This window comes from Pseudomonas sp. SWI36, assembly GCF_002948105.1.
GTDB classification, from domain to species: Bacteria; Pseudomonadota; Gammaproteobacteria; order Pseudomonadales; family Pseudomonadaceae; genus Aquipseudomonas; species Aquipseudomonas alloputida.
The window spans coordinates 5,706,566-5,821,908 of the sequence record NZ_CP026675.1; the positions used below are offsets into that span (position 1 = coordinate 5,706,566).

93 protein-coding genes, 3 pseudogenes and 1 riboswitch (2 of these 97 running past the window's edge) are annotated in these 115,343 nt (G+C 62.5%); of the genes and pseudogenes, 52 read left to right on the forward strand and 44 right to left on the reverse strand.

The features are described from left to right. Together C4Q27_RS27200 and C4Q27_RS27205 are read left to right on the forward strand one after the other, a co-directional pair. A protein-coding gene (locus tag C4Q27_RS27200) for an arylsulfatase (RefSeq protein WP_064493472.1) crosses the window boundary here: on the forward strand, nucleotides 1–1,303 show its 3' portion. The gene continues 362 nt to the left of window position 1, outside the view; 1,303 of the gene's 1,665 nt are visible here — the last part of the coding sequence; the start codon falls outside the window, past its left edge; its stop codon occupies nucleotides 1,301–1,303. After that, nucleotides 1,300–2,325: a formylglycine-generating enzyme family protein gene (locus C4Q27_RS27205; protein ID WP_064493471.1), complete on the forward strand. Its 1,026-nt coding sequence runs from the start codon at nucleotides 1,300–1,302 to the stop codon at nucleotides 2,323–2,325. The genes C4Q27_RS27200 and C4Q27_RS27205 overlap by 4 nt, the downstream gene beginning before the upstream one ends. Here the strand turns inward: C4Q27_RS27205 and C4Q27_RS27210 are convergent. The 5 genes and pseudogenes from C4Q27_RS27210 to C4Q27_RS27230 all read right to left on the reverse strand — a co-directional run bounded on the left by C4Q27_RS27210 (nucleotide 2,306) and on the right by C4Q27_RS27230 (nucleotide 9,632). After that, nucleotides 2,306–4,050: pseudogene (locus C4Q27_RS27210) on the reverse strand (acyl-CoA dehydrogenase family protein). The gene C4Q27_RS27205 and the pseudogene C4Q27_RS27210 overlap by 20 nt on opposite strands. A 14-nt stretch (nucleotides 4,051–4,064) precedes the next feature. Beyond that, nucleotides 4,065–5,306, reverse strand: coding sequence for a thiolase family protein (locus C4Q27_RS27215; protein WP_104887678.1), 1,242 nt, complete (start codon nucleotides 5,304–5,306; stop codon nucleotides 4,065–4,067). Continuing rightward, on the reverse strand, nucleotides 5,303–7,186 hold the full coding sequence (locus C4Q27_RS27220) for a feruloyl-CoA synthase (RefSeq protein ID WP_064493468.1): 1,884 nt from the start codon (nucleotides 7,184–7,186) through the stop codon (nucleotides 5,303–5,305). Before C4Q27_RS27220 ends, C4Q27_RS27215 begins: the two co-directional genes overlap by 4 nt. A gap of 91 nt (nucleotides 7,187–7,277) precedes the next feature. Beyond that, complete coding sequence (locus C4Q27_RS27225) at nucleotides 7,278–8,726, reverse strand: aldehyde dehydrogenase (protein WP_104887679.1); 1,449 nt, start codon at nucleotides 8,724–8,726, stop codon at nucleotides 7,278–7,280. Between the two features lie 75 nt (nucleotides 8,727–8,801). Continuing rightward, complete coding sequence (locus tag C4Q27_RS27230; protein ID WP_010954234.1) at nucleotides 8,802–9,632, reverse strand: p-hydroxycinnamoyl CoA hydratase/lyase; 831 nt, start codon at nucleotides 9,630–9,632, stop codon at nucleotides 8,802–8,804. Nucleotides 9,633–9,829: 197 nt separating this feature from the next. On the opposite strand from C4Q27_RS27230, the gene C4Q27_RS27235 reads away from it, so the two are divergent. Together C4Q27_RS27235 and C4Q27_RS27240 are read left to right on the forward strand one after the other, a co-directional pair. Then, nucleotides 9,830–10,300: a MarR family winged helix-turn-helix transcriptional regulator gene (locus C4Q27_RS27235; protein WP_012052230.1), complete on the forward strand. Its 471-nt coding sequence runs from the start codon at nucleotides 9,830–9,832 to the stop codon at nucleotides 10,298–10,300. 98 nt (nucleotides 10,301–10,398) lie between these two features. Then, the gene (locus C4Q27_RS27240) at nucleotides 10,399–11,523 is read left to right on the forward strand and encodes a mechanosensitive ion channel family protein (protein ID WP_104887680.1); all 1,125 of its coding nucleotides are present in this window, start codon (nucleotides 10,399–10,401) and stop codon (nucleotides 11,521–11,523) included. 78 nt (nucleotides 11,524–11,601) lie between these two features. Here the strand turns inward: C4Q27_RS27240 and C4Q27_RS27245 are convergent, their stop codons facing one another. Then, nucleotides 11,602–14,649 (reverse strand): aminotransferase class III-fold pyridoxal phosphate-dependent enzyme, encoded by a 3,048-nt coding sequence (locus tag C4Q27_RS27245; RefSeq protein ID WP_104887681.1) that lies wholly within the window; start codon nucleotides 14,647–14,649, stop codon nucleotides 11,602–11,604. Between the two features lie 143 nt (nucleotides 14,650–14,792). On the opposite strand from C4Q27_RS27245, the gene C4Q27_RS27250 reads away from it, so the two are divergent. Continuing rightward, nucleotides 14,793–15,233: an Lrp/AsnC family transcriptional regulator gene (locus C4Q27_RS27250; RefSeq protein ID WP_004374903.1), complete on the forward strand. Its 441-nt coding sequence runs from the start codon at nucleotides 14,793–14,795 to the stop codon at nucleotides 15,231–15,233. Between the two features lie 40 nt (nucleotides 15,234–15,273). On the opposite strand, the gene C4Q27_RS27255 is transcribed toward C4Q27_RS27250, so the two are convergent. Continuing rightward, a complete protein-coding gene (locus C4Q27_RS27255) occupies nucleotides 15,274–15,891 on the reverse strand; it encodes a dTMP kinase (RefSeq protein WP_064493464.1) in 618 nt (205 codons plus the stop codon). A 226-nt stretch (nucleotides 15,892–16,117) separates the two neighbouring features. On the opposite strand from C4Q27_RS27255, the gene C4Q27_RS27260 reads away from it, so the two are divergent. Beyond that, the gene (locus C4Q27_RS27260) at nucleotides 16,118–18,661 is read left to right on the forward strand and encodes an HWE histidine kinase domain-containing protein (protein WP_104887682.1); all 2,544 of its coding nucleotides are present in this window, start codon (nucleotides 16,118–16,120) and stop codon (nucleotides 18,659–18,661) included. A 126-nt stretch (nucleotides 18,662–18,787) separates the two neighbouring features. Here C4Q27_RS27260 and C4Q27_RS27265 read toward each other — a convergent pair whose 3' ends face one another. Then, complete coding sequence (locus C4Q27_RS27265; RefSeq protein WP_004576806.1) at nucleotides 18,788–20,431, reverse strand: acetolactate synthase large subunit; 1,644 nt, start codon at nucleotides 20,429–20,431, stop codon at nucleotides 18,788–18,790. Nucleotides 20,432–20,616: 185 nt separating this feature from the next. Between C4Q27_RS27265 and C4Q27_RS27270 the strand changes: the two genes are divergently transcribed. Beyond that, nucleotides 20,617–21,498: a LysR family transcriptional regulator gene (locus C4Q27_RS27270; RefSeq protein WP_004374921.1), complete on the forward strand. Its 882-nt coding sequence runs from the start codon at nucleotides 20,617–20,619 to the stop codon at nucleotides 21,496–21,498. Here the strand turns inward: C4Q27_RS27270 and C4Q27_RS27275 are convergent. Further along, complete coding sequence (locus tag C4Q27_RS27275; protein WP_104887683.1) at nucleotides 21,483–22,142, reverse strand: alpha/beta hydrolase; 660 nt, start codon at nucleotides 22,140–22,142, stop codon at nucleotides 21,483–21,485. The genes C4Q27_RS27270 and C4Q27_RS27275 overlap by 16 nt on opposite strands. A gap of 267 nt (nucleotides 22,143–22,409) precedes the next feature. Here C4Q27_RS27275 and C4Q27_RS27280 point away from each other — a divergent pair, with 267 nt between their 5' ends. From C4Q27_RS27280 to C4Q27_RS27290, 3 genes are all read left to right on the forward strand, one after another. Beyond that, the gene (locus C4Q27_RS27280) at nucleotides 22,410–23,594 is read left to right on the forward strand and encodes an MFS transporter (RefSeq protein ID WP_104887684.1); all 1,185 of its coding nucleotides are present in this window, start codon (nucleotides 22,410–22,412) and stop codon (nucleotides 23,592–23,594) included. 62 nt (nucleotides 23,595–23,656) lie between these two features. Further along, on the forward strand, nucleotides 23,657–24,508 hold the full coding sequence (locus tag C4Q27_RS27285) for a LysR family transcriptional regulator (protein ID WP_064491418.1): 852 nt from the start codon (nucleotides 23,657–23,659) through the stop codon (nucleotides 24,506–24,508). Nucleotides 24,509–24,604: 96 nt separating this feature from the next. Further along, a complete protein-coding gene (locus tag C4Q27_RS27290) occupies nucleotides 24,605–25,600 on the forward strand; it encodes an aldo/keto reductase (protein ID WP_010954243.1) in 996 nt (331 codons plus the stop codon). On the opposite strand, the gene C4Q27_RS27295 is transcribed toward C4Q27_RS27290, so the two are convergent. Beyond that, nucleotides 25,593–26,855, reverse strand: a complete 1,263-nt coding sequence (locus C4Q27_RS27295) for an ATP-binding protein (RefSeq protein ID WP_104887685.1) — start codon at nucleotides 26,853–26,855, stop codon at nucleotides 25,593–25,595. The genes C4Q27_RS27290 and C4Q27_RS27295 overlap by 8 nt on opposite strands. Further along, on the reverse strand, nucleotides 26,852–27,553 hold the full coding sequence (locus C4Q27_RS27300; RefSeq protein ID WP_064491421.1) for a response regulator transcription factor: 702 nt from the start codon (nucleotides 27,551–27,553) through the stop codon (nucleotides 26,852–26,854). The genes C4Q27_RS27295 and C4Q27_RS27300 overlap by 4 nt, the downstream gene beginning before the upstream one ends. Nucleotides 27,554–27,750: 197 nt before the next feature. On the opposite strand from C4Q27_RS27300, the gene bamA reads away from it, so the two are divergent. The 3 genes from bamA (at nucleotide 27,751) to C4Q27_RS27315 (ending at nucleotide 31,608) form a co-directional block, all read left to right on the forward strand. Continuing rightward, nucleotides 27,751–30,114: an outer membrane protein assembly factor BamA gene (gene bamA, locus C4Q27_RS27305; protein ID WP_088513133.1), complete on the forward strand. Its 2,364-nt coding sequence runs from the start codon at nucleotides 27,751–27,753 to the stop codon at nucleotides 30,112–30,114. A gap of 130 nt (nucleotides 30,115–30,244) precedes the next feature. After that, the gene (locus C4Q27_RS27310; RefSeq protein ID WP_064492124.1) at nucleotides 30,245–30,628 is read left to right on the forward strand and encodes a hypothetical protein; all 384 of its coding nucleotides are present in this window, start codon (nucleotides 30,245–30,247) and stop codon (nucleotides 30,626–30,628) included. 14 nt (nucleotides 30,629–30,642) lie between these two features. Continuing rightward, nucleotides 30,643–31,608 (forward strand): endonuclease, encoded by a 966-nt coding sequence (locus tag C4Q27_RS27315; protein ID WP_064492125.1) that lies wholly within the window; start codon nucleotides 30,643–30,645, stop codon nucleotides 31,606–31,608. Between the two features lie 42 nt (nucleotides 31,609–31,650). Here the strand turns inward: C4Q27_RS27315 and C4Q27_RS27320 are convergent, their stop codons facing one another. The 8 genes from C4Q27_RS27320 to C4Q27_RS27360 form a co-directional block, all read right to left on the reverse strand. Further along, nucleotides 31,651–32,613, reverse strand: coding sequence for a D-glycerate dehydrogenase (locus C4Q27_RS27320; protein WP_104887686.1), 963 nt, complete (start codon nucleotides 32,611–32,613; stop codon nucleotides 31,651–31,653). Between the two features lie 10 nt (nucleotides 32,614–32,623). Then, entirely contained in the window at nucleotides 32,624–33,916 is a 1,293-nt protein-coding gene (locus C4Q27_RS27325; RefSeq protein ID WP_010954250.1) for an MFS transporter, read from the reverse strand. Between the two features lie 55 nt (nucleotides 33,917–33,971). Beyond that, nucleotides 33,972–34,922, reverse strand: a complete 951-nt coding sequence (locus C4Q27_RS27330; protein WP_104887687.1) for a sugar kinase — start codon at nucleotides 34,920–34,922, stop codon at nucleotides 33,972–33,974. Further along, entirely contained in the window at nucleotides 34,915–35,694 is a 780-nt protein-coding gene (locus tag C4Q27_RS27335) for a sugar phosphate isomerase/epimerase (RefSeq protein WP_020192934.1), read from the reverse strand. Before C4Q27_RS27335 ends, C4Q27_RS27330 begins: the two co-directional genes overlap by 8 nt. A 64-nt stretch (nucleotides 35,695–35,758) precedes the next feature. Continuing rightward, on the reverse strand, nucleotides 35,759–36,778 hold the full coding sequence (ptxS, locus tag C4Q27_RS27340; protein ID WP_010954253.1) for a transcriptional regulator PtxS: 1,020 nt from the start codon (nucleotides 36,776–36,778) through the stop codon (nucleotides 35,759–35,761). A gap of 259 nt (nucleotides 36,779–37,037) precedes the next feature. Continuing rightward, on the reverse strand, nucleotides 37,038–38,285 hold the full coding sequence (locus tag C4Q27_RS27350; protein WP_064492129.1) for a cytochrome c: 1,248 nt from the start codon (nucleotides 38,283–38,285) through the stop codon (nucleotides 37,038–37,040). Between the two features lie 12 nt (nucleotides 38,286–38,297). Next, a complete protein-coding gene (locus tag C4Q27_RS27355) occupies nucleotides 38,298–40,082 on the reverse strand; it encodes a GMC family oxidoreductase (RefSeq protein WP_104887688.1) in 1,785 nt (594 codons plus the stop codon). 3 nt (nucleotides 40,083–40,085) lie between these two features. Beyond that, entirely contained in the window at nucleotides 40,086–40,826 is a 741-nt protein-coding gene (locus tag C4Q27_RS27360) for a gluconate 2-dehydrogenase subunit 3 family protein (RefSeq protein WP_104887689.1), read from the reverse strand. Between the two features lie 349 nt (nucleotides 40,827–41,175). On the opposite strand from C4Q27_RS27360, the gene icmH reads away from it, so the two are divergent. The 5 genes from icmH to C4Q27_RS27385 are packed head-to-tail and all read left to right on the forward strand — an operon-like array spanning nucleotide 41,176 to nucleotide 48,899. Continuing rightward, nucleotides 41,176–42,024 (forward strand): type IVB secretion system protein IcmH/DotU, encoded by an 849-nt coding sequence (gene icmH, locus C4Q27_RS27365; RefSeq protein WP_104887690.1) that lies wholly within the window; start codon nucleotides 41,176–41,178, stop codon nucleotides 42,022–42,024. Between the two features lie 13 nt (nucleotides 42,025–42,037). Continuing rightward, nucleotides 42,038–44,215, forward strand: a complete 2,178-nt coding sequence (locus tag C4Q27_RS27370; RefSeq protein WP_104887691.1) for a type VI secretion system Vgr family protein — start codon at nucleotides 42,038–42,040, stop codon at nucleotides 44,213–44,215. Continuing rightward, nucleotides 44,215–45,093, forward strand: a complete 879-nt coding sequence (locus C4Q27_RS27375) for a DUF4123 domain-containing protein (protein WP_064492134.1) — start codon at nucleotides 44,215–44,217, stop codon at nucleotides 45,091–45,093. The genes C4Q27_RS27370 and C4Q27_RS27375 overlap by 1 nt, the downstream gene beginning before the upstream one ends. Nucleotides 45,094–45,107: 14 nt before the next feature. Beyond that, on the forward strand, nucleotides 45,108–47,762 hold the full coding sequence (locus C4Q27_RS27380) for a T6SS effector BTH_I2691 family protein (protein WP_104887692.1): 2,655 nt from the start codon (nucleotides 45,108–45,110) through the stop codon (nucleotides 47,760–47,762). Then, nucleotides 47,763–48,899, forward strand: a complete 1,137-nt coding sequence (locus tag C4Q27_RS27385) for a DUF6708 domain-containing protein (RefSeq protein ID WP_104887693.1) — start codon at nucleotides 47,763–47,765, stop codon at nucleotides 48,897–48,899. 2 nt (nucleotides 48,900–48,901) lie between these two features. On the opposite strand, the gene C4Q27_RS27390 is transcribed toward C4Q27_RS27385, so the two are convergent. The 6 genes from C4Q27_RS27390 to C4Q27_RS27415 all read right to left on the reverse strand — a co-directional run bounded on the left by C4Q27_RS27390 (nucleotide 48,902) and on the right by C4Q27_RS27415 (nucleotide 55,308). After that, entirely contained in the window at nucleotides 48,902–50,182 is a 1,281-nt protein-coding gene (locus tag C4Q27_RS27390; RefSeq protein WP_104887694.1) for an OprD family porin, read from the reverse strand. Between the two features lie 49 nt (nucleotides 50,183–50,231). Beyond that, on the reverse strand, nucleotides 50,232–51,548 hold the full coding sequence (locus tag C4Q27_RS27395; RefSeq protein WP_076403116.1) for an MFS transporter: 1,317 nt from the start codon (nucleotides 51,546–51,548) through the stop codon (nucleotides 50,232–50,234). 68 nt (nucleotides 51,549–51,616) lie between these two features. Further along, on the reverse strand, nucleotides 51,617–52,141 hold the full coding sequence (locus tag C4Q27_RS27400; protein ID WP_014861744.1) for a gamma carbonic anhydrase family protein: 525 nt from the start codon (nucleotides 52,139–52,141) through the stop codon (nucleotides 51,617–51,619). A 12-nt stretch (nucleotides 52,142–52,153) separates the two neighbouring features. Then, a complete protein-coding gene (locus C4Q27_RS27405) occupies nucleotides 52,154–53,344 on the reverse strand; it encodes a CaiB/BaiF CoA-transferase family protein (protein WP_064493219.1) in 1,191 nt (396 codons plus the stop codon). Nucleotides 53,345–53,368: 24 nt separating this feature from the next. After that, nucleotides 53,369–54,298 carry a hydroxymethylglutaryl-CoA lyase gene (locus C4Q27_RS27410; RefSeq protein ID WP_047605215.1) on the reverse strand — a complete coding sequence of 310 codons (930 nt, stop codon included), beginning with the start codon at nucleotides 54,296–54,298 and terminating at the stop codon, nucleotides 53,369–53,371. A 98-nt stretch (nucleotides 54,299–54,396) separates the two neighbouring features. Further along, nucleotides 54,397–55,308, reverse strand: a complete 912-nt coding sequence (locus C4Q27_RS27415) for a LysR family transcriptional regulator (RefSeq protein WP_064493220.1) — start codon at nucleotides 55,306–55,308, stop codon at nucleotides 54,397–54,399. 268 nt (nucleotides 55,309–55,576) lie between these two features. Here C4Q27_RS27415 and C4Q27_RS27420 point away from each other — a divergent pair, with 268 nt between their 5' ends. The 7 genes from C4Q27_RS27420 to C4Q27_RS27450 all read left to right on the forward strand — a co-directional run bounded on the left by C4Q27_RS27420 (nucleotide 55,577) and on the right by C4Q27_RS27450 (nucleotide 63,084). After that, nucleotides 55,577–56,905, forward strand: coding sequence for a hypothetical protein (locus C4Q27_RS27420; protein WP_064493221.1), 1,329 nt, complete (start codon nucleotides 55,577–55,579; stop codon nucleotides 56,903–56,905). Nucleotides 56,906–56,937: 32 nt separating this feature from the next. Further along, nucleotides 56,938–59,169: an Ig-like domain-containing protein gene (locus C4Q27_RS27425; RefSeq protein WP_104887695.1), complete on the forward strand. Its 2,232-nt coding sequence runs from the start codon at nucleotides 56,938–56,940 to the stop codon at nucleotides 59,167–59,169. Between the two features lie 15 nt (nucleotides 59,170–59,184). Further along, nucleotides 59,185–59,658, forward strand: coding sequence for a curlin (locus C4Q27_RS27430; RefSeq protein WP_104887696.1), 474 nt, complete (start codon nucleotides 59,185–59,187; stop codon nucleotides 59,656–59,658). Nucleotides 59,659–59,674: 16 nt separating this feature from the next. Then, complete coding sequence (locus C4Q27_RS27435; RefSeq protein WP_064492975.1) at nucleotides 59,675–61,120, forward strand: curlin; 1,446 nt, start codon at nucleotides 59,675–59,677, stop codon at nucleotides 61,118–61,120. A gap of 158 nt (nucleotides 61,121–61,278) precedes the next feature. Then, on the forward strand, nucleotides 61,279–61,926 hold the full coding sequence (gene alkB, locus C4Q27_RS27440; protein ID WP_104887697.1) for a DNA oxidative demethylase AlkB: 648 nt from the start codon (nucleotides 61,279–61,281) through the stop codon (nucleotides 61,924–61,926). Between the two features lie 169 nt (nucleotides 61,927–62,095). After that, on the forward strand, nucleotides 62,096–62,383 hold the full coding sequence (locus C4Q27_RS27445; protein WP_003253801.1) for a hypothetical protein: 288 nt from the start codon (nucleotides 62,096–62,098) through the stop codon (nucleotides 62,381–62,383). An 86-nt stretch (nucleotides 62,384–62,469) separates the two neighbouring features. After that, the gene (locus C4Q27_RS27450; protein WP_104887698.1) at nucleotides 62,470–63,084 is read left to right on the forward strand and encodes a Yip1 family protein; all 615 of its coding nucleotides are present in this window, start codon (nucleotides 62,470–62,472) and stop codon (nucleotides 63,082–63,084) included. Between the two features lie 20 nt (nucleotides 63,085–63,104). Here C4Q27_RS27450 and C4Q27_RS27455 read toward each other — a convergent pair whose 3' ends face one another. The 4 genes from C4Q27_RS27455 to C4Q27_RS27470 all read right to left on the reverse strand — a co-directional run bounded on the left by C4Q27_RS27455 (nucleotide 63,105) and on the right by C4Q27_RS27470 (nucleotide 66,132). Further along, nucleotides 63,105–63,365 carry a DUF1652 domain-containing protein gene (locus tag C4Q27_RS27455; protein WP_104887699.1) on the reverse strand — a complete coding sequence of 87 codons (261 nt, stop codon included), beginning with the start codon at nucleotides 63,363–63,365 and terminating at the stop codon, nucleotides 63,105–63,107. Between the two features lie 259 nt (nucleotides 63,366–63,624). Then, nucleotides 63,625–64,512 carry a pirin family protein gene (locus tag C4Q27_RS27460; RefSeq protein WP_104887700.1) on the reverse strand — a complete coding sequence of 296 codons (888 nt, stop codon included), beginning with the start codon at nucleotides 64,510–64,512 and terminating at the stop codon, nucleotides 63,625–63,627. A 96-nt stretch (nucleotides 64,513–64,608) separates the two neighbouring features. Next, complete coding sequence (locus C4Q27_RS27465) at nucleotides 64,609–65,481, reverse strand: alpha/beta fold hydrolase (protein WP_104887701.1); 873 nt, start codon at nucleotides 65,479–65,481, stop codon at nucleotides 64,609–64,611. Between the two features lie 21 nt (nucleotides 65,482–65,502). Next, the gene (locus C4Q27_RS27470) at nucleotides 65,503–66,132 is read right to left on the reverse strand and encodes a LysE family translocator (protein WP_012052198.1); all 630 of its coding nucleotides are present in this window, start codon (nucleotides 66,130–66,132) and stop codon (nucleotides 65,503–65,505) included. 123 nt (nucleotides 66,133–66,255) lie between these two features. Here C4Q27_RS27470 and C4Q27_RS27475 point away from each other — a divergent pair, with 123 nt between their 5' ends. The 8 genes from C4Q27_RS27475 to C4Q27_RS27510 all read left to right on the forward strand — a co-directional run bounded on the left by C4Q27_RS27475 (nucleotide 66,256) and on the right by C4Q27_RS27510 (nucleotide 73,668). Further along, a complete protein-coding gene (locus tag C4Q27_RS27475; RefSeq protein ID WP_003253811.1) occupies nucleotides 66,256–66,735 on the forward strand; it encodes a GNAT family N-acetyltransferase in 480 nt (159 codons plus the stop codon). 119 nt (nucleotides 66,736–66,854) lie between these two features. After that, nucleotides 66,855–67,078: riboswitch (cobalamin riboswitch) on the forward strand. Between the two features lie 92 nt (nucleotides 67,079–67,170). After that, nucleotides 67,171–67,359, forward strand: coding sequence for a CbtB domain-containing protein (locus tag C4Q27_RS27480; RefSeq protein WP_014590842.1), 189 nt, complete (start codon nucleotides 67,171–67,173; stop codon nucleotides 67,357–67,359). Between the two features lie 9 nt (nucleotides 67,360–67,368). Then, a complete protein-coding gene (locus C4Q27_RS27485) occupies nucleotides 67,369–68,055 on the forward strand; it encodes a CbtA family protein (protein ID WP_104887702.1) in 687 nt (228 codons plus the stop codon). After that, nucleotides 68,055–68,441 (forward strand): cobalamin biosynthesis protein, encoded by a 387-nt coding sequence (locus C4Q27_RS27490; protein WP_104887703.1) that lies wholly within the window; start codon nucleotides 68,055–68,057, stop codon nucleotides 68,439–68,441. The genes C4Q27_RS27485 and C4Q27_RS27490 overlap by 1 nt, the downstream gene beginning before the upstream one ends. A gap of 34 nt (nucleotides 68,442–68,475) precedes the next feature. Next, nucleotides 68,476–69,228: a precorrin-4 C(11)-methyltransferase gene (gene cobM, locus C4Q27_RS27495; protein WP_104887704.1), complete on the forward strand. Its 753-nt coding sequence runs from the start codon at nucleotides 68,476–68,478 to the stop codon at nucleotides 69,226–69,228. Between the two features lie 66 nt (nucleotides 69,229–69,294). After that, nucleotides 69,295–69,537, forward strand: a complete 243-nt coding sequence (locus tag C4Q27_RS27500; protein ID WP_064491192.1) for a DUF1272 domain-containing protein — start codon at nucleotides 69,295–69,297, stop codon at nucleotides 69,535–69,537. Nucleotides 69,538–69,758: 221 nt separating this feature from the next. Next, nucleotides 69,759–70,373 (forward strand): response regulator transcription factor, encoded by a 615-nt coding sequence (locus C4Q27_RS27505; RefSeq protein ID WP_003253824.1) that lies wholly within the window; start codon nucleotides 69,759–69,761, stop codon nucleotides 70,371–70,373. 13 nt (nucleotides 70,374–70,386) lie between these two features. Beyond that, nucleotides 70,387–73,668 (forward strand): transporter substrate-binding domain-containing protein, encoded by a 3,282-nt coding sequence (locus tag C4Q27_RS27510; protein WP_104887705.1) that lies wholly within the window; start codon nucleotides 70,387–70,389, stop codon nucleotides 73,666–73,668. On the opposite strand, the gene C4Q27_RS30110 is transcribed toward C4Q27_RS27510, so the two are convergent. The 3 genes and pseudogenes from C4Q27_RS30110 to C4Q27_RS27525 all read right to left on the reverse strand — a co-directional run bounded on the left by C4Q27_RS30110 (nucleotide 73,634) and on the right by C4Q27_RS27525 (nucleotide 76,376). Beyond that, nucleotides 73,634–74,206, reverse strand: a complete 573-nt coding sequence (locus tag C4Q27_RS30110; protein WP_371919379.1) for a methyl-accepting chemotaxis protein — start codon at nucleotides 74,204–74,206, stop codon at nucleotides 73,634–73,636. The genes C4Q27_RS27510 and C4Q27_RS30110 overlap by 35 nt on opposite strands. A gap of 12 nt (nucleotides 74,207–74,218) precedes the next feature. Then, nucleotides 74,219–75,100, reverse strand: a pseudogene (locus tag C4Q27_RS30115) (PAS domain-containing protein); the annotation flags it as partial. A 256-nt stretch (nucleotides 75,101–75,356) separates the two neighbouring features. Next, nucleotides 75,357–76,376, reverse strand: a complete 1,020-nt coding sequence (locus C4Q27_RS27525; protein ID WP_003253830.1) for a LacI family DNA-binding transcriptional regulator — start codon at nucleotides 76,374–76,376, stop codon at nucleotides 75,357–75,359. A 206-nt stretch (nucleotides 76,377–76,582) separates the two neighbouring features. On the opposite strand from C4Q27_RS27525, the gene C4Q27_RS27530 reads away from it, so the two are divergent. From C4Q27_RS27530 to C4Q27_RS27540, 3 genes are all read left to right on the forward strand, one after another. Next, complete coding sequence (locus C4Q27_RS27530; RefSeq protein WP_010954284.1) at nucleotides 76,583–77,122, forward strand: gluconokinase; 540 nt, start codon at nucleotides 76,583–76,585, stop codon at nucleotides 77,120–77,122. 111 nt (nucleotides 77,123–77,233) lie between these two features. Beyond that, nucleotides 77,234–78,586, forward strand: a complete 1,353-nt coding sequence (locus C4Q27_RS27535; protein WP_060489439.1) for a GntP family permease — start codon at nucleotides 77,234–77,236, stop codon at nucleotides 78,584–78,586. Between the two features lie 86 nt (nucleotides 78,587–78,672). Continuing rightward, a complete protein-coding gene (locus C4Q27_RS27540; protein WP_064491195.1) occupies nucleotides 78,673–78,975 on the forward strand; it encodes a hypothetical protein in 303 nt (100 codons plus the stop codon). 14 nt (nucleotides 78,976–78,989) lie between these two features. On the opposite strand, the gene C4Q27_RS27545 is transcribed toward C4Q27_RS27540, so the two are convergent. The 4 genes from C4Q27_RS27545 to C4Q27_RS27565 form a co-directional block, all read right to left on the reverse strand. Beyond that, nucleotides 78,990–80,417: a sigma-54 dependent transcriptional regulator gene (locus C4Q27_RS27545; RefSeq protein ID WP_064491196.1), complete on the reverse strand. Its 1,428-nt coding sequence runs from the start codon at nucleotides 80,415–80,417 to the stop codon at nucleotides 78,990–78,992. Beyond that, entirely contained in the window at nucleotides 80,386–81,879 is a 1,494-nt protein-coding gene (locus tag C4Q27_RS27550; protein ID WP_104887706.1) for a HAMP domain-containing sensor histidine kinase, read from the reverse strand. Before C4Q27_RS27550 ends, C4Q27_RS27545 begins: the two co-directional genes overlap by 32 nt. Before the next feature lie 305 nt (nucleotides 81,880–82,184). Then, on the reverse strand, nucleotides 82,185–83,636 hold the full coding sequence (locus C4Q27_RS27560; protein WP_104887707.1) for a HAMP domain-containing sensor histidine kinase: 1,452 nt from the start codon (nucleotides 83,634–83,636) through the stop codon (nucleotides 82,185–82,187). A 173-nt stretch (nucleotides 83,637–83,809) separates the two neighbouring features. Continuing rightward, nucleotides 83,810–84,403 (reverse strand): lytic transglycosylase domain-containing protein, encoded by a 594-nt coding sequence (locus C4Q27_RS27565; protein WP_004576566.1) that lies wholly within the window; start codon nucleotides 84,401–84,403, stop codon nucleotides 83,810–83,812. A gap of 185 nt (nucleotides 84,404–84,588) precedes the next feature. Between C4Q27_RS27565 and gspG the strand changes: the two genes are divergently transcribed. From gspG to C4Q27_RS27600, 7 genes are all read left to right on the forward strand, one after another. Beyond that, entirely contained in the window at nucleotides 84,589–85,014 is a 426-nt protein-coding gene (gspG, locus tag C4Q27_RS27570; RefSeq protein ID WP_014861762.1) for a type II secretion system major pseudopilin GspG, read from the forward strand. An 11-nt stretch (nucleotides 85,015–85,025) separates the two neighbouring features. Beyond that, a complete protein-coding gene (locus C4Q27_RS27575; RefSeq protein WP_104887708.1) occupies nucleotides 85,026–86,216 on the forward strand; it encodes a type II secretion system F family protein in 1,191 nt (396 codons plus the stop codon). Between the two features lie 191 nt (nucleotides 86,217–86,407). Then, nucleotides 86,408–87,649 carry a multidrug efflux RND transporter periplasmic adaptor subunit MexE gene (gene mexE, locus C4Q27_RS27580; protein ID WP_104887709.1) on the forward strand — a complete coding sequence of 414 codons (1,242 nt, stop codon included), beginning with the start codon at nucleotides 86,408–86,410 and terminating at the stop codon, nucleotides 87,647–87,649. Nucleotides 87,650–87,661: 12 nt separating this feature from the next. After that, entirely contained in the window at nucleotides 87,662–90,841 is a 3,180-nt protein-coding gene (locus tag C4Q27_RS27585) for an efflux RND transporter permease subunit (protein WP_104887710.1), read from the forward strand. Then, the gene (locus tag C4Q27_RS27590) at nucleotides 90,838–92,253 is read left to right on the forward strand and encodes an efflux transporter outer membrane subunit (RefSeq protein ID WP_104887711.1); all 1,416 of its coding nucleotides are present in this window, start codon (nucleotides 90,838–90,840) and stop codon (nucleotides 92,251–92,253) included. The genes C4Q27_RS27585 and C4Q27_RS27590 overlap by 4 nt, the downstream gene beginning before the upstream one ends. Nucleotides 92,254–92,477: 224 nt before the next feature. After that, complete coding sequence (locus C4Q27_RS27595; RefSeq protein WP_064493283.1) at nucleotides 92,478–93,533, forward strand: HEAT repeat domain-containing protein; 1,056 nt, start codon at nucleotides 92,478–92,480, stop codon at nucleotides 93,531–93,533. Between the two features lie 78 nt (nucleotides 93,534–93,611). Then, nucleotides 93,612–95,228, forward strand: coding sequence for a response regulator (locus C4Q27_RS27600; RefSeq protein ID WP_064493282.1), 1,617 nt, complete (start codon nucleotides 93,612–93,614; stop codon nucleotides 95,226–95,228). Nucleotides 95,229–95,234: 6 nt separating this feature from the next. Here the strand turns inward: C4Q27_RS27600 and C4Q27_RS27605 are convergent, their stop codons facing one another. After that, nucleotides 95,235–97,298: a PAS domain-containing sensor histidine kinase gene (locus C4Q27_RS27605; RefSeq protein WP_081273301.1), complete on the reverse strand. Its 2,064-nt coding sequence runs from the start codon at nucleotides 97,296–97,298 to the stop codon at nucleotides 95,235–95,237. 193 nt (nucleotides 97,299–97,491) lie between these two features. Between C4Q27_RS27605 and C4Q27_RS27610 the strand changes: the two genes are divergently transcribed. Together C4Q27_RS27610 and C4Q27_RS27615 are read left to right on the forward strand one after the other, a co-directional pair. Next, entirely contained in the window at nucleotides 97,492–98,178 is a 687-nt protein-coding gene (locus C4Q27_RS27610; protein WP_064493280.1) for a type 1 glutamine amidotransferase domain-containing protein, read from the forward strand. Between the two features lie 129 nt (nucleotides 98,179–98,307). After that, complete coding sequence (locus C4Q27_RS27615; RefSeq protein ID WP_064493279.1) at nucleotides 98,308–99,114, forward strand: CSS-motif domain-containing protein; 807 nt, start codon at nucleotides 98,308–98,310, stop codon at nucleotides 99,112–99,114. 23 nt (nucleotides 99,115–99,137) lie between these two features. Here the strand turns inward: C4Q27_RS27615 and hppD are convergent. Next, nucleotides 99,138–100,213, reverse strand: a pseudogene (gene hppD, locus C4Q27_RS27620) (4-hydroxyphenylpyruvate dioxygenase). Nucleotides 100,214–100,512: 299 nt separating this feature from the next. On the opposite strand from hppD, the gene C4Q27_RS27625 reads away from it, so the two are divergent. Both C4Q27_RS27625 and rarD read left to right on the forward strand, forming a co-directional pair. After that, nucleotides 100,513–102,099 (forward strand): cyclic diguanylate phosphodiesterase, encoded by a 1,587-nt coding sequence (locus C4Q27_RS27625; protein WP_064493277.1) that lies wholly within the window; start codon nucleotides 100,513–100,515, stop codon nucleotides 102,097–102,099. Nucleotides 102,100–102,132: 33 nt separating this feature from the next. After that, nucleotides 102,133–103,020 carry an EamA family transporter RarD gene (gene rarD, locus C4Q27_RS27630; RefSeq protein ID WP_064493276.1) on the forward strand — a complete coding sequence of 296 codons (888 nt, stop codon included), beginning with the start codon at nucleotides 102,133–102,135 and terminating at the stop codon, nucleotides 103,018–103,020. Here rarD and C4Q27_RS27635 read toward each other — a convergent pair. Beyond that, on the reverse strand, nucleotides 102,983–104,554 hold the full coding sequence (locus C4Q27_RS27635) for a TerC family protein (protein ID WP_064493275.1): 1,572 nt from the start codon (nucleotides 104,552–104,554) through the stop codon (nucleotides 102,983–102,985). The genes rarD and C4Q27_RS27635 overlap by 38 nt on opposite strands. Before the next feature lie 291 nt (nucleotides 104,555–104,845). Here C4Q27_RS27635 and C4Q27_RS27640 point away from each other — a divergent pair, with 291 nt between their 5' ends. Next, on the forward strand, nucleotides 104,846–105,427 hold the full coding sequence (locus tag C4Q27_RS27640; protein ID WP_064493274.1) for a LysE family translocator: 582 nt from the start codon (nucleotides 104,846–104,848) through the stop codon (nucleotides 105,425–105,427). Here C4Q27_RS27640 and C4Q27_RS27645 read toward each other — a convergent pair. From C4Q27_RS27645 to C4Q27_RS27655, 3 genes are all read right to left on the reverse strand, one after another. After that, a complete protein-coding gene (locus tag C4Q27_RS27645; protein ID WP_064493273.1) occupies nucleotides 105,392–106,240 on the reverse strand; it encodes an AraC family transcriptional regulator in 849 nt (282 codons plus the stop codon). The genes C4Q27_RS27640 and C4Q27_RS27645 overlap by 36 nt on opposite strands. A 47-nt stretch (nucleotides 106,241–106,287) precedes the next feature. After that, a complete protein-coding gene (locus C4Q27_RS27650) occupies nucleotides 106,288–107,406 on the reverse strand; it encodes a glycosyltransferase 61 family protein (RefSeq protein WP_104887712.1) in 1,119 nt (372 codons plus the stop codon). 73 nt (nucleotides 107,407–107,479) lie between these two features. After that, a complete protein-coding gene (locus C4Q27_RS27655; RefSeq protein WP_104887713.1) occupies nucleotides 107,480–108,634 on the reverse strand; it encodes a hypothetical protein in 1,155 nt (384 codons plus the stop codon). A 456-nt stretch (nucleotides 108,635–109,090) separates the two neighbouring features. Between C4Q27_RS27655 and C4Q27_RS27660 the strand changes: the two genes are divergently transcribed. The 3 genes from C4Q27_RS27660 to C4Q27_RS27670 all read left to right on the forward strand — a co-directional run bounded on the left by C4Q27_RS27660 (nucleotide 109,091) and on the right by C4Q27_RS27670 (nucleotide 112,533). Then, on the forward strand, nucleotides 109,091–110,710 hold the full coding sequence (locus tag C4Q27_RS27660; protein ID WP_020190270.1) for an NADP-dependent glyceraldehyde-3-phosphate dehydrogenase: 1,620 nt from the start codon (nucleotides 109,091–109,093) through the stop codon (nucleotides 110,708–110,710). A 110-nt stretch (nucleotides 110,711–110,820) separates the two neighbouring features. Further along, nucleotides 110,821–111,300: a VOC family protein gene (locus C4Q27_RS27665; RefSeq protein WP_004577478.1), complete on the forward strand. Its 480-nt coding sequence runs from the start codon at nucleotides 110,821–110,823 to the stop codon at nucleotides 111,298–111,300. 51 nt (nucleotides 111,301–111,351) lie between these two features. Further along, nucleotides 111,352–112,533, forward strand: coding sequence for a hypothetical protein (locus C4Q27_RS27670; RefSeq protein ID WP_064493270.1), 1,182 nt, complete (start codon nucleotides 111,352–111,354; stop codon nucleotides 112,531–112,533). Between the two features lie 122 nt (nucleotides 112,534–112,655). Here C4Q27_RS27670 and ilvA read toward each other — a convergent pair whose 3' ends face one another. Further along, nucleotides 112,656–114,215, reverse strand: coding sequence for a threonine ammonia-lyase, biosynthetic (gene ilvA, locus C4Q27_RS27675; protein ID WP_104887714.1), 1,560 nt, complete (start codon nucleotides 114,213–114,215; stop codon nucleotides 112,656–112,658). A gap of 181 nt (nucleotides 114,216–114,396) precedes the next feature. Beyond that, nucleotides 114,397–114,828 carry a PACE efflux transporter gene (locus C4Q27_RS27680; protein ID WP_010954313.1) on the reverse strand — a complete coding sequence of 144 codons (432 nt, stop codon included), beginning with the start codon at nucleotides 114,826–114,828 and terminating at the stop codon, nucleotides 114,397–114,399. A gap of 192 nt (nucleotides 114,829–115,020) precedes the next feature. Between C4Q27_RS27680 and nrfB the strand changes: the two genes are divergently transcribed. Beyond that, a protein-coding gene (nrfB, locus tag C4Q27_RS27685; RefSeq protein WP_104887715.1) for a cyclic di-3',5'-guanylate-activated glycosyltransferase NrfB crosses the window boundary here: on the forward strand, nucleotides 115,021–115,343 show its start. Its footprint extends 1,852 nt past the window's final position; the window shows 323 of its 2,175 coding nt (coding positions 1–323); it begins with the start codon at nucleotides 115,021–115,023; its stop codon lies beyond the right edge, outside the window.

Consider the following 115,343-nt stretch of genomic DNA (forward strand, 5'->3'; position numbering starts at 1 on the left):
CGCGACCCTCGCCGAACTGCTGCACGACGCCGGCTACCGCACCTACATCGCCGGCAAATGGCACCTGGGCATGCAACCGACCCAACAGCCACACAACCGCGGCTTCGACCAGGCCTACGTGCTGCTCGAAGGCGGCGCGGCGCACTTCAAGCAGGCCAACATGGACCTGCAGTCGAACTACAGCGCCACCTATCGCCACAATGGCGAGCCGATCGCGCTGCCCGACGACTTCTATTCCACCACCTGGTACACCGACCGCCTGATCGACGCGATCGACCAAGGCAAGGCCAGCAACAAACCGTTCTTCGCCTTTGCCGCCTACACCGCGCCGCACTGGCCGCTGCAGGCGCCGGATGCGTACCTGGCGCAGTACCGAGGCCGTTACGACCAAGGCTACGAAGTCATCGCCCACGAGCGCCTGAAGCGCCAGCGCGAAGCCGGCCTGGTGCCCACCGACTTCCCCCTGCAAGCACAACTGGAAGGCGTGCCGAGCTGGGCATCGCTGAGCGATGAACAAAAACGCCAGTCCGCGCGCACCATGGAGGTATACGCCGCCATGGTCACGGCGCTGGACGCCGAGGTGGGGCGCCTGGTGGAACACCTGCGCAAGACCGGCGAGCTGGAAAACACGATGATCCTGTTCATGTCCGACAACGGTCCGGAGAACGCCACCCGTGTCGACCCCGAGTGGATCAAGGCAAACTTCGATAACCGCCTGGACAACTACGGCCGCCGCGATTCGTTCCTGATGATCGGCTCGGCCTGGGCCCAAGTCAGCGCCCTGCCCAGCCGTCGCTACAAGATGACCACCTACCAGGGCGGCATCCGCGTACCGGCCTTCGTCTACTACCCAGCCACCATCAAGGCCGGCCGCAGCGAAGAGCTGGCCAGCGTCCGCGACATCATGCCGACCCTGCTGCAACTGGCCGGTGCGCCGATGCCCGGCGTCAAGTACCGCGACCGCGATATCGTGCCGCCGCAAGGCACATCGGCGCTGAACTACCTGCAAGGCAAGGACAGCCAGATCCACGCCCATGACGAAGCCCTGGGATGGGAAATCAACGGCAGCGCCTCGTTGCGCAAGGGCCCGCTGAAGCTGGTGTGGGATGCCACCGACAGCAAGCCGAGCTGGCACTTGTATGACCTGAGCAAGGACCCTGGCGAGCACCACGACATCGGCGCAGGGCACCCCGAGCAGGTGGCGCTGATGCTGCGCGACTGGAAGGCTTATGCCCAACGCGGCAACATCGCGATCGATGCCGACGGCCGTCCGGCCAGCCCGATCCTGGTCAAGCCGCAATGATCGCCCGGGCAGCCGGCTGCGCAGCACTCGCCGCCGGCCTGCTCGCCGCCGCCTATGCCGTGTGGCCGCAAGACCCGGCGCCGGCGCTGCTGTGCACGGGCTACAGCGGCCTGCCCGCGCAGCGCCAAGGCCCTTGGCGGGACGGCATGGTGCACGTGCCGGGCGGCGAGTTCAGCTTTGGTTCAAGCCGCTTTTACGACGAAGAAGGCCCGCCTCACCCCGCCAAGGTGTCCGGCTTCTGGATTGACGTGCATCCGGTCACCAACGCCCAGTTCGCGCGCTTCGTCAAGGCCACCGGGTATGTCACCCATGCCGAGCGCGGTATCCGTGTCGAGGACGACCCTGCCCTGCCCGACGCGCTGCGGGTACCGGGTGCGATGGTGTTTCACCAGGGTGCGGACGTGCTCAGCCCCGGCTGGCAGTTCGTGCCCGGCGCCAACTGGCGACACCCGCAAGGGCCGGGCAGCAGCCTGGCCGGGCTGGACAATCATCCGGTGGTGCAGATCGCCCTGGAAGATGCCAAGGCCTATGCCCGCTGGGCAGGCCGCGAACTGCCCAGCGAGGCGCAGCTGGAATACGCCATGCGCGGCGGCCTGACCGATGCCGACTTCAGCTGGGGTACCACCGAGCAGCCCAAGGGCAAGCTCATGGCCAATACCTGGCAGGGTCAGTTCCCTTATCGCAATGCGGCGAAGGATGGTTTTACCGGTACATCACCCGTGGGCTGCTTCCCGGCCAACGGCTTTGGCCTGTTCGATGCTGGCGGTAATGTCTGGGAGCTGACTCGCACGGGCTATCGGCCAGGCCATGACGCACAGCGCGACGCCAAGCTCGACCCCTCAGGCCCAGCCCTGAGTGACAGCTTCGACCCGGCAGACCCCGGCGTGCCGGTGGCGGTAATCAAAGGCGGCTCGCACCTGTGTTCGGCGGACCGCTGCATGCGCTACCGCCCCTCGGCACGCCAGCCGCAGCCGGTGTTCATGACGACCTCGCACGTGGGTTTCAGAACGATTCGGCAATGAATGGCAACGGCGTGGCGGCCGCGTCGATGGCCGCCACCTGCCGGTCGAGGTCGGGCAACAGGTAGCTGAGGAAGAACCCAACGCTTTCCTGCTTTTCCCTGCGCTGCGCCGCTCCCAATGGCAACGCCTGGATGCAGCGCGCGCTGCGGGCCCAGGCGAAGGCCTGCAGCACCGTTGCGCACAACTGCAGGAAGTCGCCTGCGGCGCGGTACGGAAATTCGGGATCGCCCGCGGTCATCGACAGCACCTTGGCCAGCACTGCCTCCAGCGTGTCGCACGCGCTGCCCAACGCGGTGGCGGCTGCACCAGCGTCCGCAGCAGCCTCGGTACGCAACTCACCCAACAGCAGGGCGAACCCTTCCCCCCATCGCCCAATACCTTGCGCAGCATCAGGTCGTTGGCCTGTATTTCGTTGGTGCCTTCGTAGATCATCGCGATGCGGCTGTCGCGCAAGGTCTGCTCGATGGCAAACTCCTGGGTGTAGCCATAGCCACCCAACACCTGCAAGGCCTTGCTTGCCAGGCTGAACCCCTGCTCGGTGAAGGCCGCCTTGACGATGGGGGTCAACAGCGCCGCCAATGTCGCAGCCTTCGCCCGTTGTGCAGGCTCGACGGCGGCGTCGGCGATATCCAGCCACTGGGCCGTCCAGTAGGCCAGCGCGCGCATCCCCTCGGTACGCACCCGCAACTCCAGCAAGACCCGACGCATGGCCGGGTGCAGGTGGATCGGGTCGGCGCCCTGGGCGCCCCCCTTGGCCCGCCCCGGGACACTCATCTGGCGCCGCTCCAGTGCATAGTCGCGGGCCTGTTGCCAGGCAGCCTCGGCATGCCCCAGCCCTTGCAGACCAACATGCAGCCGCGCGGAATTCATCATCACGAACATCGCCGCCAGGCCGCCATGGGGCTGGCCTATCAACCAGCCCCGGGCCCCCTCCAGGCGCAGTGCGCAGGTGGCGCTGCCACGGATGCCCAGCTTGTGTTCCAGGCCGTCGCAGTACAGTGTATTGCGCTGGCCATCCTCCAGCCATTTCGGCACCAGCAACAGCGAGAGCCCGCGGTTGCCGGGCGGCGCATCCGGCAACCGGGCCAACACCAGGTGGAGTATGTCGCGGGTCAGGTCGTGTTCGCCGCCAGAGATGAACAGCTTGTTGCCACTGACCGCGTAGCCACCGTCGCCCAGGGGCACGGCGCGGCAGCGCAACAGGCTTAGATCGCTGCCGGCCTGGGGTTCGGTCAGGCACATGGTAGGCAGGGTGGCACCACTGACGATGCCCGGCAGATAGCGCGCCTGCAGCTCGGCGGATGCATGGGCTTTCAGGCACAGGTAGGCACCGTGGGCAATGCCGGTGTACATGGCCCAGCCGTGGTTGCTGCCGAACAGCATCTCTTGCAAGGCCGCCTCCAGCACTAACGGCAGCCCTTGGCCGCCAAGCGCCGGGGCGCATGCCAGCGACGGCCAGCCACCGTCGACATAGGCGCGATAAGCCGCCGGGAATCCGTCCGGGGTGCGTACCTCCCCGCCCTCCATCTGGCAGCCCTGGCGATCGCCCGAACTGTTCAAAGGGGCCAGCACCTGCTCGCAGAAACGGGCCGCCTCTTCCAGTACCTGGGCCGCCAGGTCGAGGTCGACGTCGGCATATGCCGGTAATTGCGCCCAGGCCTGATCGGCCCGCAGCCAGTGTTGCAAGACGAACTGCATGTCGCGCAGGGGCGCCTTCCAGGTCATCGGATACCTCCGGGTCAGGCAACGAAATGAGGGTTTTCGATCAGCAGCGCCATGCCTTGGCCACCGCCGATGCATGCCGCTGCGATGCCATAGCGCAAGTTGCCGTCGCGCAATTGACGGGCCAAGGTGTGGACCAGGCGCAGGCCTGTAGCGGCCAGTGGGTGACCGAGGGCGATAGCGCCGCCATGGACATTGAGCTTGTCCACATCGAGTTCGAGTGCCTGGGCCACCGCCAGCACTTGGGCGGCCTGGGCCTCGTTGATTTCCAGGCGGTCGATCTGCTCCAGGCGCAGGCCGCTGCGCTCGAGCAGCAAGGTGATGGCCGGCGCCGGCCCGATGCCCATGAGGCCGGGCGGCACGCCAACGGCCGTGGCCATCAGCAAGCGCGCCAAAGGCGGATGAGTGCAATCGGAGTAGCGCGTGACCAAGGCTGCCGCCGCGCCATCGACCACCGCGCAACTGTTGCCAGCCGTCTGCACGCCACCGGCGTGCACCGGGCGCAGTCGGGCCAGTGCGGCGGCATCGGTAGGCCTCGGGTGGCTGTCCTGGCTGACCTCACTCACGCCACGCGGCAATGCAATGCCGCGTGGCTGGCAGCCTTCTGCCTCCAGTGCCTGCGCGGTGACGCTGACGATTTCCTCGTCGAACCAGCCCTGCGCCTGGGCTTGCAGGGCCCGCTGATGGCTGCGCAGGGCCCACGCGTCCACCGTTTCACGAGCGAGGCCATAGGCACGGGCCAGGTTTTCCGCAGTACCGATCATGTCCACGCCGGCAGCCGGGTCGTACAGGGCTTCCCAGAGAAAGTCCTTGAACCCGACCGGCGCCCCCAGGCGAAAACCGCCCCGGTGTTCATAGGCCGCGATCGGATTGCGCGACATCGACTCCGCGCCCACGCAAAGCACCTGGCGGGCGCCACTGCGCAGCTGTTCACCGGCCTGACGCAACAGTTCAAGGCCCGTGCCACAGATGCGCTGCACCGCCAGTGCCGGTACCGACTGCGGCACGCCACAGTAGAGGCCGACATGGCGTGGCAGCATGTAGGCGTCGAAGCTGGCCTGGGCCATGCTGCCGGCGAGCACGCTGTCTACCGCCTGAGGGCCGGCAGCTGCACGTGCCAGCACCGCGCGCCCGGCCTGAATGCCCAGGTCGATGGGCGAGATCGCGGCCAATGCGCCACCCAGGTCGACCCAGGGTGTGCGCATCATCTGGACGATGGCCGTGTCCTCGAAGACGGTGCACAGCCCGGCCGCACTCAAGGCCGCACCTTGGCGTGCAATGCGTCGGGGTCTTCGCCACGGTACAGCGCCTCGACCTGAGCGGCGCGCCGCTGCAGCACGGCGCGCTGATTGATCGAGCCCTTGTCGGTGATTTCACCGGCGTCGATCGACGGCGGCTCGGCCAGCAGCGACAGCCATTCGATACGGCTGGCGTTGCCCTGGGCATCGCGGTTCAAGCGTTCCAGCCAGTCAGCGAACCAACTGCGCACGGTGTCGTTGGCCAGCACCTGCACATCGCTGGCATCCTCTGCCAGCCCGGCCAGGCGACGACACTCGGGCAGACGCGGGAAAACCAGCAGGCCCAGGCATTGACGGTCCGGCGCGGTGACCACGATGTCCTGTACGTAAGGCGAGCCCTCCAGCACTGCGCGGTTGCGCAGCGGCCCGACACTGACGAATACCCCGGACGAAAGTTTGAAGTCCTCAGCGATACGGCCATCGAACATCAGGCCAAGCTCGGGCTGCCTGGCATCGGCCAGCTTCAACGCGTCGCCCGAACAGTAGAAACCCTCCTCGTCGAACGCCTCGGCGGTCTGCTGCGGCGAGCGCCAGTAGCCCGGCATGATATGCGGGCCACGGAAGCGCGCCTCGAGCTTGTCGCCCACCGGCACCAGCTTCACTTCGCAGCCAGGTGCCGGCAGCCCGACATAGCCGGCCATCGACAAAGGCCCGGTGGTGAAGGTGCACGATGGCGAGGCTTCGGTCATGCCAAGGCCGGCCATCATGCGGATGCGTTCGCCGCAGTGTTGCTCGGCTATGCGGTCCAGCCGGTCCCAGACGCTTTGCGACAGGCCTGCGGCGGCAAAGAAGAACAGCTTGATGCGGGCAAAGAACACCTCGCGCAGCGCGGGGTCCTGCTCCAGTGCCTTGACCAGTTCCTCCCAGCCCTTGGGTACGGTGAGGTAGGCCGTGGGGGAAATCTCGCGCAGATTGCGCAAGGTCTCGGCGAAGCCTTGCGGGGTCGGCTTGCCGGCGTCGAGGTAGAAACTGCCCCCGTTGTAAAGCACGATGCCGAGGTTGTGGCTACCGCCGAACGTGTGGTTCCACGGCAGCCAGTCCACCAGCACCGGCGGCTCCTCGGCGAACGTCGGAAAAGTCTGCAGAAGCATCTGCTGATTGGCGCACAGCATGCGCTGGGTGGTGATCACCGCCTTGGGCAGCTTGGTCGAGCCCGAGGTGAAGAGGAATTTGGCGATGGTGTCCGGCCCGGTGGCGGCGAAAGCCGCATCGGCCGCCGCCAGGTCACCCGGTTGCAACAGGCTGTCGAAGCTTATATGGGGGCGACCTGCGACCTGGCCACGCACGCTGATCACGCCGACCGAATCGTTCAGCACCGCCTCGAAGGCGCGCTGGAACGGCTGGCTGTCGCTGACAAAGATCACTCCGGGGGTGAGCACCTCGCAGACATGGCGCAACTTGGCGAAGTCTTGCGACAACAGCGCGTAGGCCGGCGACACCGGGCAATAGGCAATACCGGCATACATGGCGCCGAGGGCGATTTGCAGGTGTTCGATGTCGTTGCCGGAAAGCAGCGCCAGCGGGCGCTCGGCACTGAGGCCCAGTCCTAGCAAGTTGGCGGCGATGGTGCGCACATCGGCGAGCATCTGCACGTAGCTGATCGAACGCCAGGCACCGTCTGCCTGGCGTGCCGCGATGAAAGTGGTGTCCGGGCGCACCTGGGCCCAATGCACCAGGCGCTCGAGCAGGCGCGCCGGCAGCGGTGCCAGTGGCTCGACAGGTTGCATGCGCAGCACGTCGTCGACGTGGCTGACCTGCACCTGGGGATGCCCGATGGCCACCTGGCGGTAGCGCGGACGTTGGCCAGGGTCGGTCGACCCTGAGCGGGCTTCGTTATTCACGCAGGTTGCTCCTTGTTCTTGTTGTACATCCTGCCGCCGCCCGATATGACGGGGCGGCGGTCATCTTGCCAGTGGCCTGGGCCTGCCGCGGCTAGATGGGATAGTGACGCGGGCCGTGCTGGAGGGTGACCCAGCGCAACTGGGTGAACTGATCGATGGCCGTGCGGCTGCCGAAGCTGCCATAGCCGCTGGACTTGACCCCGCCAAACGGCATCTGCGCTTCATCGTGAACGGTCGGCCCGTTGATATGGCAGATACCCGACTCCACCCGTTGAGCCAAGGCCAGGGCGCGGCTGGTGTCGCGGCTGAAAATGGCCGATGACAGACCGAACTCCGAGTCGTTGGCCAGCTGCAGCAAGGCTTCGTCGCCTTCGGCGCGCAGTACCACCGCCACCGGGCCGAAGGACTCCTCGCGGTACAGGCGCATGCTGGCATCGACGTTGTCGAGCAAGGTCGGTTGCAGGATGCTGCCTTCGAGCTGGCCGCCGCTGACCAGGCGCGCGCCCTTGGCCACGGCATCGTCGATCAGTGCCTTGATGCGCTCGCCGGCCGCTGCGCTGACCAGCGAGCCGAGCACCGAGGTGCTGGCTTGCGGATCACCTGCACGCAGCCCGGCGATCTTCGCCGCCAGCTTGTCGACGAAGGCGTCGGCAATACGGCTGTCCACCACAAGGCGCTCGGTGGACATGCAGATCTGCCCCTGATTGAAGTAGGCACCGAAGGCCGCCGCTTCGACCGTGGCGTCCAGGTCGGCATCGTCGAGCACCAGCAAAGGCGCCTTGCCGCCCAGTTCGAGCAGGGCCGGCTTGAGGTGGCGGGCCGCCAGCTCGCCGACGATGCGCCCGACGTGCGTCGAACCGGTGAAGTTGACCCGGCGTACCGCAGGGTTGGCGATCAGCCGCTCGACGATGGCCGGGGCATCCTGCGGCGCATTGCTGATGACATTGACCACGCCGTCGCCGATGCCTGCATCGTGCAGCACCTGGCCGATCAGCCGATGTACCGCCGGGCTCAGCTCCGAGGCCTTGAGCACCACGGTGTTGCCGCAGGCCAGCGGCATGGCAATGGCACGCGTGGCCAGTATCACCGGGGCGTTCCACGGCGCGATGCCCAACACCACGCCGCAGGGCGCGCGCAGGGCCATCGCGAAGCTGCCGGGAACGTCCGAGGGGATCACTTCACCGGTGATCTGCGTGGTCATGGCTGCAGCCTCGCGCAGCATGTTGGCGGCCAACTTCACGTTGAAGCCATACCAGTTGGCCATGGCCCCGGTTTCACCGGCGGCGGCGATGAACTCGGCGGCCCTCGCCTGCAACAGATCAGCGCCTGCCAGCAAGCGGCTGCGCCGCTCGCCCGGTGCCAGGGCGGCCCAGGCCGGAAACGCCGCGCTGGCAGCAGCCACGGCGGCATCGGCATCGGCCAGTGTGGCGGCGGCAGCCTGCGACACCACCTCGCCAGTCACCGGGTTACAGCGCTCGAAGGTTCGTCCATCGCTGGCGGGGCGCGACTGCCCGCCAATCAGCAAAGGCACCTGCAACATGCTCATTCCTCTTGTTGTCGTTATAGAGAAATACCCACGGGCTTTGGCGCGGCACACCGCCGCCCGCGGTGCGACTCAGCGCTTGTAGGCCTGCAGGCCTGGCTTGATGCTCTTGTCGTCGAGGAACTGCTTCATGCCCTGCTCGCGGCCGCCAGTAGTGTCCAGCAGGCGCGACTGGTCGAGCTTGGCGTAGAGGTAGTCCTCGTTCTGTTCCCAGGTCAGCTCGCGGCAACGCTTGAAGCCATTCTTCGCGGCGCGCAGCACCACCGGGTTCTTTTCCAGCAGGTTCAGCGCCAACTCACGGGTGGTTTCACGCAGCTCGGCCAGCGGCACACTGTCGTTCACCAGGCCCATCTCGGCAGCCTTGCGACCATCGAAGGTCTTGCCGGTCATGATGTAGTACAGCGACTGACGATGGCCAACGGTATCGGCCATGGCCTTGCTGACCAGGTTGCCAGGCGGGATGCCCCAGTTGATTTCCGACAGGCCGAAGGTCGCTTCGTTGGCGCAGATCGCCAGGTCGCATGCCACCAGTGGGCTGAAGCCGCCGCCGAAGCACCAGCCGTTGACCATGGCGATGGTCGGTTTGGCATACAGACGCAGCAACTTCCATTGCCATTGCGAGGCTTCGCGACGAATCTTTTCCTGGAGGATTTCCGGGCCGGCGTCCACCTCGCGGAAGTACTCCTTCAGGTCCATGCCGGCGGTCCAGGACTCGCCGGCACCGGTCAATACCAGCACGCCAGCGTCAGCGTCCTGTTCGAGGGTTTCCAGCACGTCGACCATTTCCCGGTTCAGGGTGGGGCTCATGGCATTGCGTTTTTCCGGGCGATTGAGGGTCACCCAGGCGATGCCCGCTTCCAGTTCGACCTTCACAGTGGTCCAGCGGCCTTCATATTTGCTCATGGTTCTGCACTCTTGTTGTTCGAGGTGATGGGGCCACGCTAACGGGTCAAAATAGTTATGTCAATTAACCATTAACAAATTTATCTTTAACCCATGCGTAGGCGCGCTGCCTTTTTCCAAAGCCTCTCTAGCCGAATCGCATAAGGACAGGCAAAATAGGTAACTTTATTACCCATGATCGAGGAGCATGAACCCTGATGGCTAGGTCTGCCCGTAGTACCGACGACGCTTGCGTGGCTGCTCCTGTGGGAGAAGGGGTGCTTGAAGACTTGATCGGCTACGCCTTGCGACGCGCGCAATTGAAGCTGTTCCAGAACCTTATTGCCCGGCTCTCGGCCCATGACCTGCGCCCGGCCCAATTTTCCGCCCTGGCGATCATCGACCAGAACCCCGGGCTGATGCAGGCCGACCTGGCGCGTGCGTTGGCAATCGAACCGCCGCAAGTCGTGCCAATGCTGAACAAACTGGAAGAGCGCGCGCTGGCCGTGCGCGTGCGGTGCAAACCGGACAAGCGCTCGTATGGGATTTTCCTGAGCAAATCGGGCGAAGCCCTGTTGAAGGAGTTGAAGCACATCGCCGCCGACAGCGATCATCAGGCGACATCCAACCTCTCGGATGACGAAAGGACTGAACTGTTGCGGTTATTGAAGAAAATCTACCGAGACTGACTCCGTCAGCTCAGCGTGGTGAAATCCGATCGACCTGTTGCGCCTCTTTGACGTCCCAAGAAAGCACCTTGGCAAATCAACCCAGAGGCGAGGTACTCATGAACGACCGCATCATCGCGTTTTTCACCGAAACCACCGTATTCGGCATCTCCATTCTCAATCTGCTGGTGGCGCTGACAGTCGCCACCTTGGTCTTCCTGGTCGCCCGTGCCGCCATCAGTTTCCTGATGCGCCGGGTACGGCGCTGGTCCGAACACGAAGGCCCACTGAGCCAGATAATGGCCAAGGTGCTTTCCGGCACCAGCAACTTTCTGTTGTTGCTGGCCTCTTTGCTGGTGGGCCTGAGCATGCTCGACCTGCCCGAGCGCTGGCTGAGCAGGGTCAGCAGCCTGTGGTTCGTGGTCGCTGCCTTGCAGATTGGCCTGTGGGCCAACCGCGCCATCGGCCTGGGCCTGAGCCGCTACTTCGCCCGCCACCGTACCGACGGCCTGAACCAGGGCAGCGCACTGGCAACCCTTTCGGCCTGGGGCGCGCGGGTCCTGTTGTGGTCAGTCGTAGTGCTGGCAATGCTGTCGAACCTGGGGGTGAACATCACCGCCTTCGTCGCCAGCCTGGGCGTGGGCGGCATCGCAGTGGCGCTGGCTGTGCAGAATATCCTTGGCGACCTGTTCGCTTCGTTGTCGATCGCCGTGGACAAGCCGTTCGAGATCGGTGACTTCATCGTCATCGGGCCCCTGGCGGGCACCGTTGAGCACGTCGGCCTCAAAACCACACGCATCCGCAGCCTCGGCGGCGAACAGATCGTCATGGCCAACGCCAGCATGATCAGCAGCACCATCCAGAATTACAAGCGCCTGCAAGAGCGTCGCATCGTGTTCGAGTTCGGACTTTCCTACGACACGCCCACCGAGGCCGTGAAGAAAGCGCCAGGCATCGTCGAAGACGCCATCAAGGCCCAGGAGCAGGCGCGTTTCGACCGCGCTCACCTGCGTGGCTTCGGCAAAGAGGCGCTGGAGTTCGAGTGTGTCTACATCGTCCAGGACCCAGGCTACAACCTTTACATGGACATTCAGCAGGCGATCAACTTCAGGCTGCTGGAGCGGTTCTCGCAAATCGGCGCCAAGTTCGCCGTACCGGTGCGCGCGATCAAGGTCACGGCATTGCCAGAGGCCGCCGGCCTGCATGGCCAGGCTCGCGAAGGCCTGAGCATCAGAGGCGCTTGATGCTGGCAACCTGCCCGGCTCGCCAGATAGGTGCGCCGCAGGGCGTGCACATGCGCACGCCCTGCCCGCGCTGAAACGCTATTTCAGCGCCGCGGTGAAGCTGTCTTTCAGCACCTCGAGAAGGAAGTCTGCATTGGCCCGGCTGAAAATCATCGAAGGCCGCATTTTCAGCACGTTGTCATGCGGGCCTTCGGTGCCGATCAACACGCCGCGCTCCCGGGCACCATCAGCCACTTTTCTGGCCAGGGCCGTGGCTGGCGCCTTTGACTTGCGGTCAGTCACCAGCACGATGCCAAGGAACAGGCCCAACCCGCGCACATCGCCAATCACGTCGAATTGCTGCTGAAGCTTGCGCAAACCCTCGAGCAGGTAATGGCCGACACTCAAGGCGTTTTCTTTCAACTGGTCACGCTCGATTGCATCGAGTACCGCCAGGCCTACCGCGCATGACACCGGGTTACCGGCGAAGGTATTGAAATACTCCATGCCGTTGTTGAAAGCATCGGCAACCTCGCGCGTGGTCACTACCGCCGACATCGGGTGGCCGTTACCAATGGGTTTGCCCATGCTGACGGCATCCGGGACCACACCCTGGGTCTCGAATGCCCACCAGTGGCTGCCGACCCGGCCAAACCCGACCTGAACCTCATCGGCCAGGCACAGCCCACCTTCGGCTCGCACCATGGCGTACACCTCCTTGAGGTAGTGTTCGGGCAAAAACACCTGCCCCGCCACGCTGGGGATCGATTCGGCAATGAAAAAACCGGGGCCCTTGCCTGCCTTGCGCATGGCGTCCAGCTGCTCTGCTACCGACTCGGCAAAGCGCTTGCCGTGCGCTTCCACGGGCCAGTGCTCGGGGGCGTAGTAGCTGTCCGGGACCACGGCCTCGTAGACATGCGCCGCCCTGCCCTTGCCCGCCTTGCGCTTGTACTTGTAAGGGCTCAGATCGATCAGTTCCTGAGTGGTGCCGTGGTAGGCCCAGTCCAGCACGATCGCCTGATCACTGCCTGTGTAGTTGCGCGCCATACGCAGCATCAGGCTGTTGGCCTCACTCCCCGAGCAGCCAAAGGATGCTACGCAAAGGCCCTTGGGCAAAGTGCCGGTCAGGCGTTCGGCGTATTCGACGATGTTGTCGTGCAGGTAGCGGGTATTGGTGTTGAGCAGCGCAGCCTGGCGGGTCAAGGCTTCGACCACGTCGGGATGACTATGGCCCAGGTGGCACACGTTGTTGAAGCAGTCCAGGTAGGCCCGCCCGAAGTTGTCGATCAGCCATACGCCATCCCCGCGCACGAACTTGATCGGGTCGGTGTACGAAATGGACAGGTTGGGTAGCAGCAGTTCCTTGCGCCTGGCAATGATCTGGGCCTTGGTCATGCCCTGCTGGCTGTAGGTCTCTGGCGGGATACCGGCCAGGGCCGAGGCATCGGGGAACAGGTCGGCCCACGCTTCGCGGTACGCTGGCTCACCCACGCCCATGACCTCGCACGCGCTCAGCCGGGTATCGGTGACCACCTGCAGATGCAGGTGGGGGATCCAGCCGCCGTTCTCGTGATCGCTGCCCATGTAACCGACCAGGTCGCCGGCTTCGAGCTTGTCACCGGCCTTCAAACGGCTGAGCGCCTCGTGGGCCATGTGCCCCCACAGTGTCAGAAATGGCGGGCAACCGGGCGGGGTGTGCTCGAGCATCACCAGGCCGCCATAACCCAGCGGGTCTGGCTCGACCTCGACGCTTCTGACGGTGCCGGCAATCGGTGCGTACAACGGCGTACCCGCTGGCATCAGCAAATCTACCCCCACATGCAGGGTCCGGTGCTGCCCCTTGATGAAGCGAGACTCAAAGGCGCTGTCGGTATAGACGGCACGTACCTCGCCCCATGGCCCGATGCCCAGCGGGGCCTTGTGCGCGGCAGAGCATTCATTCCACCACCGCGTCGCATCTGCAGGGCGCTGCTGGGCCGAGGCAATGGTCATCTCATGGCTGGCATCGCCAAACGGCGCGATGACCTTGTCCAGAATGGCAGCTGACGGGCGCACCAGGTCGGCAAACGACTTGTGGTTGTCGGCAATCCAGCGGCGGACTTCCCCCGCACCTTCGATGGCATCGAAACCACAGGCCTTGCGCAAAATGCCGGTGGCCAACCGTGGGTTTATCGAATCGAGTTGTTCCAGTAGACGCCAGGCAGGCGCTTCACTGATCGCCAGGTAAGGGTTGTCGTCGGTCTGGTCCTGCCGGGAAGCGGAGAACGTGACGCTGATGACCAAGCGCATGGCAATCAGGTTGAACAACACATCAAGCTCTTGCGCTTGCAACGGGTACTTCTCATGGAAGCCGGCCACCAGCGCAGCAGCAGCGCCGATCGGGTCGTCCATGTCGAGAATGGCGTAGGCGCTGGCGATTGCGACCTCGGCAATCAGAACGGTGTGCACGGCATCGCCAAAATCGATGAAGCCAGTCACGCTACGGGGCGTTTCGGCATCGACCAGGATGTTCCAGTCGTTGGCATCGTTGTGGATCACCTGGGCCCGAAGGGAAGCCAGCTTTGGCTGTACAGTCTGTTCGAACCGGGCGATGAAGCGCTCGGCAACGGCCCGGCGATCAGGGTCCTTGATGCAGTGCAGCCGCGAACGGGAGCGCGCAGCATGGCGTAAGTCCCAGTCCAGGTCGCGGACTGCGCCCGGGTGCATGAAGCCCTGCAGGGCACGGTCAAGTTCACCGAGTGCCTGGCCGAAGTTTCTCATCAACGCCAGGGAGCGTCTGGCCTTGGCAAGTGGCGTGCCGGCCAGCCAGCTGACCAGGCGCACAGCGTGCTTTTCACCGGTGCTGCTGGCCACAGACGGCAGGTAGTCGCCAGTCACGCTGGCCCGCAGGTGTGGCACGCCCAAATGCGCGCCATGCACGGCCAGGTGATCGAGTAGCGCGGTTTGAAACTCGCTTTCTACCCTGGGCTCGCTGGCATTGACGATTTTCAGTATCCAGCCTGCATCTACGCCAGTCTCCAGCCGGTAATTGCGATCACGCTCCCCATCCAGGGGCGTTGCAGTGCCGGTGACATCGAAGAAATCTTTTGCAAGGCCCTCTGCATCGCTTGCCGAAAACCGAGGTGCTGGGTGGGAAAGGTCTGTCATATCATCAGGTTCCGGGCGCGCTGATTGTTTTTCAATAGCTTGTCATGCGCCGCCGAAACGGACACCCTGCATACGGTCGGGCGCAACAGGCATTATGCCGGTTCCGACCGGCATAATGACGGCAAGCTTATCAAGGGGCTGCAATGCGTGACCTGGACGCTAAAGATCGTGAGATTCTTGAGGTACTTTCGAAGGACGCGCGTATTGCGCTCAAGGCGTTAGCCGGCCGCATAGGCCTTTCCCGAAGTGCCACCACCGAGCGTGTCGCCAACCTTGAACGCAGCGGGGTCATTCGCGGTTATCGCGCTGACATCGGCGAAATAGACGCCAACGTGATACGCGCGATCTTGCTGGTGACGTTGCAGCGCACGCCTGCCATGGGGCTGCTCGACCAGTTGGCAACGGACGCGCGCGTACGGCGGGTTTCGTCGGTGAGCGGTCAGCTCGACCTGGTGGTTGAAGTGGAGACCCGAACGATCGACGACCTCAACCAGGTACGTGACAACGTGGCACGTCACGAATCAGTGGATGACATTACCACGTCGGTAGTCCTGCGCCGTGATATCGACCGCCAGGGCGCCTGATACCTGCAGAGGCAGTAGACAGGCCGTACTCACCCAAGCCTCACAGGTGTCGAAGCACGCCCTGAATCTCGCCTACGACCTGCCGCGTTGCCTCGTCGACGGTCCCTTCATTACGGCACAGCACCCAGCCTTGCTCTGCAACCGCACGCTCGAACGCCTCGGTACAGGCAACCTGTTCTTCCAGGTTATGGATCACCGTACTGCCCAGCCCACGCGTGCGCGCCGCGGCCCTCGCCCATGAGGTTTCAGGCGTTGTGACAACGCCGACATGCAAATCGGGCACTTGCACGTTTCGTTCGAGGTTCAGGCGCAGGATCTTGTCAAACGGCACTGTGCGGCGAAACGCAGCGTCAGAGGGGTACCAGCGATCAATCAGGATGATGCTGTCAGCGGGCTGCCTGGGCAGTACATGTCGGGAAATCCAGGCGCGGCTTTCAGCGAAGCGCTCGCAAACCTTGAACTCAAGGTCCTGGCAAGGGCTTCTGGAAAGCTGGTTGACCAGGGCCATGGTCTCGCCCCGGTGAGGATCATTCTTTCTTTCGCAAAGGCGGATCACCTTGTTCCCGTCCAGCCGTAACGCTTGAGTGACGGCCTCCAGCAGCGTGGTCTTGCCGGTCCCCTTGGGCCCATCGAAGGAAATAAACAGCGGGCGGTTCATCGTGCAATACCAGTTGGCTCAAGCGCGGGATAAGACCATTGATCAGAGCTGCCTTCAAGCGATTCTCGACGGGAGTACATCCGTACTCCACGCTGTGATCAAAGCATTGTCTTGGGAATGGACCGGTATTGCCCGACCCGCCATCCCCAAGGCGTTCAATGCCTGCTAGGCTGACGGACGATGGCGGACCTGCTGCCCGCCTCCCCTTACCCACAGGCACGGGCCAATGACCCACAACCCCCACGTTAACCTGACCAACTGCGACCGGGAACCCATCCAGATTCCCGGGAGCATCCAGCCCCATGGCTGCCTGCTGGCCTGTGATGCCTCGGCGACCGTGGTGCTGCGCCATTCGGTCAACGCCCCACAGATGCTGGGTGTAGCAAGCGATATCAATGGTCAGAAACTGCACGCGGTGCTGGGTGACGAGGTCACGCATACGCTTCGCAACGCACTTGCCCGTACCCGGGATGCCTCGCGCCCCGCGCTCAGTTTCGGCGTGACGCTGCCCAACGGCGCGGCCGTCGACATCGCCGCCCACTTGTACAAAGGCACGGCAATCCTCGAATTCGAGCCCGCCGGGGCGAGCATCGCCGAACCGATCGAACTGGCGCGCACGCTGATTGCCCAACTGCGCGAAATCGACCAGACCAGCAAGCTGTTCCGCGACGCCGCCCGCTTTGTCCGGGCGGTGCTCGGTTACGACCGGGTGATGATCTACCAGCTGGGAGCCGACGGTGCCGGCAAGGTGGTTGCCGAGTCCAGGCGTAGCGACCTCGAAAGCTTCATGGGCCAATACTTCCCCGCCTCCGATATCCCCCAGCAGGCCCGCGCGCTCTACCTGCGCAACCCGATCCGGGTAATCTCCGACGCCCAGTTCAATACGGTCGCCATCAACCCGGTGCTCGACCCCTCGGGCGAACCGCTCGACCTGTCCTACGCGCACCTGCGCAGCGTCTCGCCGATCCATTGCGAATACCTGTGCAACATGGGCGTGGGCGCCTCGATGTCGATTTCCGTCATCGTCAATGGCGAGCTGTGGGGAATGATTGCCTGCCATCACTACGCACCGCGCACGCTGGCCATGGGGCAACGTGTGGCCGCCGAGATGTTCGGTGAGTTCTTCTCCCTGCATATCGAGACCCTGCGTAGCCGGCAAAAACTCGAAGCCGCCGTGCGCATCCACAAAGCCCTGGACAGCCTGCTGCGCGACGCCAACCAGGCGGCGGACATTGATGGGTTCTTCCACGCACGGCTACCCCGGTTGATGTCGCTGATTCCCTGCGACGGCATCGGCATGTCGCTGCTAGGCCGCTGGTCGTGCGCAGGGCTGGCGCCGCCCCAAACGGCCGTGCCTGATCTGCTGCGTCTGGCAGACATGGTCAGCGAAGGCCGAATCTGGGCGTCCAATCGCCTGTCGACAGTGCTCCCGTCGGCCCAGGCGTATTTTAATGATGTGTCGGGTGTGCTGATCGTCCCGATGTCGCAACACCCAAGGGATTACTTGATCTTCTTCCGCAAGGAGGTGGTCGAGACACTCGACTGGGCCGGGGACCCGAACAAGACCTATGACAGCGGCGCGTTGGGCGACCGCCTGACGCCACGCAAAAGCTTCGCCATCTGGAAAGAAACCGTTCACCAGCAGTCGCTACCCTGGACCGAGCAGGACCGCCAGTTTGGCGATGCCATCCGTACCGCTATCGTCGAGGTGGTGCTGCACAACAGCGAGCTGCTCGCCAGTGAACGCGCCAAAGCTGAGGTGCGCCAGCGCATGCTCAACGAAGAGCTCAACCACAGGGTCAAGAACATCCTGTCGCTGATTGGTGCACTGGTTGCCCATCCGACCCCGGAAAGCCAGACCCTGCAGGACTATGTGGCAACGCTCAAAGGGCGTATTCAGGCCTTGTCGTTGGCCCATGACCAGGTGGTGCGCGGTGACGGTGGCGGGCGCCTGGCGAAGCTGCTGGAGGCCGAGCTTTCTCCCTATCGCACGGCTGCCGGCGTGATCGAGTTGCAGGGCCCGAACGTTATCCTCGATGCGCGCGCTTACTCGGTCATGGCCCTGGTGCTGCACGAACTGGCCACGAACGCGGCCAAGTACGGTGCGTTATCGCGGGCCGGCGGCAGGCTTTCGGTAAGCTGGGCAATCGACGCCACCAACGGCTGTGCAATCAGTTGGCGGGAAAGTGGTGGGCCAACGGTACGCCCGCCCAGCCGCAGCGGCTTCGGCACGGTACTGATCGACCGCAGCATCCCGTTCGACCTGGGTGGCACCAGCGCAGTGGAATATCACCCCGAAGGCCTGCAAGGCTTTTTCAAAATCCCGGCCAAGCACCTTTCCGTAGCCGAAGCGGCAGAAACCGCTCTCCCGGCCACGCCTCTGGCCCGTGCAAACGGTGCGTTTGCAGCGCGCTCGGGCTTGTGTGTGCTGATACTCGAGGATCAACTGGTGATTGCAGTAGGCCTGGAGCAAATTCTCAACGATGCGCAAATCAAGGACGTGATCACCGCCAGCTCCGAGGACGAAGCCATGCAACTGCTTGGCAGCCACAAGCCGGACGCGGCAATACTGGATGTCAACCTGGGCACCGGAACCTCCATTTCCGTAGCGGATGAGCTGGTTCGCCGGCAGGTTCCGTTCCTCTTTGCCACCGGCTATGGCGACGGCATCAGCATTCCCGAGCACTTGCAGCATGTGCCCGTCACGCGCAAGCCTTATGACGCCAATGCCATTCTGGCCAGCCTGCAAGACCTGCTTGATCTGGGGTGAGTGGGATTCAGAGGCAGTCTTGTGTCATGAAAAGGCCCGTAACGCCGACATATCACTGTCAGCTATACGGGCCTTTTCGCAGCGCAATGCCGCCCCTGAAAAAGGACGGCGCCGGCCTGTCAGGGCTTACACCGCCAGGGCGCGCTCACGCAGCTCGCTGTTGAGGATGCGGTCGTTCTCGCTGTAATCGACCGGGCAGTCGATCACGTGCACACCCGGGGTCTTGATGCAGTGCTCCAGCAGCGGCAGCAGGCCTTCGGCACTTTCCACACGGTGGCCGTTGGCGCCGTAGGCTTCGGCATATTTGACGAAGTCCGGGTTGCCGTAGTCCAGGCCGAAATCGGTGAAGCCCATGTTGGCCTGCTTCCAGCGGATCATGCCGTAGCCGTCGTCACGCAGGATCACCACGGTGATGTGCATGCCCAGGCGTACTGCAGTTTCCAGTTCCTGGCTGTTCATCATGAAGCCGCCGTCGCCACACACCGAGATTACCGGGCGGTCCGGGTGCACCAGGTGCGCAGCCATTGCCGATGGCAGGCCGGCGCCCATGGTCGCCAGGGCGTTGTCCAGCAGCACGGTGTTTGGCTTGTGCGCTTTGTAGTTGCGGGCGAACCAGATCTTGTAGATGCCGTTGTCCAGGGCGACGATGCCTTCGGACGGCAGTACACGACGGATGTCAGCCACCATGCGCTGTGGGTAGACCGGGAAGCGGTCGTCGTCGGCGCCTTCGGCGATCTGTGCTTCGTTGGCTTCACGGATGGCCATCAGGCGGGTGAAGTCCCAGTGCGACGTGTCGTTCAGTGCTTCACTGATCTGCCACACGGCGTTGGCGATGTCGCCGATCACTTCTACTTGCGGGAAGTACACGGCATCGACTTCGGCAGAGCGGAAGTTGATGTGGATGACTTCGGTGCCGCCACGAACCATGAAGAACGGTGGCTTCTCGATCACATCGTGGCCGATGTTGATGATCAGGTCGGCGGCTTCGACAGCGCGGTGAACGAAGTCGCCCGACGACAGCGCAGCGTTGCCGAGGAAGCGCGGGTGGCGCTCGTCGACCACGCCTTTACCCATCTGGGTGGTGATGAACGGGATGCCGGTCTTGTCGATCAGCTGCTTGAGGACCTTGGCGGTCATCTTGCGGTTGGCACCGGCACCGATCACCAGGATCGGGTTACGCGCATTCTGCAGTTTCTCGACGGCAGCTTCGATGGCCACATGCTCGGCCAGCGGGCGGCGGTGCAGGCTGCGCGGGATCGGCAGCGCGTCGGTCTGCTCGGCGGCGATGTCTTCGGGCAGCTCCAGGTGCACCGCACCCGGCTTTTCTTCTTCGGCCAGGCGGAAGGCTTCGCGCATGCGGGCCGGGATGTTGTCGGCCGAGGCGAACTGGTGGGTGTACTTGGTGATGGGGTCCATCATGCCGCACACGTCAATGATCTGGAAGCGACCCTGCTTGGACTTCTTGATCGGCTTCTGCCCGGTGATCATCATCATCGGCATGCCGCCCAGATAGGCGTAGGCGCTGGCGGTCACCAGGTTGGTGGCACCAGGGCCGAGGGTCGACAGGCTGACGCCGGTCTTGCCGGTCAGACGACCGTAGGTGGCAGCCATGAAACCTGCAGACTGCTCGTGACGGGTCAGTACCAGCTTGATCTTCGACTTGCGCAGGGATTCGAGCAGGTCGAGGTTTTCCTCACCGGGAATGCCGAATACATACTCGACACCTTCGTTTTCCAGGCATTGCACAACGACATCGGCGGCCTTGGCCATTTGGGGTACTACCTCAAAATCTTTGTGGGATTGCAGATTTATTAAACTGCGTGACTGAGATGTTGCAGGATGTCTCAGTGGCGCGCATCGTAGGCCCTCTGGTTAATAATAATAAATATATTGTTATGATGCTTAGCATCACAGTTCGTTATGAATGCATCCCGCATGAAAGGTAGCACCCCTCAATGAACCTCAAGGCATTGCGCTGCTGTGTCGAAATCGTCCGGCAAGGCAGCTTCACCAAAGCCGCGCAGCACCTGCACATCGCCCAGCCCGCGCTGAGCATGGCCGTTACCCGGCTGGAAGAAGAACTGGGGGTAACCCTGTTCAACCGCACCACGCGCAAAGTGATCCTCACGGCAGAAGGCGAGCAGTTCTTGCCGCGCATTGCCTCTGCCCTGCGCGAAATGGACGTTGCCCGGCAAGAGCTGCGCGACATGGCCGACCTCAAGCGCGGTGAAGTACGCCTGGGTATCCCGCCGATGTTCGGCCTGCACTACGTCCCCGGGTTGATGAACGCCTTCCGCAAGTCCTATCCGGGCATTGCCATGACCGTGTTCGAAGGCAGTGCCGAAGACATTGGCCATCGCCTGGAGCAACGGGAAATCGACCTGGCGCTGCTGGAGTCCCGGCGTGTACCGCCCGACAAGGAGTCGATCCTGCTGGGCAGCGACGAGATGCTGGCGTGCATGCACCCGGATCACCCCTATGCCGGCAAGGCCTACCTCACCGCCGAAGACCTGCGCAATACCGACATGGTGGTGTTCGATCGCACCTTCGTTCAACGCCATCTTCTGGATGCGTTCTTCGCCGAACATGGCATCACATACCAGGTGGCGCTACAGAGCAACTTCGTCTCGCTGGTGGTGCAGGCCGCGCTGGACAACATGGGGGTGGCGACCCTGCTGCGCTCGGTGCAGCAACGCACGCCAGGCATTGTCGGCGTGCCGTTCCGGCCAGCACAGCAGATGAGTTTCCGCTTGTGCTGGCGCTCGGGGGAATACCTGTCGCTGGCCAGCAAGCGGTTCATCGACTTTGCTGCACAGACGCATTACCTGGAGCGGTGAGGGCCAGTCTTCTGGGCGAGATGAGCAATCACCTGCTCCGCGGCACGGCCCAGGCAGCCTTTGAAAAAGTGATTGGCACCGGCGTATACCGACACTGCCCGTTGTTCAGGGCCAGCCCATTGCAGCAGGTTGGCCAGCGGTGCCATTTCATCCTGTTCACCATGCAGTAACAGGCAATCCTCAGGCAGCGGCAATGGCTCGTAATAGCGCCCTCCCGGTACATCCCCCACCGGCAGCCCCATCAATGCGACTGCCTGCAACTGCCCTTCCAGCGCACAGGCAACCCGGGCGAACACGTAGGCCCCAAAGGAAAACCCGACCAGCGCTACCGGCAGCTCGGGCTGTTGCTGGTTGAGGTGCCGGATGACCGCGATGCAATCCTCGGCTTCACCGATGCCCTGGTCGTGCGCGCCTTGCGTCTGCCCCACCCCACGAAAGCTCGGCCGTACCACTTGCCAGCCGGCTGCACGTAGCTGCCGTGCCAGGGTCAGTGGCACGATATGCCGTGGGCTACCGCCCAGCAGCGGTTGCGGATGGCTGACCAGCACCAGCCCTGTGGGTGGCCCGTCGGGGTAGTCGATCAACAGCTCGATCTGGCCAACGGCCCCATCGATAAGCAGCGGGTTGCGCGGGGTATCTGACATTGCAGTTGTCCTTGTGAACCGAATGTGTGGCGCGTGTACTCACCGTTTGCCGAGCGTTGGCGCGTCACCGCCCGCAGTCTAAAAGAGCAGGCGTACCCGCTGCCACAGGATCCCGTCATTTCAGCCAGGGGCGTAGCAAGCGCGCCCGTACGGAGCAGGACACGGGCTGCAACGTCGCGGAAGCCGGGGCAGCATCCTCGACGTTGCAGCCATCGATTGACTATTATCCCGCCTTGAACGTTTCAGCATGTTTCAATAGGGATACAGATGTCAGTCCAGGAACACCCCCCGCTCCCCAGTAAAAACACCGTCGCCAAGATGGAAGCCGCCATGGCACTGGGCAGCTTTGCCATCGGCACCGGCGAATTCGCCATCATGGGCCTGATGCCCGACATTGCCAGCAACTTGCAGTTGAGCGAACCGCAGGTGGGCCATGCCATCAGCGCGTATGCGCTGGGGGTAATGGTTGGCGCCCCGACACTGGCGATTCTCGGTGCCAAACTGCTGCGCAAGCACATGCTGCTGCTGTTGATGCTGCTGTATGCCGTGGGCAACCTGGCCACTGCCTTTGCCCCCTCGTTCGGTGGCCTGGTCACATTTCGTTTCATCAGCGGCTTGCCCCACGGCGCCTACTTCGGCATTGCCGCAGTGGTGGCCTCGAGCATGGTGGCCAAGGATCAGCGCGCGGGGGCCGTGGCACGGGTGATGATGGGCCTGACCTTGGCCATGTTGCTCGGCAACCCGGTTGCCACCTTCCTGGGCCAGTACTTTGGCTGGCGTTCGGCATTCGTGCTGGTCGGCGCGATCGCCCTGTGCACCATCGCCCTGGTCTGGCGTTTCGTGCCCCAGCGCCACGACGAAACACGCAGCGACCCGCGCAAGGAGCTCCAGGCCTTTGCCCACCCACAGGTATGGATGGCGCTGGCCATCGCTTCGATCGGTTTTGCCGGCATGTTCTGCGTGTTCAGCTACCTGGCACCGACCATGCTGCACGTGACCCAGGTGTCGCCACAGTGGATTCCGTTCGGTCTGGCGGCGTTCGGCGTGGGCGGTATCGTCGGCAACATCGCTGGCGGCAAGCTGTTCGACCGTCTGCAGTTTCGCGCCGTGGGCTTGGTACTGATGTGGTCGGTCGCCGTGCTGCTGTTCTTTACCTTCGCCGCCCAGGCGCTGTGGAGCCTGCTGCTGGGCATCGGCCTGGTGGGCACCATGATCGCCCTGGCGGCACCGCTACAGATCCGCCTCATGGACATTGCCCATGAGGCACCTAGCCTGGCAGCGGCGTCGAACCATGCGGCGTTCAACCTGGCCAATGCGCTGGGGCCATGGCTGGGAGGCATGGCGATCACTGCAGGCATGGGCTGGACCAGCACCGGGTACATCGGCGCCGCGACTGCACTGGTTGGCCTGGGCATTTACCTGGTGGCGCGGCGGATGAAAGGCGGGCATTGAAGCCGGCAGGGTCATAAAGGGTTACCCTACCCCTTTATGCACCCGCCACTGCCGAGTCATTCATGTTCGATTGGGAAGACCTGCGCCATTTCTCCGCCTTCAGCTCGGCCGGCTCGCTGTCGGCCGCTGCCAAGACCCTAGGTGTCGACCACGCCACCGTGGCCCGGCGCATCGCCTCGCTCGAAGCTTCGCTCAAGCTCAAGCTGGTCGACCGACGTCCCCGCGCTTATGCCCTCACCCACGAAGGCCAACGTGTTGCGGAACTCGCCGAGCAGATGGCCATGTCCTCTTTTGCCCTGGAGCATTTCGCCAGCGCCGGCCAACAGACAGTGGAAGGCGAAGTGGTGCTCTCGGCACCACCGGCGCTGCTGGGCAGCATCGTCGCCCGGCGCTTGGGCGAGCTGTACCAGCGCTACCCACAGCTGCGCCTGAAGCTGGTAGGCAGCAAATCCAAGGCATCCTTGGTCCGCCGCGAAGCTGACATCAGCATCGCCCTGGCCAGGCCGACAGAGCCAACTCTGGTGGTCAGCCTGCTGGGGCACCTGGATTACCGGCTGTATGCCTCGCCCGGTTACCTGGCCAGCGCAACGGTCAGGCGCTACATCGGCTACGACGAGTCTCAGGCCCGTTCCCCACAACAGCAATGGCTCAACCTCCAGGCCGGCCAGCAGCCGTTCGCATTGCACAGCAATGATCTGCGCATCCAGGCCCAAGCCTGTGCCGGCGGCATCGGCATCGCCTGCCTGCCCGCGTTCATGGCACAGGAACACGGTCTGAAAGAGGCAGGCAGCGCCCAACAGACAATGAGCATCGAAATCTGGCTGGCCGTGCATGAAGACGTGCGCGCCACGCCGCGGATCAAGGCGGTTACCGACTTCCTTCAGCAACAGGTGCGGCCGCTGCTACGCTTGTGAATTCTTGCAGATGGCGCATGCATCAATACGGAATTTTCGCCCAACCCTGCCAGCGTTAGGCTAACTCCATCACTCACGCCCTTGAAGGAGACGACGATGCAGTACGTAAAGCTGGGTAGCACTGGGCTGGACATTTCAAGGCTGTGCCTGGGCTGCATGACCTTCGGTGAACCCGACGCCGGCACTCATCCCTGGACCTTGGGCGAAGACGCCAGCCGGCCGATCATTCGCCATGCCGTCGAGCAAGGCATCAACTTCTTCGACACTGCCAACAGCTATTCCGCCGGCACCTCGGAAATCATCCTCGGCAAACTCCTGAGGGAGTTTACCCGCCGCGAAGAAACCGTGATCGCCACCAAGGTGTTCTTCCCTGCCAACATGTGGGAAGGCGCCAGCCGGCCCAATGAGCAAGGCTTGTCACGCAAGGCGATCATGGCCAACATCGACGCCAGCCTCAGCCGCCTGGGCACAGACTACGTCGACCTTTACCAGATCCACCGCTGGGACTACCACACCCCCATCGAGGAAACCATGGAAGCTCTGCATGATGTGGTCAAGGCCGGCAAGGCGCGCTACATCGGTGCATCGTCGATGTATGCCTGGCAGTTCGCCAAGGCGCAGCAGGTAGCCGCCAACCATGGCTGGAGCCGCTTCGTGTCGATGCAGAACTACCTCAACCTGATCTACCGCGAAGAAGAGCGAGAGATGATCCCGCTGTGCCTGGATCAAGGCGTCGGCCTGATGCCCTGGAGCCCCATGGCGCGCGGCCGCCTGACACGACCGCATGGGCAGCAAACCCAACGCACGCGCACCGATGTGTCCGGGCAGTCGTTCTATGAAAAGACCGAGGTGGAGGACGGCCGGGTAATCGATGTGGTCGAGCAGATCGCCAGCGAACGGGGGGTGCCGATGGCCCAGGTTGCGCTGGCCTGGGTGCTGGGTAGGGCCGGCGTTAGCGCCCCTATCGTCGGCGCTTCGAAGCCCGCCCACCTGGACGATGCCCTGGGCGCTCTGTCACTGCAGCTGAGCGAGGACGAGGTAGCGCGCTTGCAGGCCCCTTACGTTCCCCACGCGGTCACCGGCTTCAAGTAGCAATGGCTTGCGGCAGTTCGATGCGCACCCGCAAGCCCCCTGTGGCGGCGGCCAGCGCGGTGATGCTGCCACCGTGCAAGGCGATGGCACGCTGGGCGATCGCCAGCCCCAGGCCGAAGCCATCGCTGCTGTCGGTGCCACGCTCGAACGGTTCGAAGATGCGCTGCAGGCGCGCCGGGTCGACGCCCGGGCCATGGTCGCTGACGCACACCTGCAACCATTGCCCACCTGGTGCCGGTGCGGCCTCCACCAATACCGCCGTGCCAGGCTTCGTGTAGCGCACGGCATTGCGGATGACGTTCTCGAAGGCCCGGTACAGGAGTTCTTCATGGCCATGCATGAGAAACGCGCCCTGAGCCAGCAAGGACACCTGGCACTGCTTCATGCCTGCCTCGAAACGGGCATCCTCGACGATCTGCGCCAGCAGCTCGACCACATCCACGCTGGCGAAGTCATTGTTGCCTTGACGGGACTGGGCACGGGCCAGGGTCAGCAGTTGCTCGATCAGGTCGTCCATGCGCCGCGACTCGCGCTCGACCCGCTCCAGCATGTCGGGCCGGTCGGGTTGCTGGCGCATCAGGCCGATGGCGGCATGCATGCGGGTAAGCGGTGAGCGCAGCTCATGGGAAATATCATGCAGCAGGTTCTGCTGGGCCTGTACCAGGGCCTTGAGCTGGCCGGCCATGCGGTCACAGTCCTCGGCCAGGTCGACGATTTCGTCACGGCGCTTGCCCAGCCGCGGCCTGACCCGCACATCGAAACGGCCTTGGGCAACCTGGCCCATGGCTTCGCGCAGCCAGGCCAGCGGGCGGGTCAGGTAAAAGCTGCACAACAGCGCGAACAGCGCGCTCATCACCGCCCCTGTTACGAACGGGCCAAGGTTGCGTGGGCGCGGTGCCATACCGACACGGGTGGCCACCGAAGCGCGCAGCACCAGTGGGCGGCCGTCACGGTCGAGCAGTGCCTGCTCGAAACGCGCCACGTGCACCGTTTGGCCAGCCAGCAAGCGGTCTTGATCGTCGTAAAGGCCTACTTGCACATCCTGCGGCTGTGGCGACACGTCCAGCAGCTGGCGGCCGGCCCGCTCGCCATGCCGTTCGAGCAATTGCAGCTCGGTGGCCAGCAGCGAACGCAGCCCGGGTGTATCGCCGCGCAGCTCATTGAGCATGAAGGCCCCCGCCCCCACCAGGAAGGTCAGGGTGTTGGCAAGCCAGAAGGCCAGGAACAGCTTCCAGAACAGACGCCGGCGCATCATTCGACGATCAGCATGTAGCCCATGCCGCGCACGCTCTGGATCCAGCTGCTGCCATCGGCACGCGGGCCAAGTTTTTGCCGGATGCTGCTGACGTGCACGTCGATGCGTCGGTCATAACGGGTCAGCGGCCGGCCCAGGGCATTGAGCGACAGGTCCTGCTTGCTGACCAGCTGACCGGCCTGGCGCGCCAGGGCTTCGAGCAGGCTGAACTCGGAGCCGGTCAATTCCAGCGTGGCTGCGCCCCAGCGCGCCTCGCGCCGCCCCGGCCACATTTTCAATGCGCCGCTGCGTACCTGTTCAGGTACCTCGGGCGGGCTGGCTTCACCCATCAGGTGTGGCTGCACGCGACGCAGTATTGCCCGCAGGCGTGCCACCAGCTCACCGGGAGAGCTGGGCTTGGGCACATAGTCATCGGCCCCCAGCTCCAGGCCGGCAATGCGGTCGATGTTGTCACCGCGGGCCGTCAGCAGCAGCACCGGCACCTGGCTACGTGCACGCACGCGGCGCAGCACTTCGATACCAGAGATGCCTGGCAGCATCACGTCCAGCACCACCACCTGGAAATGGCCGGACAACGCCAGGGTCTCGCCTTCCTCACCCGTGTCCGCGGCCGTTGCCTGGAAGCCTTCGCGCGCCAGGTACAAAGAGAGCATTTCAGTCAGTTCGCGGTCGTCGTCGACCAGCAGCACAGGGATCATCAGGGCCAGATATCGCAATTGCAGGGGCTGCAATGATCGCCCTGCAAGCCGGCACTGTCACTGCCGCCCGGTCGGACTTTACACATCTTTACCCTCGGCTAACCGCGCCGTACACAGCCCGCCCGTATCCTCATCGCCCGCTGCTTGCGGGTCGCCCGCGCTTGCTGCCCTCCGAATCCGCTTGTCTGGAAACCCCGATGAACTACCCGCGCCTGTTGCTCTCCATCCTGCTGCTGAAAGCCACGTTGGCCCAGGCCTCACCGTTCAGGATCGCCGACATTCGCGTCAACGGCCTGCAGCGGGTTTCCGCCGGCAGTGTGTTCGGTGCCTTGCCGCTGAACGTTGGCGACCAGGCTGACGACCGCCGCCTGGTGGACTCGACTCGTTCCCTGTTCAAGACCGGGTTCTTCCAGGACATCCAGTTGAGCCGCGATGGCAATGTGCTGATCATCAACGTGGTCGAGCGCCCGTCGGTGTCGAGCATCGAGATTGAAGGCAACAAGGCGATCAGCACCGAAGACCTGATGAAGGGCCTGAAGCAATCGGGCCTGGCCGAAGGCGAGATCTTCCAGCGTGCCACCCTCGAAGGTGTGCGTAACGAGCTGCAGCGCCAGTACGTGGCCCAGGGGCGCTACTCGGCCGAGGTCGACGCCGAAGTGGTGCCGCAGCCGCGCAACCGTGTGGCCCTGAAGATCAAGATCAACGAAGGCACCGTCGCCGCCATCCAGCACATCAACATCGTTGGCAACAACGTATTCGATGACGAGACCCTGGGGCAGCTGTTCGAGCTGAAGACCACCAACTGGCTGTCGTTCTTCAAGAACGACGACAAGTACGCCCGTGAAAAACTCTCCGGTGACCTGGAGCGCCTGCGTTCCTACTATCTGGACCGCGGCTACATCAACATGGACATCGCCTCCACCCAGGTGTCCATCACGCCGGACAAGAAGCACGTCTACATCACCGTCAACATCAACGAAGGCGAGAAATACACCGTTCGCGACGTGAAGCTGTCCGGTGACCTCAAGGTGCCGGAAGACCAGGTCAAGTCGCTGCTGCTGGTGCAGCCGGGGCAGGTATTCTCGCGCAAGGTGATGACCACCACGTCCGAGCTGATCACCCGTCGCCTGGGTAACGAAGGCTACACCTTCGCCAACGTCAACGGCGTGCCGCAACCCAACGACCAGGACCACACGGTCGACATCATGTTCGTGGTCGACCCGGGCAAGCGTGCCTACGTCAACCGCATCAACTACCGCGGCAACACCAAGACCGAAGACGAAGTGCTGCGTCGCGAAATGCGCCAGATGGAAGGCGGCTGGGCGTCGACCTACCTGATCGACCAGTCCAAGACCCGTCTTGAGCGCCTGGGCTTCTTCAAGGAAGTCAACGTCGAGACCCCGCAGGTGCCTGGCACCGACGACCAGGTCGACGTCAACTACAGCGTCGAAGAGCAGGCCTCCGGCTCGATCACCGCCAGCGTCGGTTTCGCCCAGAGCGCCGGCCTGATCCTGGGTGGTTCGATCAGCCAGAGCAACTTCCTCGGTACCGGTAACAAGGTATCCATCGGCCTGACCCGTTCGGAATACCAGACCAAGTACAACTTCGGCTTCGTCGACCCCTACTTCACCGCCGACGGCGTCAGCCTGGGCTACAACCTGTTCTACAACAGCACCGACTACAGCGATTACTACGACGATGGGGTTTCGTACTATGCAATCAACAGCTACGGCGCCGGGGTCAGCTTTGGCTACCCGATCAACGAAACCTCGCGCCTGACCTACGGCCTGACCCTGCAGCACGACGACATTTCGCCCGGCACCTACAGCGCTGACGAGATCTACGATTTCATCTCCCGCGAAGGCAAAAGCTTCAACAACCTCAAGGCGTCGATCGGTTGGTCGGAGTCCACCCTCAACAAAGGCGTACTGGCCACCCGGGGCCACTCGCAGAGCCTGACGCTGATGGCTACCACCCCTGGCAGCGACCTGTCGTTCTACAAGCTCGACTACAACGGCCAGGCTTTCCTGCCGGTCACCAGCAACACCACGCTGCGCCTGCACACCAACCTGGGCTACGGCAACGGCTATGGCTCCACCGACGGCTTGCCGTTCTATGAAAGCTACAACGCCGGTGGGCAGGGCTCGGTACGCGGGTTCAAGGACGGTACCCTCGGCCCGCGCAGTACGCCGGCTACCGGGGCCTATTCCAGCGCTGGGCAGGCTTACTATTCCGACCGCGACACCGATGTGCTGGGGGGCAATATCCTGATTACCGGCGGTGCCGAGTACCTGTTCCCGCTGCCCTTCGTGAAGGACCAGAGCCAGCTGCGCAGCTCGGTGTTCGTCGATGCCGGCAACGTGTATGCCGACACCTGCTACCTGTCCACCACCCAAGGCTGCGGCAGCGTCGACCTGGCGCAGATGGCTGTGTCGCTGGGGGTTGGCGTGACCTGGTACAGCCCGATGGGGCCGCTGAGTTTCAGCCTGGCGGCGCCATTGAAAAAGCCGGATAACGCCGAAACCCAGGTGTTCCAGTTCTCGTTGGGGCAGACCTTCTGATGCTGCTCATGAAATGAACCGCGCAGCACGGGGGTTGAGCATTACCCGCTTTTACCCCCGCTTTACCCAAGTTGACAGTCACCTTGCCTAAGCTGGCCAGCACTCGAACCCCGCCCAGCAGGACACCCTCATGCCTCCGTTCACACCCTGTTTCCCTACATCACTGCGCGAAAATGAAATACCCATCGCCCTGCTCGATCTGGTGCAGGAACGCCTGGCCACCCTGCTTGGCCCACGCTTCACGGTGGTACTGGGCGGTAGCGGCAACGGCGATGGTGTCAGTCATTACCACCTCGCAATCCAGCACAACCAGAGCGGGGTTTCCCTGGAGGACTACGGTGACGTCGGTGCCGGTTTCGTCGAGCACCTGCTGCGCATGGGCACCCAAGTGCGGGACATGCTCGACTCAGCCACATTCAACCGAATGGGCAGCGACGACCCTGGCCGACCATTGGTATGGCTCCGCGAGCTGGTCAGCCCCGGGGAAACCATTACAATGCCCGGCCCAACCTGAAATATGTTTTCCCCATGAAATCACTGCTTTACGCCGTAACCTTATTATTTTCCTTTACCCTCCCCGCTCTGGCCAACCCGCCGGCCACCTTCACCGAAGCCAAGGTGGTGGCCAAGCAGAAGGTCTACCTGGACCAGGCCAGCAGTGCCATGGGCGACTTGTACTGCGGTTGCAAATGGACCTGGGTGGGCAAGTCTGGCGGGCGCATCGACGCTGCCTCGTGTGGCTACAAGACGCGCAAGCAGCAGAACCGCGCCGAACGCACCGAGTGGGAACACATCGTGCCCGCCCACACCTTCGGCAACCAGCGCCAGTGCTGGAAGAACGGCGGCCGTGAGCACTGCGTGGACAACGACCCGGTGTTCCGCGCCATGGAAGCCGACCTGTTCAACCTTTACCCGGCCGTGGGTGAGGTCAACGGTGACCGCAGCAACTTCAACTACGGCATGGTCACTGGCAATGCCGGCGAATACGGCCAATGCACCACCAAGGTCGATTTCGTCCAGCGCACCGCCGAACCGCGTGACGAAGTCAAAGGCCTGGTGGCCCGCACCACGTTCTACATGTTCGACCGCTACAAGCTGAACATGTCGCGCCAACAGCAACAGCTGCTGATGGCCTGGGACAAGCAACACCCGGTGTCGGCCTGGGAGAAAGAACGCGACCGGCGCATTGCCGCGATCATGGGCCATGCCAACCCGTTCGTAAGCGGCGAACGCAAGTGGACCGCCGGCTACAAGCCGGTTGGCAGCGGCTTGGTACAGGCGGTGCCGGTAAACGCGGCCAAGCCAGAGGCCAAACCAAGCCTGGCCAGCGCCGGTTCGGTCGGTGCCGTGCTTGGCAACCGCAACAGCCACGTCTATCACCTGTCAGTCGGCTGCCCGGGCTACAACCAGGTTACAGCGAAGAACCAGGTTACCTTCGCAAACGAAGGTGAAGCGCAGGCAGCGGGGTATCGCAAGGCAGGCAACTGCCGCTGACCGTTTCAAAGGCTGCGCGGCCCCTGTGGGAACCGGGGCGCGTCAGCCGTTGACCAGGTTTACCGGCCGCTCACCGGCCAGCGCGCTGAGCAGGTTGTCCACCGCGCAACGCGCCATGGCCTGGCGGGTGTCCTCGGTCGCCGAGCCGATGTGTGGGGTCGCTACCACGTTATCCAGCTGCAACAGCGGCGAGTCGGTCGGCAGCGGCTCGTGCACGAACACGTCCAGCCCCGCACCGCGGATACGCCTGGCCCGCAGCGCTTCGATCAGCGCCTGCTCATCCACCACACGCCCGCGTGAGATGTTCACCAGAATTGCCTCATGCTTCATCAACGCAAGTTCCCGTGCGCCTATCAGGCCTTCGGTGCTGGCACTCAACGGCACCGTCAGGCAAACGAAATCTGCCTGCTGCAACAGCTCATCCAGGCTGCACTGGCATGCGGCATAGCGTGCTTCCACCTCGGGCTTGGCACGCTGGCTGTGATACAGCACGCGCATGCCAAAGCCGGCAGCCGCGCGACGGGCCAGGGCCTCGCCAATGCGGCCCATGCCGACGATGCCTAGCGTCTTGCCGTGCACATCACTGCCAAAATGCGCCGGCCCCAGGTTGGCCTGCCAGCGGCCGTCACGCACCCAGTTCGCCAGCTCCACCACCCGCCTGGCGGTAGCCAGGATCAAGGCAAAGCCTGTGTCGGCCGTGGTTTCGGTCAACACGTCGGGCGTGTTGGTGAGCATCACACCACGCCTGCTGAGTTCAGCAATGTCGTAGTTGTCCACGCCTACCGAAACGCTCGACACCACTTCCAGTTGCGGGGCAAGGTCGAGCAGGCTGGCATCCAGGCGCAGGCTGGCCCCCAGCAACCCGTGCGCCCCCGGTAACGCATCGCGCAGGCGGGCCAGGCCGTCGGGCTGAGTGGTATCCACCCAGGTCACCTCGACGCGATCTTGCAGGCGTGCCATCAGGTCGTCGGACAGGCGTTTATACAGGACGATTCGCTTCTTCATTGCAGGTTTCCTAATGGTTCATGGCCAGACGCGAGCTATCGCGCTTTGCCCGGCCAGAGGTCTGGGAAGTATTGAGCGCAGCGGTAAGCGCCACTGCCGTCAGCAGCGCACCGCACATGAACAGGTAAGAGGCGCCGGGCCCGCCCGTAGCCCCATTGAGGTAGCCCACCAGCCACGAACCGCCAAACGAGCCCAGCGCCCCCATGCTGTTGATCAGCGCCATGGCGCCGCCTGCGACGTTGGCCGGCAGGATCTCGGGCACGATCGCGAAGAACGGGCCATAAGGGGCGTACATGCAGGCACCAGCGACCACCAGCAATGCATACGACAGCCAGAAATGCTCGCTGCCCAAGGCGTAGGAACCATAGAACGCCAACGCGGCAATCAGCAGCGGCGGCCAGACGAAGCGCTTGCGCTTTTGCAGGCGGTCGGACGCCCAGGACACGCCCACCATTGCCAGCACTGCCGCCAGGTAAGGCACCGAGGCCAGCCAGCCGGCCTGCACGATATCGACGTTCGCCGCCTGCTTGAGAATCGACGGCAGCCACAGCACGAAGCCATACACGCCGATGCTCCAGCAGAAGTACTGCAGCGCCAGGATGATCACTTGCGGCGAGCGGAACGCTTCGCGGTAGTTCTTTACAGGCTTGATACCCTGCTGCTCGGCAGCCAGCGCCTGCGCCAGGGCGGCCTTTTCCTGCTCGCTCAGCCAAGCCACCTGGGCCGGGCGGTCATCCACCAGGCGCCACCAGAAGAACGCCCAGATCACGGCAGGCAGGCCTTCGATGATGAACATCCAGCGCCAGTCGTAATGCTTGATCAGGTAACCGGACACCACCGACATCCACAGAATGGTCACCGGGTTGCCCAGCATCAGGAAGGTGTTGGCGCGCGAACGCTCGGCCCGGGTGAACCAATGGCACAGGTACACCAGCATGGCCGGCATGACCGCAGCCTCCACTACCCCGAGCAGGAAGCGGATGCCGATCAGCATGTAGACGTTGCTGACCATGCCGGTAAGCGTGGCAAGGCCGCCCCACAGGATCAGGCAGACGAAGATGAGCTTCTTCACGCTGCGCTTTTCAGCGTAGATGGCGCCGGGCACCTGGAAGAAGAAGTAACCGAGAAAGAACAGCGCACCCAACAACGAAGACAGCACCGGGGTGATGTGCAGGTCTTCGGCCATGCCGGAGGCGGCGGCGAAGCCGTAGTTGGCGCGGTCCAGGTACGCCAGGCTGTAGGTGACGAACACAATCGGGATAATGTACCACCAGCGGCGAGGTGCCAGGCTTTGGCTTTGCATGGTTTGTTTCTCCTGAGCTTGTTGTTTTTGTTGCAACAGGTGATTCGGGGTCGGCTCATGCGCTTCTGCGCAGGTCGTAGGCCTCCAGTTCATGGCGCAGCGGCAGCCCTTCCATGTCGCCCCGCGACTGCACGGCACGGCTGCCGCACCAGTTGCCGCGCGCTACCGCCTCGGCTACCGGACGGCCCTCCAGTAACGCGCTGAGCACACCGACGGCAAAGGCATCACCTGCACCGACGGTGTCCACCACGCGGCTGACTGGCACGGGGGCTACCTGCCCTTCGCCCTTGGCGCTGCGGAAGTAGGCGCCAGCGTCGCCCAGCTTGATCACCACCAGTTCCACCCCTTGGTCCAGGTAGAACGCGGCGATATCGGCCGGGGTGTGCTGACCAGTCAGCAACCGCCCCTCTTCCAACCCCGGTAAAACCCAGTCGGCCTTGGCCGCCAGGGCATTGATTTCTCGCACCATGCTGCTTTGATCGGGCCACAGCGAGGGGCGCAGGTTGGGGTCGAACGATATGCTGCGACCGGCTGCGCGCATCCCGTCCAACAGCGCGTGGGACAGCGCCCGACAGCTGTCCGACAGCGCCAGCGGAATACCGGTAGCGTGCACGTGGCGAGCCTGCAGCCAAACGGGGCTCACTATCGCAGGTGACAGCCTGCTGGCCGCCGAACCGCGGCGAAAGTACTCCACTGCCGGGTCGCTGCCATCCTCGCTGCGGGCCTTGAGCTGAAAGCCCGTCGGGTAGTTGGCATCCACCTCGACACCGGAACAGTCCAGGCCTTCGCAGCGCAAGCTGTCGAGCACGAAACGGCCCAGCGAATCGTCACCAACCCGGCTCAGCCAGCGCACCTTGAAACCCAGCCGCGCCAGGCCGATCGCCACGTTGCTGTCGGCGCCGGCGATGCGTTTGCCAAACTGCCCGACACCGGCCAGGTCACCGGCTTGCTCGGCGACGAACATGGCCATGGTTTCGCCGAAACACAGCACGTCATGTTCATGCATGGTCCAGCTCCTGCGCCGCGCCCAGTGCAGAAAGGTGACGCACATGGGCCCGGGTAAGCGCCAGCAGGTCTTCGCCCACCAGGGGGTACTCGACGGCGCGCACCACGCCCGGCGCGAACTCGGCCATCAGCGCTGCCCACTCCTGCAGGTCCGCAGCCTGCGGCGGTATGGCAACCAGACGGCCATCGGCCCGGCGCTGCACAGCCTTGCAATGCACATAGCGCACCCAACGGCCTAGCTGCCTTGCAGCTTGCCGCGCAGGCTCGGCTTGCCACTGCCAGTTACCGATATCGAACGTCATGCCCAGGCGCAGCCCAAGCGGGTCGACACGCTGGAAAAACTGCAGCATCGGTTCGATCCTGCCACCTTGTGCGGTCTGATCGTTTTCCACCAGCAACAGAGGCCCCTGCGCAGGCAGCAGCGACGCCAGGGCCGTCACATCGCAGTGCTCATCGAAGTGCCCCAAGGAAACCTTCAGCGCCACCGCGCCAAGCGCCCGGGCAATTTCCAGCTTCTGCACCAGCAGCGGGTCGGGCACGCCTTGCGCGGTCCACAGTTCAAGGGGGGTGGAGTACAGGCATTCCAGGCGCAGCGCGGCAATGACCCTGCCCAGCGCAGCTGCGTCCGGTGCGCTGGCGAACAATTCTTCGCGCAATTCGACGCGACTGACGCCAGCGGCTGCCAGCAGGTCCAGAAACTGCTCCTGGCCACGTTGGCGCACAAAGTCGGCGCCGTAGCTGGAGAGACTGATGGAAACGGGGTTCGCTTGCATTGTTCTTGTCCTTATGAAACCGGTTTCATTTTTGATCAACAGCAGGCAAAAGCCTGCCGTTTTCTTACTGGGGTTGGGTTGAACCGCGGATGATCAGGTTGGCCTTGAAGTCGATGCGCCGGGCTGCGCCGCTGTCGCCGCGCAAGCGACCGAGCAGGCTTTCGAAGGCCGCCACGCCGATACGCTCGGTGGGCTGGGCCAGTGCGGTGATGCCTTTGCCGACCAAGGGGTACCAGTCGAGGTCGTCGAGGGCGATCAGCCCGACATCGGCAACCAGGTTGCGCCCGGCCTCGAGCAGCGCCCGGGTGACCGCCAAGGTGGCAACGCCGTTGAAGGTGAAGATGGCTTGCGGACCATGACCACTGTGGGCAAGAAACGAAGCCAGTTGGCCCTGCAGCCCGGCGCCGATTTCCAGTACCTGCTGACGCATGCCTGGCCGTCGGCTGATCGACGCGCCGAATGCCTGCACCCGCTCCAGGCGTGAACTGGTGCCATCGAGGGGTTCGCTGACCGCCAGGATGTCGCGGTAGCCCTGGGCTTGCAGGTGGTCAAGGGCCTGCTCGACTGCGTCAGCATTGTCCAGGCCGACAAGGTCTACATTCAGCTCGGGCAATTGGCGGTCGACCAGCACCATGGGGATGTCACGCTGCAGGTTAAGCAGTTCGCCGGGGTGGTGACCAAGCGTGTTCACGATCAGCCCTTCGACGTTGTAGCTCTGCAGGGCCACCAGGTGGTGACGCTCCTGCTCGTCGTCGCGGTTGGTGTTGCACACCACCAGGCTGTAACCATGCTGACGGCAGGCAGTTTCCACACCGTGCATCACGGCCACTGAATAGGGGTTTAGGATATCGGCCACCAGCATGCCGATCAGTCGCGTCTGGCCGCGCTTGAGGCCGCGAGCCATCTGGTTGGGGCGATAGCCGAGGCGTTCGATGACCTCTTCCAGCCGCTTGGCCGTGGCTTCGGCCAGCAATTGGCGGTCGCCACCGATGTAACGGGAGACGGTGGCTTTGGAAACGCCAGCAACACGCGCCACTTCGCTGATGGTGACCCGTTCGCGGGTATGGGCAGGCGCGTCGGTCATGGGTTTTCCTTATGATTGTTTTAATAGTGATGAAACCGGTTTCAATACAGCAAAAATGCGCGGGTTCGTCAACATGCCGTTGGTCGGGCACGAAGATAGTAAATGTTAAATCGCATTAAGAATATTTCATAGGTTATTGATAGTTATGAATTTATATCTGTGGGGCAGGGCCTACCCTGGAATCTGATTACGATGGCACGGGCTTCGCCCGTGTTCGCGGGTAAACCCGCTCCTACGGGCGAGGGTGCAGAAATACACGTCAGCGGAGCGACTTCACATCACCGGCCGTAACGGCACTGCCCTGGTTACCCCAGCTGCTGCGGATGAAATTCACCACCTCGGCAACCTCCTGGTCGCTCAGGCGCCAGCCGAAAGCCGGCATGGTGAAGTTCGACGGCGCAGCGTGCGTTGCCGGTACCGTGCCACCGGCGAGCACCACATGGATCAGCGACGTGGCATCCGCCGTCTGCACCACCGGGTTGCCGGCCAAGGCCGGGAACACGCGGGTGTAGCCCTGCCCGTCGGTGCGGTGGCAGGCCGCGCAGTTGTCGATGTACACCGCCGCCCCAGGCTTGCTGTCGTCACCCTTCCATAGCGCATCGGCTACCTGCTTGTCGTACACATGCGGCTGGTCATCCGGATTACTCGGCGGCAGGGTTTTCAGGTAGCGGGCGATAGCGGTCAAGTCAGCATCACTCATGTGCTGCATGCTGTGCTCGACCACATCGCTCATGCCACCGAACACGGCGCTGCGATCACTGCGCCCAGTCTTGAGAAACTGCACCAACTGCGCTTCGCTCCAGCTGCCCAGGCCGTCTTTGTGATCGCCACGCAGGTTCTTGGCAATCCAGCCTTCCAGCGGTGCGCTGCCGGCCAGAAACTGCTCGCCATCGGCCGCGCTCAGGGCCTTCTCCTGCATGGTCAGCGCCCGCGGCGTATGACAAGCGCCACAATGCCCTAGGCCCTCGACCAGGTACGCACCGCGGTTCACCACAGGGTCAGCTGTCGCCGATGCCTGCCAGGGCTTGGCCTCTGGTGCGAACACGCCGCGCCAGATTGCCAGTGGCCAGCGCATGCTCAGCGGCCAGGGAATGTCAGAGGCCTTGTTCGCCTGCTCGACAGGCGCCACGCCCTTCATGAAATAGGCGTACAGCGCCTGCATGTCCTGCTCGCTGACCCGTGCATAAGACGGGTATGGCATGGCCGGATAGAGCGTACTGCCGTCCTTGCCGATCCCCCTGCGCACGGCCTGGTCGAAGTCTTCGAAGCTGTACTGGCCAATGCCACTGGCCGCCGGGGTGATGTTGGTGGAGTACACCGTGCCAATCGGCGTTTCCATCGGCAACCCGCCGGCAAAGGGTTTGCCGCCTTTGGCGGTATGGCAGGCCACGCAGTCACCGGCGCGGGCCAGGTACTCGCCCAGGCGTACCTGCGCATCGTCATTCGCTACGGCCTGTGCAGCCACACCGGTACCCAGCACCAGGGTGGCGATCAACAGTGTCTTCATGCTCATCGCTCCTCAAGCCTGGACCAACGGACCGGGGTTTTTCAGGTACTGCTCACGGATGGCGCGGGCCGACCAGTACGTGAGCGCAGCCACCAGCCCGGTCGGGTTGTAACCCAGCCCCTGCGGGAACGCCGAAGCCCCCGGAACGAACACGTTGTGTACGTCCCAGCTTTGCAGGTAGCGGTTCAGTGCACTGGTCTTGGGGTCGGTGCCCATGATCGCCCCGCCGTTCAGGTGGGTGGTCTGGTAACTGGTGGTGTTGAAGTGGTCCTTGACCTGCTTGCCCAACACGGCAATGGCCTTAGGGTTCATCGCCTGGGCGATCTTGCTCAGCTTGTCGACCATGAACTGGTTCATCTTGATGTCGTTTTCCTGCCAGTCGAACGTCATGCGCAGCAGCGGCTGACCGTAGGCATCGCGGTAGGTGGGGTCCAGGTCCAGGTAATTGCCACGGTAGGACTGGTGTGCGCCGTGGGCGTCCATCGACACCTGGTGGTTGTAGTAGTCGGCCGTGGCTTTCTTCCAGGCACTGCCCCAGGCCGGTGTGCCCGGCGGGTTGGAGGTGCCGGCAATCGGCCGGCTGCCGGCCTGGTTCACCCACATTGGCGAACCGCCGACGAAGCCGTGCGGGCCATGGTCGAAGTTGTCGGCGTTGAAATCGTCGATGGCAATGCCATTGCCACCCGCGCCGATGAAGTTGTTGGTGTAGGTGTCCTTGTCGAAGAACGCCTTGACTGTCCCCATGTTCTGATAGGCGAAGTTACGCCCGACCACACCTTCGTTCTTCACCGGATCGTAAGGTTTGCCAATGCCGGAAAGCAGCATCAGACGCACGTTGTTGAACTGGAAAGCGGCCAGAATCACCAGCTCTGCCGGCTGCTCCACCTCGCGTCCCTGGGCATCGATGTAGGTCACGCCGGTGGCCTTGCGCTTGCTGTCGTCCAGGTTCACCCGCAGCACATGGGCATTGGGCCGCAACTCGAAGTTGGGCACCTGGCGCAGCGCCGGCAGGATATTCACGTTGGGCGAGGCCTTGGAGTACATGTAACACACGTAGCCGCTGCAGAAACCGCAGAAGTTGCAAGGCCCCATCTGCGCCCCGTAGGGGTTGGTGTATGGCCCCGACGTGTTGGCCGACGGCAGGTTGTAGGGTTTGTAGCCCAGGCTGGTGGCAGCCTTTTCGAACAGCCTTGCCGATACAACGTTCTTCTGCGCGGGCAGCGGGAACGGGTTGGAACGGTCCGGCGCATAGGGGTTGCCGCCCTTCCCTTCACCGACCACCTGGCCTTTGACGGCCCAGGCCTGGCCTGAAGTGCCAAAGACCTTTTCGGCAAAGTCGAAATAGGGCTCCAGCTCTTCGTAACTGACGCCGAAGTCCTGGATGGTCATGCCTTCGGGAATGAACCTGCGCCCGTAGCGCTCTTCATAGTGGCTGCGCAGGCGCAACTCGACGGGGTCGACCCGGAAGTGCACTCCCGACCAGTGCAGGCCCGCGCCCCCCACGCCCTTGCCCGGCAGGAATGCGCCCAGCTGGCGATTGGGCAATGCCACATCATTCACGCTATGGCGGACAGTGACGGTTTCTTTCGATACATCGACGAACAGCTTCTTGCGCACGCTGTAGGTCAGCTCATCGATCACCTGCGGGTAGCTGCCTTCGGGGTAGGTATCCTGCATCGGCCCCCGCTCCAGGGCTACCACGTGCAGCCCGGCCTCGGTCAGCTCTTTGGCCATGATCGCACCGGCCCAGCCGAAGCCGACGATCACCGCATCCACTTTGTTCAACACCGTCGCCATGCCTCAGGCCCTCTCACCACGGATCGATACAGCCGGGAACGGGTAAGGCTCATTGCGCTCGACCCAGTCCATGAAGTCGGCGCGGGCGCCGGGGAAGCCGATCTGAGTCCAGCCGACCATGCCTTTGTTGCCGCCATGAATCGGGTCGCAGAAGAACCCTTCACGCGTGTTTTGCACCAGCAGGCTGAAGAACACCTTGGCCGGAACGGTTTCGAAAACCAGCTCTCCTGCCTCCAACTTGCTGAGAATGCGGTCCCGGGTAGCGCTATCTTGCGCAGCAAAAACCTGTCCTCCATTGGCCTTGCACCAGCCGTCCACGGCAGCGATGCCCAGGCGATAGATTTGTTGCGGGCTGAGCTGCAGCTGGTAGCCCAGCTCGGGCGCGGCGTCGGCGTTGAACGGCCCTTGCATGTACCACTGTGCACCAGTCGCGTAGGGGGTATTCATCTGCCGGTCGATGAACTCGGCGGCACCCGCTTCGAGTGCCCCTGGGCCAAGCTCATCGGCCGGGATGATGCGCGACACGGCAGCCTGAACAAAAGCCCACTCTTCGGCGCTGAAGAATGTCGGTCGATAGTCGCCCGCAGGTGGCGTGGCGGGCACGTTCGGTGGCTGTTGCGGGGCCGCAAGCAGCTGGCTGGCGCCTGCGCCAAGCCCCGTGCTGGCCACGGTAACGACAGGGATCAGGGTCAAGGTCTTGCGCAGAAAATCCCTGCGCGGGTTGTCTGGGGCATGCTCAGGCATTGCGAATCCTCATCGGCTGTGGGGCGGCCTTGATAAGCGCCATCTGATTTTCAATTGAGAGGTGATCTTGATAGGCCATCAAGAGACAGCCGAATAATCTAGCGCGTTCAGAAAGGTTTTGAAACCGGTTTCATGCTTTGCCTCCCAACCTGTACAAAACATCATTTTTTTGACAAGAAACACTTAAAAACAACTTTTAGCGAAACTTCTTACAACGCATTAGGAAGTTTCAATCTGTCTCAAAAATTGATTCCTCGTTAGTCTTCAAACTTTCGCAAATGCTTGCGCCCCGCCGCATGGAAGTAGGTGCACTGCGAGTGTTTGACCTGCCAAGAGACGAGGATCAAGGATGCCCAAAGAGTCCGAGCGCACTGGCAAACCAGTGCCCGCCCACCAAAAGCCAATCCTGCTTGAAGACACAAATGAAACCCCACGGCCTGCTGGTGGCGCGGGTCCTGAATACGCAACAGACCTGACCAGCTACCCGGCCGACCCGGACTTTCAGCTACGCGGCGGCTACGACAACCTCATGCTCGACGCGGCAAGCCAGCTGTTCGGCCTGGTCATTCGCCTGCGCACACTGGATGACCTGCCCAACATCCAGTTCGTGCACAAGACCGTGCAAACGCAGATCGGTACTATCCGCGAGGAAATGCGACAGCACGGCTATTGCGCGGTCCATCAGGAAGTCTATTCCTACGCCTTGTGCCTGCACCTGGACGAGGCCGTGATGACCCGCCCCTGGGGCCAGAACTCGTGCTGGAGCCACGAACCGCTGCTGAGCATCTTCCACGACGAAACCCAGGGCGGCGAAAAGATCTTCGTGCTGCTCGAGCGCATCATGCAATCGCCAAAGGAATTCCAGGATGTGCTGGAGTTCCTGTACTTCTGCTTTTGCCTGGGCCTGCAAGGCAAATACGCCCTTGACCCCAAGGGCGAAGAAATCCTTCGCGCGCTGATCAGCCGGATGCACAAGGTCATTCGCCAACTGCGTGGCCCCACGCCGGAAACAGTGAGCGACCCCTATAGCAACGTCGTCCATTGCCCCCACCGTATGCGCCGCTGGCAGTGGCCCTGGTGGACCCCGCTGGTCATCTCGGTCATCGCCATGGTCTGCGCCTACAGCTACTACAGCTACCGCCTCGACCTGCTAACCGCCGAAGTCCTCGAATCGCTCAACGCCATTCTGCAACAGTAACGGGGGACGCCACATGCCCAGCCAATCCGATCTGCGCTTCACTTTCCAGCCGCTGGTTGGCCGTAGCGAGTTTGAGGTGGTGTCGTTCGAACTGGACGAAGCCATCAGCTCACCGTTCCGGCTGCAGCTGGAGCTGATCAGCTTCGAAGACGATGTCGACTTCGGCCAGCTCCTCGACAAACCGGTGCTGTTCACCCTCTGGCAGGGTGAGCGCCCGTTGCGCTACGTGCACGGCCTGGTCAGCACCTTCAGCCAGGGAGAAACAGGCTTCCATCGCACCCGTTACCGGGCACTGGTCGAGCCCATGCTGGCCCGCGCCGGGCTACGCTCGAACTGGCGCATCTTCCAGCAGAAAACCGTGCCGCAGATTCTCGAGATCATGCTCAAACGCCAGGGCGTGAATGCCTACGAGCTCAAGTGTCTCGACCCGCATCAGGTGCGCGAATTTTGCGTGCAGGCCGGTGAAACAGACCTCGACTTCATGGCCCGCCTGGCCGCCGAGGAAGGCATTGTCTACCGCTTCGAACACACGCCGAAACAGCACTTGCTGGTCATCACTGACCGGCTACTGGCGCTGGGGCAGATCAGCCGGGGGGCCATCAAGACCGATGACGAGGATGAAGGGTTTCACAATGACGACGTTGGCCCCGATCAGGTGCTGTACCGATCCGTTGGAGGCGGCGATCAGGCCAGGCCTTGCCTGCGGCGCTTGCGTTACAGCGAACAGGTTCGAACAGCGCGGCAGGTGCAACGGGACTACACCTTCACTCACCCACAATACCGTCAGGAACACCAGGCTTACGACAATAGCAACACCCATCAATCGCTGAACTATGAGCGCTTCGACTACCCCGGCCGATACAAGCGTGATGCGGTCGGGGTTCCGTTCACTGCCACCCGCCTCACGGCCCTGCGCCATGATGCACGCATTGCCGAAGTGGAAGGCGACGATGTGCGCCTGCAACCGGGGCTGAGCTTCACCCTCATCGAGCACCCGCGTGAAGACCTCAACGTGCACTGGCGCACGGTCAGCGTGCATCACGAAGGCACCCAGTTCACCAGCCTGCAGGAAGAGGCCGCCGGCTCGCAGCAAGGCACCCGCTACAAACAGGAAGCATTGCTGGTTCCCGGCAGGACCGAATGGCGCCCGGCCCCCCTGCCCAAGCCACGCATCGACGGCCCGCACATGGCGACGGTGGTCGGGCCCAAGGGCGAGGAAATCTATTGCGACCAATGGGGCCGGGTGAAAGTGAGCTTTCCTTGGGACCGGGAAAGCGAAAACAACGAGTTCAGCTCCTGCTGGGTGCGCGTGTCGCAAGGTTGGGCGGGGGGCAGCTGGGGTTCGATGGCCATCCCGCGCATCGGCCAGGATGTGATCATCCAGTACGTCAACGCCGACCCGGACCAGCCGATGATCACCGGGCGCACCTATTGCGGTAACCAGTTGCCGCCCTATGACCTGCCCGAGCACAAGACGCGCATGACCATCAAGAGCCAGACCCATAAAGGCGAAGGCTTCAACGAGCTGCGCTTTGAGGATGAACTGGGTCGGCAGGAGGTGTTCATTCATGCCGAGCGGGACCAGAACAACATCGTCAAGCACGACGAAACCACACGCGTGGGTAACGATCGTACCGAACGCGTCGAACGAGACGAGACGATTTCGATCGGTCAGGACCGTCGCGAAGACATTGCCCGTGACGAGTCTGTTGGCATCGGCCAGAACCGGGTACACGAAATCGGCAACGACGACAGCCTGAGCATCGGCCGCAACCACAGGATCACCACAGGCAAGGACCGAATCGAACAGGTAGGGAACCACCGGCAGGACATCACCAAGGCAAACCACACGGTAGAAATCGGCGGCCACCGCGAACAGGTGGTTGCCGGTCACAGCACGTTGCAAACGGGCGAAGCCATCCGGCACACCACCAAGGTTTATGACATCCAGGTCAGCGAAAGCCTGACGATCCGCAGCCCCGCAGGGCTTTTGAGAGTCGACGGCGCCGGTATCACGCTGGACGGCCTGGCGCTGGCCTTCAAAGGGCCTGTCAGCCAGCAGGCTACGGGTAGCAATCGCGTCACTTCAACGTCTGGCGTACCAGCGCCGGGCGAGCCCATTTGCCTCAGCTGCCTGCTCAAGGCGATCGCCGACGGCCACACCATCATTCGCATGGAAGGAGCAAGCTGATGCCCAGCCCATTTGTCAGAGCAATGGTCGATGTGCTGCGGGCATCCGATCACTATCGCCTCAGCGCCATCGTGGAAATGGCCAATTTGACACCCAAGGTGCAGGAACAACTGACCGGGCACTACACGGGCCGCTGCTGGCCACTGCTGCAGCAAGCCCAGTTCAGCAACCTGCGGACAGCAGGCCCTTGGTTGTTCGGTTCGCGCCTCGGTTCCGATGTCTCGGCCCAGTACGACTTCCAGTGGCAACTTGAACAAGGTGCTGCTGGCGCCGTGTGCGGCTGGATAGTCAGCGCGCTTCCCGCTGCCCGGCTCGCAGGACACTTGAGCCACGCCAACATCGTCACGGGCACGGACGGCCACTCGTACCTGTTGCGCTTCCACACCGCCGCGGCGCTGCTAGTGCTGGATAGGCACCGTGAGCTGCCTGGGGTAAGCGAATGGCTGGCCCCCATCCATCACTGGTGGGCACCCGTGGCACACCCGAGCAAGCGGTTGTGGATGCAGATATCCGGGGGGGATCAGCCTCAATCCACGCACTGTCCGCCAATCACGTTGAACGAAGCGTGTTGGGCCGAACTGGCGGGTGACCCGCTGAGCTATCAACTTGCCGAGTTGCTCAAGAACGAGCAGTCCTGCCCGACCTTGCACGCTGCCTGCCACGGCACACGGGTTGGCTTGATTCAGCACTATCTGGATCAGGCGCGCGCGCAAGGCCTGGGACGTGAAGAAGACCTTATCAGCTATGTGCTGATGCTGGCTCGCGGTGGCGAACAGCTCAGTAGCTCGCCAGCCTGGCAGGAGGCGATTGCCGCCACGCGCGAGCAGCAGACATCCCTGATGGACAACGTGCAGCGCTGCCTGCGCACCAAGGACTGAGGCACAACACAACCATGGACTCACTCAACGAAACCCTCGAACTGTGCAGGCGCATCACCTCCGGCTACCGCCCGGCCCTGCGCAACAGCCCCGTCGCCGACTGCACCCGCCGCTTCGAACTGCTGCCCCTGCGCTACGCCGCCGTCGGCGGCAACCCGGCACAACGTGCCCGCCTGCCCAAATTGCCGGGCTATCTCAGCCCGTTCCAGGATGTCGGCGAGCTGACCCATTCCAGCTACGCCATCCGCCCTTTGCGCGAGGGCTTTCTCTACCTGCTGATCAAGCGCCATAGCGCTCCGGCCTACGAATGGCACAGCCAGTACCGCGTGGCGCCCAATGGTTCGCTGCTGTATATCAGCAGCGACGCCCCCTGGGAGCCTGCCCCCAGCGCCGGCAATCTGGATGAGATCCTTCGCGGTTTCGGCTGGACCATCACCCTCTACGACCTGGATGACATCCAGGAGCTGCGCCCATTGTTCAGCCCTTCCCCGCTAACCCCGCGCATGCTCGACAACTACCGCTTGCTCGACGACGAATACCGCAGCAGCCTGCCCACAATCGATATCGCCCGCTTCATCCAGCCTTCCGACGCCCCACCGCAGCCCCACGTCCTCAAGCATGACCAACTGAACTGGGTGGCCGACTTCAAGGCCCAGGACGATGCAGACCTGCAGGCACTGCTGGACCTGCAGCCGTTCAACAACGACCAGATCGTCTCGCCACACGCATCACGCCAAGCGCTGGCACCGCTGGTGAACCACAGCAAACCCCGTGGCGCCGCCATCGTCATCGAAGACGCCATCGGGATCACCCAGGAGCTCAACGCCTGGCGCAACGCCGCTGTCGAGGATGTGAAGACCCAGTGGCTGGCGCGCACCGTGGAACCCGGGGTCGACAACGAACGCAAGCTGCTGGTCGCGCAGTCGTTCCTGGAAATCGAAAAACTCTACCCGCAGATGGTGGCCGAGCAGATCGTCAAGCGCGAAGTCATGGCCGAAAAAGTCCGCAACCAGCCCCACCTGCATCCCGAGATCTACTTGTTCTCCGAACGTGCCAGGCAACAGGCCGATGCACATGATGAACGCATGAAGCCCCACCTGGCACAGTTCGAGCGCGACGTCCGCAGCAAAGTCCAGGCCCGCCAGGATGCCGGCGAGTTCCGCAAGCGGTTCGACCAGAAATACGGCCACCTGGTCGACCGCCAGGCCATGCACGATCAGCTCGACGGTTTCGAGCAGGCCATGCAACACGCCCAGCAAGCCGCCGAAGACCGCGCCAAGGACCATGCCCGCTGGGTGGTCAGCGAACGCTTGTTGCAGGCACTGGACCGCTACGACAACGCCGACCTCATCAACGGCCTGGCCTTTGCCGAACAGACCGGCCAGTGCGTGATCGGCATGGAGCTGAGTGAATGGGGCACGAAAGTGCTGGACCACTGGTGGCGCAGCGACGTAGCAGACCGGGGCAACCTGGCAATACGCGGCATCACCTACAATCAGGAGGACCTGCGGGAAGAACTGGCGGCGCTGCTGGAAGCCGCCAAGGCCGAACCGTCGTCAGCGTCATCCTTCGCCCTGCCGGAAGCGCTTGCCAGGCAAGCCCATGCCGCTGCCAATGCCTTTGGGCGCATCAACACCCTGTACGAACAGATGCAGGCACAGAGCAGCACGGCCAGCATCGGCCTGTATGCCTGGTACGTCGCGCTGGGGCGGCAAGTGCTGCGCACCGCGACCCCCAACAGCATGGACCGCGCACTGCACCAGGGTTTGCGGCTGACCTTGTTCGCTTCGGTGCATGAAACGGCTGTCGATATTCGCCTGAGTGAAGCTGCACGTAGCGGGCAGCCCATCAACCCACAACGCAGTACAGGCCAGGTATCAAGGTACCTCGACCAGGCCTGGGCTGAAGGGTTGATGCAGGCCCGGAACAGTGACTTCTACAAAGTGCGTGTTTCCGGGCTGGTGTGCCTGCTGGAGGGGATGCTGATGGCCTTCAAAGCGCGCGAATTGCCTGACAGTGATGCGCGGGTGAAGACCGAACTCCTGGCGGCCGCGATGACCACGGCTGCGGCGGGCTTCGAAGTTGGAGCCAGTTATGTGGACCAGGTGGTCGCGCGGTACGGCGCGAACAGTGTGACCGGACGAGGAGCAGCGGCCGCTTTAGGGCGTTTGAAAGTTTGGGGAGCCAGTCTAGCTGGGACAGGTGGTTTCATACTGGCATGGTGGGATTTTATGGATGGCGTGCAGCATTACTCTCAAGATAGTGCACTGACAAAGTCTCGTTTATTGAGCGGCGCATATTTCACACGCGCAATGGCGACGTCAGCCTTGTCTTTAGCCGAGTTAGGTACTGCCATCGCAATAGCCCGCCCGCTTTTCGAGTATTTGGCACAAAACGGTAGACACCGACTTTTAAGGGCGCTAAGTCAGTCACTGAGCGTGCTCTCCAGTACATTAGGTACAGCAACTGCTCGCCTTATGTTAGCACGACTGGTCCTCGGCGCTTTCTGGCTAGGTCTAGCACTAACGGTAATCATTATCATATTTGAAGATGATGCCTTGGAAAAATGGTGCAAACGTAGCACTTATCGCATTGATAAAAAGTCAAGCACATTCACCGAAGAAGAAGAACTGGCAAATCTCCACTCGGCCTTCAGTGAGGTACTGTAAATGTATCTAATAGAATGGGGGTTTTGGAAACTATCGACTCAAGAAAATGCGAATACAAAGCCAGCAGACAAGCCGACAACTGTAGATCTATATGAAAGCGAACTAAACGAGGATATCCACTTCAACTCAGTCAGCAGCACCCCACGCACACGCGGCCCTATATTCACCTTCAATGATACCTATATGGAAATGAGGTGCGGCGGCTCGGAAGAAAAGCGTGGAATTATTACATTAATGACCTTGGGCGGCTTGGGCCCGATGACTTATGCATGGCTATATATAACGCTTGGCTCAATTTACAGCACTATTACTCAGCCTGAATTTATTTCCCCCACCTCGATCCTGTTTAGCATATACATGCTATCCATCGGTGGCATGACCTACTATTTATATGCCAAATATGGATTTCAGTTGACAAGACTGGAAATACTAACCAGTCGCCACCTACTTGTCCGCTTCAACCGGAACACCCAGCAAGTTCATCTGCATAGACCGCACTATTGCGGTGGAATCGTCACCTTCCCCTGGAAAACAACCGGGAGCACTGGCTTATATCCAGAAGATGACCCACTCAGCATGGGCATGCGACTCGGCCTGGTCTGGCACCCCAGCCGCACCGGCCTGCCCCACATGGAAATGGCCCTGCTCGGCAAACAAGGCCAAGGCGGCAGCGAACTGCGTGATGAGTGGGAATTCATCCGCCGTTACATGGAAGAAGGCCCACACGCCGTCCCCCGCCCTCGCCTGAGTACCCAGCTACCCTCACCCATCCAGGCATTCAGCGCCCAGTTCGAAGGGCTTGGGCGTTTCTTCCGCAAGAGCAGCTGGCTGTTCAAAGTTGTCCTGCTGTTTGTCTGGCCCGCTTTCGTCATCATCGGCACCGCCCACTGGCTCAGCCTGCTGCTGTGCTGGCGACCGCGCTGGCCGAAGGTCATCCGCGAGGCCGGCATGCCCGGCAAGCCCGTCCCACCCGTGACAACCCTGAGCGACTACCCACCCGCAATCCAGGCACGCCTGCTCGCCAACGCCGACCGCTGGCAGCTCAAGCCCGGCAAGCGGCCGACGAAAAAACCACGCAAACCGCGCAGATCCAAAGCGCAAGCGAAACCGGCTGCGCCCAACGAAGATTGTGTCTGAATTCAGAATTCGAACGTGTACCCGACGATCACCCGGTTCTCATCCGCTGCATCGGCAAAATTCGAGCGCATGGTCGCATTGCGCCAACGCAGCGACACATTCCTGAGCGCCCCCGACTGCACCACATAGGTGATATCCGTAGTCCGCTCCCATTCCCGCCCCTCTCCGTCGCCAGCGGCCAATGCCCTGCCCTTGACGCTGGCAATGCGTTGCGGGTCCACCTGATCGCCCTTTACATAACGCACGTTGAACGTCAGCCCGGGGATGCCCACGGCAGCAAAGTTGAAGTCGTAACGCAGCATCCACGCCCGTTCGTTCGCCAAGGCAAAAGTGCTGACCTGCTGTTCGCTGAACAGGTAGGTATCGGTGCCCCCCACGTAGGCATATGCCGTATCCCCACGCACTTTCTGATAGCCGCCACTGAACGTGTGGCCCTGAACGCTGTACCCGAAGTTGGTACTGAGGGTCTGATTGTCGACCCCGCCCAGCAACGCCCGGCCCTGCTCCCTTGCATTGAACCAGCGCCACTCGGTGAACACATCCCCCGGCCCTAGGCGGGTCTTGAACTTGAACCCGGCAAAATCACGCCGGAACAGGTCTTCGAGCGCACTGGTGTGAAGGCTGAGGGTCAGTTTGTTCAACGGCTGGTAATCGACGCCGGCGTAGCGCAGACGATCACTGGTGACCGCCGCCGAATAGGCCCCTTGCTGCGCCATGGCGGTCAGGTCCTCATAGTCGGTGGAGTCACGCAATTTGGTGGCATCCACCTGCAGCAGGGTGAACGTAAACCGGTCCAAGTCTTTGCTCACCAGTTGCACACCGTTGAACCACTGGGGGAACAAGCGGCTGCTGTTGGACGCCAGCAATGGCAGTTGCGGGCTCAGGCCCCCCGCCTTCAATTCGCTCTGCGCCAGCCTGGCCTTGAAGGTAGCCACGGCCTTGGCGTAGTCATCCGCGGCGCGTTTGTCGCTGCCTCGCGGCAACAGGCCGGAACCGCTACGGTCAGGCGAGGAGTCCAGCTTGAGCCCCAGCATGCCGGCTGCGTCCAGGCCAAAGCCAACCACGCCGTCGGTATAGCCAGACTGCAAGCGCAGCATGAAGCCCTGGGCCCATTCACCGCGCCGCGATTGCGTGGCGCTGTCACCGTGGAAGTCGCGGTCAAAATAGAAATTGCGCAGTTCCAGGCTGCCACTGCCGTCATGGATGAAGGCAGCCTGGGCGGTTTGACAGGCGCAGTAAAGCACCGAGAGCACCAGCGATGCTCGCCGAAAGATCACGATCATTGGTATGCCTTGCTCTTGTTCTTGTTGTTGTTCGAAGACTCAGCGCCAATCAGCTTTTAGGGTTGCGCACGTAACGCATCACCACCAGGCATGCGACCAGGATCAGCGGCGCGATTGACAGCATGCCCATGTAGGTACTGTCGGTAAGGTCATTGATCTTGCCCACCATCACTGGTGCAACGATGCCGCTCAGCTGTCCCACCGAGTTGATCGCGGCGGTGCCGGTGGCAATTGCCAGCCCCGAGAACGTCGACTGTGGAATGGTCCAGAATATCGGGATAGCGATAAAGGTGCCCGCAGTGGCCAGCACCAGCGCGGTCATCATCGCGAAGGGAGAGTCGGAGAACAGGCACGCCAGCAGGTAACCGACGGCGGCCGCCAGCAGGCAGTACACCAGATAGCGCTTGCGCTCGCCGGTGCGGTCGGAGTGGCGAGTCAGCAACACCATGCCGATGCACGCTACCGCATAAGGCAATGCCGACAGTACGCCAACCCACAGCATGTCTTGCACCCCCGAGGACTTGATCAGGTGCGGCATCCAGAAATTCAGCCCGTAGGACGCGGTTTTGACCACGTAGTAGATGAACGCCATGATCGCCACTTCACGGGTCAGCAACACCCGCCAGATCGAGCCGAGTATCGGTTTTGCAGCGCGTTTGTCCTGGGCAAGGTTCTCCGCCAGCAGGTCCTTCTCCTCGCGGCTCAACCATTTCGCCGCCTCGATATCGCGGTCCAGCTTCCACAGCACCAGCAGGCCCAGCAGCACACACGGCAGCCCGGACATCAGGAACAACCAGTGCCAGCCAGCGAGGCCCAACACGCCGTCCATTGTCCCCAGCAAAAAGCCCGCAGCCGGGCCACCCACCGCCCCGGCCAGCGGCACCGCCAGGAACCACAGCCCATTCATCTTCGCCAGGTGCTTGCGCGGAAACCAGCATGCCAGGTAGAACAGGATCGCCGGGCCGAAACCGGCCTCCATGACGCCGATCAGAAAGCGCAGGAAGTACAGCGTGTACTGGGTATAGGCAAATACCAGCGCAGCCGTCGCCAGGCCCCAGGACACCATGATCCGGCAGATCCAGGCCGGAGCCCCGTAGCGTTTCAGGCCGAGACTGCTGGGCACTTCGAATAGCACGTAGCCGACGAAGAACATACTCGCGGCCAGGCCGTAGGCAGCATCGCTGAGGCCCAGTTCCTGCTGCATTTGTGTCTTCGCAAAACTGATGTTGATGCGGTCGAAGTAGGAGAACAGGAAGCAGATGATAGCCAGCGGCATGATGCGCCAGGCCACACGGCGGTATAGCAGCAGCTCATTGATGTGACTGTCGTTGCGCTCACGCGCCAGTTCGCCGGTCAAAGCAACCATGGTGAATCTCCATTCTTGTAATTATTGGAGAGCAGCGACGCCTCGAAGGGCGCCACCAGCAGGTTTTTTTAGCGAATACGGATCAGCTTTTCCTTGAAGCTCTGGCCTTTTGCGACGTACTCGGTCGCATTGCGCTGCATACTGGCGATGGCATCGGCAGTGAGCTCGCGCACTACCTTGGCAGGTGCGCCCAGGATCAACGAGTTGTCGGGAAACACCTTGCCTTCGGTGACGATGGCGCCTGCACCCACCAGGCAGTTGTTGCCGATGACCGCGCCATTGAGCACCACCGCCTGAATGCCGATCAGCGCGCCATCGCCGATGGTGCAGCCGTGCAGCATGGCCTGGTGGCCGATGGTGACACCTTGCCCCACTGTCAACGCAAAGCCGGGGTCGGCATGCAAGACAGCACCCTCCTGCACATTGCTGTGCTGGCCGATACGGATCGCTTCGTTGTCGCCCCGTAGCACGGCCTGCGGCCATACACTGACGCCTTGTTCCAGGGTAACGTCGCCGATGACGCTGGCATCCTCGGCGATGAACGTTTCCGGGTGCAGGTTGGGTGCAAGGTTGTCATATTGGTAGATCGCCATCTCAAGGCCTCCTCAAGCCGCGTCGTCTGTTTTCAGCACGCCCGCCGCACACAGCTGGGCAATGTGCGCGTCGCTGTAACCCAGTTCACGCATCACTTGGCGGGTGTGCTCACCAATCCGCGCGATCGCCCGCCGTGGCTGCAGGCGCTGGCCGTCCAGTGACAGCGGCAATAACGGCATCGGTGTGTGGCTGCCGTCTTCCAGTTGCAGCTCGGCCATGCCACCGCTCTGTAGCAGGTGGGGGTCCTCGAAAAGCTCTTCAGGGCGGCGGATCGGCGCGAAAGGAATGCCGTTGGCTTCCAGCTGCAACGCCAACTGCGCGGCGTCCAGCGGCGCAAACACCTCGGCCAGGTGCGCCAGCAGCCGTGGCCGCTGCAACACGCGGTCGTTATTGCTACCAAGGGTCGGGTCATCAAGCAAAGCGGTCTGCCCCAGTACCCGGCATAACGCGTGCCACTGGCCTTCCCCTGTGGCGGCGACAAACATCTGCTCGCCACCGGCAAAAGTGAACACGTCATAGATGGCCCAGGCACTGATGCGGTTCGGCATCGGCGCTGCGGCTTCACCGGTGACCACGTACTGCTGCATATGCTGGGCAGCCAGTAGCACGCAATTCTCGTACAGGGCACTTTGCACCTCACGGCCCCTGCCGGTGCTGTGGCGCTCGTTGAGTGCGGCCAGCACGCCAATGGCGCCGAACATGCCACCCATGATGTCGTTCACCGAGCTGCCTGCGCGCAGCGGGCGCCCTACCGGCCCTGTCATGTAGGCCAGACCGGCCATCATCTGCACCACTTCATCCAGCGCCAGGCGGTTATCGTATGGCCCGCTGAGAAACCCCTTGTGCGAGGCATAGATCAGCCCTGGATTGCGCTGGCACAGTGCGTCGTAGCTCAGACCCAGCTTCTGCATACGCCCGGGCTTGAAGTTCTCGATGAAGACATCGGCGGTGTCGATCAATTGCAGCACGGCCTCACGGCCCTCGGGCGTTTCAACATCGACAGCAATGCATTGTTTGTTGCGGTTGAAGGTGCGGAAAAAGCCCGCCCCTGCGCCCAGCAAACGGCGTGTGCCGTCGCCGCGTACCGGCTCGATCTTGATGACTTCGGCGCCAAGGTCGCCAAGGATCATGCCGCACGTCGGGCCCATGACCATATGCGAAATCTCAACGACACGGATGCCGTCCAAGGGAAGTCTGGACATTGTGATGCTCCTCTTACGGGCAATTCAGGCGTGGCGGTGTGTGTTGGCGAAGTTGAGCGGCAATCCGGCCCGGGCGATGAAGCCGTAAAGTGGCTCGCCCGGTAGCGCTTCGCTTAGTACCTGCCGGGTTTCGATTAGCGCAGGCAAGTCGATGCCGGTGTCGTAGCCCATGCTTTGCAGCATGAACACCAGGTCCTCGGTCACGGTATTACCAGACGCGCCAGGGGCGAACGGGCACCCTCCCAGGCCCGCCAGGGAGGCATCCAGTTCCCCAATGCCCTGCTGCACCGCCACCAGGCTGTTGGCCAAGGCCAGGCCCCGGGTGTCATGGAAGTGCGCGGCCTTGAGACGGTCGCCTGCAATCTCCCGTACGGCCTGAAGCACCGTTGCTACCTGGCCCGGATTGGCATAGCCAGTGGTGTCTCCCAGGGAGACCAGGTCGCAACCGGCTTCGATCACCTGGCGGGTCAACGCACACAGGTCAGCCAGCGGCACCTCGCCCTGGCGGGTGCAGCCAAAGGCCACTGACATGCCGGCCACGACTTGCACCCCATGCAGGCCCATTTCAGTACGCAGCTGGCACATGCGCCCCAGTTCCTCGACCATCTCCACTGGCGTGCGGCGCACGTTGGCCAGGCTGTGCGCCGTGCTCACCGATACCGGGGCGACGATGCGGTGTGCACCCGATTCAAGTGCGTCCCTTGCGCCACGAAGGTTTGGAGCCAGCACGGTTACTTGCAGGTCCGGGTACGTGAGGGCGTGGGCAACCACTTCGCGGGCATCGGCCATCTGCGGCAGCAAGCGTGCCGACACGAACGACGCGACTTCCATATGACGCACGCCGGCGCCGTAAGCGGCGTCGATCCAGCGGCGTTTGGCTGCTGTCGGCATGATCACTTGCAGGCTCTGCAAGCCATCGCGCAGGCCGACTTCATTGATTGTTATTGTTGTCATCGCGGTCTCTCTGTCTGAAGCGTTGCGCCAGACTAAGAGCTGGATGACGGGCAGAAAAGACGTGTTTCGCGGGCTGATCCATCGTCAGCCACGATGGATCAGCCCGCGACCTGCCAGGCCGGTGCACGCAGCAACAGGTGGTCAAGCAGGCGCCGAGCCGACAGCGAGAGCGTGTGCCGGTCGCGCATGCAGATGACGAATTCGCCAAGCGCCCAGTCGTCAGTCAGCGCAATGACCCGCAGGTCGAACAACGCCGCATAGCGGGATACGGCCTCTTGCGGGAACACCGCCAGGCCAAGGCCGAACTGCACCAGACGGTATGCCGCGTCGAACGACGACACGTACGAACGAAAACGCAGCGCCTTGCCTGACTGTTCAGCGCTTTTACGCATGAAAGCGTTCAATGTGGCAAAGGCCGATAGCCCCAGGTGGTCGTAACCCAGGGTTTCCTCGAAGGCAATCTGGCTGCGGCCGGCCAACGGGTGGTCAGCAGCAACGACCACGGCCAGGTGATCCTGCCGATACGGTACGAAATCCAGGTCACCCACCGCCATGGATTTGCGGCAGATACCGAGGTCTGCAGTGCCCTCGGCCACACCACGAACGACATCGGCGCTGAAGCGCTCTTCGATATCGGCCTGGATGAGTGGGTATTCCAGCATGAACGCTGACAGTTCTTCGGGCAGAAACTCCATGATCGACGATACATTGGCCAGCACCCGCACATGACCACGCGCGCCGTGGGCGTATTCGCTCAGCTCGCTGTCCAGGCGTTCCATGGCGCGGGTCATTTCCCTGGCATGGCGCAGCAGTGCAAGCCCCGCCGGGGTGGGCTCCACGCCGCGCTTGCTACGTTTGAGCAAGGCGGTGCCAAAGCGCGCCTCAATGTCTGAAATACGTTTGCTGACAGCGGACGGCGCCATGAACGCGCGCTCGCCTGCGCGGGCGATGGTGCCTTCTTCGCAGACGACGATGAACAGGTTCAGGGAAAGGTGGTCGAGGGGTTGCATCGCTTGGCTCGGCTTGGGGAAGGGACCGCCGTAGCACTGTAGCAAAAACCGCATTGGCTTCTAAAACCGGGTTTGAATTACCGGCCCCCAATCCCCAACCTTGGGGGAACGCTGCCCACCGCCAGCGGCTGGCATAAAGCCCTACTGAGAATCTGTAGCCCCTGCACCACAAGGCCTGCAAAGCATTTTTCAGGTGTTGGCACAGCTCTTGCCGATCTCCTCCCAGACGCCCCAAGTCCATGGGCCCGTTTGCAGGAGGAATTGACTCATGCACCGACCGATACCCCACCCGCTGGCAGTGGCGATTTTCGCCGGCATTCTCCAGCTTCCCGCGCAGGCCGCCTTGAACGCTGTCGATCCAGGCGCTTACGTCCCAGCCAACGGCGGCTTCCCCGCCTGGTACCAGGACAGCCACGGTCGTACCCTCGACCTGTGCCTGACCAAGGCCGTCAGCTCCCGGGTCGCAGGCGCACCTGGCGCACCCTCATACATGTGCACGCTACTGCCCACACCTGGTGTGTTCGACGATACCCAACCCATCGTCTTCCCCACCAACTTCCCTGACGAAGCGTTCTGGTTCACTGCCGACGCTGCCATCGTCGACGCTGCGCGTGGCATCGACCTCAGCTATGGCACGGCGATCGAAGCGGCATTCGCCGCCGAGGAACCTGTCGAGGGTGACCAGGTCAGCTTCGCCCGGGTCCGTATTCGGGTCGACGTTCCCACCGCGGGCACCTACGTGGTCACCCACCCCTATGGTGTTGAAGTGTTCGATGTGCCCGTTGCAGGGCGCCGGGCGATCAACATGACCCGCGACATCGGCATCGCCGGCGCAGGCGACTTCACCGGCGCACTCAAGGGCGATGTCGGGCCGTTCCTGCGCAGTGTCAACGGCCCCTACACCGAAGGCAACGAGCGCTTCATCGGTGACCCGAACCTGGAAGAACGGGTAACAGGCAGCCCATTCAACACCAACTACGTACGCATCGAAGGCCCTGGTGGCATCGACCTGCGCACCGAGCTGTTCGCTGTCTCGGGCAAACTTTCCGAAGTGGCCTTGCCAACCCCGCTGATGCCACAACGCAGCACTTACTCACGCCATACCGAGAACGGCGACCTGATCGCCCAGCAAGACATCTTCGTGTTGGCCCCGCCGCCACCGGCAAGCGTCACCCTGACCAGCCAGACCCCCAACCTGAGCCTCACCGAGGCCAACGGCACCGGCGCCTGGTACGCCCAGTCAGCCCTCAACCCGGCGGCCGGAACCATCGTCACACTGTCCGCTGACAACAGCGTGGCAATCCCGACCAGCAGCCTGACCACCAGCAACGTTCCCCTGACCGACCTGGTCACCATCACGCAGGCCCAGTACCGCCTGTCCACTGGCGAGCTGACCCTGGTGGCCAGCACCAGTGACGAAACAACACCTCCAGTACTTACCGCACATACCGGCAACGGCACGCTGATCGGCAACCTGGGCGGTACCGGCGCCGTGAAGACGTTGAGCATGACCCTCTCGCCCATTCCGCCGGCCAAGGTGCAGGTCACCAGCGCCAACGGTGGTAGCGACTCCGAAGACGTGGTGCTGGTGCCATGAACAGACAAAGGCTCAGCCTTCAAGGAGGCAGCATGAACACTTGGTCGCGCCGTGCGCTGTTGGCCGCCGGTTTCTCTCTTACCGTTACCAGCGCCGCGTTCGCCGCGCTGTCTGATGTCGATCCGGGGCCCTACACCTTCGCCACAGGTGGCTATCCGATGTGGTACAAGGACAGCCTCGACCAATCCCTGGAGCTGTGCCAGTCGCGTGCCACCAGCACCCGTGCGCCAGGCGCACCCGGGGCGCCCGCCTACATGTGCACCTTGTTGCCCGAGCCCGGGGTCTATGACGATGCCCTGCCGCTGGTATTTCCAGATAACTGGCCACCCGAGATGTTCTGGTTCCTGGCCGAAACCTCGATACCACAAGTGGGTAACAGCGGATATGAACTGGAGGTCTACGTTGCCGGTATAGAGGCAGCCTTCGCTGCTGAAAACCCGGTAGACGGTGATCAGCAAAGTTTCGCCCGCATCCGTATCCGCGCATCGGTCCCACGCACCGGTACCTACACCATCACGCACCCTTACGGGGTGGAGACGGTCAACGTCACCACGGCAGGTCGTCGCGCGATCAACATCACCCGGGACATCGGTATCGGCGCTCCGGGCAACTTCCAGGGGGCGCTGGCGGGGGCGATCGGCCCTTGGCTGAAGGGGGTTGGCGGGCCATATACAGAGGTCAACCCTGACACGGGCACCACTGAAACCTTCATCGGCGACCCCAATATCACCGAAGCGGTCACGGGTAGCCCCTTCAATACCAACTTCGTGCGCATCGAAGGGCCCGCGGGCGCCATTCAGACCAACACTTTCACCGTGTCTGGCAAGGTGCTGGACCAGCGAGCACAAACCCCGGTCACCCTGGAGCGCGCCACCTATTCGCGCAACGGCAGCGGCACCCGCGTGGAAGTGTTCGCCAAGGCCCCGAGTGAGGCCAGCCTGTGCATGCGCAATGGCCTGGCACTGATCGGCACGCCGCCTTCGCCTTGTCAGTTCACCCTGACTTCGGACAACAACGGGTTGTTCTTCAGCCAGCAGTTCAACCAGTCGGTGCCGCCAGCGGTGGTGGTTGTCACCGCCAGCAACGCAGTCGGCGGCACCCAGCCGACTGCGCTCTCGAGCAAGCTCAGCGACGTGGTCAAAGTCAGCACCGCACGCTATGACTGGGCCAACAAACGTCTGTTGATCGAGGCCAGCTCCAGCGACGAAGTAACGGTCCCCGACCTGCTCGCCCAAGGCTACGGCCGCATGTCGAAATCGGGCACGCTGCAAAGCATCACGGTCAACGATTTGGCTCAACCGCCCGCCACCGTTACGGTCAAGTCTGCCCATGGCGGTAGTGATGTGGAGCCGGTGATCGTGGTCGGCAGCGCCCCGGTCGAGGCCGCCAACCAGCCACCGCTGGCCCAGGCCGATGTCGGCAGCACCAGTGTCGGTGTACCGATCACACTCAACCTGCTGCTGAACGACAGCGACCCGGATGGCGACGTGCCGCTGACCATCAGCGACCTGACCCAACCCGGGACCGGCCTTGGCGGCGTCGTGCTGAACGGCACCACCTCGGTTACCTACACACCGCCGACCGGGGCCACACAACCGCTGGTAGCCAACTTCAGCTACCGGGCGGTGGATGCCAAGGGCCTGAAGTCGGAACCGGCCACGGTCACCATCAACGTCGCACCTAACCAGGCACCGACTGCCAACCCGGAAACCGTTGCCACCTTGGGCGTGCCATTGACCATCAACGTGCTGGCCAACGACACCGATCCAGAAGGCAACGTACCGCTGAGTGTGGCCAACATCACCCAGCCGGCCGCCGGCCGTGGCACGGTCAGCACCGACGGCACAACCGTGACCTATACCCCACCGGCCACTGTAACCACAGCCTTCACCACCACCTTCACCTACCAGGCACGTGACTCGCTGGGGGGGCTGTCCACCCCAAGTACGGTCACCGTCAACGTGTCGCCTCGGCCTGCCGCAGAAACCTTCGCCGTCACGACAGCCACGGTCACGGCGCGCTCCAACAACCGTTACAACTGGGACATCAGTGGCACCTCGTCGGTGACCACCGGCAATACCGTAACCGTGCGGGTAACCACTACCACGGGCGTCCAGACCTTGGGGACGGCCACGGTAGCGCTGACCGGCCGCTGGCGCCTGGTGGTAAGCAATAGCACCACGATCATCCCGACTGCGGCACCGACGGCGACGATCACCACCAGCCAAGGCACCACGCGCACTGTCAACGTAGTCGTGCAGTAAAAGCCGGAGGCTTCGATGAAACGGCTGTACTCCCCGTTGCTCTGCCTGGCCCTGGCGGGCCAGGCCTGCTGGGCAGAGGACCTGATGGACAATGCCGACCTTGCACCCGGCAACGACCTCGGTGAACCAGTGATCATCCGCCTGCTGCCGGCCGGTGCCGGCCAGGCTGCGGTGATCGAGCAGCAAGGGTCAGGCAACCGCGCCGCCCTCGACCAGAACGGTCAGGCCCTGCTGGGCCGTATCGTCCAGTCCGGCGGTGCCCAGGAAGCGTACATCTTGCAGGAAGGCAGTGACCTGATGGCCATCATCAGCCAACAGGGAAATGGCAACAGCGCGTCGATTCGCCAGAGCGGCAGCAGCAACAACGCCGCCATCGAGCAGATCGGCAACGACAACAGCGCCAGCATCGTGCAGTCCGGCTCAGGGCTCAACAGCTCCGTGACCCAGGCTGGCAATGGCCAGCATGTTCAGATCACCCAATACCGATAGACCTGGAGGCACCACCATGTACAAGCTCGCTCCGTTAAGTGCCGCTATCGTCCTGGCCCTCGCAGGTCAGGCCATGGCTGCTGACAGCACCTCGTCCCAGACCCAGGACGGCAAGGAAAACATCGCCGAAGTCTCTCAGACCCAGGCATCCTTCGCCTCGGCCACCCAGAACCAGACTGGCAAGGGCCACAACCACCTCGCCGTGCAGGCCGAAAGCACCAGCGATATCCAGCAGAGCGCCACCGGCCAGTACAACGCCGGCTACGCTGAGCAACTGTTCGAGAACGGCAGCCAGATCACCCAGCAAGCCGGAGGCAGCTACAACGATGCCTTCGCCAGCCAGTCGCTTGGGTCGAACAACGAATCGCTGCAAACCCAACAAGGCGTCGGCAATAAATCCACCGTGTGGCAGGACAGCCAGGAAGGCAGCAAAGCCACCAGCGGGCAATCCGGCCAGCGCAACGAGGCTTTCATCGAACAGACCTTCGGTGGCAGCAACAATCGCAGCACCGTCAACCAGACCGGCCAGGACAACTACGCCACCGCCGAGCACCTGAACCATATCGATGGCGATATCCAGGTCTATCAGGATGGCCACGACAACTGGGCCTATGGCGACCAGCGTGAAGGCACTGGCGGCACCATTGCCATTGGCCAGTACGGGGGCGGCAACTCCGTGGAAGTGTGGCAGGACACACAGATCGGCAGCCAGGCCTCCGTGGTCCAGACCGGCCAGTCGAACGAAGGCTATATCGACCAGAGCTTCGGCGTCAGCAACAAGGTCAGCCTGTCGCAGCAAGGCAATGCCAACGCCAGTTGGTCGGACCAGTTCGAGACCAACAACTCGACCACCACCATTACCCAGACCGGCAACAACAACCTGCATTTCACCTATCAGAACGGTGAAAACCTCAACCTGACCATCAACACCCAAGGCAATGGCAACAGCATCACCGCCAGTAACTGGAAAGGCGCCAAGATGGGTGGCCAGTTCGGCACCAACCAGAACGCCACCATCAACCAGGCTGGCAATGGCAACGGCGTCAATCTGACCCAGAAGGGCGCTGACCAGCTGGCCACGCTGACCCAGACGGGTAAAGGCAACCAGATGTCGACCAAGCAGGATGATGTCAGCAACGAGCTGTACTTCGAACAGAACGGCACTGACAACATTCTGATCGCCGACCAGCGTGGGACCGACAACTATGCCTACGGCAGCAGCCAGGGCACCGGCAACACCATCACGCTCGACCAGTCCGGCTATAGCAACCAGAGCTACACCAACCAACTCTACGGAAGCGGAAACGAAGCCACCATCAAACAGACTGACAGCATCAACGTCGCCTACGTGACCCAGGGAGGCCAAAGCAACAAGGCGTTCGTCGACCAGAGTGGTGTCGCCCAATCCGCCACCATCACCCAGCTGGGCAGCGCGAACCTGGCCACTGTGACCCAGCAGTAAACCGCTCCCCCTTGAACCGCGGTGCTCCTCTCCCTGGTGCCGCGGTTCCTTTTTCTGTCATCCCGTCCTCTGCCATCGTTCGATCCGGCCGGCGTGTGCAATCCCCTGACGTGTAGCTGTCGGGTACAATGGCAAACCGCTCGAAGATGTGCAGCCACATGATCCAGTCCGACCTCGACCTGTTCGGCCCCCAGCCGCAACGCCTGGCCAGCCACACCGTGCTGCTGCCCGGCTTCGCCCTGGCCGAAACCGAGGCGCTGCTCGATGCCCTGCGTCCGGTGCTGCGTGCTGCGCCGTTCCGGCACATGTACACCCCAGGAGGCCTGCGCATGGCAGTGGCCCTGACCAACTGCGGTACGCTGGGGTGGGTGAGTGATCAACATGGCTACCGATACAGCCCCAGCGACCCAGTCAGTGGCCAGCCCTGGCCCGCCCTGCCCCCGGTTCTGCTCGCCTTGGCCTCCCGCGCCGCAGCCATGGCCGGGTTTGACGGTTTTGTGCCGGATGCCTGCCTGGTCAACCATTACCTGCCGAGCACGCGCCTGAGCCTGCACCAGGACCGCGACGAGCAGGATTTCGGCCAGCCGATCGTGTCGGTGTCGCTGGGCTTACCGGCAGTGTTCCTGTTCGGCGGCCTGCAGCGTGCCGACAAGGCTCAGCGCATCGCGCTGAGCCACGGCGATGTGCTGGTGTGGGGTGGCGAAGACCGCTTGCGCTTTCACGGCGTGCTACCGATCAAGCCCGGTGTGCATCCGCGCCTGGGCGAACGGCGGATCAACCTGACCTTGCGCAAGGCGGGTGCCTGAACAGGGGCCGTCATCTGCCAGCCAGCGCAAAACAAGATGAACGCACATGAAACACATTGAACATCTTGGCCAGGCAAGCTTCGAATGATAAGCCGCCTTTCTTTTGTCTGGAGCCTGCCATGCCCAACCCGTCTGGTTCTTCGAGCCGTTATAACGGAGCCATGTACCGATGAAGATGCCTGGCCGCGCCCCCAATGCTTCGCTGCAACTCGATTACGTACGCGACACCCTGTTCGGCCCGGTGGCGCAACGAGTGGAATGCCAATGCCAGCTCGCCGCCCTCAACCTGCAAGGTCGCCCAGGGCTGCGCCTGCACGTTTGCCCCCCACTGCCTGACAAGATCGACCGGGCTCACAGTGTGGCCTTCGTCTGGGATGGGCGGAGTTATCACGGCGTGGTTCGCGAGAAGGGAAAATGCGGGGATGGTGGCCTGAACCTGCTGCTGGAACTGCAATAAGCCGATCAACGGCGGCCATCCAGGCTGAACTGGCTGAGAGCCGCGTGTCTCCATAGCAAAAGGGCTCTTGCCTACCGGAGAACGCTATGAACAGTCCGTTATTCAAGCTCTTCACCCACCCCGCCGACGCCTGGTTGGACATTCGCCGAGCCGAGGAAGACAACCCACAGCAATACCTGCCACGCCTGCTAGCCTTGGCGCTGATACCCGCCGTGTGCCTCTTCGTTGGCACTACCACCTTCGGCTGGAGCTTGGCGGCCGAGGAGCGGGTACGCCTTAGCATAGGCAGCGCCGCCCAATTGGCCGGCCTGCTGTATACCACCACTGTGATAGGTGTGATGCTGATGGGAGTGATGATCCGCTGGATGTCACGAGGGTTCAATACACAGCCCAGCCTGAACCAGTGTATCGGCTTTGCCGCCTATTGCGCCACGCCGTGGTTCTTTGCCGGAGTGGTTGGTCTGATGCCAATTCGTTGGCTCGCCTTTACCGCGCTAATGGCTGCCTCTGTGTATGCCAGCGTGTTGCTATATGGCGGGTTGCAGACTTTCATGCGGCTGAAGAAAGAGCAGGCGTTATTGTTTGCAACGTGCGTTTGGGGGGTAGGGTTGCTGCTGCTGGTGACCATCCTGGTGGCAATGATCCTGTTCTGGTTCAACGGCCTGATGCCGGAATACGTACGCCCGGCCAGCCTGGGCTGACCGGGGCACGACAGGCGCGCTCAGGCAATCGCCTTGAGTGGCGCCGGGTGGCTGTCACGCAACGCATGCAGCTGCTCCACCAGGTTGACCAGGTCACGACAACTGTTGAGGTCTTGCAGGGCGACCCCGCTGAGGGTCACGCCTTGGTCGAGATCCTGGCCCAGGCCCAGGCGGATGGTCAAGTGCGCGCCATCCGGGCAACTCACTTCACAGCGGTCTGGCAAGCAGGCCTGCTCGATCAGTTGCCGCATCTCTAGCATAGAAACGCCTATCAACGACATGGTACGACCCTCTCTGTGGGATGGTCTGTTGTATGGAAGTACGCCTTTGTCGGGCGGGGCGCCAATTGATATTGCGCATGCTCGGCCAGCTGACCATGCTCCCCGGCAATGAGCATGCGGGGAATCCTCTAGCACCTTAGTGGAAGATTCCCCGCGGCGGCCGAGTGTTCGAATGCATTAGCAGACTTAACGACGAGTGGTCTCGGTCAACTAGGCGTTGGCCAGGCTCCAGCCGGGAAAGGCCAACCAATTAACAGCATCAGTGTGCGGCGCCTCCCCTCTCGTCCTGCATCTGCCCAAACCGCCCGGCATGGAAATCATCGAACGACTCGGCAATCTCCGCCTGGCTGTTCATCACGAACGGGCCGTAGCCAACGATCGGCTCGTCGATCGGCTCACCGCTGAGCAGCAGCACACTTGCGCCGGCCAGCGCCTCGACGGTTGCATCTACACCCTCCCGGTCGAGCAGCACCAGGCTGGACGGGCCTGCCTCGCGCTCGCCGTTGATTCGGACGTTACCGCGCAACACCACCAGCGCCGCATTGCGACCGGCAGCAACCGGCAACTGCAAGGCCGCGCCGGCGTTGAGCCGCAAATCCCACACGTCCATCGCGGTGAAGGTTCGAGCCGGACCCTGGTGGCCGTGGTAGTCACCGGCAATCACCCGCAAGCTCCCGGCATCACCGTCGAGCGCTACCACCGGAATGTCGCCGGCCAGCAGCGTCTGGTAGCCGGCCGCTGCACGCTTGTCCCGCGCCGGCAGGTTCACCCACAGCTGGACCATTTCCAGCGTGCCGCCACTGCGTGCAAAGTCGGGGGAATGAAACTCTTCATGAATGATGCCGTTGGCCGCCGTCATCCACTGCACGTCACCTGGACCGATCAAGCCGCCAGCACCGGTGGAATCACGGTGCTCCAGTTCACCTTGGTAGACAATGGTCACGGTCTCGAAGCCGCGATGCGGGTGCTGGCCTACGCCGCGTCGTGCTTGGGTCGGGGCGAAATCATGCGGGCCGGCGTAATCCAGCAGCAGGAACGGGCTGATCTGGCTGGCCAGGTTGTCGTAGGTGAACAGGCTGCGCACCGGGAAACCATCACCCACCCAATGGGCGTGGGGGCTGCGGTGAATACCCAGAATCGTTTTCATGAGAAGGCTCCTCTCTTGGCTGAGATAACCTTATCAATGATGCCAATCACGCGGTAGCTGGCTAAAATGGCATGCATCGTTCCACGTACAGAACAGTCAACCCTGCAAGAAATCGAGCACCTGCTCGGCCGCCATGGCCGGGTCTTCCTGCATGAAACAGTGCCCACCGGGAACTTGCCGTGCGGTCAAATTGCGGTTCAGCAGCGCCAGGCGATTCACCGAGTGTGGCACGAAGGGATAGGTGTCTTCGCCATACAACACCCGTGTCGGTGTCGTGATTGCGGCCAGACTGGCCCACATGCGTTTAGGGAATGAGCTGAAGATCTCCACTTCACGGCTGGGCCGGCACTTGAGCACCACGGCCTCGCCACAATCACCGATGGCATGCTCGACATAGGCCTGCAGTGCCGCATGGGTCCAGCCTTTGAAGATGCCGCGCCCTTCCAGCGAGGCCAACGCCGACTCGCGATCGGGCCAGTGGCTGCGGCGGCTGGCGGCCTTGCGGGCAAGGGCATGACGCTGATGCAGGCCGACCAGGGCTGCCGCCCCCATCACACCGATCATGCGTCGGCTGAACAGTACCGGGTCGAGCAGCACGGCACGTGCGAACAGTTGCGGCTCACTGCCCAGGATCAGCCCCGTAAGCACGCCACCAAAGCTGTGCCCTGCGGCAAACCGCTGTACGTCGCCATACTCGCCACGTCCGCCCTGAAAGGCCTCCGCCGCCAGGGCAGCGGTGCGGTTCCAGCCGCGAAACACCCCACCATGATCACTGTCCCCATGGCCCTGAACGTCGCAGAGCCACAGGTCGAAATGCTCGCCCAGGCGCATCAGCAACGGTTGGTAGGCCAGGCAACAGAAGCCGTTGCCATGCAGAAAGTGCAGCAGTGGTTTGCCACTGGCCGGAGTTCGCCAGCCACGCAGGGTGAAACCTTCGGCGCATTCGTGGGACCAGGGAATCAACTGCATCGGCTTACTGTACTCTCGGGGTCAGGAAAACGCTGATTCTACAAATAGCAGCGGGTACAGGGAAATCACCAGCAACAGGGCCATCACGACATTGAACAGCATCAGCCAGCGCGAATTCTGCAACAGGTTGCGCAGGGCGCTGCCGAACATCACCCATACCCCCACGCTGGGCAAGTTGACCAAAGCGAACAAGGCCGCAATGACGATCACGTTGGTTACATAGCCTTGCGCTGGCGTGTAGGTGGTAATCGCCCCTACCGCCATCACCCAAGCCTTGGGGTTGACCCACTGGAACGCCGCCGCACCCCAGAAGCCCAGCGGTTTGCGGGCACTGGACGCGGCCGTGCCGACCGGCCCGGAAGTGGCGATCTTCCAGGCCAGGTACAGCAGATAGGCGGCGCCAGCGTAGCGCAGCACCGTGTACAGGGGTGGCCAGGCCTTGAATACCTCACCCAGCCCCAGGCCGACGGCCAGCACCATCATCATGAAACCAAAACTGATACCCAAGGCATGAGGGACCGAGCGGCGCACGCCGAAGTTCACCCCCGAGGCCAGCAACATGGTGTTGTTGGGGCCCGGGGTGATGGAAGACACAAAGGCAAACAGCACAAAGGCGGTCAGCAGGTCGGCAGAGGCAAGCATGGCGGGCATTCCACTTTCTTTATTGGTGCTGTCACACTAACGGAGCGCCACTCCCAGCAACCGATACAGTTCGTTTAAATTACGCAGATACACATCACTGTACCGACAATCCGGATCAAGGAAGCCGTCACCATGAGCCTCACCATTCGCCCTGCCGTTCGTACCGATGCCGAGCAGATCCTCACCTTCATCACCGAACTGGCCGAGTACGAACGCGCGCGCCACGAGGTGGTCGCCACCCTTGCCGACATCGAGCACAGCCTGTTCGACGAAGGCAGCACTGTGCACACCCTGATGTGCGAGCGTGATGGCCGTGCAATTGGCTTTGCCGTGTACTTCTACAGCTACTCGACCTGGCTCGGGCGCAATGGCATCTATCTGGAAGACCTGTACGTAACCCCCGAGCAACGCGGCGATGGCGCCGGCCGGCAGTTGTTGCAGCACATTGCCCGCGAAGCGCTGGCGAACAACTGCGGGCGTCTGGAATGGAGTGTGCTGGACTGGAACGAGCCAGCGATCGGCTTCTACCAGAAACTGGGGGCCGAGGCGCAGGATGAGTGGGTGCGCTACCGCCTGGATGGCGACAAGCTGGCGGCATTCGCCCGCGGGTGATCGCCCGGTTTCTGCACTTCTGCCTGCAGGAAGAAGACTGCAGGCCTGAGCCTGCCGTACCTGCTGTTCAACGGCCTCGCGCGCTGTATGACATTGACGCCAAGCCCGCCCCATGCTCTCCTTATGCCTCGCGTTCAGGTGCCCCTCAGGGGGTGAAACGGGAAACCGGTGCGTCCCAGGCCCTTCAGCAGGGCCGGACAATGCCGGTGCTGCCCCCGCAACGGTAAGCGAGTGAAGCGTCTGTACCACTGTGCCTCGTAGTACGGCATGGGAAGGTGACGCGTTCCAGGAGCCCAGCTCTTCCTCGCAAGCCCGGAGACCGGCCTGGCGTTCATGAACACCCCGCGGTGGGCGGGCGCTGTTGCATTCCCTTGGGCGACCACGTCCGGGGCTGCCGCGCTCGCCCATTGCCCACAAAAAGCAGAGGATCGCGTCATGCCCGTCACCAGCGCCAAACAACACAGCCTTGCTACCCCCGTTACGCTCAGCCAACGTGTAACCATCGCCGTCGGTGCCAGCTTGCTGGGTCTGTGCCTGGTCTACTTTGCCGGGTTCTCGCACATCGAGGCCGTGCACAACGCCGCCCACGACACCCGCCACAGCGCCGCCTTCCCCTGCCACTGAGTACGCCTGATGATCACGCGCATTGCCCGTACTGCGGGATTCAGCGGGCTCCTTGCAGCCCTGTTGCTGACCTTGCTGCAAAGCTTCTGGGTGGCTCCGCTGATTCTGGAGGCGGAAACCTACGAGTCCTCGGCCCCGGCCGCACACCACGAACACGGTGGCGAAGTTGCCGCTCATGAACACAGCGCCGAAGCCTGGTCGCCGGAAGACGGCTGGCAGCGCGTGCTGTCCACCACAGGCGGCAACCTGGTGGTTGCGGTCGGCTTCGCCCTGATCCTCGCCGCCCTGTACAGCCTTCGCGAGCCCAAACGCGCCGCCACTGGCGCATTGTGGGGGTTGGCTGGCTTCGCCGTGTTCTGCCTGGCCCCAACCCTGGGCTTGCCACCAGAACTGCCGGGTACGGCGGCCGCCGACCTGGGGCAACGCCAGACCTGGTGGGTCGGTACAGCCAGTGCCACAGCGCTGGGCCTGGCCTTGCTGGTGTTCGCCCGCCACTGGTTGCTGAAGGCGCTGGGCGCCGTGCTGCTGGTCATTCCTCATGTGATCGGTGCACCGCAACCCGAGGTGCACGAAAGCCTGGCCCCTGAAGCATTGGAAACCCAGTTCAAAGTCGCCTCCTGGCTGACCAACGCCGCCTTCTGGCTGGCCTTGGGGCTGCTCAGCGCCTGGCTGTTCCGCCGTTCCAGCCAGGCTTGATGCCTGCCTTCTATGCCGGTTTTGGCTGCCGCCGGGGTTGCCCGGCGGATACCTTGCAACGCTTGCTGTGCCAGGCCCTGGACAAACAGGGCCTGGCATTGGCTGACCTGCGCGGCATCGCAAGCATCAGCCTGAAGGCCGACGAGCCCGGCTTGTTGCAACTGGCAGAGCACCTCGGTTTGCCGTTGGTGCTGTACCATGGCGCGCAACTGCAACCCTATGAACCACTGCTCAGCCACCGCTCCGCCTTTGCCCACAGGCACAGTGGCTGCTGGGGCGTAGCCGAGAGCGCGGCACTGGCCCTGGCCAGCCAGCGGCAGGGTACGGCCAGGCTGCTGCTGACGCGCCAGGTACTGGGCCCGGCGACGCTCGCCCTGGCCTGCTGAGCGTTTCGCCCCCTCTTTCTTGCCAGGACTTTGCATGACCATCTACTTTATCGGTGCCGGCCCCGGCGACCCGGAGCTGATCACGGTCAAGGGCCAACGGCTGATTCGTCAGTGCCCGGTGATCATTTATGCCGGTTCACTGGTACCCGCCGCCGTGCTCGAAGGCCACCAGGCCGAAACCGTGATCAACAGCGCCGAACTGCACCTGGAACAGATCATCGCTGCCATGCGCAGCGCACACGAAAAAGGTCAGGATGTGGCCCGGGTGCACAGCGGCGACCCCAGCCTGTACGGCGCCATCGGTGAGCAGATTCGCCACCTGCAGGCGCTGGGCATCGATTACCAGATCATCCCCGGCGTTACCGCCACGGCAGCGAGCGCCGCCCTGCTCGGCTGCGAGCTGACCTTGCCTCAAGTGGCGCAGACGGTGATCCTTACTCGCTACGGCGACAGCTCGCCCATGCCGCCGGGTGAACAGTTGGGCGACCTGGCGCGCCATGGCAGCACCCTGGCAATTCATCTGGGGGTCAAGCACCTGTCACGCATTGTCGATGAGTTGATGCCGCACTACGGCGCGAACTGCCCGGTTGCGGTGGTGCATCGGGCCACCTGGCCAGACCAGGATTGGGTGCGCGGCAACCTCGGCGATATCGTCGAACGCGTAGCGGCCAAGGATTTCCGGCGCACGGCGCTGATCCTGGTAGGCCACGTCCTGGGGGATACACCGTTCGCCGAATCGGCCTTGTACCGTGCCGGGCATGCCCACCTGTACCGCCCTGGCGACTGAACATTGCCAGCCTTGCCTCGGGCGTAGCAGACTCCGGGTTCCCGCCTGCGAACAGGAGTCATGCCCATGCTGGAACTACGCCCCAACTGCGAGTGCTGTGATGCCGACCTGCCGGGTGACAGCCCCGACGTTATGATCTGCTCCTTCGAATGCACGTTCTGCCGTGCCTGTGCCGAAACTCGCTTCCAAGGCCGCTGCCCGAATTGTACCGGGCAGTTGGTAGCCCGCCCGACGCGGGTCGGTCAGGCATTGGCCAACAACCCTGCCTCCACGCTGCGGATACACAAACCGCACGCCGCCTGCGTCTGAACAACTGCAAAGCACCGGCATCACCGCTGTTTCAGGGTGATGTCTTTCCTGTTTCTTGTAGGACTTTTCAACAATAAGCACTGGGGATTTCAACACTTCTATACTCGGCATTACCAAACCTCGGGAATGGTCGTATCGTGCAGCGCTTCCGATAACCCCACTTGCAGACGTATTCCTGAGTGTTCCAGGAAGCGGACCACATCCCTACAGGAGTTTTCCTCATGACAACCGTGCTGATCGTCGACGACCACCCTATTGTCCGGCTGTCGTTGCGCCTACTGCTCGAGCGCGAGCGCTTCCATGTCATCGGCGAGGTCGGCAATGGCAGTGAAGTGGCTCAGGTAGCCCGCGAACTGCGCCCGGACGTAGTCATTCTCGACATCGGCCTGCCTGGCCTGGACGGCATGGAAGTCATCAAGCGATTGCAGAGCCTGGAGCCGGTACCGAAGATCATGGTGCTGACCGGCCAGGCCACCGATCTGTATGTGCGTCGCTGCCTGGATGCCGGAATAGGCGCCTTCGTCACCAAGGAAGAGGACCACGAGGCCCTGCTGTTCGCCCTCAAGGCCCTGACCAAGGGTTATTCGACCTTTCCGCAAATGTCGGTCAACAGCAACTCGCTGGAGAGCGAGCCAGTGCGCCTGGCCAGTCTCTCCAACCGAGAAATGGAAGTGCTGCGGCGCCTTGCGCGCGGTGAGAACAACAAGAACATCGGCACGTGCATGAACCTCAGCGCCAAGACCATCAGCACCTACCGGGGCCGTATCATGGAAAAGCTCAAGACCGAGTCGCTGGTGGAAATGGTCGACCTGGCCAAGCGCAACAGCGTCTATTGAGCGCTCGGCTGCCATGAAACAGTTGCTGGCGAGCGTCCTTCTGGCTATCGGTCTGGCCAACTCCCCGGAACTGCAGGCCAGCAGTGAACCACGCCATCTGCTGGCGCGCTCGATCAGTGCCGCTGCCCCACTGACGTTATCCGGCGATGATCGCCACTGGCTGAAACAACGCGAACGCCTGGTAATGGGCAGTGCGCGCCCCGATTACCCCCCGTTCGAAATCAACGTCAGCCAGCATGACTATGAGGGACTGAGCGCAGACTACGCCGGCATCATCGGCGAACAGCTGGATATCCCCATTGAAGTACGTCGTTTTGACAGCCGTCACGAGGCCATCACCGCCCTGCGTGATGGCCGTATCGACTTGTTGGGTAGCTCCAACGCCTTCGAGGCGGCGGACGCCCAGCTAAGCCTCAGCACCCCCTATGCCGACGACCTGCCAGTGATCGTCACCCGTGAAGGGCGCAGCTTGAAAAGCTCGCCCGAGCTCGCCGGCCTGCGCCTGGCGATGGTCGATCACTACCTGCCGGCCGTCAGCGTTCGCACACTGTACCCCAAGGCGCAACTGAGCCTGTACCGCTCGACCCTGGCCGGGCTCGCTGCCGTGGCGCTGGGCGAGGCAGACGCCTATCTGGGCGATGCCATCAGCACTGACTACATGATCGGCAAAAGCTTTCAGGGCACGTTGAAAATCGACCATTTCTCTCAGTTGGCCCCAGAGGCTTTTGCCTTCGCCATCGCCAGCGACAACCCGCGCCTGCATCGGCTGGTGGACAAGGCGCTGTCACGCATAAGCGAAAGTGAACGCCTGAACATTCTGCGCCGCTGGAGCAGTGGTAACACCAGCCTGCTGCTGCAGCGCCACCTCACCGCCTTGAGCGAAGAAGAAGAATCCTGGATAACCGCCCACCCCACTATCAGCGTACTGGTCAATACCTCGCTGGCACCGTTGACGTTCAACGATGCCCAGCACCGCCCTAGCGGTATCACCCTGGACCTGCTCAAGCAGATCTCGCTGCGCACGGGGCTGCAGTTCACACCCGTCGAGAGTGCTTCATCGCAGGCCATGATCGACCGCCTGGTGCGGGGCGAGGCACAGATGATCGGGGCGCTGGGCTATGGTGCCGACCGCTTGAAGCAACTGCGCTACACCCGCCCCTACCTGGTCAGCCCGCGCGTGCTTGTTACCCGCAACGACGGTGAATCACCTGCACAGGCCAAGGCCCTGGATGGCAAGCGCATCGCCTTGGTGCGCGGCTCACCGCAGCAGGCCGTTTTGCAACAGCGGTACCCGCAGGCCGAGATAGTCGAAGTTGACAACCCACTGGGCCAGATGGAGGCCGTGGCCAACGGTGTTGCCGACGCTGCCCTGAGCAGCCATATCAATGCTGCCTATTACATCAGCCATGTGTTCAAGGACCGTTTGCGCATCGCCAACATGCTCGACGACGCCCCGGCCATTGCCGCCTTTGCCGTAGCCGCCGACCAGCCCCAATTGCAGGCCATTCTCGACAAGGCGCTGCTAAGCATTCCACCTGAAGAACTGGACCAGTTGATCAACCGCTGGCGCACCAGCACTCTGGTGAGCGACAGCCCCTGGCGCGACTACCGCACCCTGGCTTTGCAGGTGCTGGTGCTGTCGGCCCTGCTGCTGGCCGGGGTGGTGTTCTGGAACAGTTACCTGCGCAAGCTGATCAACCAGCGCACCGAGGCACAGCACGCGCTTCAGGCACAGCTCGCGCTGAGCCGTGGGCTGCTGGAACAGTTACGCCAGGCCAAGGACGATGCCGAACAGGCCAGCCAGACCAAAAGCACCTTCCTGGCCACCATGAGCCATGAGATCCGCACCCCGATGAATGCCGTGATCGGTCTGCTGGAACTGGCCCTGGAAGATAGCCGCAGCGGCCGCAGCGACGCCCAGACCTTGCAGACCGCCCATGATTCGGCCATTGGCCTGCTTGAGCTGATTGGCGATATTCTCGACATTTCCCGCATCGAATCCGGGCACATCAGCCTGCAGCCAGTACCCACCAATCTGGTCGAACTGGTGCGCGCCACGCTGCGGGTGTTCGAAGGCAATGCCCGGGCCAAAGGGTTGCATCTACACGGCGAGCTGCCTGCAGAGCCGGTATGGGTGCTGGCTGATCCACTGCGACTCAAGCAAATTCTGTCCAACCTGATCAGCAACGCCATCAAGTTCACCGACCGTGGTGAAGTGCAGGCATGCCTGCTGCTGCCCAAAGTTGCCGGCCACGGCATTCTGGCTATCGAGCTGAATGTGCGCGACACCGGCATCGGCATCAGCCCCGCCGACCAGGCCAGGCTGTTCAGTGCCTTCGTTCAGGTCGATGGCCCAAGGGCACGTCAAGGGGCAGGCCTGGGGTTGGTCATCAGCCGTACCCTGGCCGAACTGATGGGCGGCGCACTGAGCCTTCAGAGCGTCGAGGGCGTTGGCACCCGGGTACAAGTCAGCCTGCGGTTACCCGTCTGCGAAGCACCGGCACAAGCGGACCCGCAACTCACCACACATGAAAGTAACAGCGGCCCGCTCAATATCTTGGTGGTCGACGACTACCCGGCCAACCTGCTTTTGCTGGAACGGCAACTGCAAACCCTGGGGCACCATGTGACACTGGCGGAGAATGGCAAGATCGCCCTTGCACGCTGGCAGGAAGCGCGCTTCGACCTGGTGATCACCGATTGCAGCATGCCGGTCATGGACGGACATGAGCTCACCCGGCGCATTCGCAGCCTGGAGGGCGAGCGCGGCCTGCCAGCAGGCCGTATTCTTGGCGTGACCGCCAATGCCCAGGCCGAGGAGCGTACTCGCTGCCTGGCCAGCGGCATGGACGAATGCCTGTTCAAGCCGATTGGTCTGCGCACGCTCAAGACCCACCTGCCCCAGGTGCGCCCTCAGCAGCTGTCGCCGGAGCCTTTCCATAGTGGGTTCGACCTGGCCGAACTGCGTCACCTGACCCAGGACGACGAACAGTTGACGCGGCATTTGCTGGAGCAATTGTCGATAAGCGTCGGTGAAGACCTGGCCGCCCTGCGTGCCTTGGCAACAGACGCCCCTGATGAAACCGTGCGCGCCCTTGCCCACCGCATCAAGGGTGGCGCCAAAATGATCAGGGTGCGCACTGTGGTCAAAGACTGTGAAGCTATCGAACACGCCCACGCAAAAGGGCTGCCGACCGTCGAACAACGCGCGCAACTGCAACTCAGCCTGCAGGCACTGCTTGACGAGATGCGCGAGGCGCTCAATGCAATTGCAGCGTCGAGGTTATCTGGCTGATGGCATCCACGACGTGCCGTGAGCCTTGCTGGATTTCCATGATCACCGTCCCCGCCTCATTGGCCAGCGCCACGCCGTGACCGGTGCGGTTGAGGCTCGATTGCATGCTGGCCACTGCCAATAGCGACAGGTCGTGGTTCTGCCGCACCACATCGACGATTTCCAGGGTGGCCTTGCTGGTTCGCGCGGCCAGGTTGCGCACCTCATCGGCCACCACGGCAAAGCCGCGCCCGTGCTCGCCGGCACGCGCTGCCTCGATGGCTGCATTAAGGGCCAACAGGTTGGTCTGGTCGGCGATGCTCCGAATGGTCAGCACAATCTGCCCGATCACATCCGACTGCCTGTTTACCGCGTCGATGCTGCGCGCAGCGTCGTTAAGCTCCTGGGAAATCTGCTCGATTACCTGCACCGCCTGCTGCACCACTTCGGTACCCTTGCGCGCGCAGGCATCGGTCTGCACCGAGCTGGCATGGGCGGCATGGGCGGCGCTTTGCTGGGTGCAGACCTGATGGGTGATGTCGCTGGCAAACTTGACCACTTTGCACAGGCGGCCCTTGCTGTCGAAGATCGGGTTGTAGGAGGCCTCCAGAAAAACGGTCTGGCCCTGCTTGTTGACGCGTTCGAAGCGGTGCGAGTGGTATTCGCCACGGTTCAGCGAAGCCCAGAACTCTCGGTACTGGGCCGATTCGCGTTCATGCGCCAGGCAGAACAGCCCGTGGTGGCGGCCAACCACTTCATCGAGGCGGTAGCCCATGGTGTCGAGAAAATTCTGGTTGGCCTTGATAACCCGGCCTTGGGGGGTGAACTCGATCACCGCCATGGAGCGACTGATGGCCTTGAGCAGGCTTTCGCTCTCGTGCTCCAGCACCACCCGCTGGGTGATGTCCGACGCCACCTTGATTACGCTGGTGACTTGCCGGTGCTGGTCCAGCACGGGCATGTAGCTGGCTTCCAGCCAGACCTCGCGCCCCGCCTTGTCGATACGCTCGAACGTACCGCTGATAGCCTTGCCCTGCCCCAACTCGCGCCACAGTTGCTGGTACTCGGCGCTTTTTGCATAGTCCGGCTCACAGAACAGCCGGTGGTGCTTGCCACGCAGCTCGTCGGCGCTGTAGCCCATGGCCTGGCAGAAGCGCTCGTTGGCGTCGAGAATAGTACCGTCAGGGGCGAACTCGATCATCGCCATGGAACGGCCGATAGCGGCCAGTTTGGCTTGCGCATCGGCCAACGCCTGGCGGGTGCGCTGGATTTCTGCCAAATCAGACTTGCGATGGAAATCGAACATGACGCGGGGCTCCCTATGCGCGGTTTTCTGAGCATAGATCGCCGTTGGCAAGTCGTGGCATCTACAGCGCCTGTCTTGAACCAGCGCGCCCCCCGTAGGAGCGGGTTCACCCGCGAACACCGGCACAGCCGGTGCCATGCCCCGCATCGCCTGCTTCGCGGGTAAACCCGCTCCTACACCTACGGCGCATGTCTTGAGCCAGGCTGATTTCCTTGCAATCACTCGCCTGGCACAAAATCCAGCCGTTAGCGCGCGCGCCCTCCGTAGGAGCGGGTTCACCCGCGAACACCGGCGCAGCCGGTGCCATGCCCCCGTCGCCCGCTTCGCAGGTAAACCCGCTACACAATCGTTTCGGGCCAATCATTCCTGTGGGAGTCGCGCGAGAAGGCCTTGGCGGGCACTCTCAGGTGCTCTCCCGCACCATCAGCTCAAAGCCCAGATCCTGCTGCGCATTCGTCACCCGCTTGCCATCCAGCAACGCCAGCAGCGCCTGTGCTGCACCCCGACCCACCGCAGCCCGTGGTGTGCGAATGGAGGTCAGCCGCGGCACCATATGCGCCGACGCAGGCAAATCGTTGAAACCGACCATCGCCACCTGGCGTGGCACCTCCACCCCTTGACGCAAGGCCTGCAGCACGGCGCCCTGGGCCAGGTCGTCGTTACAGAAGAAGATGCCGTCGACATCCGGCGCCTGCTGCATCAGTTGACTGAACAGCACACTGCCCAGGGCAATCGACGATGGCTCCGGGGCCAACACCTCCAGCTCGGCGGCCTGCAAACCAGCCTCTGCCAAAGCCTGACGGAAACCCTCGGCACGCTGCATCACCCTCGGGTCCAGTTGCGCGGCAATGAATGCAAGGCGCTTGCGCCCGCGCTCGATCAGGTGCCGTGCAGCAGCACGCCCGGCCTGATGCTGCGAGAAGCCGACCGACAAAGCCCCTGGCTCGCCATTGAGTTCCATCATGTGCACACACGGCACGCCGCTGGCAGCCAGCATCTGCCGGGCAGCATCGCTACGCTCGAAGCCGGTCAGCAAAATGCCGCAGGGCTGATAGGCCAGGTAATTGCGGATCAGGTTCTCTTCTTCGGCAAGGTCGTAGTGATAGTTGCCGATCAGCACCTCTAGCCCACGAGGGCGCATGACCTCGTGAATGGCCTCCAAGGTATCGATGAACAGTTGGTTGGACAACGAAGGGATCAACACCACCACCGACTGGCTGCGTGCCGAGGCCAGCGCCCGGGCGGCCGGGTTGGCCACATAGCCTAGGTTCGCTGCTGCGGCGATGACCTTTTCCACCAGGTCAGGCGCAACGGTGCTGACCCCACGCAAGGCGCGCGAAGCGGTAATCGGGGAAACCCCGGAAAGCCTGGCAACTTCGGCCAGGGTGGGACGACCTGTAGTTCGGGAGCCGGTGCGGGACATGAATGTTGTAATTTTACTACTTGCAAGGAGAGGGAACGGCCACTAAGGTAGCGCTGTCTCAGGATGCAGGCAATGTAATCTTTGGTAGCAGCCACCACGCGCTCGCCACCAGGCGTCCATACTGCGTAAGGACAAGACCAATAACACCGGGGAGGTGGCTGTTCGTCATCGGCGAGACAGCGCTATCTCACCCGCAGGAGGTACTGATGAATTCTCCCCTGTCCGCCATTGTGGTGATGGGCGTGGCCGGTTGTGGCAAAAGCTGCATCGGCGCCGCCATCGCTGCCAGAAGCGGCGGCCGCCTGATCGAAGGCGACGCTTTCCACCCTGCCGAAAACATCCGCAAGATGAGCGCTGGCATCCCGCTGGACGACAGCGACCGTGCCGGCTGGCTGGTCCGCCTTGGTGAAGAGTTGCAAGCCACCACCCAGGCCGGTGAACGCCCGATCCTGACCTGCTCGGCACTCAAGCGCCGCTACCGCGACACCCTGCGCGATGCCATGCCTGGGCTGGTGTTCGTGTTCCTCGAACTGTCGCCTGCCGAGGCCGAAAAACGCGTGCTGGCTCGCCCAGGGCACTTCATGCCGGCCAGCCTCATCGACAGCCAGTTCGCGGCCCTGGAATCGCCACGCGGCGAGCCATTGACGCTTGCACTGGACGCCACCCAACCGATCGAAGCACTGGCCGAAGCGGTGGACCACTGGTTAAAGCACTGCGGTGAGCCGGGCCTGGCGCAAACCGCCTGACCTCGGCGGCTTTTCCGCCTCACCAAAGACAGCGCTACCCCACCCCGTAAACGCGGCAAAGACTCCAAAAAGCTACGCCCAAAACAACGATAAGACCGAGGCCTTCAAACCATGTTCGGACTGGCTACTGATACCTTCCTGCTGCTCGACGCGCTGGTTACCATCGTCGGGCTGATCCTGCTGATCACCCACTTCAAGGTTCACCCCTTCGTCGCCCTCACCCTCGCGGCCGGCTTCCTGGGCCTGACTTCCGGCATGCCGGTGGCCAAGGTCATGAAATCGTTCCAGGACGGTTTTGGCGGCGTACTCGGCTTCGTCGGTATCGTGCTCGCCCTGGGCACCATGCTCGGCAAGCTGATGGCCGACTCCGGTGGTGCCGACCAGATCGCGCAAACCCTTATCCGCGCCTTCGGCAAGAAGAACGTGCATTGGGCGATGATGTTCGCCGCCTTCCTGGTGGGCATCCCGCTGTTCTTCGAAATCGGCTTTGTGTTGCTGATTCCCCTGGTGTTCATCGTCGCCCGGCGCTCGGGCGTATCGTTGGTGAAAATCGGCATTCCGCTGCTGGCCGGCCTGTCGGTGGTGCACGGGCTGGTGCCACCACACCCGGGCCCCTTGCTGGCGATCGGCATTTTCCACGCTGACATTGGCAAGACCATCTTCTACGGCCTGATCGTCGCACTGCCCACCGCGATCATCGCCGGCCCTCTGTTCGGTAACTTCATTTCCCGCTACATCCCGGGCAACCCGTCCCAGGAGCTGATGGACCAGATCGCCAAGGACTCCGATCAGGGCAACCTGCCAAGCTTCAGCATCACCCTGATCACCGTACTGCTGCCGGTCGCGTTGATGCTGCTTAAAACGTTCGCCGACGTGGTGCTGCCTGCCGAGCACATCGTGCGCCAGTGGATGGACCTGATCGGTCACCCGATCACCGCCCTGCTCGCCGCCCTGTTACTGGCCTTCTACACCTTCGGTTCGGCCCGCGGCTTCAACCGCCAGCAGATCATGAAGATGCTCGACCAGAGCCTGGCACCGACTGCCGCCATCGTGCTGATCGTCGGCGCTGGCGGTGGCTTCAAGCAAATGCTGGTGGATACCGGCGTAGGCAACGTGATCGGGCAGATGGCTGTGCAGGCAGAAATTTCGCCGATCATGCTGGCATGGCTGGTGGCGGCGGTGATCCGCATCGCGACCGGCTCCGCCACGGTCGCCACCATCACCGGCGCGGGTATCGTGGCACCGGTGATCGACCTGGTGCCGGGGGTGAACCGTGAGCTGTTGGTACTGGCCACCGGTGCCGGCTCGCTGATCCTGTCGCATGTGAACGATGCCGGTTTCTGGCTGGTGAAGCAGTACTTCAACATGACCGTGGCAGAAACCTTCAAGACCTGGAGCATGATGGAGACGATCCTGTCCATCGTCGGCATCATTTTCATCATGTTGTTGTCGCTGGTGGTGTGACCGTTGATCGGGGTAATGGCACCTTGACGGTTCGGGTAAGGCCAAAGGGAAGTATGAGCCTTACCCTTACAGCAAAGGAGCCTGCCATGTCCCGCTCGATCGTCCTGTCGATTGCCCTGCTCGCCTCGCCGCTGGCCTTTGCTGTCGGCACCGGTCCGACCTACCCCGACGACCCACACAATACGGCGCCACAGCCAGGCGTGGACAGCACCCTCAACCCGATCGAGAAGCCTTTGCCGCGGGCCACCGACCCGCGCATACAGGGCAACGAACCGCAAAGCCCGCCAGCCAAGCAGAATGACAACCGCGATCTGCCGGGGATGGAGGGCAGTGGGTCGGAAGGTACCGGCCGGCAAGGAGAAGGCAGCTCAGGCACAGGTAACCCCTGACGACACGGCCTGTACTACCACTGACGCTTGTCAGGCCGGGTCAGCCCCAGCTTTTCGATCCGGTAACGCAGCATATCCCGCGACAACCCAAGCATCCGCGCCGACTTGGTCACGTTCCAATCGGTGCGGTCCAGGGTCTTGCAAACAAGATCACGCTCCATGTCAGGCAGGCTTGTACCCGGTTCTGGCTCGTGCCGCGGCATTTCGAACATGGTCGCCATCGGCTGTTGCGCCAACGGCTCGTCAACCAAGGTCATGCACAGGTTCAACTGATGCGCTTGCACCACCTCGTTCGGCGCCAGCAACACCGTCTGCTCCAGCATGTTGCGCAATTCACGCACATTGCCAGGCCAGCTATAACCGAGCAGCAGGCTTTCGGCCTCGGCCGAAAAGCGCAGGTTCGGCTTGCCATAGCGCCGGCTATGGTGGGCAAGGAAATGCCGCGCCAGTAGCAGAATGTCCTGCCCACGCGAATACAGGCGCGGCACCTTCAGGGCGATAATGCGAAGGCGGAAGAACAGGTCACGCCTGAATTTGCCCTGCTGCACCATTTGCTCCAGATTACAGTTGGTGGCGCTGATCACCCGCAGATCCACCTTGCGTTCCTTCACGGCACCAATCCGGCGGATGCTGCGGTCTTCCAGCAACTTGAGCAGCTTGGCCTGCAGCACCAGGTCCATTTCGCCGATCTCGTCAAGGAACAAGGTACCACCATCGGCAGCCTCTACCAGGCCTACCCGGCGCTCCTTGGCATCGGTGAACGCGCCCTTCTCGTGGCCAAACAGTTCGGCCTCAAGCAGGTTGGCAGGGATCGAAGCGCAATTGAACTCAATGAAAGGCCCTTTACTGCGCGAACCATCGAAGTGCAGGGCACGGGCCACCAGTTCCTTGCCAGTACCGGTCTCGCCTTCGATCAGCACCGGTGGCAGGTCGTCACTGGCCATGCGCCGCTCGGCATCGAGTACCTGGCGCAGGGTGTGCTTGAGGGTGAGCATCACCGGCGACTCGCCGATCAATGCCTGCAACCCGGACTTCTGCGCCTCGCGCTCCTGATAGAACGACAGCGTGCGCTCCATGCGCTCGGTAGCCAGGGCCTTGTCCAGGGTCAGTTTGAGCTCGGCCAGTACCACCGGCTTGGTGAGGTAATGAAAGGCGCCCTCCTTCATCGCCTGCACGGCATCTTCGACATTGCCGTAGCCGGTCATCATGATCACTTTCAGGTCCGGCGCCTGGGCCACCAACGTGCGCAGCAGGTCGTGCCCGCTCATGCCTGGCAACGAGTTGTCGGTCAGCACCGCGTCAGGTTGCGCCCGCTTGATCTGCTCCAACGCCAGCTCCGCGCTGTGGCACACGATGACTTCGTAGCCCTTGAGGCTGAGGTAGGTGCGAATGTTGTCGGCAAGGATTTCATCATCCTCGACGACCAGGATGCTCTGCTCCATGTTCCCCTCCCGCTGCAATATTGAATGTAAGACTGACGCGGGTTCCTTCCTCTTCGCGGCTGCTCAGGCTGACCGAGCCGCCAAAACGTTCCATGATGCGTTTGACCAGGGCCAGGCCCACACCGAGGCCACCCTGCTTGGTCGTGAAGAACGGTTTGAACACCATCCGTTCCTGCTGCTGGCTCATGCCTTTGCCGGTGTCGGTCAGCACGAACTCGGCACGCAGGCCTTCTTGCACATTGACCTGGGCATTGAGCATCCCGCCAGCGGGCATGGCCTCCAGGGCGTTGGAAAACAGGCTGTTGAGAATCTGCGTAAGCTGCAGCGGCTGGCTGACCACCCACTGCACGTCAGGCCCTTCGAAATGGAAGCGCACGCCGTTGCGTTCGATCTGCTGGGCAAAGGCCAGGTGGGTGTCCTCGATGGCCGCCACCAGGTCCACGGCCTCGGGTTCGTCACTGGCCGGGCGCAACGACACCAGCAGGTCGCGCACCCAGCGCGACATTCGGTCGACCTGGCTGATGATGTCAGTGATGTTCTTCTGCGCAGCAGCGTTGGCGGTTTCCTGGGCAAGTTCGGCGCTGGAGCGTATGTTGGCCAGCGGGTTACGCATGCTGTGAGCCACGGCCGACGACATTTCTCCCAGCGCCACGTAGGTTTCGCTTGCCACCAGCCGCTCCTGCTGCAGGTGCAGCATGTGCGCCGCACGGCGCACAATCCAGAACAGGCCGAAGTAGATCAACGCCCCACCCACCAGTGTCGAGGCCCAGATCAGCACATAGCCGCGCTGGATGCGCCGAATGAGGTCCTGCGGCTCCTTGTAGATTTCCACCATGGCCAGTACCTGCTCACCCTGGCTGTCGAACAGCGGGATGTAGTTCTCGATGAACAGGTAACGCGGTGCGCGCTGGAACTTCTGCTCTTCGCGATCCTCGGCGGCCTTGTGATAACTGGCCGACACCGCCTTGCGCGAGCGGAAGGCGCGCTCAAGATCGCCATCAACTTCTATCTGCTTGCCAATCAGCTCTACGTTGGTGGACCAGACAATAGTGCGGTCGCGGGCATAGACGTTGGCCAGCAAGGTGTCCGGCAGGTGCTCGACATGATCGAGGAACTCGACGCGGGTCGATTCGGCCAAGGCCGGGGTGAACTGCAAGTGCTGCAGGTCCAGCCGCGGGTCCAGCAATTCGCCCATGGTGGTGCCAGGCGGCAATTGCGAATGACGCACTTCAGCCTGGGCCATTGCCTGAATGAACTGCGCGGTGAGCATGGCATCGCGCTGCACGCTGTCGCGCACCACGAAGCGCGTCGAAACGTAACCCAGCCCACCTGCCACCGCGGTAATGATCAACAGGCTGATCACCGAAAACCAGCGCAGCAGGTTGAATTCACGCAAGGGTACGGCCCGTCCGCTGGCGGTCGCATTGGCCTTGTCGGGCGCTTCGTTTTCCAGCATCTGCATCGCGTGGTTCCCGCGCAGGGCGTACGTTCAGAACTGCATCAAGGCCAATGGCAGCAGCCACTGGGTAGCAATCCACCTGGGCAGTCGCAGCTGCCATTTGTCGCGTGTCGCGCTTCACAAACTTCGCTGCAAAAACTCGGCCAGCAGGACCATGCCAAATTAAAAACGTTATTTTTCAGTAGCTTGCAAGAACTTATTAAGAATGATTAGAGGATGATTCCCCACATCTGGGTGATTATCACCCAAAAATAAAAATCCTTTTATATCAATACCTTACTAAATTATATTGAGGTAATTTGACATATTCAGGCCAGTCGAAAGCTTAACGAAACCCTCGTGCCATGGCCTGCGCTGCTGCTGAGCCGGACCGTACCACCGAAACGTTCCATGATACGTTTCACCAGCACCAGCCCCACCCCCAGCCCACCCTGTTTGGTGGTAAAGAACGGTCGAAAAGCCATACGCTGCTGCTCTTCGTTCATGCCCTTACCATTGTCGGCCAGGCGCAAAGTCAGGCTGCGCCGGTTGTGACGTACCACCTCGATACGCAACCGCCCGCCCTGCTCCATCGACTCCAAGGCATTGGCAATCAGGCTACTGAATACCTGGCGCAGCAATACCGGGTGCCCCAACACCTGCACGGCCGGTAACGGTTGCAGGTCCAGGCTTACCCCGCTGCGCGCCAGCGGCACAGCGTAGGTCTGCAGGCTTTCATGCAACGCCTGCGGCAAGTCCACCGCCAATACCTCGTCGTTCAGCGGGCGCAGTGACTGCAGCATCTGGCGGATCCACTGCGACATGCGATCGACCTGGCTGATGATATCGTTGACCTGGCGTTGCGCCGGGCCTTCGTCGAACGCCAGGGCCAGTTCCGCACTTGAGCGGATACTGGCCAGCGGGTTGCGCAAGCTATGGGCCACCGCCGAAGACACCTCACCCAGTGCCACGTAGGTTTCGCTGCTGATCAGGCGTTTCTGCTGTACCGCCAGCAGCCGTGCGGCGCGGTGCATGATGCCGTAAAGGCCGACATAGACCAGTGCAGCGCCGACCGTGATGGCCAACCAGATCAGGATCAGGCCACGCTCGATGCGTGCGATCAGGTCGTGGGGCTCCTTGTAAATCTCGACCATCGCTGTGACCCGATCGCCATCGGCATCGAACAGCGGAATGTAGTTCTCGATGAACAACTGCTTGGGCGGGGTGATGAACTTCTGCTCGGCGCGGGCCTGTTCGAAATTGTGGTAGCTGGCCGAGACCCGCATCTTGTACTCGAAAGCCCGACTCAGGTCTTCGTCGCCTTCGATCAGCTTGCCGACCAGTGCCGGGTTGGTGGACCAGATCACTGTATGGTCCAAAGCATAAATATTGGCCAGCAGCATATCGGGCAGGTGAGCGATATGGTCAAGGAACTCGCCGCGGGCCTTGCGCCGGGCTTGCGGGTCGACGTCGGGCAAGTTATTGCGGTCGGTGCGCGGATCGAGCAGTTCGCCCATGGTCCGCACATTGGGGATCGACACATGGCGCACTTCGGCATCGGCAATGGAGGTGATGAACTGTGCGGTGAGTAACGCATCACGCTCGACGCTCTCGTCGATGATGAAGCGGCTGGAAATCAGCCCCAGCCCGGCAGCCACCGAGAGAATGATGGCCAGACTGACCCAGGCATACCAGCGCAGCAGGTTGAATGGCTTGCGCGGGGCGGCCAGCTCGCTACCGGCTGGCACGTCAAGAGTGACGGAACGAGGGGCGGCGTCCATAACGGACTCCTCAGCTGGGCACCTTCAGAAGGTTATAGCCCAGACTTGGGGAAACTATAGTATTAAATTGATGGCATCCGCCGAAGGGTATTTATTCGCCCTGACTTCACCTACCCAAAACAGCTTGAGGGTGGCGCGGCCCCTGCGGGAATGCTTGAGCTGCACGCCCGCTGTTACAAAGACGAATCATCCGTCAACCCTTGCAACTTTCGATACTCGCGCAGCACCGTGGGCACATAGCGCCGGGTCTCGGCAAACGGCGGCACGGCACCGCGCCGCAGTACAGCATCCGGGCCAGCGTTGTAGGCCGCCACGGCCAAGGTGATGTCGTTGTCGAACAGGGTGAGCATCTGCTTGAGGTAGCGTGCCCCGCCCTGCACATTGTCTTCCGGGTCCAGGCGGTCTTGCACCCCCATCTCGCGGGCGGTGTCCGGCATCAGTTGCATCAACCCCACTGCACCCGCCCGCGAACGGGCTTTGGGGTTGTAGCCGGACTCGGCCTTGATCACCGCGTGCAGCAGCGCCGGCGGCAGGTTGTGGAGGCGCGCAGCCGTGGCGACTACCTCGGCGTAAGGGCGGCCGGTGATCATCTGCGCTTTGACCGGCCCGCCCTGGGCCAGCGGCTCGCTGATCACCTTCTCATAGTGTCGCCCTGGTCGATGGACATTGGTCAGTACGTAGCCACCCTTGGCATCGATTGAGATGTACACATCGGCCTGGGCAGCACCTGCCGCCAGCCAGATCAAACCGAGGATGAGTCCACGCATGCCGGTCGCCTCTTCGTCGTGGCCCCCGATGTGGGGGAAATGCCCCGGAAAACCCGAGTACATTCACCACGACGCAAGCACTGTGCCGCTTCCTGTGCCGCATGGCGCAAGGCCCCGAGGCAGACGTGCACGGCTGTTGCATGGCGCATGTCAACGCTTGTCCCCATGCAGTGGAGGGTTTCACCATGCAGCGCAGAACCAACCCGCAACGTGGCTTCACTCTGCTTGAACTCCTGGTGGTACTGGTAGTACTCGGCCTGCTGGCCGGCATCGTCGCCCCCAAATACTTCAGTCAGCTAGGCCGCTCCGAGGCCAAGGTAGCGCGGGCGCAGATCGAGGGGCTGAGCAAGGCCCTGGACTTGTACCGTCTGGAGGTCGGCCACTACCCCAACAGCGAACAAGGTTTGCAGGCGCTGGTGGTCGCGCCCAGTGGCGAGGCTCGCTGGACCGGTCCGTACCTGCAGAAGGCCGTGCCGCAAGACCCGTGGGGCCGCGCTTACATCTACCGGCAACCTGGCGAGAACGGCGGTGAATACGACCTGCTGTCGATGGGCAAGGACGGCCAGCCGGGTGGCGATGGCGAAAACGCTGAAATTACCAGCTGGCAGTAAGGAGAGCGGCCATGCGCTACAGCCTCAAGGCCCTGGGCAGGCAGGGCGTGGTGCAATTGCGGATCGATGCCGAGGACGCCGACCAGGCCCGCCGCCAGGCCGAAGACCAGGGCCTGCGTGTGCTCAGCCTGCGCAGCAGCGGCGGCGCGCTGCGCGGCATGGCCTGGCGCCGTGAAGCGGCATTCGACCTGGTGCTGTTCAGCCAGGAACTGTCAACCTTGCTCAATGCCGGCCTGCCGCTGATCGACGCACTGGAAAGCCTGGCGGAGAAGAGCCCGGCAGCGACAGCGCGCAAGGTGCTCGCCGAGCTGGTGCGCCAGCTGTACGAGGGCCGCTCGCTGTCCCAGGCGCTGGGCCAGCAACCGCGGGTATTCCCGCCGTTGTATGTGGCGCTGGTGCAGTCCAGCGAACGCACCGGTGCTCTGGGCGACGCCCTCACCCGCTACATCAGCTATCGCCAGCGCCTGGACCTGGTCCGGCAGAAGCTGGTGGGTGCCTCGGTCTACCCGTTACTGCTGTTGCTGGTGGGAGGCGGTGTGGTGCTGTTCCTGCTCGGCTACGTGGTGCCGCGTTTCAGCCAGGTGTTCGAAGGCATGGGCACCGAGCTACCCTGGCTGTCACGGGTGCTGATGCAGGTCGGCCTGTTTCTGCATGCCCAGCAAGCGCCACTGGCGCTGGGCACCGTCGGTGGGGTCGCGGCGCTTTGGCTGCTGCGCCGGCACCCGCGTGTACGGAACTGGGCCTCCTGCCAACTGCGGCGCCTGCCCGCACTGCACCAGCGCCTGATGATGTACGAGCTGGCGCGTTTCTATCGCTCGCTGGGCATTCTGCTGCAAGGCGGCATCCCCATCCTCACCGCCATGGGCATGGCCCGCGGCCTGCTCGGCAACGCAGCAGCGCAGGGTCTGGAGCAGGCCAGCCAGCGGGTGGGCGAAGGGCTGCCGCTTTCCGATGCTCTGGCGGCCGGGCACCTGGTGACGCCGGTATCCCTGCGCCTGCTGCGCGCTGGTGAGCAGTCTGGCAACCTGGGCGAGATGCTGGAGCGCTGCGCCGACTTCCATGACCAGGAAATCGGCCGCTGGGTGGAATGGTTCGTCAAACTGTTCGAACCGCTGCTGATGACCTTCATCGGCCTGCTGATCGGCCTGATCGTAATCCTCATGTACATGCCGATCTTCGAGCTGGCCTCAAGTATTCACTGAATGGCCAGGCCCAGGCTTTCGCGTAACCTGAAGCCCACACAGGCGGTGTTCTGCGCCCAACCCGGGCCGCCATCGATAGTTGATCCCCACTTATCATTCAGCGTGATATTAACCTTCGTCCCGTTCGATTCGTGCCTCACGCGCAACACACTCACACTCCGCCCACTACTAATACATTGGCGGAGTTCTCCATGGAACAATCACTCAAACCCTTGCGCTTCCCCCTCGCTGCCCTGGCAGTGGTGGTGATCAGCGCTTGCGGTCGAACCCCCGACGCGGTGCAGGCTCCCGCTGCGCCGAAGGTAAGTGTGGCCAAGGTGATCGAGCAACCGATCACCGAATGGGACGAGTTCACCGGCCGCCTCGAAGCCCCGGAAACCGTCGAAGTGCGCCCGCGGGTCTCCGGCCAGATCGACCTGGTCGCCTTCACCGAAGGCGCTCAGGTCAAGAAAGGCGACCTGCTGTTCCAGATCGACCCACGCCCGTTCCAGGCCGAAGTCCGCCGCCTCGAAGCCCAGCTGCAACAAGCCAAGGCCACCGCCATCCGCAGCGCCAACGAAGCCCGTCGTGGCGAGCGCCTGCGTGACAGCAATGCCATCTCCGCCGAACTGGCCGAATCGCGCAGCAGTGCCGCCGCCGAAGCCCGTGCCGGGGTCGATGCGATCCAGGCCCAGCTCGACCTGGCGCGCCTGAACCTCAGCTTCACCCGCGTCACCGCGCCCATCAGCGGCCGAGTCAGCCGCGCCGAGTTCACCGCCGGCAACATCGTCACCGCCGATGTCACCCCGCTGACCAGCGTGGTGTCCACCGACAAGGTCTACGCCTACTTCGACGCCGACGAGCGCGTGTACCTCAAGTACACCCAGCTGGCCCGTGAAGGCCAGCGTAGCCAGAGCACCCCGGTATACCTGGGCCTGACCAACGAAAGCGGCAACCCGCACCTGGGCCAGATGAACTTCGTCGACAACCAGGTCAACCCGCGCACCGGCACCATCCGCGGCCGCGCGGTATTCGACAACAGCAATGGCCAGTTCACCCCGGGCCTGTATGCGCGCCTGAAGCTGGTCGGCAGCGCCCAGTACGACGCCATGCTGATCAACGACGAAGCCGTGGGTACCGACCTTGGCAAGAAGTTTGTGCTGGTCATGGACAAGGACAACAAGGCCACCTACCGCGCCGTGGAACTGGGGCCGAAGCTGGAAGGCTTGCGCATCGTGCGCAGCGGCCTGGGCAAGGACGACCGCATCGTGGTCAAGGGCCTGCAGCGCGTACGCCCTGGTTCGCCGGTAACCCCGGAAGAAACACAGATGGCCAGCGAACAAACCCTCGCCGCCCTCGCCCAGCAGCGCCAGGCCCTGGAGGCCAGCAACCCGGCGCCGAAGGTGGCGGGCAACAACGTGAAAGTCGCCAGCGCCCAGGCGCCACGCGGTTAAGGGACCCTACCGATGAACTTCTCGAAATTCTTCATTACCCGGCCGATCTTCGCCGCGGTGCTGTCGCTGGTGCTGCTGATCGCGGGTTCGATCTCGCTGTTCCAGCTGCCGATCAGCGAATACCCCGAAGTGGTGCCGCCCACCGTGGTGGTGCGCGCCAACTTCCCCGGCGCCAACCCCAAGGTCATCGGCGAAACCGTTGCCGCGCCGCTGGAGCAGGCCATTACCGGTGTGGAGAACATGCTGTACATGTCCTCCCAGTCCACTGCGGACGGCAAGCTGACGCTGACCATCACCTTCGCCCTGGGTACCGACCTGGACAACGCCCAGGTGCAGGTGCAGAACCGCGTGACCCGTACCCAGCCCAAGCTGCCCGAGGAAGTGACCCGTATCGGTATCACCGTCGACAAGGCCTCGCCTGACCTGACCATGGTCGTGCACCTGACCTCGCCGGACAACCGCTACGACATGCTCTACCTGTCCAACTACGCCATCCTCAACATCAAGGACGAACTGGCGCGCCTGGGCGGCGTAGGCGACGTGCAGCTGTTTGGCATGGGCGACTACTCGCTGCGCGTCTGGCTGGACCCGAACAAGACCGCTTCGCGCAACCTGACGGCCAGTGATGTGGTCGCGGCAATCCGCGAGCAGAACCGCCAGGTAGCCGCCGGCCAGCTCGGCGCGCCGCCTGCCCCAGGCTCGACCAGCTTCCAGCTGTCGATCAATACCCAGGGCCGTCTGGTCAACGAGGAAGAGTTCGAAAACATCATCATCCGCGCCGGTGCCGATGGCGAGATCACCCGCCTGAAAGACATCGCCCGGGTCGAACTCGGCTCCAGCCAGTACGCCCTGCGCTCGCTGCTGAACAACCAGCCGGCGGTGGCCATCCCGATTTTCCAGCGCCCAGGCTCCAACGCCATCGAGATCTCCGACGAAGTGCGGGCGAAAATGGCCGAGCTGAAAAAGGACTTCCCGGAAGGGATGGACTACAGCATCGTCTATGACCCGACCATCTTCGTGCGCGGCTCCATCGAAGCGGTGGTGCACACCCTGTTCGAAGCCCTGGTGCTGGTGGTGCTGGTGGTGATCCTGTTCCTGCAGACCTGGCGCGCCTCGATCATCCCGCTGCTGGCGGTGCCGGTCTCGCTGATCGGTACCTTCGCGGTCATGCACCTGTTCGGTTTTTCACTCAACGCGCTGTCGTTATTCGGGCTGGTGCTCGCCATCGGTATCGTGGTGGACGATGCCATCGTCGTGGTGGAGAACGTCGAACGTAACATCGGGCTGGGCCTGAAACCGCTGGAAGCCACGCAAAAGGCCATGAGCGAAGTGACCGGGCCGATCATCGCCACCGCCCTGGTGCTGTGCGCGGTGTTCGTACCTGCAGCGTTCATTTCCGGCCTGACCGGGCAGTTCTACAAACAGTTCGCCCTGACCATCGCCATCTCGACCGTCATTTCGGCGTTCAACTCGCTGACCCTGTCGCCAGCCTTGGCCGCGGTGCTGCTCAAGGACCATCATGCACCCAAGGACCGTTTCTCGCGGTTCCTCGACAAGCTGCTGGGCAGCTGGCTGTTCTCCCCTTTCAACCGGTTCTTCGACCGGGCCAGCCACAGCTACGTCGGTGGCGTGCGCCGCGTCATCCGCTCCAGCGGCATCGCCCTGTTCGTGTATGCCGGCCTGATGGGCCTGACCTACCTCGGTTTCTCGTCCACGCCGACCGGTTTCGTGCCGGCCCAGGACAAGCAGTACCTGGTGGCCTTCGCCCAACTGCCGGACGCGGCCAGCCTCGACCGTACCGAAGCGGTGATCAAGCGCATGAGCGAAATCGCCCTGAAGCAGCCTGGCGTGGCCGACTCGGTAGCCTTCCCGGGCCTGTCGATCAACGGTTTCACCAACAGCCCCAACAGCGGCATCGTGTTCACCCCGCTCAAACCATTCGATGAGCGCAAGGACCCGAGCCAGTCGGCGGCAGCCATCGCAGCCGCGCTGAATGCCCAGTTCGCCGACATCCAGGACGCCTACATCGCCATCTTCCCACCGCCGCCGGTACAGGGCCTGGGCACGATTGGCGGGTTCCGTCTGCAAATCGAAGACCGTGGCAACCTGGGTTACGAAGCGCTGTACAAGGAAACCCAGAACATCATCGCCAAGAGCCACAACGTCCCAGAGCTGGCTGGCCTGTTCACCAGCTACCAGGTCAACGTGCCACAAGTCGATGCCGCCATCGACCGGGAAAAGGCCAAGACCCACGGAGTGGCGATCACCGACATCTTCGACACCCTGCAGGTTTACCTGGGCTCGCTGTACACCAACGACTTCAACCGCTTTGGCCGCACTTACCAGGTCAACGTCCAGGCCGAGCAGCAGTTCCGCCTTGATGCCGAGCAGATCGGCCAACTGAAGGTGCGCAACAACCCTGGCGAGATGATCCCGCTGGCGACCTTCCTCAAGGTCAGCGACACCTCCGGGCCGGACCGGGTGATGCACTACAACGGCTTCATCACTGCCGAGATCAACGGCGCTGCCGCCCCGGGCTACAGCTCTGGTCAGGCGGAAGCTGCAATCGAGAAGCTGCTGAAAGAGGAACTGCCCAACGGCATGACCTTCGAGTGGACCGACCTGACCTACCAGCAGATCCTCTCGGGCAATACCGCATTGCTGGTGTTCCCACTGTGCGTACTGCTGGCGTTCCTGGTGCTGGCCGCCCAGTACGAAAGCTGGAGCCTGCCGCTGGCGGTGATCCTGATCGTGCCGATGACCCTGTTGTCGGCCATCACCGGTGTGATCGTATCGGGTGGCGACAACAACATCTTCACCCAGATCGGCCTGATCGTACTGGTGGGCCTGGCGTGCAAGAACGCGATCCTGATCGTCGAGTTCGCCAAGGACGAACAGGCCAAGGGCCTCGACCCGCTGGCTGCGGTGCTGGAAGCCTGCCGCCTGCGTCTGCGGCCGATCCTGATGACCTCGATCGCCTTCATCATGGGTGTGGTGCCCCTGGTGTTCAGCTCCGGCGCAGGTTCGGAAATGCGCCATGCCATGGGTGTGGCGGTGTTCTCCGGGATGATCGGCGTGACCGTGTTCGGCCTGTTCCTGACCCCGGTGTTCTTCTTCCTGATCCGCCGTTTCGTCGAGCGTCGCCAGGCCCGCAAGGCTGAACACGCTCAAGTGCTGGAGAACCACGCATGAACCTGCTCAAACCCCTGACCCCAAGCCTGCTGGCACTGGCCCTGGCGGCCTGTGCGGTAGGCCCGGACTACCAGGCGCCAGCCACCGAACCTGCGCAATTGGGCAGCGATGTGCAGGCCAAGGCCTACGACCGTAGCCGCTTCGAGAGCCTGTGGTGGAAGCAGTTCGACGACCCGGTGCTGAACCAGCTGGTGCAGGCTTCGCTGGACGGCAACCGAGACTTGCGCGTGGCCTTCGCCCGCCTGAAATCGGCCCGCTCGATCCGCGAAGATGCCGAAAACGACCCGTTCCCGGTGGTCACCAGCCGTGCCAGCAGCGATCTCGGCAAAGGCCAGATCCCCGGCCAGACCACGCAGCGGGTGAACAGCGAGCGCTACGACCTGGGCCTGGACATGGCCTGGGAACTTGACCTGTTCGGCCGCATCCAGCGCCAGCTCGAAGCCAGCGAAGCCCAGGAAGCGGTGGCCGCCGCCGACCTGCAACAGTTGCAGGTCAGCCTGATCGCCGAACTGGTCGATGCCTACGGGCAGCTGCGCGGTGCCCAGTTGCGCGAGAAGATCGCCCTGGCCAACCTGAAGACCCAGCAGGAATCACGCACCATTACCGAAACCCTGCGCGATGCGGGCGTGGGCAATGACCTCGACGTGGTGCGTGCCGATGCGCGCCTGGCCGGGGTCGAAGCCACCGTGCCACAACTGCAAGCCGAACAGGCACGGGCGCGGCATCGCATCGCCACCCTGCTCGGCCAGCGCCCTGACGCGCTCAGCGTAGACCTGTCGCCCAAGGCCCTGCCGGCCATCGCCAAGGCGCTGCCGGTCGGTGACCCGGGTGAGCTGCTGCGCCGCCGCCCGGACATCCGCAGCGCCGAGCGCCAGCTGGCGGCCGCCACCGCCAACGTTGGCGTGGCCACCGCCGACCTGTTCCCCCGCGTCAGCCTCAGTGGCTTCCTCGGTTTTACCGCCGCCCGCGGCTCGCAGATCGGCTCGTCGGCAGCCAACGCCTGGGCGCTGGGCCCGAGCATCACCTGGGCGGCCTTCGACCTGGGCAGCGTGCGGGCCCGCCTGCGCGGCGCCAAGGCCGATGCCGAAGGGGCACTGGCCAACTACGAACAGCAGGTGCTGCTGGCGCTGGAAGAGTCGGCCAACGCCTTCAGCGATTACGACAAGACCCAGCAGCGTCTGCTGTCGCTGATGCGCCAGAGCGACGCCAGCCGCAAGGCAGCAGAACTGGCCTCGATTCGTTATCGCGAGGGTACCGTGGACTACCTGGTACTGCTCGATGCCGAACGTGAGCGGCTAAGTGCTGAAGATGCACAAGCTCAGGGTGAGGTCGACCTTTATCGCGGCATCGTCTCGATCTACAAGGCCCTGGGTGGCGGCTGGCAATCGGAGACGGTGGCCAGCGCGCACTGATTCCACTGCCTCAACGACTCCTTTGGTTGGCTCCTCCCCCAACCGTTTGCCCCGCAGGCCATGGCCCGCGGGGCTTTTTTATGTTTGCCATCGTATTCACCCCAATACGCAGTGCATGGAATGCCACCGCAGGCCTGGCGCCTGGCCAACGGCGTGCCCGGTTCGGTTGCATTTACCCCCCGGCTGGCCCAAGCTCTGCCCTTCCCGCCGCCACGGATCGTCCGATGCCCAGACGCAACCGCTACCTGATCGCCCTGCTGTTGTCGATTCTGGTATCGGCCCTGTTCGGCTACCTGTGGCGCGACGCCCCGCCAACCCCGCCAACCTTGCCAGCACACAGCTACGCCAAGGCGCTGCGCCAGGCCCACGACGGTCAGCCCGGCGCCGCACGGGTGCTGTACCAGCAATTGCAGCGTAACGACCTGCCTGCGATCCGCCGTGCGGCACTGTACGCCGAGTTGCCCAACTACCCCTCGCCGCAGGCATTGAAACTGGCCCGCCAGGACCTGGAACATGCCGAGCCGCTGGTGCGTCGAGCGGCCATTGCCAGTATCCGCCGCCTGTTACCGCCAGCACAGCGCAGCCTGGTACTCGGCCCGCTGCTGGACGACAGTGAGCAAAGCGTGCGTTTTGCCGCCGTGGATGCCCTGCTGGGCCTCGATCCCGACGCCATCGGCCTCTATTTCGGCCCCCTGCAGTCAGCCTTGGAGCAATACCAGCAAGCCCTGGAGCAACAGCCTGAAGATGCCGAGGCCCAAGTGCACCTGGCGCGCCTGTACCTGCACGAAAACGACTACACGCACGCCGCTGCGGCCCTGCAGCGTGCGCTCGCGGTTGCCCCCGGCAACCTCGATGCCCTGGCGACTCAGGTACGCCTGCTCGAGCGCCAGGGCCACCACGACGCCTCCCGCCAGGTGCTGGGCAAAGCCCTGGCGCTGAGCCCCGACTCGGCCTTTCTGCAGTATGAGCTAGGGCTTTGGCTGAAGCGCCACGAACAGCGCGAGTATGCCTTGCTGGCCCTGTCCCGCGCCGTCGAACTGGACCCGGACAACGCCGATTACCGCTATACCCTGGCAGTCACCCTGCATGAGCTGGACCAGCTCGACGCCGCCCAGAAGCAACTGGAAACCGTGCTCAATCGGCAGCCAGCCAATCGCCGGGCACGGGTGCTGCTGATTCAGTACTGGAAAGAGTCCGGCCAGTTGCAGAACGTGCAAGTATCGCTCGCCGAGCTGGAGCGTCAGAACCCGGACGACCCTGTGCTGCAACAGGGCCTGTAGGCAGTACCTGAACTTAGTTGAACCCTGAGCCTGTGCCAGGGTCCAGTGGGTATAAGGCCACCCTAAAGGAGAGTCGTTTTGGCCAGTTCGTTGGCGCTGGATGAACGTGCCTTGATCCTCGCACCGCCACAACTGGCGGCGGATACCTCACGTCTGCTGACTTCCGCCGGCATCAACAGCCTCTGCGCGGTCGACCTGGCCAACCTGCAGGCGCGTCTGACCGAGGGCGCAGGGTTGGCGATCATTGCCGAGCAGGTGTTCAGCCAAGGCCCAAGCGCCTTGCTGCAGGCATTCATCGACCAGCAACCCAGCTGGTCGGATTTGCCCATCGTGCTGCTGACCCAGGGCGCCTGGTCGACCGCTGGCGTGAATCATCATCCAGTGGGCAATCTTCTCTGGCTGGTCACGCCCTACGAAAATGCCCAGTTGCTGCACATGACCCAGTCCGCGCTGCGCAACCGGCGGCGACAGTACGTGACACGTGACCAGCTCCATGGCATGCAGCAGCGCCTGGACAGCCGGCCTTCAACCCCGGACGAAGAGCAGGACCGCAGTGAGTTCACCCGCTGCCAGGCACGCAAGATGGAGGCCATCGGCCAACTGGCCGGCGGCGTCGCCCATGATTTCAACAACCTGCTCACCAGCATCAGCGGCAGCTTCGAACTTATCCAGCGGCGCCTGCGCCAAGGCCGCAGCGACGGCCTGGATGGCGTTCTGTGCATGGGCCGCGAGGCCGTTTCACGCGCCGCCCGCCTGACCCACCGCTTGCTTGCCTTCTCTTCCCGTCAATCGCTGCACAGCCAACGTATAGATCTGCATACCTTGCTCAAGGCAGAACGCCTGGGCGCTCGCCTGAGCCCGTCGATAACCCTGCAAGTGCACGCGGCCAAAGACCTGTGGCCCGTGGAGGCGGATGACCAGCAGTTGCAGGAGGCCCTCGACAACCTGCTGCTCAATGCCCGCGAGGCCATGCCCAACGGTGGCCTGCTATGCATCGAGGCGAACAATCATCACATCGCCACCGAGCAAGCTGCTGACGGCGCTTTGCGCACTGGCGACTATGTGCGCCTGCGAATAACCGACAGCGGCCAAGGCATGGCGCAAAGCACGCTGGAGCACGCCTTCGAACCCTTCTTCAGCACCAAGGCGACCGGCCAGGGCATTGGCCTGGGGTTGTCGATGGTGTACGGCTTCAGCAAGCAGTCCCATGGGCATATCACCCTCAGCAGCGAGATCGGCCAGGGAACCCAGGTGGAGCTGTATTTGCCACGCCATGTCGACCAGGCCCTGTCATACAGCGAACCTGTGCCAGCCAGGCAAGACGGCTGCAGCCGACACGTGCTGGTTGTCGAGGACGATCCCCATGTGCGCCAACTGCTTTGCCAGGCGCTGGACGAAAGCGGCTTCCCCTGCCAAAGCGCAGCCGACGCCAATGAGGGACTGAAGGTGCTGCGCTCGGCACAACCGGTGGATTTGCTCATCACCGATGTGGGCTTGCCCGGCATGAACGGCCGGCAACTGGCAGAAATTGCCCGCAGCCTGCGCCCACGATTACCGGTGCTGTTCATCACCGGTTACGCGGAAACGGCCATGGCCCGCGAAGGCTTCCTGGGCGCTGACATGCACCTGATCTGCAAGCCGTTCGAGTTGCAGCAGTTGCAGGCTCGAGTGACACACATTCTAGGCAAGCCTTGAAGTGCCTTACACGTCAAGCAGGCGTAGCGCCTCATCGGCAAGATGCGCCAGGGAAAACGGCTTGTTCAACAATGCCGTGCCCGGCTGATCGAGCAATTGCGCTTCAATGGACTGATCCGCATAACCGGTGATGAACAGAATTTTCTGCTGTGCAAGCTGCATGCGCATGGCCTTGGCCACTTGCCGGCCACTGAACCCACCCGGCAAACCGATATCGGTGATGACCAGATCGAAAGGGCCGCCATGGCGAAAGCGCTCCAGTGCGCTATTGGCATCGCCCACATCCGTGACGTCAAACCCACGCTCAGTCAGGTATTCGCGCATGACCGCGCGCAGATCAAGCTCGTCATCCACCAGCAGCAGGCGCTTGCCAAGTGCCATGCGCTGCGAAAGCGGTACCGGCACGGGCTCATCCGGAACCGGCTCATGGCACCTGGGGAAAAGCATGGACACCTTGGTGCCCTGCTCTGGCGCCGACTCGATCCAGGCATACCCGCCCGACTGACGGACGAAGCCATATACCATCGACAGACCAAGCCCGGCCCCACGCCCGAGAGGTTTGGTTGTGTAAAACGGTTCAAAAGCCCTGGCGATATCAACCACTGCCATGCCATGGCCATCATCCTCGACATGCAACGCCACATAGTCGCCTGGCGGCAAGCCACTTTCATCCGGGAAAAACGCAGTCAGCCGTTCGTTCACGCTGCTGATGGTGACATTCCCTTGTTCCAGGCACGCTTCACGCGCATTGGCACACAAGTTGATCAAGGCATTCTCGAGCTGGGGCACGTCCAGGCTCACTGCCCAAGGTGCAATGTCCAGTTGCCAGTGCAAACGCATCTCTGCCCCCAACGCCCGCAGCAAAAGGGGTTCGCTCAAACGTAACTGCCGATTGAAGTCCAGTGGCCGAGGGGCCAATGGCTGATGGCGGGAAAATGCGATCAACCGATGGGTCAGGTCCATGGCCCGCTGCACCGCGTCGCGCGCAACGTCCACGTAGGCCTCCACACGCTCCAGCCGCCCCTCCTGCAAGCGCCGCTGCAGCAGTTCGAGGCTGCCACCAATACCGGACAGCAAGTTGTTCATTTCATGGCCCATGCCGCCTGCCAACTGGCCAACCACCTCCATACGCTCGCTGTTGTGCATCAGCATCTCTGCCTGCCGCGCAGCCTCTTCACGGTCTGCGGTGATGTCGCGGCCAACCGCAGTCAGCAGGCTGCCGTCAAACCTCGCACTCCAGCGAAACCAGTGGTAGTGACCATCGCGGTGTCGCAGGCGGATCTCCAACTGCTCCGCGTGGCTGCATTGCAGCAGCTCGGACACTGCCAATTGCACTTCGGCACGCTCTGTCGGGTGCACCAGCTGCATCACCGACATCGCCTGCACTTGTTCTTCTGTCCAGCCCAGAATGCGGTACCAGGCCGGGTTGGCAGCATGCAGTTTCAGTTCAGGGGTGAGCATCATCATCGCTTCGCGCGACAGCAACCAGAACTGCTCTCGCTCGGCCACATGCTGCTCGACCTGGCGTTCAAAGCTCTGCACCTGCTCACGCCAATGGCGGTGTGCCTCGACGCTGGCCGTGGTCTCGATCACCGTATGCAGAAACCCCGCCACGTTACCGAGTTCATCGTGCAGGGGGGCATAACCGAATGCGCACCATAGTGGTTCGGCGCCTTCACTGCGGACGATACGCAGGGGTGGGTCCTCGACAAAATTCGAGTGGCCTTCCAGTGCCTTGAACACCCAGGGGCCCACTGCAGGCCAGATATCACTCCACAGGGTATCGAACGCCATGCCCAGCGCATCCGGTAATGCCCGCAACGCCCGGTAGCCATCGTTATGCACCACACACAGGTCCGGCCCCCAGACCACCGCACATGGGAAAGGTGACAAATGCATCATGTCCACGGCAATGCGCAACGAAGCAGGCCAGCGCGACAATGGCCCAAGCGAGGTACGCCACCAGTCGAACTGGGCTATCCGCTCCCCCATCGGCTCGATCGATGGCAAAACAGGCGACTGCAGGATGACCTGCGGCGCGGGCTCGCGTGGCTTACCGTTAGCGACCAATATCGTGACTCCAGCAATGCTCAGGGTTGACCACAGCGCCGCCAAGCCTGGCACGCTCGCCCGTGGATGGATTCAAGTTAGCACAGCACGTCCGGCCCACCATGGCGGACTTGCTTGTGGCAGCTATGCTAATTAGGTTTTCCCTCGGGCCAGGGAGCACCGGCCCATTCAGGTTGGCGACGGGAGCAGGGTCATGAGCAAGAAAATTCTGGTGGTGTTGACCAATACAGCGAAGTATCCAACCCTCAAACGGGCGACCGGGTTGTGGCTGGGTGAAGCCGTTCACTTTGTCGAGAAAGTCGAAAAGGCCGGCTACACGGTCGATTATGTCAGCCCACAGGGCGGTTACGTTCCCGTCGACCCGAAAAGCCTGCAGATGGCCCCTGACCTGGACTGGCAGTGGTATGACGACAAGCGCTTCATGACGCGCCTGGGCAGTACCTTGGCCCCAGGGCAGGTGAAGGCCAACGAATACAGCGTCATCTATTACACCGGTGGGCATGGGGTGATGTATGACTTCGCAGAAAACCAGGCTCTGCAGGAACTGGCACGCAAAATCTATGAAAAAGGTGGCATTGTCGCAGCAGTCTGTCACGGCGTAGTCGGCCTGCTGAACATCAAGCTGAGTAACAACTGCCTGCTGCTCAAAGACCGCAAGGTGACCGGCTTTTCCAACATAGAGGAAAAACTGGCCGAACTGGACGACGTAGTGCCGTTCCTGACGGAGAACGAACTTGGGGCTCGCGGCGGTGAGTACAGCAAACATGATGAGCCGTGGAAGCCATACGTGGTCGACGATGACAGGCTGATCACCGGGCAGAACCCCGCTTCCACTGCCTTGCTGGCCGAGGCAGTGCTGAAAAAGCTCAAGGGCAGTTAGCTACATCAAGGCGCTCGCTTTCCTACCGCTTCAACTGCAGCCGGACTACAGCAGCCCGGTCAGCAAATACATAGGCTCAGGGCTCAACTGTTCACCACGGACAGTTTCAGAGCGGAGAACTATTAGCCTATGTCGAAAATCATGCACGCGGGGCGCAGCATGGTGGAGCTGCTGCTGCTCATTGCAGTGGCGCTGGTGCCTGTGGTTTCCGGTTTGCTGGTGATGGCTTTCCAGCTGGAAGCGAAACTTGCGGAAAACGCCAGCATTTCCGTTCAGGAGGCGGTTTTCAGCGTCGACAATGCACTGGACAGAATGCACGAGACGGCCCTGCGCACCCTGCCATTTGCAGGGGAATCTTGCGATAACGTCAAAAGCGCCTTGCAGGACCAGGTTGCCATCCGCTCCATGGTCAGGTCGCTGACCTTGCTCAAAGACAATCAACCCTACTGCAGTACGGCTTCAGGTTCGCTGGAGCATTATTCATCATTCGCGTCGTCCGGCCAGCGGGTCGCATTGTCCTACGGCCCTCCTGACACGCGCCAGAAGCTGCTGGTCGACTTTCACCAGAAGGGCAAAAACAATAGCGTCATCGTGACAGCCTATGCCATGCAGATTCGCAATGAGCTGGATGGCTTTCTGGATGGGCTGACACTGCTGGTCGAATTTGGCGACCGCTACATATGGAGCAATGGTGACAGCCGTGACCTTGAGCGCCCTTCACAGTCAGAATTCTTTACAAGCGCCATGTCGGCCAAGTATGGATACACGGTCAAAGGTGGCTACCCAGCGGGTTTCACCGCTCAGGAAATCCGCCAGTCGGTGCTGCAGATCGTCCCCTCGCTGATGCTGGTGGGGATCGTGACCGGCTCGATCGTCTACCTGGCCCTGTTCAGGGCTCGTGCCAACAGGCGGGGTACCGCCGCCGAACGAACATGACGACGACGGTACTCCAGGGGCGATCAGTCTGTGCTCAGCACGCCACGGCGTACCTGGTCACGTTCGATGGATTCGAACAGTGCCTTGAAGTTGCCTTCACCGAAGCCATCGTCACCTTTGCGCTGGATGAACTCGAAGAAGACCGGGCCAAGCAGGGTTTCCGAGAAAATCTGCAGCAGCAGGCGCTTGTCTTCGGGCTGCGAGGCACCATCGAGCAGGATGCCACGCGCTTGCAGTTGGTCGACCGGCTCACCATGGCCCGGCAGGCGCTCTTCCAGCATTTCGTAGTAGGTTTGCGGTGGCGCGGTCATGAAGCGCATGCCTAGCCCCTTCAGGGCATCCCAGGTCTTGAGCAGGTCATCGGTCAGGAAGGCCACGTGCTGGATACCTTCACCGTTGAACTGCATCAGGAACTCTTCGATCTGCCCTGCGCCCTTGGACGACTCTTCGTTGAGCGGGATGCGGATCATGCCATCAGGCGCAGTCATGGCCTTGGAGGTCAGGCCGGTGTATTCGCCCTTGATGTCGAAGTAGCGGATTTCACGGAAGTTGAACAGTTTCTCGTAGAACCCGGCCCAGTAGGCCATGCGCCCGCGGTAGACGTTATGGGTGAGGTGGTCGATGATTTTCAGGCCAGCACCCACCGGGTTGCGATCCACGCCTTCGATGAAGTTGAAGTCGATGTCGTAGATAGAGCTGCCTTCCTCGAAGCGGTCGATCAGATAGAGCGGTGCCCCCCGATACCCTTGATCGCCGGCAGGCGCAATTCCATCGGGCCGGTTTCGATTTCTACCGGCTGAGCGCCCAGTTCCAGGGCGCGGGCATAAGCCTCATGGGCATTGCGCACGCGAAAAGCCATGCCACATACCGACGGGCCGTGTTCAGCGGCGAAGTATGAAGCGATGCTTTTGGGTTCATTGTTCAGGATCAGGTTGATGCCACCCTGGCGATACAGGTGCACATCCTTGGAACGGTGGGTGGCCACTTTGGTGAAGCCCAGTATCTGGAATACAGGCTCAAGTACGCCTGGGGTCGGCGAAGCCAGTTCGATGAATTCGAAGCCCATCAGGCCCATTGGATTTTCAAAGATATCAGCCATGTTCGTGTTCTCATCTGCAGCGAAAATTATTGATTGCGTGGGATGTGGAACAGGAACGGCGGTGAGCACGGAATGCCCCGCACGCTACGGGCGAGGTAGTCACCTATGATCAGCTTGAACCCATGGTATGTCATATGGACCCATTCTCGGCGGGCTTGATCCTTCGGAAGTGAAGGACCTTATTGTTGTATTCGTAAATCGATTCTACATTGCGTAAAATGGTTTGTCGCGTTTTAGTTGCTCGTACGCGGCGACAAACGGCTATCCTCTCGTTTTTACTCCATGATAGTCAGATCAGCATGCCCCTTACCGTCAAACGCCGCGCCGCACTCAGCTGGCGCACGCTCTTGCCCTGGGTCGTCGGCGTGCTGCCGGTCATGTGCGGCCTGGCCGTGATGAACTGGCAGGTCGAACGTGAAATGCAGGCCAGCAGCCACGCCACCACCCGCCAGGCGTTGGAGCACGTCGAACACATCCTCGACAACCTGTCCCGTGCCGCCAATTCGCTACTTCCACTGACTGACAGCTCATGCGAGCAGGCCCAGCTCATGCTGCGGGCCCAGGTTACCCGCAATGCCTTCGTGCGCTCGACCAACCTGTTCAGGCACAACAACCTTTATTGCTCCTCGCTGTTCGGCGAGTTCGAAGAACCGGTCAATCCTGGCGATTACGTCGACGGCAAGTTATGGCTGATGGACGGCAACTCGGTTACGCCGGGCCACCCGCTGCTGGTCTACCGTGCCAGCGACGGCGACCACGGTGCAATCACCACGGTGGATGGCGACCACCTGCTGACTGCACTGCGCCTGATCGGCCCCGATGAAGAACTGCAGATCCGCGTGGGCGACGCCTGGATGGGCAAGGACGGGGTGGTCCACAAAGGCGTATCCCCTGCGGCCCCCAGTGCCAACGTGCTGATTGGCTCAACCCGCTACCCTTTCAGCGTGCAGGGCGGCTACAGTGCCGACAAGCAAGGCCAACTGTTACGCAGCCACTACCCTGGCCTGCTCAGTCTGCTGCTGGTACTGGGTGCCTTGGCGGCGCTGGTGTGCCGCTGGCAGATTCGCCGCGCCACCTCTCCGCGTGCCGAACTGGAGCGTGCCCTGCAGGCCGATGAATTCCTGCCGTATTTTCAGCCGGTGGTGCGCAAGGGCGATTACCGCTGGGCTGGCGCGGAAGTGCTGATGCGCTGGCACCACCCGCGAGAGGGCCTGGTTCGCCCCGACCTGTTCATCCCCTATGCCGAACACAGCGGGCAGATTGTCGCCATGACCCGCGCGCTGCTGACACATACCGCGCAAAGCCTGGCGCCCTATGCCGGCCTGTTGGAAGACGGCTTCCATATTGGTGTCAACATCACCGCTGACCACTGCCGCGACCTCAGCCTGCTGGATGACTGCCGCACGTTCCTGCAGCACTTTCCGCCCGGCCGGGTGGTGCTGACCCTGGAACTGACAGAGCGCAAGCTGATCGAGCCTACGCCGGTCACCCTTGAGTTGTTCGAAAAGCTGCATGCCATGGGCGTGATGATTGCCCTCGACGATTTCGGCACCGGCCAGTCGAGCCTCAACTACCTGCGGCAATTCAAGGTCGACTACCTGAAGATCGACCAGAGCTTTGTTGCCATGATCGGCGCCGATGCGCTGTCAGTGCACATACTCGAGACCATCATCGAGCTGTCGGGCAAGCTGGACCTGGGCATCGTTGCCGAGGGTGTGGAAACCGACCTGCAGCGCGACTACCTGGCCGCGCACGGGGTGGACTTCCAGCAGGGTTACCTGTTCGCCAGGCCCATGCCGGCCGCCCAGTTCCTCGAAGCCCTGGCCACTCGCCCGGGCGCAACGCAGTTGCTGCAAGATGCGCCCCCTGAGATCATGCGCAGTTGATCAACCCGCTCAATTCCCGTATTCGAGGCATTCGTGTCAAAAGGCATTGTTTCATCGGTCATGGCGTCCTGCCTGTTCGCTGTGATGTACTACTATACCTCCCTGCTCAAGCCACTCGATGGCGAAGAAATCTTTGGCTGGCGCACCCTGCTGACACTGCCCTGCCTCACATTGTTCATGCTTGTCTCGAAAGACTGGAAGCGGGTGGGCGAACTGATGGGCCGGGTAAAACGCACGCCGGTGCTGTTGCTAGGCATGATCGGCACTTCCTGGCTGATGGGGGTGCAACTGTGGCTGTTTCTCTGGGCGCCCCTGCATGGGCGCAGCCTGGAAGTGTCGATGGGTTACTTCCTGCTGCCACTGGCCATGGTCCTGACCGGGCGGCTGGTATATGGCGAGCGGCTGTCACGCCTGCAGACGGTAGCCGTGGCCTGCGCCGCACTGGGCGTAGGCCACGAGCTGTACCAAAACGGCAGTTTTGCCTGGGAAACCCTGCTGGTAACGATCGGCTACCCGATCTACTTCGTGCTGCGCCGACGCTGCCGCACCGACCACCTGGGCGGCCTGTGGTGCGACATGTGCCTGCTGCTGCCGTGGGCGCTGTACTTCGTGATCCAGAGCCCACTGTCCAACGCTGACCTGCAAGCACACCCCGGGCTGTACGTGTTGGTACCGATCCTTGGCGCGATCAGCGCTTCGGCGCTTATCGCCTACGTGCTGGCCAGCCGCATGCTGCCATTCAGCCTGTTCGGCCTGCTCAGCTACGTCGAACCCGTGCTGCTGGTAGGCGTGGCGTTGCTGCTGGGCGAAACCATCGGCCCGGATCAGTGGCTGACCTACCTGCCAATCTGGGCCGCAGTACTGGTGCTGGTGCTTGAGGGCTTCAAGCACCTGCTACGTCAGCGTCGCCGTTCGGTGTAAGCCGTACCTGGCGTACCCGTCGCTCTTCAACCGCCTCCACGGTCAGCATCCAGCCATTCCAGGCTAGCCGGTCACCGACCATCGGCAGGCGGTCGAGCAAGCTCATCACCAGGCCCGCAAGGGTCTGGTAATCCTCGGTAGCACGGGCGCTGAAGCCAGTACGCGCCTGCACCTGGCTGAGGTTCAGCGCGCCGCTGACCACGAAGCCTTCCCCCTCCTGAACGATGCCCGGGCCTTCAACCTCACTGGCATCCGGCAGCTCACCGGCAATCGACTCAAGGATGTCGGTCATGGTCAACAGCCCGGTGAAGTCACCGAACTCGTTGACCACGAAGGCAATATGGGTCGACTGACCGCGCATTTGCTCCAGGGCATTGAGGATGCTGAAGCTCTCCAGCAGGTTCAACGGCGCCCGGGCCATGCTTTCCAGGTCGGGCTGGCTGCCCGAGAGCAGTTCCTTCAGCAGTTCCTTCTTGTGCACAAAGCCCAAGGGCTCGTCCACGCGACCATCGCGGATCAGCGGCAGGCGCGAGTACGGCGAATTGGCCAGGGCCTGGGCAATGGCGTCGGCCGGTTGCGCCAGGTCGATCACATCAACCTCGGCACGGGCAGTCATCACCGTACGAATCGGCCGCTCGGCCAGGTTCAGCACGCCGCTGATCATGACCCGCTCACGGCGGTCGAACAGCACCTCTTCCCCGCCACCCTCGACCAGGTCGGCAATCTCCTCGCCGACCTCGTCAGCCTCGACCCGGCGGCCGCCCAGCAGGCGCAGCACGGCATGGGCAGTACGTTCGCGCAACGGCCTGTGCTGTTGCAGGCTGCGCTTGCGGCGGGCACGGGCCAGCTGGTTGAACAGCTCGATCAGGATCGAGAAGCCGATGGCCGCGTACAGGTAGCCTTTCGGGATATGGAAGCCCAGGCCTTCGGCGGTGAGGCTGAAACCGATCATCATCAGGAAGCCCAGGCACAGCATGATCACCGTAGGGTGGGCGTTGACGAAGCGGGTCAGCGGCTTGCTGGCAACGATCATGATACCGATCGAGAAGATCACCGCGATCATCATCACGGACAACTCATCGACCATGCCGACCGCCGTGATCACGGCATCCAGCGAGAATACCGCGTCCAGTACCACGATCTGGGCAACGATCGGCCAGAACGCGGCATGGCGCAGCGTGCCGCTGGCCTGGGTCACGTGACCTTCCAGGCGTTCATGCAGCTCCATGGTGGCCTTGAACAGCAGGAACACACCACCGAACAGCATGATCAGGTCACGGCCAGAGAAGCTCTTGCCGAACACTTCGAACAGCGGTGCGGTCAGGGTGACCATCCACGAAATGCTGGCCAACAGGCCCAGGCGCATGATGAGCGCCAGGCTCAGGCCAATGACCCGCGCGCGGTCGCGCTGATGGGGCGGCAACTTATCGGCAAGGATGGCGATGAACACCAGGTTGTCGATACCCAGCACCAGCTCGAGGACGATAAGCGTCAACAGGCCTAACCAGGCCGTGGGGTCGGCTAGCCATTCCATTAGCGGGTACTCACGAGGGGCACGTCACAAGGACGGGAGAAGGATGGCCAGAAAGGCCGAAGACTGGGGGGCTCCGCGAAGGTGCTCATATAGACCTTGATAACAAATTGGGAGAACGATGCTACAAGCACAGCAGGTTTCTGTAGTAGCGCAAAACTATTACAAAACCTGTAACAACCCTGCATCGCCATTAGCCCTGCAGGTGCGAGTCGTGCGCAGGTACTTTTGTTCAATACAGCAGAACGCCGGCCACGCGAGGATAACGCCTCCCCAACCACGCGGATCTTCCTCATGAGCCTATACCTGTCCATGGCCGCCTTCGCCCTTGCGGCCTCGATCTCCCCCGGCCCGGTCAACATCGTCGCCCTTGGCATCGGTGCCCGCCATGGCCTGCGCGCCAGCGTTGCCCATGTGGCCGGCGCCACGCTGGGGTTCTGCCTGTTGCTGGTGCTGGTCGGGCTGGGCCTGCATCAACTGCTGTTGCGCTGGCCCTTGCTGGGCCTGATGTTGCACTGGGGCGGGGTGGCGTTTCTGCTGTACATGGCGTGGAAGCTGGCCAGTGACGACGGTAACCTGAACAACGCACAGCCTACCCAAGCCCCTTCAGCCTGGCACGGCGCAGCGATGCAGTGGCTGAACCCCAAAGCCTGGTTGGCAGCCGTTGCCGGGGTGGGTGCCTACACCGGCGGTGAACAGCACTTGCTGTGGCTGTTTACCTGGATCTACGGGCCGATCTGTTTCATCTCGGTGGCCTGCTGGGCCTGGGCCGGCAGCGTGATTCGCCAGTACCTGGACAACCCACGCCACCTGCGCATGCTCAATCGGAGCCTGGCCGTGTTACTGGTCGCCAGCGCGGTTTACCTGATCCTTTAAGGCTTGCACGGCTCCTGCAGGAGCGCCCAGGCTAGCGACGGCATTTCTGTAATGCCCCGGTGTCGCCGCCAGGTGCTGTTTGAATGCCCGCTGCAGGTGTGCCTGATCAGCGAACCCGGCCTCCTGTGCAACTTCAGCAATTGAGCGGCCCTGGCGCAACTGCGCCCGGGCCAGTTGCACGCGCTGGTCTAGCAGGTAGCCATGCGGCGTCAGGCCGAAGCGTTGGCGAAAGGCACGAATCAGGTAGGACCGAGACAGGCCGCAAGCCCCGCAGATGTCCTCGAGGCTGAGCGGGTCACTGCGATGGGCGCGTATGAACGCTGCCGCTGCATCCAGCCGTGGGTTGCCCTCGCCACCCTCGCTGGCATTACCACCAAGCATGCCCGGCAACTCGTGAAACAGGGCCGCCAGGCGGGCTTCGCGATCAGGCAGCCTGGCATCGAACAGGTCGGCAAAGGCCTGCAACAGCCGCCGATACAACACAGGCGAGCGGCTCCAGGTCTGCGTGGGCAGGGTAAAACCCACTGCTTGCAACCAAGGCTGATCGACGAACAGCATCAGGTAAGACCAGGGTTCCCCGGCAACAGGGTTGCAGGTATGCACCACACCCGGGTTCATCAACACCGTGGTACCCGCCCCAACCTCAACGCACTGGTCACTGTTGATGTAAGTGCTACGTCCCCCCGTGATCACCCCGATGGAGAAACTCTCGTGAGAGTGCGCGGCGTAGCACACCTTGCGCCCGTCCCCTACCCGTCGGGCTTCGACGAACGGCAAGGCAGGGTCGCGCCAAAACCGTGATACCTCGATCATCCTCTACTGCCCTGCCCGCCGCTGATCCATGCACGGATACTACACATTTATCGAGGGAACAGATCCAGCGTGCGCTCCACCTCGTCAATATCGATCCGGAAACCATCGCCTTCCGGTAGGCCTACCACAAAGCCGAAATGCTGGTGATCACGATCCGTCAGGTATTTGTAGTAACTGACGAAACGGTTCGGCGGCTGCAAAGTCAGCAGGCAGCCTCCCGCCTGCAGCACATTCACGCCATGCACCAACTGGCTACCCTCCACCCCGATGACCACTTTAGCCCCGGCGCAGGCCGCGACAATGCTCGGCACATCGGACTTCAGCGGGTTGACGATGCGAAAACCGCGGGTCGTGCGCAGGTGTTCGGCAAGCTCCAGCTCGTTGCGCAACAGGCGCAGGTCACCATCACCGCCCCGCAACAGGAAAACCCCCGGGTGCTGCGTGTGCGTCACATGCGACAGCAGCTTGTCACCCATGGCTCGGTAGCGAGCATGCCGGCTGCGGTTGTTGCTCTGGTCATCGAACAGCACCAGCTCACGGAAGAACGCACTGCGCAGGCGCAAAGGCTTCATGTCCAACCAGTCTTCATAGGCCGGTGCCTGGGTGAACAGCGGATACCTGGCAGAGGGGGCGATGGTCACCGGGATGCCCTCGTTGCAGGCCAGCGCATAGGTCGGGCAATCTTCCATCAGCCAGGTGCCGAACCAGGCGTTACCGTTTAGCGTGCAGTAGATCGCAGCGCGGTCGATTTCATGGTCGATGAGGATGGTCGGGAAGGTACTCGGCTTCTGTGACAGCCAGTGGCTGGCCTTGCCCTTGTACAATGCCCCATCGACCAGCCATACATCCTTGATCAGGTAGCCACGGGTTGGCCCTTGCAACGTGTGGATACCTCCCGCCATGGTCTGCGCCGGGTGCACGTAGGGGTAAAACCGCTTGCCTTCCCAGCCCGTCACCCGATCCAGCTGGCCAGGCAGGAAAATGGCCGGCGGTGAAACCGTGGCTTCGCCCGGGGCAATGTCCCAACTCTTGGTGGCGACGCTCTTGAGATCGATCGCCGTTTTTCCACCCAGCCGTTTGCGCGCCATGTATCGGTAGGCGGCCAAGGTCCAGGTGTGTTGCCTGGCTGCGGGCGATGCACTGAACTGCGAGATGTCGCTTCCCATGAAGCGTCCCCCCCTGATGACGAAGACTGGAGCCCGGCGCCCGGCGCCAGATCAAAGCATCCCTGGCAGTTACTCAACTACTCGTGACTCTTTCCATGGTGGGCGGTGACTGCAAGCTGGCGTAACGGCTGCGCAATGTTTCCACAAACGGTTCGCCTGCCCCGCTGCCTCCGTAGAGATAAATCTTGTGCAGGCCACCAAACACCATTTCGTGATAGCGGCTGGCAACTTCCTCATCGCTTGGGCCATCCGGGAGCCCCAGATGCAACGTCAGCTTGTCGCCTTCGACCGCGAACATCGGCGTGTCCCACAGGAACTTTGCCGTACCGGTCTTGGGCAGGCGGACAAACAGGTACGCATGGTTACCCAGCGAGTCGATATCACCACCGCGGCGGCGCTTCCACTTCAGCAGGCCGTCGTCCGGGCGCGCCAGACACAGGCCGATGTCGTAATAATCGAAGCCCTGTTCCAGTGCCCATTCAAGCGCCATGAAAGTGGTGATCGAATTCACCTCGCGCAATTTCTTCGCATCGGAAAACACCGCCTCGCAATAGCCAAAGCGCAACGTGCTCCAGTAACGCTTGCCGCTGCGTACCACTTCACACCCCAGGTGGCAGCCAATCACCTCATCGCCCAGCATGATCAAGTCAAGCCGGCCGACACTCTTGGCAATACGGAACACCTCTTCGGTAGGAAACTGCGCGGCATGAATGCCCTGCCGGGCCGAAGCATAAGGGCGCAGCAGATCCCGGTCGGCCATGGCGATTTCTTCGTCCGAAAGGGCTTGGCGCATGTGATAAAGCGGCCGGTTCTTGCGAATGCTGCGCCGCAGTTCGCTGTCGTAGCGAGCAGTTATGTCTTCCAGAGGGCGCCCCAGCGGCACCACGGCGCTCAGGTAGTGCGGCACTGACAGCGACCCCGACGTGGGCATTTCGCTGATGACCACGACGTGGCTGGCAGCCGCCGTGGCACTTGCACCGTCCACGATCGATGCGCTGCCCTGGCCCTTGCCACCGATCAGCAGTTTGGCCATTTCTCGTTGCTGCTTGCGACCGATGTAGAGGATTTCGTACGGGCTCTCCTGTTGCGGGCGGAACCTGGCGACTTCCCAACGCCAGAGACAGGCACGCGCCAACATTTCTCGCACTTTGCTGGCCAGCAGCCTGATTTCGTAGCGCAGGGAGGGCGACAGGAGCTTGCGCGCCACAGTCGTCAAGGTCTTTTTCATTTCTTCTTCGACGTCCTTTGAAGTGCACTGTTGGCCAATCGGAACAAGAGAAAAAACCCGGCAAAAACACTTAATACTTTGATTTTTATTGTTTTACTTGAAACTTTACTATCACATTCAGTAACAATTTAAGATGCCTGCAAACGCTTTGGCAAGCGGCTTCTGGCTGACTTTTGATCAAGTTTCATGGCGTCAAATTCCCCGCATCAAACCAATGCTCAACACAACTTTTGCTATAACCATGCCCATCGAGCGTCCGCTGGCTACTTCGCTATCAATGAGTAACCTTTGACGCCTACTTTGCATCAACGTCTTTCAGTTCTCTGACTGCTTGCCGGACAGGCATTGGCGGCCATGTTGAACCAGACTGGTGTTTTTCCTGCAGCCAGTGCATGCTCGTAGCTGAAACGATTCAACTGACTTGAAAACCGCCCTTTGATGTGAGGTGCAGTACCCATGGACCGTTTGCTCGATTCACTCTTCCCCAGCGCCGAGAACATCCCGGAAACCTGGCGCCTGGGAGCCCCACTGGAACAACGCGACTACCTGGTCAACGGTGAGCTCAGGCGCTGGGACGGCCCGTTGGCCACGGTGCGCAGCCCGGTGTGGCTCAAGCAAGGCGACGAAGAGCATCAGGTCATACTGGGCAGCGCCCCGCTGCTGGATGCCGAGACCGCGCTTACCGCCCTCGATGCCGCCGTACAGGCCTATGACAAAGGCCGTGGCGCCTGGCCGAACATGCGCGTGGCCGAGCGTATCCAGCATGTGGAATCCTTCCTTGCCCGCATGCGTGAACAGCGCCAGGCCGTGGTCAAGCTGCTGATGTGGGAGATCGGCAAGAACCTGAAGGATTCGGAAAAGGAATTCGACCGCACCTGCGACTACATCGTCGACACCATCAACGCCCTCAAGGACCTGGACCGCCGCTCCAGCCGCTTCGAGCTGGAACAAGGCACCCTCGGCCAGATCCGTCGCGCCCCGCTGGGCGTGGCCCTGTGCATGGGGCCCTACAACTACCCGCTGAACGAGACCTTCACCACGCTCATCCCGGCGCTGATCATGGGCAACACGGTGGTGTTCAAGCCGGCCAAGTTCGGCGTACTGCTGATCCGCCCCTTGCTCGAAGCGTTCCGCGACAGCTTCCCGGCAGGCGTGATCAATGTCATCTATGGACGCGGCCGGGAAACGGTGAGCGCGCTGATGGCCAGCGGCAAGGTCGATGTATTCGCCTTCATCGGCACCCACAAGGCCGCCAGCGACCTGAAGAAACTGCACCCACGCCCGCATCGTCTGCGCGCCGCACTGGGCCTGGACGCCAAGAACCCGGGCATCGTGCTGCCCCAGGTCGACCTCGACAACGCTGTCGAAGAGGCCGTCACCGGGGCGTTGTCGTTCAACGGCCAGCGCTGCACGGCACTGAAGATCCTGTTCGTGCACGAGGATGTGGTCGAGGCCTTCCTCGACAAGTTTCAGCACAAATTGGCGGCGCTCAAGCCCGGCATGCCGTGGGAACCTGGCGTGGCGCTGACACCGTTGCCCGAGCCTGGCAAGGTCGACTACCTCGATGGCCTGGTTGCCGATGCGACGGAAAAGGGCGCGCGCGTGCTCAACGAAAATGGCGGGCACAGCCGCGGCTCATTCTTCTACCCGGCCTTGCTGTACCCGGTCAGCCGAGAAATGCGCGTGTACCACGAGGAGCAGTTCGGCCCGCTGGTACCGGTGGTGCCCTACCGCGACCTGCAGACCGTGATCGACTATGTGCTGGACTCCGACTACGGCCAGCAACTGAGCCTGTTCGGCAACGACCCGGCCACCATCGGCAGCCTCGTCGACATCTTCGCCAACCAGGTCGGGCGCATCAACATCAATGCTCAGTGTCAACGCGGGCCAGACACCTACCCGTTCAACGGGCGCAAGAACAGCGCCGAGGGCACGCTCTCGGTGGATGACGCTTTGCGTGTGTTCTCCATCCGGACGCTGGTCGCCACCCGCTTCCAGGAGGCCAACAAAGCGCTGATCAGCGAGATCATTCGCAACCGCCAGTCAAGCTTCCTGACGACCGACTACATCTTCTGACCGCCGCGCTTATAGACAATCGATCTAGCATCACTGTCGATTTTCCATCTGGGCGAACGACTCTAAGCAACAGGGCGCCTTTCGGCGCCCATTGCACAGGAGAGTCGAACATGGCAGTCAAACCCATCCCCGAAGGCCAGCACAGCATCACGCCCTACCTGGCCATCAACGACGCCGCCAAGGCCATCGAGTTCTACAAGCAAGCCTTTGGTGCGAAGGAAATGTTCCGCCTCGATGCCCCGGGCGGTCGTGTTGGCCATGCCGAGCTGAGAATCGGCGATTCGTCGCTGATGCTGGGCGACCCTTGCGACATGGAGGGCGGCCTCACCGCCAGCCAGAAGCTCAGCGGTGCGGGTGTAGGCCTGCACCTGTATGTTGAAGACTGCGACAAGGTCTACGCCCAGGCCCTGGCCGCCGGGGGCATCCAGTTACATCCCTTGACCGACCAGTTTTACGGTGACCGCAGCGGCACCCTGAAAGATCCGTTTGGCAACATCTGGTTCGTGTCCACCCACAAAGAGGACCTGACCCCCGACGAGATTCGCGCCCGTGCCGCGAAGATGTTCGGCGGTAGCCAAGCGGCGAGTTGAAAGCCGCGCGACTTTGCTTGAAGCTTGAGGCTCGTAGCTTGGAGCTGCTTCATGCGAATCATCGACAAAACCGCCACCCAGGTGCGCAGCCTGACCCCCGCTGAAGAGGAACTGCTGGTCGGCTTTGCCACCGGCAGCCTCGCCGGCCCGCGCCTGCTACAGGCCAACCAGCTACTGATGAAAGTGCGCAACGCCAACCAGTGGCTGGCTTGCGACTGCCGCAACGATGCCTTGCCGGTGCTCAATGTCACTCTCAACGGCAGCACCGGCACACTTTTCCTCAAGAACAACCCGGGCACCGCCGAGCACGCGCCTGGCTGCCCGTTCACCAAGGACGAGCGGGAAGCCGCCGAACGTGAAAACGACCCCGCCCCACCCGCCGCCTGGCTGCCACCCGATACACCCTTGCGCCTGATCAGCGACTTCCGTGCTGGCACGGCCGGCGCCGTCGGTGATGGCAACGACAGACGCGAACAGCAGCGCCTGCTGTCACTGCTGCTGACCTGGATTGAAACCAGCGGGCTCAACCTTTACGCCACCCACTTGAAAAAAGACCTGACCACGCAGTTTGCCGAGTTGCGCAGCGTGGCCAGCCGCTATCCGCTGCTGGAGCGGGTGCCCGCCAGCAACTACCTGGAAACCCGCCTGGACATGAAGCACATGATGATGCTCAAGTCCCGCCTGCGCGAAGCCTCTGTGTTCGGCAACCATCGCCGCCATGGCCTGCTGCTGGACTGCGTCGACCAGATCAAAGGGCGCAAGTTGTTCAACAACCGCAGCGAAGACGGCTTCGACTTCCAGGGGCATCACCTGTACTGGGGCGGGAGCCGCACCACCGGGCCGTTGCTGGCGCTGATGATCTACTCGCCGACCAGCGCCGGCAGCCATTTCTATGAGCTGATTCATGTGGCCAGTGTGCCCGTGCTGTCGCGCGCCCACCTGTTCCCGGTGTACCGCGATGAAGAGCGCGAGCCGCTCAAGGCATTGGTGTCGCTGATCGACTGGATGGCCAGTAAAGGGGTGAAAGTGCAGATGCGTCGCCCCGTGATCGGTGGGCAGGTGATGGATGAACTGGTGCTGACCTCGGACCAGGACCGGGTGTTGTCAGTGTCGCTGCTGGAACAGCCCATCGGTCCCGAGCCGGATACCGAGAACTTCAAGCGCTACGCCGACTTCAAAAGCCTTGAAACGTTCCGCAAGTTCGTTGCCGGCTTTTTCATGCGCGAGCGTTGAAACCCACGCGTTGGCTCGCGCAGTTTCTTGCAGGAGATCGCCCTGCCCTTTGGGCGGGGCGGTCACGCAGCGAACACAGGCGGCAAGCGGTTAGACAAGCGTGCATTGGCCGCACAGGTGCCTCAACCCAGGAACAGCTTGTACGCCGGGTTGTCAGTCTCGTCCCAATACCGGTACCCCATCTCGTCCAGCGTCAACGGCAAGCTCGCCAATTCGTCCGCTGGCACTTCCAAAGCAGCGAACACCCGTGCCTCCGCCGCACCATGGTTGCGGTAATGGAACAGGCTGATGTTCCAACGCTTGCCCAACCGCTCCAGAAACCCCAGCAACGCCCCTGGCCGTTCGGGGAACTCGAAGCGCAGTACCCGCTCATCAGCCCCTGACGCGGCATGCCCGCCGACGGTATGGCGCACATGCAGCTTGGCCAGCTCGTTGTCGGTCAGGTCCAGCACGCTGTACCCCTGCTCCCGCAAGCTGGCCAGCAACTGCTCACGTGGGTCGTGCACCGGGTGGGTCTGCACGCCAACGAACAGGCGCGCCTCCTTGCCGGGGTAGAAGCGGTAGTTGAATTCGGTGATCTGCCGCTTACCCAGTGCCTGGCAAAAGGCCCGGAAGCTGCCCGGCTGTTCCGGAATTGTCACGGCGATGATCGCCTCGCGCTGCTCACCCAGCTCGGCCCGCTCGGCCACATGGCGCAAGCGGTCGAAATTGACGTTGGCCCCGGAGTCGATGGCCACCAGGGTCTGCCCCTGCACACCTTCACGCGCCACGTACTTCTTGATACCGGCCACGGCCAAGGCCCCGGACGGCTCGGTGATCGAACGGGTGTCGTCGTAGATATCCTTGATCGCCGCGCACAGCTCGTCACTGCTCACCGTCACCACCTCGTCGACGAAGTGGCGGCACAGCTCGAAGCAATGGGCGCCGATCTGCGCCACCGCCACGCCATCGGCAAAGGTGCCGACCTGCGGCAGGATCACGCGCTCGCCGACGGCCATGGCAGCCTGCAGGCAGTTGGAATCTACCGGCTCGACGCCGATCACCTTCACGTCAGGGCGCAGGTACTTCACGTAGGCGGCGATACCGGCGATCAAGCCGCCACCGCCCACGGGCACAAAGATCGCGTCCAGCGCCCCCGGGCGCTGACGGAGGATTTCCATGGCCACGGTACCCTGCCCGGCGATCACATCCGGGTCATCGAACGGTGGCACGAAGGTCGCGCCTTCGCTGTCGGCCAGCTTCAGCGCGTGGGCCAGCGCATGCGGGAAGCTCTCGCCATGCAGCACCACATGCCCGCCGCGCGAACGCACGCCTTCCACTTTCAACGATGGCGTGGTGGTGGGCATGACGATGGTTGCCTTCATACCCAGATGCGATGCGGCCAAGGCCACGCCCTGGGCATGGTTGCCCGCCGAAGCGGTGATCACCCCGCGCTCACGCTGCACATCGGTCAGACGCGACAGGCGGGTGTAGGCACCCCGGATCTTGAACGAAAACGTAGGCTGCAGGTCTTCGCGCTTGAGCAACACCTGGTTGCCCAGGGCGGCAGACAAGGCCGGGGCCGCTTGCAGGGGCGTTTCAATGGCCAGGTCGTACACCGGCGCCGCAAGAATGCGCCGCACCTGCTCCGACAGCAGTTGCTGGGGGGTGACGGTAGTACGAGGGACACTGAAGCTGGTCATCGATGACTCCTTGGCTATTTTTACGTTGCCCAGGAGTCAGAGAGAAAAAACCCGCCTCCAGGGCGGGTTCGGTGCACGTACGCGCTAGCCCGCCAAGCTGATAATGGCGGTAATAATAATGGCGTTCACGTGCGGGAATGTATTCATGGGGTAGGAACTTAGCCTGCCTCGCAGCCGAAAGTCAACACTTGGCCTGCTGCGCCGAAAGCGGCACATCGAACACCTTGTCGAAGCCCCACTGGAAGACAAAGGCGTAAACGAAGAAGAACACGAACAACGCCAGATTGGTCAGCAGTGCGGCCCACAGGCTCACGTCCAGCCAGTACGCCACCAGCGGCAACAGGATCACCACCAGCCCACCCTCGAAGCCCAGCGCATGCAGCAGGCGCCGCAGGAAGGTGCGCTCACGTTTGGGCTGGCGCGCTTCCCAACGTTCGAATACCCAGTTGTAACCCATGTTCCAGCTCATCGCGATGCCTGACATCAGCACCGACAGCACGGTCGACTGCGCCATGCCGGCGCCGAACGCCAGCTCCAGTGCGGGCGCCACACAGGCGACGGCGATGGCCTCATAGAGAATGGCCTGGACGATCTTGCGGGCCTTACCTTGCATGTTCAGCTCCCTGAATGAACGACCTGTAAAGCTACAAGATGCAGCCCGCAAGAAACAGCCCGAAATTTGGACAATCCCGCGTTCGGCTGCTTGTATCTATTCCATACATGACAGTGACATCTCCTGCACCTTCGTCGAGGGAACGAACGAGGATAAGACGATGGCCCACTCTGCCCTGCCGGTGGCTGACACATGAGCCTGGTATTCATCGATTTTCTCACTTACCTGCTGTTCGGCCTGAAGCTCCTGGCGATCACCCTTGCCTCGTTGATGTTCCTGCTGGGCCTGGACGACCTGTTCATCGATCTGTGCTATTGGGGGCGCACGCTGATCCGGCGTTTTCGCATCTACGGCAAGTTCGAAAGGGCCGATGAGAAGCGCTTGTACGAAGTCCCGGAAAAACCGTTGGCCATCATGGTCCCCGCCTGGAACGAAGTCGGCGTGGTCGGTGAAATGGCGCGCCTGGCCGCTTCGACCATCGACTACGAGAACTACCAGATCTTTGTCGGCACCTA

Excerpts from the sequence above, each read along its gene's own strand:
- C4Q27_RS27205 (WP_064493471.1), top strand. The coding sequence starts at position 1,300 with ATGATCGCCCGGGCAGCCGGCTGCGCAGCACTCGCCGCCGGCCTGCTC.
- C4Q27_RS27225 (WP_104887679.1), bottom strand. The coding sequence starts at position 8,726 with ATGTTGCAGGTGCCTTTGCTGATTGGCGGGCAGTCGCGCCCCGCCAGC.
- C4Q27_RS27230 (WP_010954234.1), bottom strand. The coding sequence starts at position 9,632 with ATGAGCAAATATGAAGGCCGCTGGACCACTGTGAAGGTCGAACTGGAA.
- C4Q27_RS27235 (WP_012052230.1), top strand. The coding sequence starts at position 9,830 with ATGGCTAGGTCTGCCCGTAGTACCGACGACGCTTGCGTGGCTGCTCCT.
- C4Q27_RS27240 (WP_104887680.1), top strand. The coding sequence starts at position 10,399 with ATGAACGACCGCATCATCGCGTTTTTCACCGAAACCACCGTATTCGGC.
- C4Q27_RS27245 (WP_104887681.1), bottom strand. The coding sequence starts at position 14,649 with ATGACAGACCTTTCCCACCCAGCACCTCGGTTTTCGGCAAGCGATGCA.
- C4Q27_RS27250 (WP_004374903.1), top strand. The coding sequence starts at position 14,793 with ATGCGTGACCTGGACGCTAAAGATCGTGAGATTCTTGAGGTACTTTCG.
- C4Q27_RS27255 (WP_064493464.1), bottom strand. The coding sequence starts at position 15,891 with ATGAACCGCCCGCTGTTTATTTCCTTCGATGGGCCCAAGGGGACCGGC.
- C4Q27_RS27260 (WP_104887682.1), top strand. The coding sequence starts at position 16,118 with ATGACCCACAACCCCCACGTTAACCTGACCAACTGCGACCGGGAACCC.
- C4Q27_RS27265 (WP_004576806.1), bottom strand. The coding sequence starts at position 20,431 with ATGGCCAAGGCCGCCGATGTCGTTGTGCAATGCCTGGAAAACGAAGGT.
- C4Q27_RS27270 (WP_004374921.1), top strand. The coding sequence starts at position 20,617 with ATGAACCTCAAGGCATTGCGCTGCTGTGTCGAAATCGTCCGGCAAGGC.
- C4Q27_RS27275 (WP_104887683.1), bottom strand. The coding sequence starts at position 22,142 with ATGTCAGATACCCCGCGCAACCCGCTGCTTATCGATGGGGCCGTTGGC.
- C4Q27_RS27280 (WP_104887684.1), top strand. The coding sequence starts at position 22,410 with ATGTCAGTCCAGGAACACCCCCCGCTCCCCAGTAAAAACACCGTCGCC.
- C4Q27_RS27285 (WP_064491418.1), top strand. The coding sequence starts at position 23,657 with ATGTTCGATTGGGAAGACCTGCGCCATTTCTCCGCCTTCAGCTCGGCC.
- C4Q27_RS27290 (WP_010954243.1), top strand. The coding sequence starts at position 24,605 with ATGCAGTACGTAAAGCTGGGTAGCACTGGGCTGGACATTTCAAGGCTG.
- C4Q27_RS27295 (WP_104887685.1), bottom strand. The coding sequence starts at position 26,855 with ATGATGCGCCGGCGTCTGTTCTGGAAGCTGTTCCTGGCCTTCTGGCTT.
- C4Q27_RS27300 (WP_064491421.1), bottom strand. The coding sequence starts at position 27,553 with ATGATCCCTGTGCTGCTGGTCGACGACGACCGCGAACTGACTGAAATG.
- bamA (WP_088513133.1), top strand. The coding sequence starts at position 27,751 with ATGAACTACCCGCGCCTGTTGCTCTCCATCCTGCTGCTGAAAGCCACG.
- C4Q27_RS27310 (WP_064492124.1), top strand. The coding sequence starts at position 30,245 with ATGCCTCCGTTCACACCCTGTTTCCCTACATCACTGCGCGAAAATGAA.
- C4Q27_RS27315 (WP_064492125.1), top strand. The coding sequence starts at position 30,643 with ATGAAATCACTGCTTTACGCCGTAACCTTATTATTTTCCTTTACCCTC.
- C4Q27_RS27320 (WP_104887686.1), bottom strand. The coding sequence starts at position 32,613 with ATGAAGAAGCGAATCGTCCTGTATAAACGCCTGTCCGACGACCTGATG.
- C4Q27_RS27325 (WP_010954250.1), bottom strand. The coding sequence starts at position 33,916 with ATGCAAAGCCAAAGCCTGGCACCTCGCCGCTGGTGGTACATTATCCCG.
- C4Q27_RS27330 (WP_104887687.1), bottom strand. The coding sequence starts at position 34,922 with ATGCATGAACATGACGTGCTGTGTTTCGGCGAAACCATGGCCATGTTC.
- C4Q27_RS27335 (WP_020192934.1), bottom strand. The coding sequence starts at position 35,694 with ATGCAAGCGAACCCCGTTTCCATCAGTCTCTCCAGCTACGGCGCCGAC.
- ptxS (WP_010954253.1), bottom strand. The coding sequence starts at position 36,778 with ATGACCGACGCGCCTGCCCATACCCGCGAACGGGTCACCATCAGCGAA.
- C4Q27_RS27350 (WP_064492129.1), bottom strand. The coding sequence starts at position 38,285 with ATGAAGACACTGTTGATCGCCACCCTGGTGCTGGGTACCGGTGTGGCT.
- C4Q27_RS27355 (WP_104887688.1), bottom strand. The coding sequence starts at position 40,082 with ATGGCGACGGTGTTGAACAAAGTGGATGCGGTGATCGTCGGCTTCGGC.
- C4Q27_RS27360 (WP_104887689.1), bottom strand. The coding sequence starts at position 40,826 with ATGCCTGAGCATGCCCCAGACAACCCGCGCAGGGATTTTCTGCGCAAG.
- icmH (WP_104887690.1), top strand. The coding sequence starts at position 41,176 with ATGCCCAAAGAGTCCGAGCGCACTGGCAAACCAGTGCCCGCCCACCAA.
- C4Q27_RS27370 (WP_104887691.1), top strand. The coding sequence starts at position 42,038 with ATGCCCAGCCAATCCGATCTGCGCTTCACTTTCCAGCCGCTGGTTGGC.
- C4Q27_RS27375 (WP_064492134.1), top strand. The coding sequence starts at position 44,215 with ATGCCCAGCCCATTTGTCAGAGCAATGGTCGATGTGCTGCGGGCATCC.
- C4Q27_RS27380 (WP_104887692.1), top strand. The coding sequence starts at position 45,108 with ATGGACTCACTCAACGAAACCCTCGAACTGTGCAGGCGCATCACCTCC.
- C4Q27_RS27385 (WP_104887693.1), top strand. The coding sequence starts at position 47,763 with ATGTATCTAATAGAATGGGGGTTTTGGAAACTATCGACTCAAGAAAAT.
- C4Q27_RS27390 (WP_104887694.1), bottom strand. The coding sequence starts at position 50,182 with ATGATCGTGATCTTTCGGCGAGCATCGCTGGTGCTCTCGGTGCTTTAC.
- C4Q27_RS27395 (WP_076403116.1), bottom strand. The coding sequence starts at position 51,548 with ATGGTTGCTTTGACCGGCGAACTGGCGCGTGAGCGCAACGACAGTCAC.
- C4Q27_RS27400 (WP_014861744.1), bottom strand. The coding sequence starts at position 52,141 with ATGGCGATCTACCAATATGACAACCTTGCACCCAACCTGCACCCGGAA.
- C4Q27_RS27405 (WP_064493219.1), bottom strand. The coding sequence starts at position 53,344 with ATGTCCAGACTTCCCTTGGACGGCATCCGTGTCGTTGAGATTTCGCAT.
- C4Q27_RS27410 (WP_047605215.1), bottom strand. The coding sequence starts at position 54,298 with ATGACAACAATAACAATCAATGAAGTCGGCCTGCGCGATGGCTTGCAG.
- C4Q27_RS27415 (WP_064493220.1), bottom strand. The coding sequence starts at position 55,308 with ATGCAACCCCTCGACCACCTTTCCCTGAACCTGTTCATCGTCGTCTGC.
- C4Q27_RS27420 (WP_064493221.1), top strand. The coding sequence starts at position 55,577 with ATGCACCGACCGATACCCCACCCGCTGGCAGTGGCGATTTTCGCCGGC.
- C4Q27_RS27425 (WP_104887695.1), top strand. The coding sequence starts at position 56,938 with ATGAACACTTGGTCGCGCCGTGCGCTGTTGGCCGCCGGTTTCTCTCTT.
- C4Q27_RS27430 (WP_104887696.1), top strand. The coding sequence starts at position 59,185 with ATGAAACGGCTGTACTCCCCGTTGCTCTGCCTGGCCCTGGCGGGCCAG.
- C4Q27_RS27435 (WP_064492975.1), top strand. The coding sequence starts at position 59,675 with ATGTACAAGCTCGCTCCGTTAAGTGCCGCTATCGTCCTGGCCCTCGCA.
- alkB (WP_104887697.1), top strand. The coding sequence starts at position 61,279 with ATGATCCAGTCCGACCTCGACCTGTTCGGCCCCCAGCCGCAACGCCTG.
- C4Q27_RS27445 (WP_003253801.1), top strand. The coding sequence starts at position 62,096 with ATGAAGATGCCTGGCCGCGCCCCCAATGCTTCGCTGCAACTCGATTAC.
- C4Q27_RS27450 (WP_104887698.1), top strand. The coding sequence starts at position 62,470 with ATGAACAGTCCGTTATTCAAGCTCTTCACCCACCCCGCCGACGCCTGG.
- C4Q27_RS27455 (WP_104887699.1), bottom strand. The coding sequence starts at position 63,365 with ATGTCGTTGATAGGCGTTTCTATGCTAGAGATGCGGCAACTGATCGAG.
- C4Q27_RS27460 (WP_104887700.1), bottom strand. The coding sequence starts at position 64,512 with ATGAAAACGATTCTGGGTATTCACCGCAGCCCCCACGCCCATTGGGTG.
- C4Q27_RS27465 (WP_104887701.1), bottom strand. The coding sequence starts at position 65,481 with ATGCAGTTGATTCCCTGGTCCCACGAATGCGCCGAAGGTTTCACCCTG.
- C4Q27_RS27470 (WP_012052198.1), bottom strand. The coding sequence starts at position 66,132 with ATGCCCGCCATGCTTGCCTCTGCCGACCTGCTGACCGCCTTTGTGCTG.
- C4Q27_RS27475 (WP_003253811.1), top strand. The coding sequence starts at position 66,256 with ATGAGCCTCACCATTCGCCCTGCCGTTCGTACCGATGCCGAGCAGATC.
- C4Q27_RS27480 (WP_014590842.1), top strand. The coding sequence starts at position 67,171 with ATGCCCGTCACCAGCGCCAAACAACACAGCCTTGCTACCCCCGTTACG.
- C4Q27_RS27485 (WP_104887702.1), top strand. The coding sequence starts at position 67,369 with ATGATCACGCGCATTGCCCGTACTGCGGGATTCAGCGGGCTCCTTGCA.
- C4Q27_RS27490 (WP_104887703.1), top strand. The coding sequence starts at position 68,055 with ATGCCTGCCTTCTATGCCGGTTTTGGCTGCCGCCGGGGTTGCCCGGCG.
- cobM (WP_104887704.1), top strand. The coding sequence starts at position 68,476 with ATGACCATCTACTTTATCGGTGCCGGCCCCGGCGACCCGGAGCTGATC.
- C4Q27_RS27500 (WP_064491192.1), top strand. The coding sequence starts at position 69,295 with ATGCTGGAACTACGCCCCAACTGCGAGTGCTGTGATGCCGACCTGCCG.
- C4Q27_RS27505 (WP_003253824.1), top strand. The coding sequence starts at position 69,759 with ATGACAACCGTGCTGATCGTCGACGACCACCCTATTGTCCGGCTGTCG.
- C4Q27_RS27510 (WP_104887705.1), top strand. The coding sequence starts at position 70,387 with ATGAAACAGTTGCTGGCGAGCGTCCTTCTGGCTATCGGTCTGGCCAAC.
- C4Q27_RS27525 (WP_003253830.1), bottom strand. The coding sequence starts at position 76,376 with ATGTCCCGCACCGGCTCCCGAACTACAGGTCGTCCCACCCTGGCCGAA.
- C4Q27_RS27530 (WP_010954284.1), top strand. The coding sequence starts at position 76,583 with ATGAATTCTCCCCTGTCCGCCATTGTGGTGATGGGCGTGGCCGGTTGT.
- C4Q27_RS27535 (WP_060489439.1), top strand. The coding sequence starts at position 77,234 with ATGTTCGGACTGGCTACTGATACCTTCCTGCTGCTCGACGCGCTGGTT.
- C4Q27_RS27540 (WP_064491195.1), top strand. The coding sequence starts at position 78,673 with ATGTCCCGCTCGATCGTCCTGTCGATTGCCCTGCTCGCCTCGCCGCTG.
- C4Q27_RS27545 (WP_064491196.1), bottom strand. The coding sequence starts at position 80,417 with ATGGAGCAGAGCATCCTGGTCGTCGAGGATGATGAAATCCTTGCCGAC.
- C4Q27_RS27550 (WP_104887706.1), bottom strand. The coding sequence starts at position 81,879 with ATGCAGATGCTGGAAAACGAAGCGCCCGACAAGGCCAATGCGACCGCC.
- C4Q27_RS27560 (WP_104887707.1), bottom strand. The coding sequence starts at position 83,636 with ATGGACGCCGCCCCTCGTTCCGTCACTCTTGACGTGCCAGCCGGTAGC.
- C4Q27_RS27565 (WP_004576566.1), bottom strand. The coding sequence starts at position 84,403 with ATGCGTGGACTCATCCTCGGTTTGATCTGGCTGGCGGCAGGTGCTGCC.
- gspG (WP_014861762.1), top strand. The coding sequence starts at position 84,589 with ATGCAGCGCAGAACCAACCCGCAACGTGGCTTCACTCTGCTTGAACTC.
- C4Q27_RS27575 (WP_104887708.1), top strand. The coding sequence starts at position 85,026 with ATGCGCTACAGCCTCAAGGCCCTGGGCAGGCAGGGCGTGGTGCAATTG.
- mexE (WP_104887709.1), top strand. The coding sequence starts at position 86,408 with ATGGAACAATCACTCAAACCCTTGCGCTTCCCCCTCGCTGCCCTGGCA.
- C4Q27_RS27585 (WP_104887710.1), top strand. The coding sequence starts at position 87,662 with ATGAACTTCTCGAAATTCTTCATTACCCGGCCGATCTTCGCCGCGGTG.
- C4Q27_RS27590 (WP_104887711.1), top strand. The coding sequence starts at position 90,838 with ATGAACCTGCTCAAACCCCTGACCCCAAGCCTGCTGGCACTGGCCCTG.
- C4Q27_RS27595 (WP_064493283.1), top strand. The coding sequence starts at position 92,478 with ATGCCCAGACGCAACCGCTACCTGATCGCCCTGCTGTTGTCGATTCTG.
- C4Q27_RS27610 (WP_064493280.1), top strand. The coding sequence starts at position 97,492 with ATGAGCAAGAAAATTCTGGTGGTGTTGACCAATACAGCGAAGTATCCA.
- C4Q27_RS27615 (WP_064493279.1), top strand. The coding sequence starts at position 98,308 with ATGTCGAAAATCATGCACGCGGGGCGCAGCATGGTGGAGCTGCTGCTG.
- C4Q27_RS27625 (WP_064493277.1), top strand. The coding sequence starts at position 100,513 with ATGCCCCTTACCGTCAAACGCCGCGCCGCACTCAGCTGGCGCACGCTC.
- C4Q27_RS27635 (WP_064493275.1), bottom strand. The coding sequence starts at position 104,554 with ATGGAATGGCTAGCCGACCCCACGGCCTGGTTAGGCCTGTTGACGCTT.
- C4Q27_RS27640 (WP_064493274.1), top strand. The coding sequence starts at position 104,846 with ATGAGCCTATACCTGTCCATGGCCGCCTTCGCCCTTGCGGCCTCGATC.
- C4Q27_RS27645 (WP_064493273.1), bottom strand. The coding sequence starts at position 106,240 with ATGATCGAGGTATCACGGTTTTGGCGCGACCCTGCCTTGCCGTTCGTC.
- C4Q27_RS27650 (WP_104887712.1), bottom strand. The coding sequence starts at position 107,406 with ATGGGAAGCGACATCTCGCAGTTCAGTGCATCGCCCGCAGCCAGGCAA.
- C4Q27_RS27655 (WP_104887713.1), bottom strand. The coding sequence starts at position 108,634 with ATGAAAAAGACCTTGACGACTGTGGCGCGCAAGCTCCTGTCGCCCTCC.
- C4Q27_RS27660 (WP_020190270.1), top strand. The coding sequence starts at position 109,091 with ATGGACCGTTTGCTCGATTCACTCTTCCCCAGCGCCGAGAACATCCCG.
- C4Q27_RS27665 (WP_004577478.1), top strand. The coding sequence starts at position 110,821 with ATGGCAGTCAAACCCATCCCCGAAGGCCAGCACAGCATCACGCCCTAC.
- C4Q27_RS27670 (WP_064493270.1), top strand. The coding sequence starts at position 111,352 with ATGCGAATCATCGACAAAACCGCCACCCAGGTGCGCAGCCTGACCCCC.
- ilvA (WP_104887714.1), bottom strand. The coding sequence starts at position 114,215 with ATGACCAGCTTCAGTGTCCCTCGTACTACCGTCACCCCCCAGCAACTG.
- C4Q27_RS27680 (WP_010954313.1), bottom strand. The coding sequence starts at position 114,828 with ATGCAAGGTAAGGCCCGCAAGATCGTCCAGGCCATTCTCTATGAGGCC.